The following is a 112,185-nucleotide window of genomic DNA, read 5'->3' as shown; positions in this document are numbered from 1 at the left end:
CAGCAGAGCAGATCGCCGTGGGCTGCGGCTCCTCAGCGTTGTGTCAGCAGTTAGTGCAGATCACCTGCACCCCAGGAGATGAGGTGGTGTTCCCGTGGCGCAGCTTCGAGGCATACCCCATATTCGTGCAGGTAGTGGGCGCAACACCGGTGGCAGTGCCGCTGACCAGTGACGGATTTAATGATCTCGATGCGATGGCGGCAGCGATCACCCCCACCACGAAGCTGGTGTTCGTGTGCAATCCGAATAACCCTTCGGGCACAGTGGTGCGTCGAGAAGCGTTTTTGGAGTTCATGGCGAAGGTGCCAGCGGATGTCGTCGTAGCGCTTGACGAGGCCTACACCGAATACGTCCGCGACGAAGACACCATCTTCGCCACCGAAATCCTCAGCGAATTCCCCAACCTCGTGGGCCTGCGCACCTTCTCCAAAGCATTCGGACTCGCCGGCGTCCGCGTGGGCTACGCCTTCGGCCCACACGAGCTTATCGACGCCCTCAACAAAGTCGCCCTCCCCTTCGGAGTCAATGCCGTCGGCCAAGCCGGCGCACTCGCATCACTGAACAACCTCGACGAACTCATGGAACACACCGAAGAAGTAGTAGCCGTACGCGACCGCGTCGCCGACCACATCGGCGCCGCACACTCGCAAGCAAACTTCGTGTGGATCCCCGCCGAATCCCGCAACGAACCCCCCTTCGAAATCGCCGAAAAACTCGCAGCTCACGACGTCCTCGTGCGCGCTTTCCCCGAAGGGGTCCGCATCACCGTGACCAACGAAGAAGAAAGCGATCGCCTGCTAGCCGCATGGGACGCGAGCTTCGCCTAGGCAGTTGTAGTGCTTGCGCTAGCACGAATCCGAGAACTCGAATTCAAGACCACGAAAACCCAAGAGCGGCATTTCGGCGAGAAAATCGCGTCCTGCGGTTTTCGTGGTCTTGAGTTCGAGGGGGCGGAAAACAGCGCAGCAGAAAACCCCTAGCCACAAGAGCTAGGGGTTTGGTTGGCGGAGACGCAGGGATTTGAACCCTGGGATGGTTTCCCATCGCTGGTTTTCAAGACCAGTGCATTCGGCCGCTCTGCCACATCTCCAGTTGTGAGAACCCAAAAACAAAGTTTCGGATCCAACACGAAAAACTATACCCGAAGTTGCCGAAATTCTTTAAAGTGGGGGCGTATGAGGGCAATTTACGTTCAAGACGACGCCACCTTGGCAGTCCACGATGCACCAACACCCACCCTGCAACCAGGCGAAGTACTCGTCCAGATCAAAGCCGCCGGCGTCAACCGCGCAGACCTCCTACAGGCAGCAGGCCACTACCCACCGCCACCCGGTGAATCCGACATCATCGGGCTCGAGTGCGCCGGTGTGATCGCAGACGCGGGCACCACCAGCCGCAACGTCGGTGACAAAGTCGCCTGTCTGCTAGCCGGCGGCGGGTACGCCGAGTATGTGGCGGTGCCAGAAGGCCAGCTCATGCCCATCCCCGAGGGTTACAGCTTCGCTGAGGCGGCAGCCGTCGTAGAGGTTGCCACCACCGTGTGGTCGAATATCGGGATGCTCACCGGCTTGGAACCCGAGCACACGTTCTTGATCCATGGCGGCGCGGGCGGGATCGGCACCTTTGCCATCCAGCTGGCTAAGTATGTGGGTGCCACGGTGGCGGTGACGGCTGGTTCGAAGGAGAAGCTGGAAACGTGCCGTGAGCTGGGTGCGGACATCCTGATTAATTATCGGGAGGAGGATTTTGCAGAGGTCCTGAAGAATAAGTGCGATCGCATTTTGGACATTATGGGTGCGAAGTATCTGGACCAAAACGTGCGCGCACTGGCAATGGACGGCCACCAGGTGACCATCGGCATGCAAGGTGGTGTGAAGGGTGAGCTCAACATTGGGCGGCTGCTGAGCAAGCGCGGCACGATCTCTGCGACGGCGTTGCGCGCCCGCGACCGCGAGGACAAGGCACGCATTGTGGCGTCGACAGTCGACAACGTGTGGCCACTGCTTGCCGACGGCACCATCCGGCACCACATCCACGCCACGCTCCCCCTAGAGCAGGCCCAGCAGGCCCATGAGATGCTCAAAAGCGGGGAGGTAACCGGAAAGATCGTCCTCGAGGTTTAAGCGAAGCTCGCCACCACCCGCATCAACTGGTCAACATCGTGGGTGGTGTTAAACGGTGCCAGAGCCAAACTGATGGTGCCGTGGGTGTCCTCGGCACCCATGGCGTCGAGAAGCGGCGACGGTGTAGACAAAGCGCCCACAATGCGGTTGCTCAGTAAGCGGTGATAAATTAGGTCAGCCGGCACGCCATCGATACAGAAGGTCACATGAGGGATGCGGTCGGCGTCTGAACCCGCGGCGGCCTCGCCAGTCACGCCAAACACGTGCGTCTTAGGCAACGAATCCAAAGAATCCGCCAAATAGGTACCCAACCGGCCCAAGTAAAGGCCAGCGGACTCAATGCTATCCACGAGACGGTTACGACGCGTACCACGCACCGACTCATCCAAATCCGCAATATGATCCACCGCAGCCGACACACCAGCAGCAAGACCCGGCGCGACACTGCTGTTGAGCAGGTCGGCGTCAAGCCGCGGGAACATCGTGGCATCGCGGAAAGCCAGCGCAGCAACCTGGGGGCCACCAAAAGCAGAGCAATCAAGAGCCACGATGTCGGCACCCAATGCCTCCATTGTGATGGGACGATGACCGGCCAAAGAGGAGGCGTCGACAAGCAGCCATGCCCGAGAAGCCCCATGAACGTACTCAGAGATCTCTCGGATGGGGTTAATCGTGCCCACCTGAGGATCCGCGGCGCGAAGAGCCACCAGACGCGTGGAGCCGTCGACAAGCGAACCAAACTGCCACGCCGGAATCTCACCCGTACCCAAATCCGGCTGCGCCCACCGCGTCTCCGCACCAACCGTCATCGCCGGCGAACAACCATGCGCCATCACAACCGACGAACCACGGCGCACCAATGGCCACACCGCAGCCGCAAATCGAGAAAACAGAACCTCCAAATTAGGGCCAAGAATCACCGCGTCAGCCGAAGTACCCGTCAAATCCGCAATAGCCACCTGCGCCGAACGCACATACCCATCAGAGGAAAAAAGCCCAGCATGTCGCTCCCGCGCATGAGAACCAAAAGCCGGCTCCACATCCTCCACAATCGGCGAATTACGAAAGCCACGCGCCACAGCAGCAGCCACCCGCTCAGGGATCTGAGCCTGCTGCTGAGCATTCATATACGTCCACCCACCGGTAATAGAGGTGTACGCACCACGGACGCGCGCCACATCAAACGCCATCACTCAACTCCCTCTACTTTTGATAATTGAACCTAGTTAGTATGCCTGTCAGATTCAATCCCCGCACAAAGCCAGCTAGGCTTAACATTTGTGCAGGAACAAGCTGAACGTCATAACAACGAGACACTCGAAGAGATGGTAGCCCGTATTACCAACACGGACACCACCGCCGACGAGCCGTCGCAATCCAAGACACTCGCAGCCGCCTGGGCAGACCTCGTTCGGGGCTTCTCCCAGCGGGAACTCTGGCTCCAACTAGGATGGCAAGACATCAAGCAGCGCTACCGCCGCTCCGTGCTCGGCCCCCTATGGATCACCATCGCCACCGGTGTGATGGCACTCGCCCTCGGCCTGCTGTACTCCGTGCTCTTCAAAATCCCCGTCGCCCAATTCCTCCCCCACGTCACTGTGGGATTAATCATGTGGAACTTCATCGCGGGATGTATTAAAGAAGGCTCCGAAGTCTTCATCGCCAACGAAGGCCTGATCAAACAGCTCCCCTCCGCGCTCTCCGTCCACGTCTACCGCCTGGTCTGGAAACAAACCCTCTTCCTCATGCACAACATGGTGATCTGGGTCATCCTCATGGCGATCTTCCCACGGCCGCTCGGCTGGGACATCCTCCTCGGAATCCCCGCCCTCGCGCTACTGATCGCCAACGGCGTATGGGTCACCATGTTCTTCGGCATCGTAGCCACCCGCTACCGCGATTTCTCGCCGCTGCTCGAAGCACTCACCCAACTCCTGTTCTACGTCACACCCATCGTGTGGACCACCGAAACGCTCTACTCCCAAGGCGGAGCCGTCTCCGAACGCGCCAAACTGGCCATGCTCAACCCCCTGTACCACTACATGGAAGTCATCCGCGCCCCCTTGATCGGGGCCCCCATCCACCCACTGAACTGGATCGTCGTGGGTTGCTGCACCGTTATCGGACTCTTCATCGCCATGCTCGCCATGCGCCAATGGCGATTCCGCGTCAGCTACTGGGTTTAAGAAGGAGAAACAACTCACCATGGTATCCATCGACACCTACAACGCCTGCGTTGACTTCCCCATCTTCGACGCCAAATCGCGCTCCATGAAAAAAGCCTTCCTCGGAGCAGCCGGCGGCGCAATCGGACGCAACAAAGACAACACCGTTGTTGTCGAAGCGCTTCGCGACGTCAACCTGCACCTACGCGAAGGCGACCGCATCGGACTCGTCGGTCACAACGGCGCCGGCAAATCCACACTCCTGCGACTCCTCTCCGGAATCTACGAACCCACCCGCGGCTCCGCACACGTCCGCGGCCGCGTCGCCCCCGTGTTTGACCTCGGCGTAGGCATGGACCCAGAAATCTCCGGATACGAAAACATCGTCATCCGAGGACTCTTCCTCGGCCAAACCCGCAAACAAATGAAACAAAAAATGGACGAAATCGCCGAATTCACCGAACTCGGCGACTACCTCTCCATGCCACTACGCACCTACTCCACCGGCATGCGCATCCGCCTCGCCCTCGGAGTAGTCACCTCCATCGAACCCGAAATCCTGCTTCTCGACGAAGGCATTGGAGCTGTCGACGCCGCCTTCATGGCAAAAGCACGCGAACGACTCTCCGACCTTGTCAAACGCTCCGGCATCCTCGTATTCGCCTCCCACTCCAACGACTTCCTCGTCCAACTATGCGACTCCGCACTCTGGGTCGACCACGGCACCATCCGCCAAGCCGGACCAGTAGCCGACATCGTGGAAGCCTACGAAGGAAAAGAAGCAGCCGAACACGTGCGCAGACTGCAAGCCAGAATGTAGCGCTAGCCGACGATAGCCGGTGCTGAAAAGCAGAAAAAGGTCCGATGAGCTGGGGCACAATCTCTTCGTGAGATGTCCCAGCCCACCGGACCTTTTAGCGACCTAGCAGGTGCGACCTAGCGGGTCGACCTAGCGGGTCGAGGAGAAAGCCTCCGCAATGGTGTCTGCGTTGTACTTCAAGGCACCGATGTAGGTATCAGCAGGGGCCTCAGCGCCAAGGGAGTCGCTGTAGAGCTCCTTATCCACAACCTTGACCTTGCCGCCCTTCTTAGCCACGTTCTCCTCTAGGGACTTCACAGCCTGTGGGTTAGCAGAAGCATCCTGGAAGATCACTGGGACGTGGTGCTCCACGATGAAGGTAGCCAAATCCTCAAGCTCGTTTGCAGAGCGCTCAGCGTCAGAGGTGACAAAGTCAGTGGCTTTTGCCTCAAGGCCGAACTGCTTGCCAAAGTAACGGAAAGCGTCGTGACCCGACACGAGGGTGCGCTGATCCTGCGGAATCGTGTCAATCTTGGCCTGAACATAAGCGTTGGCCTCGTCGATTTGCTTGTTGTACTTCTCGCCATTGGCCTTGTAGGTATCAGCGTTAGCAGAATCCGCAGCGGAGAGCTTCTTGACGATCTGGTCGACAACAAGCTTCCAGTTATCCGTGGAGTTCCATACATGAGGATCCCACTGCGACTCATGGTGATGGCCGTGCTCGTCGCCGTGCTCATGATCATGCTCATCTTCCTCAACCCATGGCAACAGCTGGGACTCAGGAAGCTGCTCTGCTACGGCGATTTGCTTGTCGCCAAGCCCACGAAGCTGGTCAACCATGTTGGCTTCCATGCCAAGGCCCGACCAGATAACGGCATCCGCGTTTTGCATTGCCTCAAGGTCGGCGGTGGATGGCTGGTAGGTGTGCGGATCGCCACCAGGGCCCACCATGATGGTGAGGTCTGCGTCGGGGGCGATGTTCTTCACAGCGTCACCAATGTAGCTGGTGGTAGCAAAGATTTTAAGAGTGTCGCTCTTGACGGCGCTCGAAGTTCCGGAAGCGCTGGTGCCAGAGTCGGTGGTGGAGCAACCGGCTGCTGCCACAAGACCTGTGGCAGCCACAGCTGCGATTGCGGTACGGATTAGTCGATGTGCCATGCCCACCACTATAGGCAACGATTGTCATGTGCACTAGGAAGCGCACACTTAGATACCCGCCACAGTTAGCAGTGCTGCAGTTTTCAACGCCGCAGCCGGCGACGCGCACGAATAATACCCCACACCGCGAGGAAGATGAGGCCGTCGACAAACGCCATCGTCGGCGAGGTCGCCGCGTCGAGACGATACGCCACCCAGAACCCCACCTGGGAACTTGCCGCAGCCACGACCAAGGTGACCAACAGCATGGCCCCTTCCGAGGAAGCGATCATCAATGCGGTAGCAGCCGGCACGATCATCAACGCAACAGCCAACACCGCACCAGCAGCGTCGAACACCACCACAATGGTCAACGACACCATCGTCATCACAAGATAATTAATCAACCGCGTCCGAATACCCACCGTGCGCGCAAACACCGGATCAAAAGTAGAAATCGCCAGCGGCCGCTTAGCCACCAACAACAACGCCAAGGTGAGCAAGCCCACCGCGCCAATAATCCACGCACTCTTCGGGCCAAAATCAATGGTCCCCACCACCACATGCTGCATGGCGGAAATGTTCAAATCACCCACCAACACCGTGTGCTCAGAAATCGACGAACGATTAAACTTCGTAGAAATCAGAATCACACCAATGGCAAAAAACGCGGGGAAAATCAGACCCGTGGCACTATCCTCAGTCACTCGATGACGGCCACGCACCCACTCCGTAAGCGCCATGACCAGCACACCACTCAATGTCGCGCCAACCAACAGAATCGGCGAATTCGGATTAGTAGTCCACAACGCGCCCACCGCAATGCCCGGCAAAACGGCGTGGGAGAGGGCGTCGGAAAGCATCGCTTGTCGACGCAACACCAACACCACCCCAGGAATCGCAGCGGTAAGCGCCACCACCAGCGCCAACAACGAAACAGACACCGCAAACGTCATGCCGACACCCCACTCCTACGCGGCGACAACACCATCGACACCAGCACAATCGCAGCCAGCACCAACACAATCACCGGGCCCGTGGGCACCTTACCCACCGAAATCGAAATATAGGTGCCCAACACCGCCGACACCCCACCAATCAGAGCCGACGCGACCACCATCTGCAACGCCGTACGCGACCACTGACGCGCAGCAGCCGGCGGGAACACAGCAAACGCAATCATCAAGATCAGGCCCACCGCCTTCACACCAATCACCATGCCCAGCGTGATAATCACAAACAACACACCATTAATCCACCGCGGCATCCCCGACATCCGCGCCAACACCGGATCAAAGACCAACAGCGTAAACGGCCGCCACAACGCCACAATCACACCCAAAATCACCACAGACACCACAGCCAACGTGCGCACATCCAAATTAGTAAGCGTGGCAGCATTACCAAACATCAACTCATCAATGCCGCCCTTGCCCTTATAACGCCCACGCTGAATGATCTGCAGCAAAATCAGGCCGCCGCCCAAAAACAGCGACAACATCACCGCCATAGTGGCATCAATACCAATGCGCGTCGTCGCAGCCACCTTGTCCGCCAACAACGCCGACGCCAACCCCGTAATCAACGCCCCCACCGTAATCACCGGCATCGAACGCGCATCAATCCCCCACTGCGCAAGCAACTGCGACCCCGCCAACACCGGAACCGTAGAAAACAACAAAAACGAACCCATCACACCAGGAGTCGCAGAGTGTCCAATCACATCACTCATCATCGACTGCCTGCGCAAATACAAAAACGTTCCCATGGCACCCGAACACAAACCAATCAACATGGTTCCCAGCACCACACGACGGAAAGAAAACTCCGACAAAAACTCAATCAGGCTCATAGCAGCCCCAACCCAAATGCCTTGTTCACCGTCTCACGAGTAAACACCTCAGACACCGGACCAGAAGCCAACACCCCACGATTAATAATCGTTACGTGATCGCACAACTCCGCCACCGTAGACAAATCATGGTGCACAATCACCACCGACTTGCCCGCATCTCGCAGCTCATGCAACACACCACGAATCACCTTCTCACTGGCAGCATCCACACCAGCAAACGGCTCATCCAACAAATAAATATCCGGCTGCTGGGCAAGAATACGCGCCACAAACACACGACGACGCTGCCCACCCGACAACTCAGAAATATGACGCTTAGCCAAATCCGCGATACCAACACGCGCCAGGGAAGCGTCGACAAGCTCCTTATGCTCCCCCGACAACCGCTTAAACCATCCCAACCGTGGAAACAGCCCCATCTGCACCACCTGGCGAACCGTGATCGGATAATCCCAATCCACATCCGCACTCTGCGGCATATAGCCCACCCTATTACGACACGCAGCCAAACTCTCGTCGAAAAACTCCACCTCGCCATCGCGATCAATCAAATCAATCGCAGCCTTAATCAACGAGGACTTACCCGCACCATTAGGGCCAATAAACCCCATCACCGTGCCAGCAGGAACCACAACACTAGCGCGTTCCACCGCAACAGTAGAACCATAACGCGCAGACACATTGCGCATCACCAAAGCCGGTGGCAGCGCGTGCAAAGGGACAGACATAACGCCTCTTAAAAAATAGTCAGATGTGCGACAAGAACCGCGCTACACAAAGAACACGCACAGGCAGACTCATTCCATGCACATTAACGTGTTGTAACGCGGTCGAGAAAATTTGCTAATTACTTAGCCAAAGCCTCGCGGATAGCATCAGCGTTGTACTTCAAAACACCAAGGTAAGTATCCGTCGGCGCAGACTCACCCAAGGAATCCGCGTAAAGCTCCTTATCGGAAACCTCCACGTTCCATCCCTTAGCCTTCACAGTCTCCTTCAAAGAGTTAATAGCCTGCGGATTAGCCAAATTATCCTGGAAAATCGTAGGGATCTTCTTATCAGCAATGAAGTTGCCCAACTCAGCAAGTTCCGCTGGCGACATCTCCGACTCAGAGGTCACAAAGTCCGTAGCGTGAATCTCCACACCAAACTGCTTGCCAAAGTAGCTAAACGCATCATGACCAGTGATCAAAATACGCTTCTGCTCCGGAATCTGATCGATCTGCTCCTTCACATACGCAGCAGTCTCGTCGATCTCCTTCTTGTACTTCTCAGCATTGTCCTTATAGGTAGCGGCATTATCCTTATCCACCTCAGACAACTTCTTCACAATCGCATCCACCACGTACTTCCAATTCTCCGTGGAATTCCACACGTGGGGGTCATACAACTTCTCGCCATTATCGCCAGGCTCCGGCCAATCCAAACGCTTCTCCTCAGGGATTGCCTCAGCAACCGCAGCCTGACGATCCCCCTGAGCCTTCAGCTGATCCAACATCTTGGCCTCCATGTGCAGACCAGACCACAACACCACATCAGAGGACTCGATCTTAGAAATGTCCTGCGTAGTGGGCTGGTAGGTGTGCGGATCGCCGCCAGGGCCCACCATGATGGTCACGTCGGCATCAGGAGCGATGTTCCTCACGGCGTCGCCAATGTAACCAGTGGTAGCAAACACCGTCAGCGCTTTGTTGGCTGCGCTGGTGGTAGCGGAGGTGCTAGCAGAATCAGTCGAGCACGCAACGAGGCTGCCCGTTAAAGCCAATGCGGCCACGGAAGCAGCAGCAGTGCGAATGAAGCCGCGCCGTGACATGCGAGAAGTTTCCTTAGTCATGAAACTGAATCTTATTGCGATAAGAAGAAAATTAGCTAGAGCAAAACTAAAGCAACACACAAACGGGGTAAGCCTGTCCTACCCTCACTTACCCTGACCTCACTGTTTGTGTCGTTGTAGGGCAAACCTCACAATGTGCCACAATAAGAACCATGCCGCTTTCCACTTCAGATAACATCGCCGCAGTCATCGTGACCCACAAGCGCGTCGAGCTCCTCCGCGCCTCCCTCGAAGTAGTGGCCGCGCAAACCCACCCAGTGAAGTGGATCATCGTGGTCGACAACGGCTACGAAGACGCAGTACGCGACCTCCTCCACAGCGTCGCTGGCGACCGAGGCATCTATCTGCCATCACACACCAACCTTGGCGGCGCAGGCGGATTCGCCTACGGATTCCTCACCGCACTCGCCCTCGGCGCCGACGCCATCTGGTGCGCCGACGACGACGGCCGCCCCGAAGGCCCCCACGTCCTCGCCACACTTATCGACGACGCCACCACCCACCAACTCGACGAAGTCTCCCCAGTGGTCTGCAACATGGACGACCCCAACCGACTCGCATTCCCCCTACGCCGCGGACTCGAATGGCGACGCTACCGCAGCGAACTCATCGACCCCAACAACCCCAGCGACACCCTCCTTCCCGGCATCGCATCCCTCTTCAACGGCGCACTCATCTCCGCCGCAGCCATAGAACGCATCGGTGTCCCTGACCTGCGCCTATTCATCCGCGGCGACGAAGTCGAATACCACCGCCGCCTAGTACGCTCCGGCCTCAACTTTGGCACCTGCCTGACCACCGCATACCTCCACCCCGACGGCTCCGACGAATTCAAACCTATCCTCGGCGGACGCATGCACACCCAATACCCCTCCAGCGACGCCAAACGCTACTTCACCTACCGCAACCGCGGCTACCTCATGAACCAACCAGGCATGCGACGCCTCCTCCCACAGGAATATGCCCGCTTTGCGTGGTTCTTCCTCATCCAACGACGCGACCCCCGCGGATTCCTCGAATGGTTCAAACTCCACCAGCTCGGACGCTCCGAGAAATTCGAACGCCCCTAGCGACGGGTGGCAAGTGAGTAGTTCGTGCCAAATTAAATCGTTTCTTATATCTCCGACCTGCGGAAACGCGGCGAAGGCGAAAAAGTTTTGGCACAAACTACTCACTATGACGTATCAACAATGGTTAGAGCCACGCTAACCCAGAGATCCACTTCCATGCTCCGCGATGCCAACACCTCGCCTCATCGACATCACGAAGCTGCTTCGGCGCACACTGCACCGCCTGCACAACCTGATCAACAATCACATCCAAAGAATCCCACACACAGGCCGCCGAATATCGCAGAACCACGTAACCACGCAGGGTGGCATCGTTAGCCTTCCAGCGATCTAAGCGGAATGTCTCACGATTTTCAGCATTGTGATACGTATAACCATCGACCTCAATAAGCACAGTGCTGCCACAAATACGAATATCCCAACGATAATCGCCCACCTGCACATTGCTCTCACACTCCACACCAACAGATCGCAACGCACGCACCAGATCACGCTCAGGCGGACTATCCGCACCAATAACCGAAGCCTGCACAATCTCCTGAACCCGCACCGGAACCGCACCCTGCGCATGGCGCTCCAACCGCGCACGCCCCTCGCGCCCAGCATAAGCAATCTCCGCTAACCGAATCGCCTGCTTTTTACCCAGCCATCGCATCGCATAAACCGGCAGCTCAATAAGCATATTTTCCACACGTACACCCTTGAGTACGGAACTGCGATGTATCACCACATACTCAGTAGATTGCACCCTACGATTAGCAACAACATGCAACGGCAGGGTGAGAGGTTGCTGAGCCAAAAGCTCCAGTTCTGTGACACCCGTAAGCACAAATCCCCGTCGGCACAGGACTACCGCCAGCTCATCTACGCTGACTTCCCCCTGCCAGTACAGCCCGTGAGTCACGCGGATAATTTCCCCACTCTCTAGCTTTCGAGTGAGAGTAGCGTGCGGTATTTTCTGTGTTATTTCCCCCATACCCCGTGGGAGAGTAGCCGAGTGAGTAGTTCGTGCCAAATCTTTTTCGCCTTCGCCGTGTTTCCGCAGGTCGGAGATATAAGAAACGATTTAATTTGGCACGAACTACTCACTGAGGCCCCAACAGGGCAGCGCGGGTTACTTGAAAATGAACCAGCGCTGCACGAAGAAATTGATCACCGTGGCAACACCTTGAGAGATCACAAAGGCGATCACCAAAGCCACGCGGTCTCCAAGACCAGAAGAGGTAAACATACCGAAGAGCAAGGCGTGGCCGCCCACATTCACAAAGTAAGTGATCGTGTACAGCACAGCCACCTGGATAAAACGCTTGGTGGAGGCCTCCGCTTGGAAGGTCCAGCGACGGTTGATTAAGTAGGCAGTCAGCGTACCAAAAATGAAGCCGATCGTGCGGCCACCCGCGGCGGAGAAACCGAAGAGGATCTGGCAGATGTAGGTAAGACCGAGATCCACGACAGCGGAGATGCCACCGGAGATGATGAACTTAATGCCTTGGGATGTCACGCTCTGTGGTGCGGCCGAGTTGGTTGTAGTCACGGGCGGGAATCTTACCGTGTAGGCAGCAAATGCAACGGAAGCGACCGCGCCGAAGACCCCAGCGCGTCTTTAAGGTAAGCGCGACTGCGGCGCTGTTGTTCAATATCAAGCCATGTTTGCATCCACGCTGCGACCGCGCTGGCAGCGGACCACGCGGTCTCTGCTTGGGGCTCGCCGTGGTAAGCGGCGCGGAAATCCTCGGGACTAATAGCGGGCAGAGTGCTAAAGCGCGGGGCGACAAGCTTGGGATTGTCTTTCTTAGCCGAGGCGATCACCGATTTGATCTCGCCTAGCCCTGCTTCTACTGCTGCGCGCACATCGTCGAGGGAAATCACGGGGATCCCAGCGGGAACTAGCTCTGCGGCCGCAGGGGTCAGCGGCAACGCCCATGTGTTAGTAAGCAGAGAGCTCAGGTTATCAACCCCATGACTTTCCGCTGGCCCGAGCACCCACGCACCGGACATGAGGCTAGCGGGGTAGTCGGGCGAGGTGTGCACATGCCACATGACCACGGTGGGGTCTTCGACAGTATCCGATACCACGTCGATAACGCTGATCATGACTTTGTTACTTCCGCATAAGCCAAGATTGCAGCAAGGACACCGAGCACAGTGTGTGGGGCGCACACGCCGCGACGACGCAGCCAGCCGGTGACCACGGCGGTGAGTTTGGCGTCGATACGCTGCACGAACAAGAGGGTTGCAACGGCGAGGAACAGCCCCCAGGTGGCTGCGGGTCCGAACTGGGCGCCGTCGATAAGCTCGCGGGCAACAACGTCAAGGTCGTTCGTGGGGTCCTCGTCTTGCTTGTTCACATACGCCACCACACCAACGCCAGCGCCCGCAATAAGGGTGTTGAGCAGCCAACGCACAGCTTTGTTAGAAACATAATCCGGCAAAGCGGTGATCAGGCCAATAGACAGCGCAGCTGAAAGGCGGCGAATACGTGCTTGGTTCGTCATAGAACACACACTAGCGAACCCCCATGACATGCACCCCCATTCACAGTAAAGTGGCAGCATGTTCGGTTTTTTTCGCAAGTCCCAACCCGTACCCCGACCCAAAGAGGCCACAAGCGACACCATCGCCACGCAGCACACCTCAGCGCCATTAAGCAACGACATGATGCTGCTCATGGCCGAAGAAATCCCCATGCTCGACAGCAACTCGCGAGTGCGCGTCTACGAAATCCTCGAGCATTACGACGGCCCCACCATCTGCTCCCAAGAGGAACTACCACGCGAAATCCGCGAAATGATGGACTTATAACGTAGCGTTCCCTCCCAAAAATGTTTGTTCCCACATCAGAACGTGAGAAAAACCACCCGCTCGGGCACGCCCAGTCATAGTCACATGTCGCGTGAAGCGAGTACCGTTGTAAAACGATGACGACCGACAAGGGCACGTCCAGCACCGCAGCTTCGAACGGTGCCTCCGGAGCCCTCTACACAGAAGCCAAGAAACTCACAGGTTGGGGCCGTACCGCACCAACCACCGCCGAGGTTCTGTCCACCCCAGATCTCGACGTAATCGTTGAAGCAGTCCGCCAAGTGGCTGAGCAGAATGATTCCAAACCAGCGCACCTCAAGCGCGGTGTCATCGCTCGTGGCATGGGACGCTCCTACGGTGACCCCGCCCAAAACTCCGGTGGCCTCGTCGTAGACATGCAAGCTCTGAACAAGATTCACTCCATCGACCCAGAATCGGCAATTGTCGACGTCGACGGCGGCGTGACCTTGGACCAGCTCATGAAGGCCGCACTGCCTTATGGCCTGTGGGTTCCAGTTTTGCCAGGCACCCGCCAGGTAACCATCGGCGGCGCAATCGGCCCCGACATCCACGGCAAGAACCACCACTCCGCAGGCTCCTTCGGCGACCACGTTGCCTCTATGGAACTACTCGTTGCCGACGGCCGCATTCTCCACCTTGAGCCAGAAGGCTCCGCAGACGACCCCACCGGCGAACTGTTCTGGGCCACCGTCGGCGGCATGGGACTGACCGGCATCATCGTGCGCGCACGCATCCGCATGACCAAGACGGAAACCGCGTACTTCATTGCCGACGGCGACCTGACCGCCAACCTCGACGAGACCATCGAGTTCCACTCCGACGGCTCCGAGCACAACTACACTTACTCGTCTGCATGGTTCGACGCCATCTCCCCTGAGCCAAAGCTCGGCCGCGCCGCAATCTCCCGCGGTTCGTTGGCCACCCTGGCACAGCTGGAAGAGATCGCACCGAAGCTGGCTAAGGATCCGCTGAAGTTCAACGCACCACAGCTGGTCACTGTGCCGGATATCTTCCCAAGCTTCACCATGAATAAGCTCTCCATGATCGCCATCGGCGAGCTGTGGTGGCTCAAGTCCGGCACCTACAAGAACAAGGTGCAAAACCTCACGCAGTTCTACCAGCCACTGGACCTGATCGGCGAGTGGAACCGCGGCTACGGCTCCAAGGGCTTCTTGCAGTATCAGTTCGTGGTGCCACGCGAAGCAGTCGAGCCATTCAAGGACATTGTCAAGGACATTCAGAAGTCCGGCCACTACTCCGCATTGAACGTGTTCAAGCTGTTCGGTGAGGGTAACAAGGCACCATTGTCCTACCCAATGCCTGGTTGGAACGTCTGCGTTGACTTCCCCATCAAGCCTGGTCTTGGCGCATTCTTGGATGATCTGGATAAGCGCGTGATGGAATTCGGTGGCCGCCTGTATTTGGCTAAGGAATCCCGTACCTCTGCGGAGAACTTCCACAAGATGTACCCAGGTATGGAAGGCTGGTTAAAGACCCGCAACGCTATCGACCCCACGGGTGTCTTTGCGTCCGATATGTCCCGCCGCCTCGAGCTGCACTAAAAGAAAGGACTACTTCCTCATGCTGAATGCAGTAGGCCAAGCACAAAATATTCTTCTGTTGGGCGGCACGTCCGAGATCGGTCTTTCCATCGTCGCCGAGTTTTTGGCCAAGGGCCCAGCTCATGTCACGTTGGCAGCGCGTAAGGACTCCCCGCGTATCGACGCAGCCGTCGCTCAGATGAAGGCTGCTGGTGCCTCGGAGGTCGACGTGATCGACTTTGATGCCACCGACTTTGACGAGCACGCTGAGGTTATCGACCTCGCATGGGCTCAAGGCGATGTGGATCTCGCCATCGTGGCCTTTGGCACCCTAGGTGACCAAGAGCAGCTCTGGCAGGACCAGAAGGCTGCTGTCGCCTCGGCACAGACCAACTACACCGCACCAGTGTCGGTCGGTGTGCTCCTAGGCGAGAAGTTCAAGGAGCAGGGTCACGGTACCATCGTGGCACTGTCCTCCGTTGCTGGCCAGCGCGTGCGTCGCTCCAACTTTGTCTATGGTGCCTCCAAGGCAGGCATGGACGGCTTCTACGTCAACCTCGGTGAGGCTCTGCGCCCATCCGGCGCCAACGTTGTGGTTGTGCGCCCAGGCCAGGTGCGCACCAAGATGTCCGCCGATGCGGGCGAAGCACCACTGACTGTTAACAAAGAGGATGTAGCTAAGGCTACGTTCGACGCTGTGCTCAACCGCAAGAGTGTCATCTTTGTTCACCCACTGTTCGAGTACGTCTCCTTGGCGTTCAAGTTCATCCCGCAGGCAATCTTCCGCAAGCTGCCCTTCTAGTTTGTAGGTTGTCTCACATCACTTTGTGGTGCTCCTTGTGACCGGAAAAGTACTCCGATCTGGTCATAAGGGGCACCATTTTTTTGCGTTTACAGGTCGGCGCTGCTTGCCATGTCAAGACCATGTGCCAAACTGTTATCTATGACTGAATCTGCCCCGAGTAAACATGCCTCCCCTTCAGGGGGTTCTTCGCAGGTGCGTGCGCAAAGGAATACCACCCAGGGAGAGGCTTCAGACTCAGAGCTCACATCCGTGGTGATGTACGCCCCGGATCAGCTCTCTGCAAAAGCTACCCTAATTGCCATTGTGGCCACGATCTTTGGTAGCTCCATCTGTACTTTGGGCTTGTGGTATCTCCTCAAGGTGATCAAACTGCCACCGTTTGGTGGTTCGCAGGTCACCAAGGCGGGCGCTACCGCGGGTATCTTCCTTACCCTGCTAGTAACCTGCATTTTTGTGCTGTGGTGGATGTCAGATGACAAGAGGGGCACCACGCGGCCACGCTGGCGCACGTGGATCACCTATGCGGTTACTCATATGGCACCGGCCGGTTTGGTCATGGCAGCCATTGGTGTGCCGATCTCTCCAAGCCGCCTGTACTTGGAAGGCATTACGGTTGACCAGGGCTTCCGCACCCAGTTCCTTACCCGTCTGACGGCCACGCAGGGTCTACCGGATATGAACTATGCCGATCTTCCGGCGTATTACCCAGGTGCGTGGTTCTGGTTAGGTGCGCGGTTTGCGCAGCTTATTGGGTTCCCAGGATGGGCGATCTATCAGCCGTGGGCATTGTTAACCATTGCGGTGACTGGCTGTGTGTTGGTACCTGTGTGGCAGCGATTGGTGGGCAGCTTACCTGTTGCTACGGCAATTGCGCTGGTTACTACTGCAATCGCTTTGACGTTGTGCGCTTTTGAGCCTTATGCCTGTGTGATTGCAATGGGCATTCCTGCAGCACTGGTGATGGGTCGTCGTGCGCTATCAGGCCAGAAGCTCGCCACTGTGGGTGTTGTGGTGTACTTGGGCGCTTCCGCATCCACATACACCTTGTACACTGCAGTGATTGCACTCAGCTTGGTCACGGTTGCGGGTCTATTCTTCGCGTTCGTGATTCGTTCGTGGCGGCCGATTCTTCAGATCGTCATTATCGGCGTGTCCTCGATGGCTATCGCCTCGATTGTGTGGGGACCATACTTGTGGCTGCGGTTTACCGGCCATTACGAGGGCGTTGCGACGGCCTCTCACTTCCTCCCACCTGAGGGCACCGTGGTGCCACTGCCAATGTTTGCCACCAGCTTCGTTGGCGTGCTGTGCCTTATCGGCTTGATCTACCTGATCATGCGTGTGATGGATCCCGATGTGTGCGCTATGGGCGTCGGCTTGGCCGTGATGTACCTGTGGGTTATCGCCTCAATGTCTGTTGCGTTGAGCGGAACCACGTTGTTGGGCTTCCGTCTGGATTCGGTTATCACCATCATTCTAGGTACCGCTGGCGTGCTGGGCCTTGCTGAGCTGCGCTTGGTGACGGTGCACCGCTTCTACCCTGTGCAGTTTTCTACGAGCTTGTCCACGCGTATCAACGTGATCTGCGTGGTGGTCTTGGCACTGGCAGGTATTCAGTACGCACAGGCAATTCCAGATCGGAATGCTCATGCTATCGAGTTGGCTTACACCAATACCGATGGCGACGGTCACCGTGCTGACTTCTTGCCACCGGATGCTACGCAGTACTACGCGGAAGTAGATCGTGTGATCCAAGAAAAGACCGGCAAGCCCGCGGCAGACACCGTGGTGCTGACCGACGAGTTCAACTTCCTCACTTACTACCCATACCTCGGTTTCCAGGCATTTACCTCGCACTACGCTAATCCGCTGGGCGAGTTTGAAAAGCGCAATGCAGTCATTGAGAATTGGGCGTCGCAAAGCTGGGATTCTTTGAAAAATCCTCAAGACTTTGATCGTGCGGTATCGAATGTGCCATGGCGTAGCCCCGACGCATTCGTGCTGCGTGCTGATTCCACAGGTTCCTCAGATTCGAAGGACGGCTGGAACTTTAACTTGGCTATCGACATCTTCCCCAGCAACCCCAACGTGTGGTTCAAGGGCGTTCGCTTTAACCCCGAGGTATTTCAAGGAGAAAATAGCCCATGGTCTGTCACTCAAGTAGGACCGTTCGTGGTGGTGACACATGAGTAAACCTATGAACACTAACCTCACCGGCATAAAATGGGCAGCGATCCTTTCTGGCGTGATCGGCTTCGCGCTGTTCATCATCACACCACTCATGCCAATCAACCAAGTGCAGTCGAGTGTGTCGTGGCCACAAAACGGCTCACTCAACAGTGTGAGTGCTCCGCTGATGAGCTACACACCGGTGTCTTTCGATGCCAAGATCCCAGTGGGAAGCGTCGATAAGCTGCGCAAAGACCAAGACCTTATCTTGGGCACCCTGCCCGCCACCAGCGAAGACGCTGGCGCTCGCGGCCTCTTCGTGCGCGCTAACAACGACGGCCTGCAAATCACCTCCCACGGCGAGCTAGTCCTCGACCTGAGCAAACGCGAACTCGCCCAACTGCCTGCCGACGCCACCATCGCGATCTCCTCGACCGAGGACGAAACAACCGCCAGCATCGAAGGCGACGACTCCACCACCGAAACCGTGGAACGCGACGTCCGCCCCATCATTATGGGCATCTACACCGAGCTGGAAAGCAACGCCGCAACTGACCTCCTCAACGCCGGACTCAACGCCCACGTAGAGATCAACTCGCGTTTTACCTCCTCCCCAACGCTGGCCAAGTATGTCTCCATGTGGCTCGGCGGCCTCATGCTGCTGATCTCCCTGATCTCCCTCGGCATGCTGGATCGACGCGACGGCGCAAAAGACATCCGATTCCTCAACAAGGGCTTCTTCCGTCCACGGCCACTCGACGCCATCGTGGGTGCCATCCTGCTGTTCTGGTACTTCATCGGCGCTAACACCTCAGACGACGGCTTCATCCTCACCATGGCCAGGGCCTCCTCGGCTTCCGACTACATGGCCAACTACTACCGCTGGTTCGGCGTGCCAGAATCCCCCTTCGGCGCCCCCTACTACGACCTGCTCGGCCTCATGGCCAAGGTGTCCACCGCCTCCATCTGGATGCGCTTGCCATCACTGATCTCCGCCATCGTGATCTGGCTCGTCCTCTCCCGCGAGGTACTGCCCCGCCTTGGCGAAAAAATCGCACAGCGCCGTGTCGCACAATGGACCACAGCCTTTGTGTTCCTTTCCTTCTGGCTGGCCTACAACAACGGCCTGCGCCCAGAACCCATCATTGCCGCCGGCACGCTACTGACCTGGTTGTCCTTCGAGGTAGCAATCGCCACCCAACGCCTCTTACCAGCAGCAATCGGCACAATGCTGGCAGCGTTTACCCTCGCCTGCGGCCCCACCGGCCTCATGGCAGTCACCGCTGTGCTGGCAGGCCTGTCCTACCTCATCCGCATCGTCTACCGTCGCCTGCCATACCTGAACACGGGGGCGTCGAAACGCTCCATCGCAGTGAGCGTGATGGCCATGGTCGCACCATTCATGGCCGCCGGCACCGCCGTGTTTATCGCGGTGTTCGGCGACCAAACGCTACGCAACGTGCTGGAATCCATCCACGTGCGTGGCGACAAAGGCCCAGCCCTAAGCTGGTACAACGAACTCGTGCGCTACCAAGTGCTCATGATGCAAACAGTCGACGGCTCCTTTGCCCGCCGCGTCGGAGTCTTTTTCACCTTCGTCGCTGCAGTACTCGTCGGCGCCACCATCTTGCGCCAAGGCAAAGTACCAGGCACCAACAAAGGCCCGGTCATGCGCCTCATGCTCGTCATGATAGGCACCCTGTTCTTCATGATGTTCACCCCCACCAAGTGGACACACCACTTCGGTGTGTGGGCCGGAATCGCCGCAGCTCTCGCAGGTGTGGGTGCCGTGGCACTATCGCACATCGCACTACGCTCCCCACGTGCACGTATCCTGCTCACCGGCGGTATCCTCTTCATGTTTGCCTTCGCCCTCGCAGGCCCTAACGGCTGGTGGTACACCTCCAGCTACTCCATCCCGTGGTGGGATAAAACCATCCAATTCCACGGGATCGAAGCCTCGACGGTCATGTTGTTGATCTCGCTGGTCGTCATGGCCGCCGGTGTGCTCGTGTCCTTCCGCAAAGACGTAGCCGAGGAGCAAGCCGAAGCACGCGGTGAAGACCCCACAATGGTCAACCGACCATTCCGCAAGCAGCACTTCGAGGGCCTTGCCGCTGCCCCCATCGCCATCCTGAGTATCTTCGCAGTCGCGTTCTCCCTAGTCTCTTTGACCAAGGGATTTATCGACCAATACCCGAACTACTCCGTCGGTTTAGGCAACCTCCGCGCGCTCAAAGGCGACACTTGCAACCTCGCCAACGATGTCCTCGTAGAAACCAACACCAACGAGTCCTTCCTCACGCCACTCACCGGCACCCTAGGCGACTCCCTTACTAACGACGACGTCCGCGGCTTCGACCCGAACCGCATCTCACCGTGGGCATTTACCCCAGAAAACCGGCCGGAAGCACTCGGCGCAGCCAACAGCACCGACGACGGCTCTGACAGTGCAGACGGTGCAACAAACACCACTGATTCCGCTGACTCTGCAGCGAAAGCTGACGCAACCTCCGATAACAAAGAAGAAGCAGCGAAGAAGAAAGAAACCCACCGCGTCGACCAAGGCGTGAACGGTTCTCACTCCCGACTGCCATTCAACTTGGACTACCGCACCGTTCCCGTACTGGGATCGTGGACAGACGGCAAACAAGAAATCGCTGAGGCAACCTCTAGCTGGTTCAAGCTGCCAGAAACCACCGACAACACCCCGCTGGTTGTTGTCTCCGCCGCAGGATCCATCAAGCACAAAGATGTCAACGGCATTGTGGAAAACGGCCAAAAGATCGTGCTGGAATACGGCCGCAGCAACGCTGGTGGCTCCTCCGGCAAGGCAGAAAAACTCGGCGAGCTCGACCTGCTCGACAGCGGTATCGACTCCACTTGGCGCAACCTGCGACTCCCACTGAGCGACATCCCCGATGACGCCGACGTGATCCGCATCCACGCCAAGGACACCAGCCTCGACCCCGACGAGTGGATCGCCTTTACCCCACCACGCGTGCCCACCATGGACACCTTGGCCAACCAATTCCCTGTTTCTACCCCAGGCCTGCTGGACTGGGCGGTACCGCTGCAATTCCCGTGCCAGCGCACCTTCAACCACTATGCAGGTGTGGCAGAAATCCCTGAGTACCGCATTTCTGCGGATGCCAAGGGCAAGCAAAGCGGTATGAACTTCCAGGACTTCGCTGGCGGTGGCGTCACCGGCATTGCTGAGACAATCAACTCCAGCTACGAGTTACCGAGCTACTCCAAGAACGACTGGGTTCGCGACTGGGGATCCATCAAGGTGTACAAGCTGCGTACCAACTCCAAGGGCGAAGCTCCTGATATAGCCATAGTGGACACCGAAACGATCACTCGATCTGGGCTGTGGTACCCAGGCCGGATGAACATTGATACGAAGGTGACTAAGAACTAGCCAGCCTTTGCGTCACAAGTGAGTAGTTCGTGCCAAAACTTTTTCGCCTCCGCAGCGTTTCCGCAGGTCGGAGATATAAGAAAAGATTTAATTTGGCACGAACTACTCACTTGTCTTATCCCCACCCCTTTTTGGCAGCCAACCCCTTAGCCCTTTACAGGTAATCCACAGCTTGCCGACGCATGCTAATGAGCATCTGCATCACAGGGCGTTTTTTGCTCCGTGATACGCGCTCGAGGTAAAGCGAGATTCTCCAAGGAGGTGTGCCGATGCGAAAGCTAACTATGGTCGGGATTACTGCAGCTGTGGTGGGCGCCAGCGTGATCGCCGGGGTATCGGGAATGACGTCGCGCAATGCGGAGCGCATCACTGCGGCTAGCTTGATCTCTACGTCTTCTGAGGTAAGCAGGGCACCCGCAAATGGAATCATCTCACAACCTGGCACCTACAGGGTGGGTAATCAGGCGATTCGTGTCACCACAACGGAGCCGGTCATGCTTATTTTGTGTAGCCCAGAAGTTGCGTCTATTTCTGCATCGGGGCCGCTGGGGCTGTCGTTAGACGAGGATGTTCGTTTGGGTTCTCTGCAGACCACGGGGGACGTGACGTTGGTAGGCCGTGGCGATTTGTACATCGCTGAGACGTTTAACGCTGCTCATGTGGCTACGCAAAAAGGGCAGCTAGTCACGCATGGTGTGCCACGCTAGCTGCCCCTATTTTTCGGTGTTATAGGTGTTGTTTGATCCAGTCTTTGGCGATCACGGAGCTGGGTAGTTGCTCGTTGACGGAGCGGGCGTTGAGTTCGCGGAGCTGCTCGGTTGTCAGCGTGGCATTGATTTTGTTGAGTACGGCTGCAGCGCCGAGGGGGACATCGTCGTGTGCGATGGTGACCACGTGGGAGGCTAGGAATTGGCCTTTGGGGTCTTCGAGGGTGGTCAGGTGGTTCGTGCTTATCGACGGGTCCGCACTGTAGATGATGGCCATCTGAATGGAGTTGTCGCGCAGTGCTTTGACGGTTAGCGGTCCGCCAGAATCCTCAATAGGAGTAAAGCCGACGGACACACCATAGGTTTTTTCTAGCCCTTTGGGGCCGTTGGGGCGATCTTGGGCCTCAGAGTTGGCACCGAGTGTGAGGGGTTGTTTTTTAGCGGCTTCGGCAAGGTCGGCGATGGACTTTACGTGGTATTTTTTGGCGAATTCCTCGGTGACCACATAGGAATCTTGATCGGTGGCCGCTGATTGATCAAGGGCTACAAGATGCTCAGGCAGTGCTTCTTTGAGTTGCTGATACACCTCTGTTTTCTCGCGGGCTTCAGTGTCTGGTTTCCAGTGTTGAAGAAGTGGGCCAGTGTATTCGGGGAAGACGTCGATACGCCCCGATTTGATCTCATCGACGTAGACCTCACGTTGCCCGATACGGAACTGACGGTCCACGGTGTACCCCTTGGCTTCGAGCGCTTGGGAGTAGATTTCCGCGATGATTTCGTTGGAGTAGTAGTCCTGCGACCCCACCACAATGGTGTCGGAGTTGCGGTGGCTGCCGCCTTCGATCGATTCGATGGAACCGCAGGAGGAAAGCGCAAGGGTCCCCGCGGTGACGGTGGCTGCGATAATCGTGGTGATGTTAAGACGCATGAGGCTGGCTTTCTTCAGAGGTAAGGGCGAGCTTGCGATGGTGGAGTTCGGCAATAGTCGTGATGGGGCGCTTCATGCGGACCACCCCGAGATCGTTTTTGGCTTGTCGGTGGCACCGCAACCAGAGCCAGACCATCAGTGGGTAGAGAATGAGCGCCACGATGATAACGTTGGCGATTTGCTTGACGTAGCTATCAAACTGCAGATTCCAGGTGAAGTGGAGGCAGAAGGCAACACCGAGGGCGAAGAGTCCCACGAGGAAGCGCTGGAGGGTGTCCCAACCGTAGCGGAATACCGCTAGGCCGATTCCGTAGCCGGCAATGGCGGTAAAGGCGACGTGGAGACCTGGTCCTGCGATGCTGCGAATGCCCCACGAGTACAGTGCGCCGGTGATGTCCGTGTTGGGGTCGCTCATCGCTCCGAGCACGCCGTAGCTGATGTTTTCAAAGACCTCGAACCCCAATCCGATCATGGCTCCGGTAACAAAACCGTGCCAAGGGCGAGTCAGTTTGGAGAAGGTAAACAAGATGAGCAGCACGCCGAGAGACTTCGCGATCTCTTCGGGGTAAGCGCCGGCGAATGAGGCGGAGACGGCTTCCCACCCTAACTTGTCGGTGAGATCCGTAAACGGGGCCGCAGACAACATGACGATACAGAAGGAGGCACCGGCACCCCAGCCGATGCACGCGAAGTACCACTTCCAGCCGGCGGTGGGCCACATGGGTGAGAAGAAAAATAGTGCGGTGCCTACGGCGAAATAGACGAGGCCGAAGAGGACACCAAGGAATGCCGCGATCGGAGAGGCGAAGAAGTTAGCGAAGGTGAAAAACGCTATGACTGGTATAGAGATACCGATGAGGGTCCACAGCACCCAAGAGATGGATGCGGGTTGTGCTCGTTGGGTGCTCATGTGTGTGCGTCCCCCTTGTGGGCTTTATCGAACCCTTTGGTGAGTTCTTCTAGGGTCATCGGTTCGTGCTCGCCACCAGCGATGCGGGCTTCTTCAGCACGGAGGTTGTTAAACACCAGCTCGGCGTAGCTATCAAATTCGGGCCCGTCGACAAGCACGAATAGGGTGCCGGTGTGCTCAACGTCGTCGCCGGGTCGCTCTAGGCTCAGGCCGATCTGATTGGGGATCTCAGGGCTGCTGATAATGCGCACGCCACCCTTGTGCAAGATGGGGACATCGTCGCCGGGGTCGATCATGGAATTGAGCCGCATCATGCGTCGTAACGTCGTGTCTTGATCTTTACTGCCCCACACCACCATGGAGGTCAGTGTTGCACCTCCACAATCCCAGGTGGGGGTGAGCAAATCCGACATGGATTCTTCACATTGCAGCCGGGAAGAATCGTCTTTGAACATGGACATTTCCCACCTGTCCTGCTCGGAGCCTAGGGAAACATTCACGGTCTTAGCGTCCACGTCTGGGGTCACCAAGTTAAGAAGCGCCGGAAGCACAAGAACAGCGATCACTGCTACGCCAAGCAGGCTCCATGTCTTGGCTGTCACCGCCGGCCGGAATTGATAATGCGACATAAAATACAACCTACTAGGTCATCGTGACATGCGGTTACCCCCAATGTCGGATAACCTCACTAGAGTGGTGCGCATGAATGATAATCAGCACCGTTTTGCCCTGTCAGACCTCTACCGTTTTGTTAATGGCCCGTGGTTGGACTCTCATGTGATTCCAGACGACCGCGGCGTGGATGGTACTTTCCATGGCCTGCGGGATCGCGCGGAAGAAGATGTGCACACGATCGTGGCGGATTCTGCTGATTCGCTGGCCGGAAAGTTGTATGCCTCGTTCATGGATACCGAGGGCATCGAGTCGGCGGGCGTGGCAGCTCTTGAGAAGGATCTCGCACTGATCGATGTTGCTACCGTGCCGGAGTTCGTTCAGGCCTTGGGCGCGTTGGACCGCGTGGGCGTGGGCGGACCTGTGGGGTTCTGGGTAGAAAAGGATTCCGCTGGTGACGAGTCCGTGGCTTATATCATGCAGTCCGGTATCACGTTGCCGGATGAGGCCTACTACCGCGAAGAGGCCCATGCGCAGACGCGTGAGGCTTATCAAAAGCACGTGGAAAAGATGTTGGGTTTCCTTGCACCGGAGCAACTGGGCACCACGCCTATCGACGCTGCCGCGCGGATCCTCGCACTAGAGACGGATATCGCCGCCGCCCATTGGGATGTGGTGCAGCGTCGTGATGCTGTAAAGACCTTCAATCCCACTGAGATGGCTGAGCTTCCGCCGCAGGTAGCAGCCCTGTTGCGTGCCGCTGGCCTGCCAGAGCATCGTGTTATTTCCATGATGCCTTCCTACTTTGAGGCTCTAGAGTCCTTGCTAACGCCTCAGCGTCTTGATGACTGGAAACTGCTGACCACGTGGCGCATCCTGCATTCTCGTGCCGGTGTTCTCACCCCTGAGATTTCTCGCGCCGACTTCGAGTTCTTTGGCACTACGCTTTCGGGTGCTACGCAGCAGCGTGATCGTTGGAAGCGTGCACTGGGGTTGGCGGAGTCCTTTGTGGGTGAAGAAATCGGTGCACTATTTGTTGAGCGTCACTTCCCCGAGTCCTCTAAGAAAGACATGCTTTCGCTGGTCAGCTACCTTATCGAGGCCTACCGTGAGCGCATCAGCGGGTTGTCGTGGATGACGCCTGAAACCCGCGAGCGCGCGTTGGACAAGCTGGACAAGTTCAATGCCAAGATCGGCTATCCAGATTCTTGGCGCAGCTACGCCGGCTTGGAGTTTAGCGCCAAGGGCACAGACCTCCTTGATAATGTTCGCGCTGGTTCTGCCTTTGCTCACGACTATGAGTTGAACAAAATTGGGCGGTTGGCGGATCGCAACGAGTGGGTTACCACCCCGCAAACCGTCAATGCGTTTTATAATCCCGTGGTCAATGACATCACCTTCCCTGCGGCTATCCTGCGAGCACCGTTCTATTCGCCTGATGCCGATGCGGCTGAAAACTTTGGTGCTATCGGCGCGGTGATTGGCCATGAGATCGGCCACGGCTTTGACGACCAAGGTTCGCAATACGACGGCCACGGCAACCTGCAGTCGTGGTGGACCGATGAGGACCGTGCTGCTTTCAGCGCGCTAACGGATCGTCTGGTTGAGCAGTTCGAGGGCTTGGTTCCGAGTGTGCTGGCGGACAACAACCCCAGCGGCGCGGGTGTTAATGGCCGGTTTACTTTGGGCGAAAACATTGGTGACCTCGGCGGATTGAGCATCGCAGTCATCGCTTATCGACGCTACCTCGCCGACCACGGCCTCGACTTCGATTCCACCCCGCTGGCCGCTTTCCATGCAGAAGATGCCGACCCAGAACTGGAAAAGACCCAGTTCACTGGCCTACAGCGTTTGTTCCTCGCATGGGCACGCGTGTGGCGCACGGCGATTCGTCCAGAGCTAGCAGCACAGTACCTCGCCATTGATCCGCACTCCCCTGCCGAGTTCCGTTGCAATGTGATCGCCGGAAACATCGCCGAGTTCTACCAAGCCTTCGACGTGGCGGAGGACTCCCCCATGTGGATCGCCCCAGAAAAGCGAGTCACTATCTGGTAGCCCTTGGTTAAATATCGTGCCAGCTCAGCTCCGCTGCGATGAGAACGGTTTCAGGGGACATCACCACAGAGCCGTTCAATCGCATGGGCGAGATGTTATGCCCTAGACGTGGGGAGTTCTCTGGCACGAGCAGATGCGGAACTCGCAGGACAAAGCCGCGGAGGGTGCCGTCGATACGCACGTAGCCCACCGCGCGCTGCCGTGTGGCCTCGAGAATGCGTACTTCGCCGATCTCGAGGCCCTCCTCACGGTTGCCGCTGCCGCGCACGTCGAGGACCGACACTTTGCCGTCGGAACGCTGCGCGCCGTTGTCGGCCTCCAAGATCACCCGAATGTACTCGCGTACCGCCACCGGATCGCCCATGGCGTTGCTCACGTAGCGGGTGCCTAGCACCGAGTGGTCCATGGTGGTCAATGTGTGTTCCGCATCAAATTCGGCGCTGCGATACGTCACCGGCATCTGAACAAGCCGGCGGTCGAGATCGAAACCAATCAGCGACTCGATACCTACCTGACCATCGGGGTCCACAAAGCGGTAGGAACCAATGTGCTCAAAATAGCCCAACCATTGCTCAGCGACCTCGCGCTTGGTGGGCTTAAGAACTGCGTTTTCGATAATAGAGATACCGCTCATGCTCCGCACTAACCCTTTCACGCTACGGACACATCCTTGTGACCATTATGTTTTTATTGTTTCTACACCTTTTGTTGAGAAGGTGGCGCAGTAATGCCCTGCAGCGGGGGTGATCCCCAACACGCGTAGGATGAAAATCATGACGGATACATCGAACATCAGCCCAGAAGAGCGCCGCGAGCGTGAAGAATTCCTTATCGGCGGCCACGATCGCATCCTTACCCCCGAGCAGCAACTAGAGCAGCTCTCCACCTATATCGCCGCCCACTATGAGGCACCTGCGAAGAACCCACCGTGGTCGGATAACCCCAGCGATAAGGAGGCCATCGACACTTTCGACGCCCGCCTCCCCGACCGAATCACCCACGCCTGCATGCTCATGCTCGGCTCCGCCCTCGACCACACCATGCCAGGTGTCGCCTTTATCGACGGCGTGACCACCGAAGATGTCCCCGAACTTGGCGGGCAGATCATCCGCCCCGACAACCCGACCGGCGCCTGGGCCATCTCCTTACACCCCGGCGGCTGGTGGAAAGGCTCCGGCGTAGCACTCGACAACGCGTGGCGCCCCGAGGTTGCTGCCGTAGCCAACCTCTCCGGTGTTACTTTCTTGGACCTGGATTATCCGCTGGTGCCTGAGCACACCTTGGAACAGGTCATCGCAACGGTCACCACGGCTGCCCAGTGGGTGCGTGACAATCAGCAGCCCACCGCGCTGTTTGCCTGGGGATACTCCTCCGGTGGCACACTGACCACCTTGACGCATTCGCTTTGGGATGCTCAGGCTTTAACTTTCCCGCACCTTGATCTCACGGGGCTACCCCCTGAGGTTGTTGGCGAGGTCAGCTTCCCTGACCCCAACCAGTTCCCACCAACGCTTATGCAGGTAGCTAGCAACGATGCCATCGCGGGGCATTACCCATGGGCCGAGGAGCCGGAGCAGGTCAGGGTGCTGGAATACGTCTCTGAGCATCGGGTTTCTACCCCAGAGGTGGCTCGCCAGCGGGTGCGCGACGTGGCGGAATTTCTTGCACATCAGGCAGCGCAACACAGCGCGTAGATTCACCGGTTAGGGCTGATAGTAGCACTGGGCGAGATCCACACGACTTCCATTGTGCGCGATCTTTTCGCGGTTCCAGTGCTCGACCGCGCGGTCGGCGACCGCCAGGGTGCCGTCGGCACGCACGACGCGCCACCATGTGGTCAGCGCACCGTATCGACGCATAATGCTGCCCACGTGGCGGGCACCGCACCCCACGCGGCGTGCCACGTCACCATAGGTGGTGACTTTCCCGCTGGGGATGGCATCAACATCAGCTAGAACCCGCTCAGTGAGATCGCTGAGCGGGACGTGCTGCGAGCAATCAGTGCCCATGGCGGCTAGAGGCCGAATTGGCTGAGGTCAATGCCTTCTAGCGGATCAGACTCGTTACCTTCTTCTACAGGTTCAGGTGCTTCACACAGGGTGACAGTGGCACCGGTGGAGTCTGCGATGATCGCCATGCGACCGAATTCGGTGTCCCATGGTTCGCGGATAACACTGCCGCCGTATTCCACGGTCGCTGCGACGGCAGCGTCTACCTCAGCAACGCCGAGGTAGCTTTGCCAGAAGCTTGGTACTTGGGATGGGAATTGGCCTTCGGCGTTGAAGATTCCTGCGATAGCTCCGCCATCTACTTGGGCGGTGGTGTATTCGAAGGAGCCGTCGGTGTCCATGGTGGCTGTTGCCCAGCCGAAAAGTGCTGGGTAGAACTCTACTGCCTTGGTGTAGTTCGTGGTGGCGGTGAGCTCATGCCACACTGGTGTGCCAGGTTCACCGGCCGCAATGAAGGCATCTTCACCGGCGGGTTGGATCAGGCCGAAGAGGCCACCGGCATTGTCGACGACCAATGCCATGAGCCCCAAGCGGACTTCCATGGGGTCAGCGAGTACCCGACCGCCTAGTTTTTCTACTTCTGCACAGTCAGCGGCGATGTTGTCCGTCATGAAGTAGGTGACCCAGGTATCGGGCTGCTGGTGGTTTTCTGGGCGTTTGATAAAACCTGCTACTGGCAGGCCTTGTACGCGGGCGAGGTGGTAGTCGGCACCAAATTCTTCGATTTCCCAGCCCAGTACGTGGGAGTAGAAATAGGTGGATTTACGCAGGTCGCTGGTGGTCAGGTCGATCCAGTAGGGCATGCCTGGTTCGGCTTGGAATGCGGGCATTACATGTTCCTCCAGACTTCTGGATCGAAGTCATCGTTGGCGGTCTTCTCATCAAAGTAGTCGTCATCATCCTCAGCACCTGCGACTACGCGGGCGCAGACGGTGCCGATGCAGACCACGTCGCCGTCGCGAAGCGTCTTGCCACGTCGGGTATCCACGGCACCGTTGACGGTGACGCGCCCCTCAGCGATGACTTCTTTTGCGGCGCCGCCGGTTTCTACGAGGTTGGCGAGCTTAATAAACTGACCGAGTTTGATTTCTTGATCACGAATCGTGACATCCTGCGCTTGCATGCCCATCAGTCTAACCGGTGCGGCTGCTTATGGCCTCGGCCCCCTCAAGCCAACAATCTACAACCCCCGCCTCTGTCGCGTGATGGAAAACGGTGGACCCGACGGAGGCGAGGACCAAAGGGGTTAGTCGTAGACCTTCGAGCGGTGCCCAACGTCAACCACAACGACGACAACATGCGCGTTTACAATGTCAGCAAACCCGACTTATTGGCTGCTAATGCCTTACCTCGTAACCTCGGGTTCTCAAAGGCGCCAACCTCCCGCAGAAACTTACTCGCGCTCCAGCTGACTCAACGGCACAGTTCCCAACTCCCCGCGACGAACCTGAGCAGCCTCCTCCTCCAAGCGATACACATACTCCAGATCAGCCAGATGTGCACTCAACGCTTCCCGAAGATAAAACGAACCCGGCCGCCCCGTACGTCGCGACAGCCACTCAAGCAGCCGACGAGCCACCCCAAAGTGATGGCCAAAGCACGCGAACTACTACGTAACCGGCACCCGTGTGCCGAATCCGCCTAACTGAGGTTCCCAAGGTGTCCGCTAGCTCCTCGGATGAGGGGTCGGCACCCCCTGGGTTCTGGCCTCCAAGATGGCCATTTTCACCTTTGAAGAGAGCAGCTCGCCTTGCTTTCGCGGGCAGTGGCGCTTCCAGCGCCCCCGAGAGGTGTGCTGAGTTATCTGAGCGTGGCCTACCGGCCAGTAACCTAGTTTCTGGAGGAATCAATCAAGCTAGGTAGATCATCTGAGGAGGATGTCATGAAAGAGCATCTACACCCATCTTTGGTGAGGCTGTACGGTGGTGCGTCTGATGATGACGCCTTTCTTTACCTCGATGAGTCGTACTCGGTGCCTGACGAATACGAGAGCGGGGTCCTTTTATATCTTGGCAGCAGTGAAGCTTAGCTATGGGGATCTTGAGGGAACCCGCAAGACTCTTCGCGATATTTCGGAGAAGGATTATTGGCACACAACAGATGAACTCCGCACCTCTGAAAGTCAGTACCGTACCGTCGAGATGCTGAAGCAGCTCGACTCCTGGGGAGACAAGCACCTTGTTTCCGTTGGAATTCCCCTGCAGTCTGGGGGGAGACCTTGAGCAGGCTAGGGGAGATTGCTTAAGGTCTCTGGTAGAGCACATCTACGGGAGCACACGCGATAATCCTCCGGCAGGGCTCATCTTCGAAAAGCGATTAAGACGAGTTGACGATAATCGGGATCGGCGTCTGGTTAGGAGGCTCAGGCAGGAGGGCATCTTTCCTCGTGAGGTAGGCGTAGCTTGGGTTAGCCCATCCGATGAGCAGCTTCTATGGGCTCCGGATATAACTTGTATGGCCTACCGACGTCAGATTACGCACAAGGGCAGAAACGAAACCGGGGACTACTTAGAGCCGCACTCTACGATTATCTATGCAGCTCCCCAGAAGAAATAAAATGGCCCGCACCTGCCAGTAGCTACAGTGCGGGCCGAGTTGATGTTCATCTTTCAACGAAGATCAACTCCACACCCTTGAGGATAGCGTTCTGTTTTAGGAAGGGCAACCCCAACCTTTTCCGTGTTCTCGTCAAGAGCTGGTTGGCAGTTGTTACTTCCCCCTCGTGACTTCTTTCTATGTCGACACAGAATCATCCTATCTTCATTAGCATCGTGTTGCTTAACCGCTGATGCATCGACTTCTGACAAGGGGCGCCCAGTGTATTGGGAATAGTTGATGGCTGCTGATCGGCTCATTTTGTGGAAAAGGTTGATTGTCAATCGTTCGGGATTATGCGCCGACCCACTTTAGCACTAGAACATACATTTGCATTGTGGTCGAATGGCTGTGTAGAGAGTTAGTAAGTATGGTTCCTGAGGAGGGCGAAGTGTCCGGTAAGAATGTTCATCAGTCATGGGATAGTGAGCGTCAGCAGTGGAAGGTAGGGAGAGAGGGTGCTTCTCGAGCCTCTGGCTATCGAGATACGGAATCTGAGGCGCGAAAGTGGAGCCAAAAGCTCGCTAAGGATAGTGGTAGCGAGTGGATAAAGCATCGTAAAGACGATGGGCGTATACACCAGCGCAATTCATATGGTGACGATCCCTTCCCTCCTAGAGGGTAATCGATATAGTTAAGGTGCAAGGGGGGCTGTCGTTCCCATTTCAGACGATCTGGGATGTTTTATTATGTTTGATGATGCACTTGGAGTTTCATGAAGCCGGATCCGTTCGAAAATCGCTCGGAGAAACACTCGAACGTGAAGGGACTATAAAATATCCTCGCGTGCACGCGGTTATGCAAGCTAAGCGAGTATGGCTTCCTCCAAGAACTCCTCACGGCTCCAATATGCGGGGTCAAACCATCCAATTGTTTCACCCACCTCAATAGCTACAAAAAGATCGGGAAGCAAAACATAGGAGTCCCGTTTTACTACTTTGAGCCCCTTATCTTCCAATGCTCGCGCGACCCGCTCAAGACTAGTCGCCCAACCTTCACCGGGCTGACAGTTAAGGTCTACGCCGTAAAAGGTATCCGTAATCGGTAAGTCCATGTACTTCATCTCAACCGTGATACAGATACCATCCTCGACGCAGCATACGATCTTCCGGCCAGGGTCACCGGGCTCTAAGGCCTCGATATCAACCCATCCTTCAAACTCCTCCGCATAGGTATCAGCACCCAATTCAGACCGATAACACGCCTCGGTAGCCTGAGCAACCGTCATACCGGGTTTGACTGGCAAAGGGCAGGAACTTTCAATCTTCATTTTCTGTGTCTTCTTTTTCGTTGGTTGTTTCATCCATCAGGTTTTGGCGATCCTGTCGCGTAAGTTAATACGTGCAGTATACATGCCAGAGGTTTATTCGCTAGCCCAGCAAATAGCGGCAACTTTGCCGAATTGGTACGACAATGCGATCACTCTATTTTCATGGTGAATGTTAATGCCGTCCCGGTCGTGGTCGAACTCAATGCCCAAACCCTTCAAAGCTTTCACGAACTTTCGATTTGGCAACGACAACGGGATATCAAGGAAGCTGTCTGTTTCGAGCACATCCAAAATCTCGACGGAGGAAACTGACTCGCCCTCCACATTGGCTCGAATTGTGTAGTCATTGTTGCCGACTGCGCAGTGTCCGATGATCTCGCCCGTGAATGACATCTTGAGATATGAGATATCCAGGTAGCGGTAATCAGACAGGAGGCCTTCGTAGTACGAAATGGGTGTGCCTAACTGCAATGGTGCGGGAATTTCAAAGTTGAACTTCATTTTCTATGTCTTCCTTAGATACAAGTCATTGCTTTACTGATTCACAGTAGTCATCTGGAGAATTCAATACATGGCACTAGCTCTCGTTTCTACGGCTTAGGCTGGAATTACGGTGATATGTGAATCGATTGATAGATTGCCTGCATCGAGGTTGTCTGCGATACGGAAGTCTTTGCTAAGGAAACCACGAGAAAGAGCGTCGTCAATCATTTCATCGAGCGCTTGATCATACTTACCTGGAAACACACTTTTTATGTATTCGTATTCGCCCTGAAATGCTTCCTCAATTTTTCCTTCCCGAACCAATTGTTCCTGCGCTTCCTGATATTTCTTTGCTTTAGTCCCGCTTCCCCAAGATTGTGTGAGTTTGTGGTCCGCTTTCTCCATTTGAATGGCGGGCGCGTTGCTGCACGTCATTCCCACAGGAAGCGAGGCCTTTTCTTTTTTGATGGTAGAAGCGGCGATGATGTGGTGCCGTTCAACTCTGAACTTTTGGCGCGGATCGATCCAGGAACGTGTCATAAGTTTACGGTAATTTCCCCCTCGGAAAATTCTTCCTGGGAAAGAACCAACCGTGCATTTGGTGCTGTCTACTTGCTCAAATTGCAATTGCCTGTGCCGATTGGCGTAATGAACCGCAAATTGAATGTTTGGTCTGGTTACTGCAGCAGAGCTGAGGGAGATCGCTCCGCAGGAGGGAATGCTGTGGAGTTGGTTGAGCTTGGCTGAGTGCTCGACTCGACGTGCACGAAGCAAATCGCGCACCTCGCCAGTTTTACTCAATAGCTTACGTAGCGCAGGTATTGCCTTACCTGCTTTTAGTATCTTCGAAGCTGGGAATAGGCTTACCGCTGTCCATAGACAACCGGAAAATTCACCATGGAAGCAGTTGACTACGTCGGTAACTCCAATAAAGTCTAAAAGAAGATCTAGAGCCTCCTGGCCAATTGTCGCTTTTATGCTTTCGAGAATTCCTGTAGTTTCTTCGACTGATCCGCCGTCTAGTTCTGCGTTTTTGTTCGCAGCCTGAAGCTCTACCTGTTCGTTCTGCCACTTTTCCGTTGCAGCTTGATACGCAGCATCTGCAGCCTCTGCAGCGGAAGCGGCATCCTGGCCAGCACTTGCAGCTGAGACTCTTGCTTGCTCGGCGGAGGATTGAGCTTGATTGGCTGACAGGTGGGCATCTAGGGCAAAGCTTTGTGCTTGATCTGAGTTGGCTGTGGCCTGTTGCGCGTCTTGTTCAGCCTGACGTGCGGCCGCATTTGCACGCTCTTTCTGCTCTTGAGCAAATCTAAGTGATTCTCGAGCCGAGGCTAGAGATCTGTTTGCTCTTTGCGCTGACTCCTCGGCACGGCCGGACCATTGGGCAGCCTCCTGCGCAAATGCCGAGGCCTGTACTGCATTGCCATAAGCCTCAAAGTAGGACTGTTGAGCCTTTGCAGCGCTTTCTGCTGCTCGGTGGGCAGCTTGGAATCCTTGCTCCAAAAGTGCATTGACTTGTTGATCATGCGTGGTCTTCTCGGCATCATCTGCGCTCTTTCGCGCTGCTTCAACTGCAATAAACTCATTAAGCCCTTGCCGATCCCCTAGAATGGCTGCTTCAGCAGCTGCTTTCAGCTCAGGTCCACCGGTTCTTTCCAGCTCATAAGCCAGCTGGAGTTGGTCATCATGACGGGCTTTGAGATATCCATTACCGTTGACAAAGGCATCAAGAGCCTCGTAAGTTCCTTCGGTAATAGCTTTGTCTGCCGCAAGCTGAACTTCTTTTCCAGCATTTTCCTTGAGTTTCCAAGCTCTCTCGATTAGGGCAGGAGTACGAAGTCGTTTTGCTTCGTCAGTTACAAACCAATGAACAACCGCTCCGTCAGCATTGACCCATTCTTCAGATCCGTCACGAATTTCCTCGTTTGGGTCAGTCGCCCACCATGTATTTAAGACACTTCGTTCATCGGTAGTTAGTGCAGCAGCGTAACCACTTTTAGCAAACTGTTGAAGATCCTCGGTCTTTCCACTGGATAAAGCTAGTTTCGCTGCTCCAGAGACGGCCGGCCCGCCGACCATAGCCGCGGCAACAGTTGCGTCGCGAAGTCGCGTAAGATCATCTGGGCTGGAGGGTCGTAGTGCAGGGTTTTCTTCAGTTGCTTCGATATTTGAATAGGCCCCAAGCAGCCTTAACTCGTCTTCGAGTTGTTTGCGTTTCTCTTGTTGTAATTGTCGAGTTTGATCATTTTGAGTTTCAACTTCATTTGCTTGGATGGCTTGGTCTTTGAGGTATTGAGCTTCTTGTTCCTGGCGTTGTTTTGCTGATTCTTTGGCTAGTTGCGCGATGTCAGAGGCTAGGTTGATTGCTTCGATGGATTTTGTTGCAGCGTCTTGGGCTGATTGGGCGTTGGCGCCTGCTCGTTGTGCGGCGGCAGAAGCGTTACCTGCTTCGCGTGCGGCGTCCTCGGCTGCTTGTGCGCTTTTACTTGCGTGGTCTGCGGCTTCGCGTGCTGCTGTGCGTGCTTGTTCAACGAGACCGGTGATGCGGGAAACTAGTCCGTCTACTTCGTTGGATGCTGCTCGGGCTCGTGACGCAGCAGCACGGGCTCGTGCGGCCCCTGCCCTGGCTTCGGCAGCAGCGGCGTCGCCTGCCCCAGCGGCTGCTGCTGCATCGGATGCGGCGGCTGCTGCGGCATCAGCATTGCTAGCAGCACTTGCTGCAGCTCCGCTGGCGGTGCGGGCAAATCCTGCTGCGGCATCGGCGTGGACGAATGATTGCGCTGCTTTTTCAGCTGCTCGTGCTGCATCTCGGGCTTGTTCAGCAGCTTGTCGGGCTTGAGCTGCCATAGAAGCATCGTATCCGGCCGCAGAAGCGCGGGCAGAAGCTTCTTGTGCTGCGATGCGTGCGCGGGAAGCTGCTGAGGCTGCGCGAGCCAACGCGTCTGCAGTTTGTGCTAAAGCTTGACGTGCTTCAGCTGCCGCAGCAACAGCGTTGTCAGCGGCTTGTGCGGACTGGTTGGCTAGCTTTCCTGCTGCTGCAGCCGCGTTTCCTGCCCTTACTTGTGCGGCGTCAGCTGCTAGGGCCTCATCTTTAGCTTTTTGGGTAGCTTGTCGAGCGGCCTCAGTGGCTCGGCGGGCTTGGTCTGCGTTTGTTGCTGCAAAACCAGCTGCTTGTTGGGCCTTATCGGATTCAGAGATGGCGGTATCGACCAGTTCGGTGATACTCATTGTTTCTGTGTCTCGAGCAGAGTCGACAAATTGACCGTAGCGAAGATACGACTCGATTGCCGTATCTGTGTCTGTCATGAGTGCTTCTGAGGCTCCGGCAGCAACAGATGGGAGTGGTGAGCGGGTTAGTTCATAGACTTCGCGTCGTTTGTCGTCTCGGCGGGCTTTGTTTGCTCCTGTTGAAGAGAATTCACTAAGGGCATCAGCGGTGTCTGCCGATAAAGCGTTTTCGGCCGCAGATTTAAGAACACTGCCATCAGGAGCCTGAGTTGCTTTCCATGCTGTTGCGCGGTCGTCCTCGGTTTGGGCAGTCTGCCACCCACTTTCAATGAAATTACTGAGGCTTTCAATGTCTCCTGCGTTAAGAGCTTGGGTCGCTGCTTTCTGGACGTTTTCACCAGACAGCGACGATATTGTTACGACTATCTGGCGAAGGTCTTGGGTTCGAGCTTCATTCATTCCGGATTCCGTGTAGGCAGTCAGCTCGTCTGGGCCACCACGAAGTACGGCCTCGGCTGCCGCTTGGGAAGCAGTGAAATTGGTTGCGACCATCTCCACGGCGTATTCTCGCGCCTGTTGCTCGTTAGCAATCTGTGTACCAAGATTTATTTGGTCTGCTTGTGCAAGTGCATCTGCTGAAGAAACACTAATGCCCAGAGCGGCCGTAATCATGGTTGTAACGATGGTTTGCGCGTATTTTTTCAGGGTTTTTCTACCGTGGTGCATGAGAGGATGTCCTTTCGGAAAAGGTTAACGAGATAGGTGCCACGTACCACGGAGAAATTGTCGGAACAAGTGCGCCGACATGCAGCAAGGTGGCTTTATCCATTTGCGTTGCGCGGAGTTTTAGTTCCCTGGCAGCGCTAGAGCTTGATCGACAAACCATACTGATTCGCTTGTACGCGATGTTGTCGTTGTTACCCCTTGTGAACCGCTGGTAGTAAATACCCGGGTCTGATTAAGTGCCGACGCAAGCCTTGTTCCAGTAGGGGTTTCTGCCGCTGCGGACGGACACCAGGTCGCCCCCTTTGCATTGGGATTGCTTTGAACAGTGACTGAACCGTTGGATTGCATTGTTAGGTAGACCCCTGGATATGCGGCAGCTTCTAACGATACGCACTGAGATCCGTCGCGGGCGGGGACTACTTTAAAAGACGCATCCAGTCGGTCATTAAACCCCGAGTTCCGATCCAAACTAGTCAATTCAACGCCTGCCCATGACAGGCGAAGCGTTTTCCCCGCTGCATTTCGTCCAGCCGATCGTAAACTGACAACATGGGGGTTAGCGGTATTAATTGTTAAGTCACCAGTGGCGGCACCTGCCGAGGTTGCAACTGGGGTAACTTGAATCTCCACGACTGTTGACAGGTTATTGTCGACATCAATGCTTTGTAGCTTTCCAGGCTCAATGACTCGCTGCCAATACACCTGCCCATCGGGTAGCTTAAACGCGACTGAAACTGGGACTTTCAAACGATTGACGATTCCATAAGAGCCTGTAATGTTGACCGCCACCCATCCGGTCGGTTTGGTCAGAAAAAGCAGGCCTTGGAGTTTTCTAACCCAGAAGAGTCAACACGCACATATTCAACTCCAGTGGCACAGTCTTTTTGAACAATTCCACCGTCACCTGCGGTGATATCGACAGAAGTTTCTGCTACCGCAGGGGAAATCGAAACACCAGCGGCAATAACACTAGCTAGTACGCCTGCGGAGAATCGACGAAAAATAGAAGACACGGGTAACTCCTTGACTTATAGATGCTGTTTAAAAGATGGCTACTTCGACAACGGAATGTAGGTTGTCGAAGACGAGTCGATCGTCGAGCGCAGATTTCCGGCAAACTTACCCCACACCTGCGAACCGACATGATCGGAGCTAAATGGACCTTGAACCTTTGAGGTCTGTGTCGAACCAAAGGATTCGACTACGAGACGAACCCATGTTTTGTCAGAGCCGGTGTATGCAGACTTCACAGCATCACTATCGAAGACAACGCCAGTCTCCTTTGCTGCAGGGGATGTTACTTCATCGAATCGGATGTTTAGTGTTCTGCCGCCGCCTTCAGGGTGATCGCTAGCGGTAACAAGTGAGAACCCTTCATCAGAAATTCGGTCAACGGTCACCTTGCTTGTGGCTCCGCCGACACCAGTGAAGGTGCATACAGCACCTTCGGTGATTTCATCTGGGCATCCTGACAATGGGAAATACTTATCCATGTTTTGGATGACTTCACGGTAGACGCCTGCTGCATGCCACCGCTTGAAGTCTGTGGTGTTAAACAGTGGATAGATCTGTCGGTAGCTCGAAATATTCTTGTTATCGAAGGCGGCTAGTGCTTTTCCTGTGGGTTCGAAATACTGGATTGAACCACCCTGGAAGTCTTGCTTTACTCCCCCACCAGCTGAATATTGCTCACCAGTTGGGAACTTCAAACTGCTGCGTTCCCAGCCTAGGCTTCCCCAGAACTTACGGATAGGTCCGGAGATGATATGGGTTCCACTTGCCGAAGACCAGTAGATAGACCCGCCTTGGAAGTGGTTGTAACGACCTGTCTTTTCTAAGGTAAGCAATTCGTCCGTCGTTGGGTACCCGAGGTCTCCAGTTTCCCATCCCTGCTGCCCCCATTTGTCTCGGATTCCTCCCCAGACTTGGTGGGCATCGGTGTCAGGAGACCAATAAATAGAACCACCTTGAAAATGGTTGAACCGGCCAACACCATCTGGAGTCTTGAGCTCATCGGTAATCGGATAACCCAATGCAGCGCCCTCCCAACCAAGGTCGCCCCACTTGTTGCGGATTCGTCCACCGACCTGATGGGCGATACCATTATCGACCCCGGCATGCCAGTAGATAGACGCATCTTTAGCAAAGACCTGGAAACGCCCGTTGTTCTTAGCGATGCGTTCGTCAGTCGTTGCATCACCAAACGTGTCCCATCCACCCAAGCGGTGATATGCCTCTTCAATGCGCCCACCAATCCAATGACCATGAAACACATTGGCCCCCGCAACACCAGTGCCTGCGAGAGAAATGCTCGCACATGCTGCAACGACTACGCTTAGTTGTTTTAGACTCTTCATTTGCGATCTCTTCCCTATGAACGTGGAGGAACACAGCTTTGTGACAGACTTTTGCCAGCAGTCTTTAGAGTAAACCTTCTACCCGGCGAGACAACTGGAAAATAGATGAAGAAAACTGTAATTACCCCTACTTGCCCAAAAGGACAGGTGGAAACCGTTTTTCATAGTGAAGGATTTGGTCTGAGCAGACTCTTATGGGGGTAGGAAACCTAGGGGTCAAAGGATTTATCCTGCTACCAACAAGAATAAAGTCCGCGCAGTCCTTGATAAGTTTGAAGCTGATAAGCTTGGCCAAAAGCCCTCGCAATCAGCGAAGGCTGGCGCGATGTGTGGGACAACTTCATTCCGTTCCCGTAGATCCAACTGAGGTAAGCGGGCTATCTACATCACGACTCCCATTGAATCGACAAACTGAAAAATCGCGTAAAGAACCCCATACTTGCGCTTCGTATCACTTTCACATTCGCCTGACACTCCAAGGTGATCAATGCACCCATATGGTAGTAGCTGAGGTGTCCTAAGATCTCTTATCTGCTCAGCTGGAACGGAAGTAGAGACCGCTCAACTACCTGTAGGGCGGGTCCGTCTCCGTGACTGAGAAACTCACCTACATTTGCCTCCTTCTAAAAGGCCACTGCTTTCTGAACTAGCCCCACTAAAAACTCCCCAAACCCCCAAATCCCGTGTCCGCCACTGGTCAGTTTTTCATGTCCGCCAACATCTGATTCCGATAGTGCATCGGAGTCAGACCCTTGAACCGTTGTTGAAGCCGGGCGTTGTTGTACCAGAAGATGTAATCATCTACGGCCCGGTAAAACTCATCAACACTGGCGAAGTACTCGCCGTAGTACATTTCGGTCTTGAGATGACCGAAGAAGTTCTTTCATCACCGCGTTGTCGTAGCAGTTACCCTTACGCGACATCGACTGCACACCACCAATAGACTCAATTAACTAACGCCAACTGGAGTGCTGGTACTAGATCCCTTGGTCAGTGTGCACCATCAACCCTTCACCATGTTTATGCCATGTGATCGCATTCTTTAACGAGGTTGACGTGAGCTTCGTTGACGGGGATGTCGACAACTCGTGTGCCAGAATACTCCGGTCGCTTAGATCCATGATCGGTGAAAGATAGACCTTCATACCAGCCACCTGAAAACTCGGTGGCATCACTAACACATACTGTGTTGGGTTGTTCTGGCGTGACGTTGCAGTCCAAGAGGCTCTTTGTGATGTGGCTCGTCTGGCCTTGGTACGAGGTGTACTTCTTACGCGACCTGACCTTGGATTTCAAGCCCATCTAGTCCATGAGCTTGTAGACGAGCTTGTGGTTAACCTCCCAGCCTCGTTGACGTAAGTTCACTGTGGACCCGACGGTAGCCAAAGTAGTGCTTCATCTTCAAATATGGCCGTGATGACGTCCCTTAAGCTCGGCATGTAGGTCTGGCCAGTCTAGGCGTTGCTGGTGGTAGAAGTACGTCGACCTTGCTAAGCCTGCTGCTTTTAATAGGTCGTTGAGTCGATGCTGTGATGTGAGGGTGACGATGGCTTTGGTCTTTAGCCTTGCCGTTGGTTTTCAAGTCCCGCAATTTTTTTAGGTAGCCATTTTCCGCCCGAAGTTTCTCCACAAGACATAGCCTGCCATGGAGAAGCCAGCGATGGTACAGGCTACGAACTGGGGCGCGCCGGACCCCAATCCGACTTGCTGTAGCCGTAAAACCCAAGTCTTGCTCACATAGGCCAACGAGCTGTTCTCGTTGTTCCTCTGACAGAGAACTTCGTGTGCTCATAGAAACACTCCCTATTAGTCGGTGTCTGATTTCTCAGTCCAACTAAAGGGGAGCAGTTCAAATCTCACCCACGGAATTAACAACCTATGTAGGAACACCCCCAAGTCGGCTGCACGGCGAACCATCTCTGCGATGGTGCGGCCTTCAACAGTAGGTGTCGTGGTAACAATCGTGAGTATCTCCTTGTCGGAGCAATTGTTGGCTTACGCAGCTTATTAGCTGGCAAGTTTGTGGATTTGTTTGTTAACCAAGTCGGTGATCGCTTGGTCAGGAATATCACCGGTTCCCACTGCGGTAATGGTGTGTCCGTGCGCTTGCGCAATGACCACTGTGGTGCGTTCCCCAGCGCGCGCACCGCTCATATCAGCGTCGTCGAGGGTTAAGCCTTGGAGATTTTGGTCAACGACCACGACACTGTCTGCACCTTCTACTGGGAGTTGTTTTGGTGCAATGGCATAGGTGGTACGCGAGTTGCCTAAGGCTGAGGTGTTTTCTGAGGTAACGGTGGCGCAAGCACCTGCGTCTGGTACCGGCCCTGCTGCGTCTTCTTCGAGTTTGACGAAGGCTGTTTGATCGCCGCCGGCGCTACTGTACATGGATACTGCGGTGGTGCCACGGGCTTGAGACCCCCAGTTGAACATGGTGTGGCTGTCAAAGATGAGGGGTTCGCACTCTGGTGGGGTGATGGTGTCTTTGGGGGTTTCTTCTGCGGAGCCGAACATGGCGTAGAAGTCCTCATGGGTAAGACCTTCGGGGGCGTCTTCGGCGCCGACGATTCGCCCTGAGAGTGCGTCGGCTGTGGTTGGTGTGGCCGAGGCTGCTGCTGGGCTAGAAGGTCCTGCAGAGCCGTCGGTGGTATCGGTTGCGGTATCTGATCCACATGCTGCCAGCATGGCGGCACTGAGCGTTCCTACTGCGAACACGAGTGGGAGTTTGGTCCAGCGTGTGTGTCCTTGACGGTGTGGTGTACGCATTGCGTGTGTTCTCCTCTTGAATAGACAACGTTGGACGGGGGCACGCTGCGGGTGCAGTGCATCCTCTCTTATGTCGCAGACTAGCACACATTAAAAAGCTTAAAGTGTCTTAACTCACAATTCTGGCAACTCCTTCAATGGCCATGATTACACCTACGGCGAGGAAAATTACGCCCGCGCCAAGATCAATCCATGCACTATTGCTCATTAAAGCGCTGGCTGCCACCCTCACGACACACGCAAGGCCGATAAACCACGCTAGACCGCTAACGATCAGAAACGCTGCTATCGCAATAGTCCACATAGTCCCCATATTGGGGTTGACAAACTGTGCGAATATCGAGGAGAAAAACACCACGGCTTTGGGATTAGACAGATTCGTTGCCACCCCTGCCCGCAGTGCCGACCAGCGAGTCCCCCAGACCGCACAGAGGACATACCCATCCACGCGATATAAAGCCCACCAACTAATTGAATAAAGTGCACGATCTCTGGCCTAGCAGCTAACACTGCCGCAAACCCCAACAGGGATCCCACAATCCATATCGTGTTACCCGTCATCACACCTAGCGCACACCACATGCCTAAGTGCCGATTCTTAGTACCCATGCATACAATCTGCAGCCCACACGGCAGCTAATGCACCAAACGCCGAAAGAGTCATAGCGGTAGAGCTAGATCACCTGATCCTGTGGGGTGATCACAAGCCGGTCAATGTTGACATGCGCAGGCAACGAGGCCACCCACCGGATCGTTTCCGCAATATCAGCCGCGGTGAGATTCACCTTGCCCTCATAGACAGCATTGGCTGCCTGCTGGTCACCTTTAAACCGCACCAGCGAGAAGTCAGTGTGCACACGCCCCGGGTTGATTTCTGCCACACGGATACTCCGTTCTTGGAACTCAATGCGCATGACCTTATCCATGGCAGATACCCCAAACTTGGCAGCGTTATAGTCAGCGCCACCGGCATAGGGCACGATACCGGCGATCGAGCTGATGTTAATAATCAGACCATTACTGCTGCTCAACACATCAAGCAGAGACCTCGTTACCCGCAATGTGCCTAACACGTTGGTGTTATACATCCACTGCCAGTCGTCAAGATTGGCCTGAGCAATGGGATCAAGCCCTAATGCGCCTCCCGCGTTATTCACCAGCAGGTCACATCGCGGAATCTGCGCCGCAAACGCAGCCACCGACTCATCGCTAGTTACATCCAGCTCAATAGCCGTCCCCACAATCTCCGCCGCTAGAACGTCTAGGAGATGCTTGCGACGCGCCGCTACGATCACATGCCAACCATCGGCCGCAAGCGCACGCGCGGCAGCCTCACCAATACCCGAGGAGGCACCGGTAACAACCGCAATCTTTTTCTCATTAACCACATGTTGATTCGACATGGCACTAGCTTTCCACGAGAAGTGGCGACGCGCCACGGGGGCGATCATCCACCATCCCCACTGCCTGCATGGTGGCATAGCAGGTGGTAGGACCAACAAATTGAAAACCATGACGTTTCAACTCTTTAGCCATCGCCCGAGACTCCACCGTCTGCGAAGGGATATCCGCCACCGTAAGAGGAGGAGTATGCTGCGCCGGCGCAAACGACCACAACACCTCATCCAAGCCACCATGCTCACGCAGATCAATCACAGCACGAGCGTTATTGACCACCGCCATGATTTTGCGCCGGTTACGGATCAGGCGGGCGTCGACAAGCAATGCCTGCACATCCGCCTCCGTCATGCACGCCACCCGATCCGCATCAAACCCCCAGAAAACCTCCCGAAAAGCAGCGCGCTTCTGCAGCACCGTCCGCCAACTCAACCCCGACTGGAACCCCTCTAGCGCTAATCGCTCAAACAACCCCGACTCCGAATGAACCGGTGCACCCCACTCATAGTCGTAATAATGACGCAACAGCGCATCCCCCACCGCCCACGCAGGGCGTACCCGACCATCATCACAAGAAATAAGATCCATACCGTTCATGACAGCGAGGCTAAAACATCCCTCCAACACACGGGGGTAAAACAGGGGGAAACTATAGCTTTACCTGCCGAAATGTCAGATTTATCCGCCCCTGAGACACCCCACATCGCGTCGGTGCCGTGCCCTCGTGCAGCCGCACCACCGAATGAAACATGTCTCGCGACGGTCCACCAAACACCACCGCATCCCCGCTCCCCAACACCACGTCCTGCCACGGACGCTGCCGATTCACACCATTGCCCGCCCGAAACACCGCCGAATCTCCAATAGACAACGACACCACCGGTGCACGGGAATCCTCAAACGCATCTTGGTGCATCCCCATCCCAGCGCTCGGCGGATAATAATTCACCAAAGTCGTATCAATGCGATAAGAATCCACCCACGCGGCAAGGGAGTCGTCAACACCCGCAGCAGCGCGCAAAACTTCATGCGCCAGCGCCGAAAACTCCACAGGAATAGGCGGGACAGCCACCCCACCCCACTGAGAAACATACTGGTAGGTACGGTATTCCCAGTGCAACCCCAAGGACATCAAATAGGCGCTCATCGTGCCAGACGCCCACTGCTGCCGGTGCATCGCAAGCGGAGTACCTGCCATCGAACGCGCGATCTCACGGCACTGCTGCACCACGGCGAACTGCTGGTCCAACCCCATCCAACGTGGCAGGTGAACAAGACCAGGGCGCAGCACCCGTGGCAGCTCACCACTACCCCAACCGCTATCACTGAAAAGATCTGGCATACCCACTAACCTAGCCATCATGAGCTTTGATCCGCATACCCTAGCTACGATGGCCGACCAGCGCGCCCAACGGTGGCATATGCCGGTATCACCTGAGATCACGCAGTCTATAGCTCGCACCGCAGAGTTGGTTTTTGATTACAACGCCAATATGCGCACCGCCGGCTGGGAAATCGCCCACCCGATTGTCGTCGGCAAGCAGGCATGGCTAGGGGCTGGCGTGATCGTTTTACCTGGGGTCACCATCGCCTACGGCAACCCTGCCCGAGCTATACACACCACCAATCCCCACACCACTTATGAGCTTTAATCTTTCTGTTATCGGCGCCGGTCTGCCCGTCGCACAGTCCACCACGACGCTTATCAGCGCCCTGCGCACCCATCGCATGGCGGTGGTACAAGCCCCACCTGGCACCGGTAAAACCACCCTTGTTCCACCCATTGCACACAATGTAACTGGCGGCAAGGTGATCGTGGTGGCCCCACGCAGGGTGGCTGTTCGCGCCGCTGCACACCACCTTGAACAACTTGACCGCAACAGCTGCGAGCACCTCACCGCCCATCGCGTGGGCTACACCATCCGCGGTGAGCGTTCTCGGGGCGACCTCGTGGAGTTTGTCACCCCAGGTGTGCTGTTGCGCAGGCTGATTTCTAATCCGGAGCTCGACGGGGTGTCCGCCGTGGTGGTCGATGAGGTGCATGAGCGTCAGCTCGACACCGACCTTGTTCTTGGCATGCTTGTTGAGCTACGAGAGCTTCGCGACGATCTCACGATCATCGCAATGTCGGCAACCGTCGACGCCCCACGTTTTGCTGAGCTACTGAGCCCAGAACACCCAGCACCTATCGTGGAAACCCACGCGGAGATCCACCCCCTAGAGTTGCATTATCAGCCTGCCGCCGAGCGCATAGCACTGAGCCGCTCATACATGGATCATGTGTGCACAGTTACCCAGCGTGCGGTGGCACATTCCACGGATTCCGCCCTCGTATTCTTGCCCACCATTGCCGCTGTGACCAGCACAGTATCCGCCTTGGAGCAGCGCACATCCGTTCCGGTTTATCCTCTGCATGGGCAGTTGAGCAGTTCGGAGCAAGACGCTGCGCTGCGTGCTGGCCAGCAGCGGATCGTGGTGGCAACGTCGATAGCCGAAAGCTCTTTGACCGTGCCCGGCGTGCGCATTGTTATCGACGCCGGCCTAAGCCGTGTTCCCAAACGCGATCACGCCCGCGACCTCACCGGACTGGTCACCACCAGCACCAGTCAGGCACAAGCAGACCAGCGTGCGGGACGTGCTGGCCGCGAAGGCCCAGGCACCGTGTACCGTCTGTACTCAGCGGCGGAGTTTCAGCACTTTCCCGATCACGTCACCCCAGAGATCCGCTCCGCCGATCTGACCCAGGCGGCACTATTCTTGGCCGCGTGGGGTTGTACTGATCCTGCCCAGTTCCCGCTACTTACTTCGCCTCCTGAGCGGTCGTGGGAGCAGGCAGTGGATACATTGCGCGACATCGGGGCTCTTAACGCCGCCGGCCAGATCACTGAACTTGGTCGCACGCTGGCTACGTTGCCCACGGATCCTCGGCTGGGTGCGTCGTTGCTGCGTTGTGGTGGCGGGGCTGCACCGACGATTGCGGCACTAAGTCTTGATGCCCGTGGTGATATTCCCCGCGCCATTGCCGCAATGTCCAAGCAGCCACGTTTTACCCGTGAGGTGGCGCGGTTAACGGGGCTCGTACCCGATTCTAAGTGCACACCCGGTGAGGCGATCGGGCGGGCGTGGCCTAACAACGTAGCGCGTCGCGAGGGCGATAGTTACCTTATGGCGGGTGGGTCCCGCGCTGATCTGGGAGTTTCTACGCTTGCCGGCCATGAGTGGCTCGCGGTTGCGCAGGTGTCTCTTACGCATCGTGGCAGTGTCATCCGCTCGGCTGCCCCTATCAGCGAGGCCACCGCTTTAGACATCATCGGCGTTGCGGAGCGCACCGAGGCCACGCTTGTCGACGGCTCCCTGCGGGGCACGCGCATCCGTCACGCCGGCGCAATAACATTGGGCACAACCAATGTGAAAGTTGAGGGTGAGCTTGCCGAACAAGCTCTCGCCGAGGGAATCCGCACCTATGGCCTTGATCTGTTCACATTCTCCGAGAAGGCTACCGAGCTGCGCGACCGCCTCCACCACCTCCACGACTATTACGGTGAACCGTGGCCGGATGTTGATGCGGCCGACCCCACCCTGTGGCTTGGCCCTGAGATCGCGGCCCTTGCCGCTGGTACCCCAGCCGCCCGAATCGACCTCTACCCAGCACTTCAGCGCCTTTTGCCGTGGCCGGAGGCCACCCGCCTCGACGAGCTGGCACCTGCCGTACTTGAGTTGCCGAATGGCAGGCGCGCCCGTATTTCTTATGCGGGTGACCGACCGGTGTTGAGCACCAAGCTGCAGGATTGTTTTGGCCTGTTGGAGTCTCCTATCGTGTGTGGCCGCCCGCTTCAGTTTCATTTGTTGTCGCCTGCTGGCCGCCCGCTTGCAGTGACCGACACGTTGGACAGTTTTTGGGCAGGCCCCTACCAGCAGGTTCGTTCCGATATGCGTGGGCGTTATCCCAAGCACCCGTGGCCGGAGGATCCGTTGGCTATCCGTTGAACCACTGTTGTTGCGCCAAGTAGATACTCATCACGACGACGAGGGTAAGCAAGGCTGCGCGCAGGAGTCGGGTGCCACCACCGAGGACAGTACGTGCTCCTAGTTGTGCCCCGGCAATGTTGGCGATAGCAAGGATGATGCCGAGTTTCCAGAGGATGTGACCTGCGGCGATGAAGACGCAGAGGGCACCGATGTTGGTGGCGGTATTGATGACTTTTGCCAGGGCTGCGGAGCGGATGAAGTCTTGGGAAAGCAAGGCAGTAAAGGCCATGATGAGGAACATGCCGGTGCCGGGCCCGAAGATGCCGTCGTAAAGCGCGATGGCGGCAACGGCGATAAGTGCCACGGCACGTCCCCATGATTTGTGGGTGCTGTTTCCTTGGCCAAAGTCGGGTCTAAGCGCAACAAAGAGGCCAGCGATAAGCATCAATATGATAACGATTGGCCGCATTACATCTTTGCTTATCGACGCCGCCATCAGCGCACCCATTCCGGAACACACGGCCGCCACGGGGATCATTCGTAACGTGAGGGAGGTATCCACCCCGACTTTGCGCACGAGGGTTACCGCCGCGGAGGAGGTTCCGGTGACTGCTGCGAATTTGTTTGTGGCCAGCGCATTTGCTGGGAGCAGCCCTGGGGCTACGGCCATGATGAGTGGGATGAGAATCAATCCACCGCCGCCAATGACGGCGTCGACCCAACCGGCGGCGGCCGCCCCAAAGGTGAGTATCGCCCAACCGCTTAGTCCTAGATCCATGGGGTGTTGTCCTTTGTTCGTGTTCTGCGCCCTGTCAGCGTTGTTCGTGGTTACACACTACGCTCGGAGGTAACCAAGCTTGTGGAGGTGAGCACCGTGAGATTGACTACCGTTTGTCAGGCCACTGCGATTGCTACTGCGGTGACGTTGGGGGTGTGTGGTTGTTCGTCGGCTGGGTCGGTCCAGCAGGCGGCACCGGAAACCATTCAGCCCGGCGGCTATGTGGTAGCCCTTAGCAGCGATGTAGACCTTGCTTGTGATTTCACCCCAGCCCAAGCCCAGTGTTCACCGGTGCAGTTTGTTACCACATGGAAGAACACGGAGGGCGCCCATGAGCAGGCCACCACTGTGGTGGTGCAGGCGGAACCGTTTGCGGTATCGGCAACAGGCAAACAGCCGCCGATGCGCGATCAGGGTTTTGCACACTTAGACAAAGAGCACCGCTATGTGGTGGGTGATCCGCAGTCTGGGTGGCTGGTGGATTCCTCGGCACCAGATTCACTGAAGATCAGCAGGCCCGATGGCAAGGGTGTGGTGATTACCCAGGATTCCTATGAGGCTGTGAACTAACAAAGTGACGTGGAATAGCAGTGTTGCCGCGCGATGGCTGCTGGTGGTGCCGGCGTCGGTAGCAACCGGATATGTGTTGAGTATGGTGCACGTTCCTGCGGCATGGATCCTTGGGGCGATCTTCGTTTCCGCCACGATGGCCATTGCCAGTGGTGCGGAGCTGCCGATCCACAAGGAGGTGTTTAATCTCGGTCGTGGCTTTATCGGGATTTTGGCCGGCTTGCCGTTGGCCACTGCGGACCCGGCGCTGTTGGCACGCTACGTGCTGCCGGGATTGCTGGCCACGTTTGTCACGTTGGCGATTGGCATTGTGGGTGGCATGGTGTTGGCGCGGGCGCAGCCGTTGATTTCCCAGGAGACAGGTATTTTGTCGATGTTGGCTGGTGGAGCATCGGTCATGCCGGTGTTGGCGCAGGATTTGGGTGCAGATTTTCGGTATGTGGCATTGTCGCAGTATTTGCGACTGGTGGCTGTGTCGATGTCGTTGCCGTTGGTGGCGCATATGATTGCGCCGACGGGGTTGGATCATGTGGTTACCCCGCGTGGCGATCAGCCCTGGTGGGCGCTTGCCCTTGTGTGCGTAATAGCGGTGGTGGGCCATCGGATTGCGGCGATGTTGCGGATTCCGGTGCCGTCGATTTTGGGCCCGTTGCTTCTTGTTGTTGGAGCTAGTGCGGTGTTGCCGCATGTGGATTTCACGCCGCCGATGTATGTGCGCATTTTTGCATTTTTGTGCATTGGATGGATGTGCGGCGGTGGGTTGTCGGTGGCTGCGTTGAAGTTTTTTGCCCGCCAAGTACCTGCAACGGTGATGTTTATTGTGGTGTTGCTGGGTGGTTGTGCGCTCACGGCGTGGCCGTTGGCCGCCACCATGGGCGTGGATTATTTCGACGCGTATTTGGCTACCAGCCCTGGTGGTTTGGAGACGGTCCTTGCCCTTGCCAGCGAGGGCGGTGCTGGCCCGATTGTGGTGGCCGTGCAGATTATCCGCCTGTTGTGTGTGTTGTTGCTGGCGGGGTGGCTGCCGCAGCTTATTAGATTGCTGCGGAGGGGTTGATCTTTTCCAGAACGCGGGTGACGGCGGCGAGGTCGGCGTCGTCAAAGCCCAGCATGTCGTTGAGCTCGTCGTTCATTTTTTTGGCTTTGGCTTTCAGACGGCGGCCGCGGGTGGTCAGGCAGACGACCACTTTGCGGTAGTCGCTTTGTTCGTGTTCGCGGGTGACAAAGCCATTGGCCTCCATGCGCCGCAGTAGTGGCGAGAGGGTACCGCTGTCTAGGTCGAGGGGGTCTGACAGTTCACTGACGGTCTGGCGATCTTTTTCCCATAGCAGCAATAGGACCAAGTACTGGGAGTACGTGATTCCCCACTGGTCGAAGTAGACGCGGTACATTCGTTGCATGAGGCGCGATCCGGTGTACAGCTGGAAACAGATCTGCTGGTCCAGTTTCAGTTGGTCAGACATACACCGCATTATATTGCGCGCAACAGGTAGAGTGGAAATCGTGGGTTAGCGAAGTACCTCACGTCGCAGAATCGACATGGGGATAGACCCCAGCGCCAGCGCACGGCTGTGGAATTCCGGCAGGGTCATTCCTTGTGCGATGGCACTGTCGCGCAGATCTTGCCAGAGGCGTTGGCCGAGTGCATAGGATGGCGCTTGGCCTGGCCAGCCGAGGTAGCGGTCGAGTTCGAAGGCAAGGTTCTTCTCATCCATGGCCACGTTGGCGCGCAGGAAGTCCCAAGCGTAGGCGGCATCCCATACACCGCCATCGGGCGTGGTTTTGCGCAGGTGCACGCCAATGTCAAGGACGACACGGGCAGCGCGGAGGCGTTGTGCGTCGAGCATGCCCATCATGGTGCCGGGGTCGTCGTGGTATCCCAGTTCGGCCATGAGTTGTTCGGCGTAGAGGGCCCAGCCTTCGCCGTGTCCGGAATTCCAGCAGGCTACGCGTCGCCATAGGTTGAGGTTGTCACGTTCGCAGGTGGCTTGTCCGCATTGCAGGTGGTGGCCTGGTACCGCTTCATGGAATACGGTAGTGAGTTCTTGCCACGTGTGAAATTCTTCTTGACCTGCGGGAACCGACCACCACATGCGTCCTGGGCGGGTGAAGTCGTCTGATGGTGGGGTGTAGAAGATTCCGCCGGTGCCCGCGGGATCGATTTTGGCTTCAATGGTGCGCACTGGTTCAGGGATGGCAAAGTGGATGCCGTTGAGGTCTGCGATGGCGCGGTCGGCTTGGGTTTGCATCCATTGTTGGAGCGCGTCCACCCCGTGGATGGTGTAACGCTCTTCGCTATCGAGGCGTTTCATGGCATCAACGACGCTGGTACCAGCACCGTAGAGTTCGGCGGCGATAGCTTCTTGCTTATCGACGATCTCCCGCAAGCGTTCTTGACCCCACAGGTAGGCGTCGTCAAGGTCTACTACATCACCAACAAAGAGGTGACTTAGGCGCTGGTAGCGCTCCCTGCCGACGGCATCCTCGGCGGGTGCTTTGTGCAGTAGTTCGGTGCGCAGCCACTGCGCCATCTCCCCACAGGCTGCTTGGGCGCGCTCCACGGCCTCACCTGATACGCCCAGCTGCGTCAGCATTGATTGCGGCTGGGTAAGTTCCGTGAGTTGTTCGATTACGCACCGTACTTGGCGTGCAGCTGCCACCCTGCCTGCTGCGGCAGCCACCTGCAGGGATTCCTTGTAACCAGCCAGTGCTCGCGGGAGATGGGTCAGGCGTGCAGCAATCGCATCGCGCTGCTCGGCGGTGTCCTGCGGCATGAGCAAGAAGGTGTCGCGAATGGTTTGCACTGGCGACTCAATATTGTTGAGCTTTGCGAGGTTATCGCCAGCCGCATCAATGTCTAATTCCACCCCGAGGCGATCCCGCAACACCGCAGCCGTGACACGATCAACCGAGTCGAGGGTGTTGTCTGCAGGGATGGCATGAAGAAGTTTGCGATGCTGGTCTGCAACTTTTTCCCAATACGCTGGGGAGAAATCTTGAAGTTGATCGCCATAGCCACTAATCCCCCACGCGGTAGCTTCGGTGGGGGAAACAGCAGCAAGATCGTACACATACGCCTCACAGGAGGCGTCGAGAGCAGAAGGAATCCGTGGGGTGTTCATGCTTCGACAGTCTAGTCGGACAGCCACTTCAGCCCAGGGTTCACCCACGAGCTGAAGCCTTGGAAAAGCTCCTCAGAATCTTTCGCCATCACCAATGCATCAATATAGCGCTCTGAAATAAAGCCCTCTTCACTCATTGTGCGCAATGCAGCAATAAAGGGATCCCAGAACTCCTCAATGTTCATCAACGCCACCGGCCCCGCATACGGCCCTAGTTGCTGACGCACCAACACCTGGAACATTTCCTCCATAGTGCCCATGCCACCTGGCAGGACCACAAAGGCGTCGGCAAGCTCTTCCATGCGCGTCTTGCGCTGCGCCATCGTCTCGGTGATGTCGAGCGCACTCAACCCTGGGTGCGCCTGCTCTAGATCAACAAGCGCATGCGGCATCACACCATGCACCTTGCCACCTGCGGCAATGGCAGCGTCGGCAGCAATACCCATCAAGCCTGGCCTGCCGCCACCATAAACCATGGTGATACCGCGCTGCGCCAGCGCAGTACCCAACTCGCGTGCAGCCTGCGCATACTCAGGGCGCTCACCCACAGCAGAACCGCAATACACAGCAACACTACGAATCTTCGGACTCAAGGTCTTGAGCATGATAGCGCCATGCTCAACCTCACAGTCCTGGGCAGCGAAATCATGGTGCGCATAAAGGCGACGAGCTGGCGACTGCTTTTCCACATTCACCGCAATACCCGGCCAACCGTTCAGACGGCCATACTCGGTTGCCTGCTCAATCAGCCAACCACCAATCCCCTTGCCGCGCCATTGCTCGTCAAGACGAAGAGTCATTTCCGGCACCGCTGGGTTGAGATAGGCCAACCCCTTAATAAACTGCACGCACATGGTACCCACGACGGCACCAGAAGCATCTTCTACCACGATGCCAATATCACCACGACCCTCGTTAAAGAAGGTGTACTCCGACAGCGGCGCTACGGCAAAATCTTCGGCGGTAAAACGCTGATCAAAACGATTCAGGTTACGCAAAACAGAATCCGTGTGCGCGGGGACATCGGCTGTTGTCATGGCATGAACGGACACGCCGAGGCCCTGCATAAAGTCAGGCAGTTCTGGGGAAAAGCTCATGTGAAAACAGTTTAGGGCACCACTGGGATTGTGCAATAACTGCCGTGTTGGTTGCGAGTGAGTAGTTCGTGCCAAATTAAATCTTTTCTTATATCTCCGACCTGCGGAAACGCTGCGAGCCTCAAAAAGTTTTGGCACAAACTACTCACTTCGCCTCATTAGCGCCGGCGCCGCGCTACATCCCACAGCATGCTGCAGATCAAAAACGCCACACAGGTGATACCGAATAGAGGTGCCACCACGCCATAAATCACCATGGAAGCAATGCCTACCCAGCCAAGTACGCCATACCCGCGCACACCATCCACGCTGCGCGCAGGAGCACTACCGGCCCACGCAGTGCCACGGCGCTGGAACCACAGCAGGTAGCCACGCACCACGAGGATGATCAGGCCAATAGCCAACAGACCGAGGGCAATTTGGTTGGGTACGCCCAGCAGGGTGCCCATGTGCAATTCGATCAGCCAGGCAGTGAGCTTTGCGGGCAATGACCACTGATCAAAGCCCACGCGGTTGGTCACCTGCCCGTTGGAGCCGTCGACAGCCAGGGCATCGTAGGTCACGCGATAAGCAACGCGGTCTTCTGCGGCGGTCCAGGCGTGGCCGTCTTCCTTCGGGGGCTTGACGGTAAAGGGGGTGCGCAGTTCGCCGGCGGCGGTGGTTGCTACGCGTTGTGCCTGCTCAGATAGGTTGACCTGCGCCATGTGCGCATGGTGTCCGCTGTGTCCACTATGTCCGCCGTGCTCAGCATGGGGATCGGCGGAGGTTTGCTCGGCCGCCGCACCGAGCGCCGTGCTTACCGACGGCGTAGTCCAGTTCAAGGCGGTGCGAATCGGACGGATGTTGTCGCCGGCTACGGATGACCATGTCAATCCGGTGATGGTCAAAAAGATCATGCCGGCAGCTACAAGGGTGCCGATCGCGCCGTGCCAGCGCAGGTTGCGGGTGCGGCCGCGGCCGTCGATACGCAGCATGGCAGCTAGGCGGCCGGCTTTGCGCTGGCGTTTCCACCACAGGTACACGCCACTGACGGCTAGAACGCCGAGCCATGAGGCAGCGGTTTCTGAGTAAAGACGGCCTGGTTCACCGAGCCAGAGATCGCGGTGTCCGAGTGAGAGCCAGTGGCGGATGGGAAGTGCTGCTGAGCCGCCGTATTGTGGCATATCGCCGGTGATGTCGCCGGTGTATTGGTTAACAAAGACGCTCTGCGTGGTGTTTTTGGGCAGGTCGGGGTCGTTAAACATCACGCGCGTGGCTTGGTCGGAATTGCCTACGCGCACACCAGCGAGTTCAAGATCGGGGTGGGTGGCGCGGGCGATGTCAACGATCCGTTCTAGCGGTAGCTCATCGCCGCTGGGTGTGACGTTGATGGCTTCGGAGTAGACGGCCTTATCCAGGCTAGGGCCGAAGGCGTAGCCGAGGCCGGTCAGCGACGCGATGAAGATGAGTGGCGCGCAGATGATGCCTGCGAAGAAGTGCAGTCGTCGCAGGTGGCGGGGCAAAGCGCGTGTCGACGCTTCCCGCTTCTCGTCGGCCGGTGTGTAAGTTGCAACCATAAACAGCTTTCTGTGATGGGTTGTGGCAATGGAACGCAGTAGTTGTCGGCGACAATAAGGCAAGAGTTCCCTAAAGTTCAATATTTTTATTGCCAATATTTCAACAGCATGAAATTCACCCCCGTTACCCCCAATATGTCGGGACTATATTCATCCTTGTCGCTGAGATGTAACCTCAAGCCGCTTGATAACGCTTATGCAAAAAGTGTACTTTCACCTTTTGTTTTTTCTTCTCAGTCATATACCCCTAGGTGTACCGGTCAGTCTATAGGGGTGTTGCATTTAAAACATATTTGCAGTTCAAAACATCTATTTACCAAACTTTTAAACGCCGTCCAATTTAGACAAGATGGTCTATGAACCCCTAAAATTTGACGCATGCCGAACCGCAGAACACTGAGGAACACGCCATCCTTTACCAAGCCCATTTCCCCGGCTGCCTCATGTTTGCACCTCATCCGCCACCTTCAACCAGTCACACGGGCAACACTGGTCAACGGATCGGGTAAATCCCAACCAACCGTCACCCGCGCAGTCGCCGCACTCATGGAAGCGCACCTCGTTCGCGAACGCCCCGACCTCTCCATCCCTCAAGGACCAGGGCGACCCACCATCCCCATCGAACTTGCACCTTCACCCTGGGTTCACATCGGTGTCGCAGTAGGCACCCGCGCCACCTACATCGGCGCATACAACACCCGAGGCATCGCCCTACGGGAAAAGATGATTGAGATCCGGCCGGCGTCGACAAGCATCGATACCTACATCGATGCCATCACAACTGCCATCACCGAACTCACCACACTCTCCGAACTACCACTAGCCAGCATCGGAATCTCCAGCTCCGGCCGAGTATCCCCCACTGGGCTCGTCACCGCAGCCAATCTCGGATGGGACCGCCTCGACATCGTCAGCGCACTCTACAAACGAATCCCCGTCCCGATCGCCGCCACCAGCGTGACCACCGCCATCGCCGGTGCAGAACAACAAGCACAAGACCCCAACCATCCCAGCACCACCCTCATCTTCTACGCCGACGACTCCACCGGTGCAGCACTACAAACCCCCGACAGCATCACCACCGTTCCCATCGACACCTCCTCGGAGGACGTCGCACTGCTCAGCGAAGCAGCCGTCCACCTCGTCGCTGAACACGCCCCCAACAGCATCGTGCTCGCAGGCTCCGCGTTCTCCAACCCCGACGACGCCCGAACCGTAGGCAAAGCACTACGCTCTTCCCCCACCAACCCCAACATAGAAATCCGCGTCTTCCCCACCCACCTGGACAACGCCCGCGCCGCCGCCCGAGCAGTAGCCCTCGATCACCTCATCGAAGACCCACTCGGACTGGCAAAGCGCATCGTCGCATCCCGCTAACGGAAGCGAACATCCTCCACACTGAGCGGAGCACCCAACTCCCCATGCTGAGCCGCTACCTCAACATAACGGCCAGCATGGGGAATAAACCCAGCAGACTGCTCATCAGATAACTCACGACGCACCTTCGCCGGCACCCCAGCAGCCAACGACTTCGCCGGAATCACCTGACCTTCCAGCACCACCGCACCAGCAGCAATCAAACTGCCAGCACCTACCACCGAACGCGACAACAATGCCGCATGCATACCCACCAAGGTGCCATCGCCCACAGTGGAACCATGCACCAACGCCATGTGTCCCACCGTGACATCGTCACCCAGCACGCAGGCAGCGTCACGATCAACATGCAGCACCGAATTATCCTGGATATTCGTACGCGCACCCACAACAATCGAATTAATATCCGCACGCAGCACACAACCATAAAACACCGAAGCATGCGGCCCAATCGTCACATCACCAATCAGAGTGGCGTTCGGAGCAATAAATGCAGTCTCATGAACACGCGGAACCTTGCCATTAAACGGCAGAATAAGTGGACCAGTCATAGCTACAACACTATGCCGAGAAGCCTCCGATCAACCCAGTAGGCACGCAACAACAACTTCAAACAACTTAAAACAACTACTCCTAGCTGCAAAAACACTAGTAAAACCACCTCACATCCCTCCCAGCTCATGTCATAAATGCACTAGATGCTATCTGAGAAGGATCCATTACAGATTCTTTGAAGTCAGAAACTTTAGAATTCAAAGAAGATCTTCGACGGTACTCGCCCAAATCTTCGTCCCGAGGTTCATGAAGTTCGTTATCAAAATAATCGGCTCATCGTTATCTACATCCCCGAGGTGCTCTCCCTATATTCCCGCTCCAAAGGGCAGGCTAGTAAACGCGTAGATTCTCATTGTGAGCCGCTATCCGAAGAACAACGGCGAGCTATTACAGCCGATACCATCCAAGAGGTCCGGAGACCTTTAAAGACCAAACGTGCGCAGCCGGGTATCGATCCCGAAGTAACCGACCACGACCAACCGCTCCTCATCGCATTGAGTTCACTCAAGCGTCGCATTACTGAAAATACAAACACGGAAATAAAGCGCACCCAGTTTTCCGATGGCCAAGAAATCGCAGTTTCAGCTTTCCCTCAAACTGCTGTTGATGAGGTTGTTACCAATGCGATCATTCACCGAGATGGGCGACTTAGTCGTCCAGTAGTTATTGACCAATCACCTCAAACATTAAAAGTTTGGTCCCCAGGATCACTCCCTGTAGGCGTTACCCCCAATCGCATGTTGACGACTCAATCTATTCCACGAAACAGCAGACTCATGTCAGCGATGAGAATGTTGGGGCTCGCAGAAGAATCTTCTCGTGGCTTCGACCGAATATGGGCTGCGCTATTAGGCAGCGGTCGTGATATTCCGGATGTTCATACGGAGGACACTTTTACTGCATGAGCTCAGTCTCAGTTTCAACCCGGACATGCTCCATAGCGCCAACACCTCAAAAGAAGCTACCGAGCGAATGCTTGCTCTTGAAAGCAATGGTTTCTCAGTGAAAAAGCTCGAAAACCACCGATCATTATCAGTCACAGATAACCCCGCAATCGTCAGTCCAAACATGGGTTGAGGAAAAGCACACACTGATCCTTCAGGTCCACAACGAGGATCGGGGACCCGATGGATCAAAGGGAAATAATGTTTTAGTAGTGATCGTTGACGCGGCGGCTTGCCTCGCGGCCGGGGTGGACCGGCTGTTCGGCAGGATAACCCATGGCGATAACAAGTCCTACGGCGCGGTCATCACGCCCGCCAAGTCCGACAGCCTCGAGAACTTTAGCTTCGTTCCAACCTGTGGTTGGCGAGGTAGCAAGACCCTCACCTTGGGCTGCGATGAGGGCGAAACCTGCGACAAGCATGGCATCTTTCAGTGCGGTTTCGCGCAGAGCGGCTGCGTCGAGACGTGCAAAGAAGCCACTGACATGTTCGGCTCGATCCGCGCCGAGGAGATCAGGTAGGTCGGTGGGTGCATCGGCACGAGCGACGATCACGAGCACGACGGGAGCGTCGCGAAGCTGCGCTTGCTTAGAAGCAGCAAAAAGTCCATCCTTAACGGCCTGATCGCGCACCACCACAACGTCGGCACGCTGGGCGTTAAAAGCAGTAGGCGCTTCGAGGGCTTGGGCGACAACGCGGTCGAGGATGTCGTCCGGGATGGGCTGGTCGGTGTACGTGCGCACGGCGCGTCGTTGAGCGATGGCTTCTGCAACAGTCAGGGACATTGCACAGTCCTTTCAAGGTTTATTGATAAATCATTATTATTGGTGTGACTACACTAACAGTGAAGGCACCTACGTACTGATAGTACAAGGAGAAAGCATGGCAGTTGTTCAGCGTCACCTGCCGCTTTCCGCCCGCCTGCCCGCCCGTGGAATCTTCGAGGACGACTGGCGTGATCGGCCGTCGAAACGCCACCCCTACCCCGTCATCCTGATCCACGGAACCGGAGTAACCAAAGGTGATTGGATGGAGCTCGGGCACACGCTTCGCAGTCTCGGCTACGCCGTGTGGGCACCGGATTTTGGGATGCGCTCCACCGCAGCCGTAGCGGAATCCGCGGCCCAAGTAGGCGCATATATCGACGCCGTTTTGACCGTCACCGAGGCCAACAAAGCAATTGTGGTGGGGCATTCGCAAGGCGGGATTTTGGCACGCTATTGGATGCACAACCTCGGCGGTGCGGACAAAGTCAGCCACCTCATTTCACTTGCGGTCCCCCACTGGGGCGCACACCGCGCGGTACCGCAGTGATCGACTCCCTTATCACCGGATTTTTTGGAGCTAGCGGCTTTGAAATGCTGCACGATAGCGAACTCATTGCACAGCTCAATAAGCATGGCGATACCCTGCCGCAGGTGCATTACAGCTGCATTGCCACCCGATCCGACACCATTATCCAGCCGGTAGAGTCGTGTTTTCTTCGCGGAAAACTTGTGCACAATATTTATGCGCAAGCAGTGTCTAAGCACGCGATCATCTTGCACGAGGACATGCCACATGACCCTCGCGTGCGACGCATCGTGATCGCCGAAATAGAAAGGGTGGAAAGGCTAACTATTCCCAGCTAAGGCTAGGGTTTCAATCCTTGCAGCCCTAGAAAAATAGCAGCACAATAAAGCCTAAGCGACACCGATTCGCACCATAAGACCAAGGTAGGCAACGATGACGCAAAAGAATTTCCCACCATTGCCGGGGACCCTCTCCTCCACAGTCTCAGCCCTAGACCCCGTGGCCGTATCGGGGCTCAACTCCAAGCTGAACTGGCTACGCGCCGGCATCCTCGGAGCGAACGACGGCATTGTGTCCATCTCTGCCCTGCTGCTCGGCGTGATCGCTACCAACGCCAGCACCTCCACGGTGCTGCTTTCCGGTGTAGCAGCCACCATCGCAGGTGCCGTATCCATGGCACTCGGCGAGTTCGTATCCGTGTCTGCCCAGCGCGACAACGAACACAAGGTCATGGAGCAAGAGTACAACGAGCTCCTGCACACCCCAGGTGAAGAGCGCGCAGAAATCGCCGGCATCCTTGAAAACTACGGCATGAGCACTGCCACTGCCTACCGCGCCGCCATTGAGATTGGCCGCAATGATCCATTCCGTGCTCACCTGCAAATCGAGTACGGCATTGATCCCCATGACCTCACCAGCCCGCTTCACGCTGCGGTATCCTCGGCGGCATCCTTCCTGCTCGGCGCACTGCTTCCGCTGCTCACGGTACTCCTAATTCCAGATCTATCCCGTGTGGCCAGCGCGATTGCCGTAACCGTTGTGACGTTGCTGGCCTTGGCCATCACCGGCTATATCTCAGCGCGTATCGGCGGCACCTCGCCAATAAAGTCGGTGCTTCGCCTGACCATCGGTGGCATTCTCGGCTTGGCACTGACCTTCGGTGCCGGTTATGCTTTCGGCGCAGTGGGTACGCCGTGAAGCTTATGTTCGGTTGTTATCAAAGCCAAGGGAGTATCACGTAGGCGATATTGAGTTTGTTGCCGCGTTTGATGTGGTGCAGGTGCTCGGATGAGCGTGTCGACGTCCTCGTGTCGTATCTTGCGGTGGGCTCAGAGGAGGCGGATAAGTTTTATGCACAGTGCGCTATCGACGCCAACGTGGCGTTTGTGAATGCGCTGCCGGTGTTTATTGCTTCTGATCCGCAGTGAGCCGCCAAGTTTGAAGAGGCTGCTCGTGCGGAGCTGAAGCAGTTTATTACTGGTTAGCTTCGCTACGCTTGATGGCGGTGTTGAGCATACTGAAGAACCAGATGAAGCCGCCGGTGAGCAGGATGTGGCCTAGACCTGAGATTCCGGATTGGGCTGGGCCCCACATGCCACCGCTGGTTACTACGAGACCGTTGGCCAGCATGGCGATGGTGGTCCACGCTAGGGCCACATTGTGGAAGATGAACCACTGCTGGAATTTCTTTTGGCCAGAGAGGTTAAACACCTTGTCTAGCGCCAATACGATGAGGAAGAAGAAGGTTCCTAGCACGAGGAGGTGGGTGTGCAAGGTGTTGAGCTGGGAGCGGTCCACGGCGTTGAACACCTTGGTCCATTCACGGTAGAACACCCCAGCTACGAGCCCGAGAATGAGGTAGGTTAACGAGGCATAATACAGTTTTCTCATACCCCTTAACCTATCTGATTACTCAGCGTTTACAAGCGTTATAGGCGTCGAGGGCTCGAAGTCGGGATTCTTTAAGGTCTACGATCGCCTCTTCGGGGTAGTCCGCGCTCATGATGGGCAGCCAGCGGTTGCGGTAGGTGCCGTCGGGGTCGAAACGGCGCGCTTGGGTATCGGGGTTGAAGATGCGGAAGTAGGGGGCGGCGTCGTCACCGCTGCCGGCTACCCATTGCCAGTTGAAGGGGTTAGACGCTGGGTCGGCATCAACGAGGGTGTCCCAGAACCATTGCTCGCCGTGCCGCCAATGGATTCCTAGGTTTTTAACCAGCAGGGATGCGGCAACCATGCGCACACGGTTGTGCATGGTTCCGGTGGCCCATAGTTCGCGCATGCCGGCGTCGACAAGCGCGATGCCGGTGCGGCCGTGGCACCAAGCGTTCAGTTCGGTTTCGAAGTCACCGCCGTCCCAAGGGAAGCGGTCAAATTCGGGGCGGATGTTGGCGGTGGCCATGTCGGGGTGCGCGTCGAGGCGGTGCCAGGCGAAATCCCGCCACATAAGTTGACGGCGGAACCCCTCCGAGGTGTGGGCGTGATTCCACACTTCGGCGACGCTGAGTTCCCCGAAGCGCAGGCGGGGGCTTAGCCTAGAGGTACCGTCGATGTCGGGGCGGTCGCGGTCGTCTAGGTAGCGCGGGAGGATGCCGTCGAGCTCGGCGAGGGCTTCGCGTGCGGCGGGTTCACCTGGGGTCCACTCCTTGCTTATCGACGCCGCCCACCACGCGTCCCAGCCCAGTTGCGCAATAGCGGCCTGGGTTTCCGTGTCGTCTATGGGCTGTTCGGCCTTGGGAGGTGCCACAAGCGTGTCTAAGGGCAGGTCACCGATGGCGTCACGAAGGTTACGGGAAAAGGGCGTAAACACCTTGTAGCTGCCGCCCGTTGTGGTGGTGATCTCCCCTGGTTCTGCCAGCAAGTGGCAGGGGAAGTCGTAGACCTCCACAGCGTGGGCGCGAGCATCTGCAGCAAAGCTAACATCAATGCTGCGTGCTGCGGGATCATAACGCCGATTCATCGTCACCGCTGTGGCACCGCAGGAGGTCACTAGCTGCGGCAACAGCGTCAACGGGTCGCCGGAGAGCACGTGCAGTCGTACGCCACGCTGCGCCAGCTGCTCAGACAATGCCAGCAGGCTATGGTGCAGCCACCACTTGACTGCCCCACCCAAGGGACGCACCCCCACCTCGTTGACAATGTAGACCGCATGCAGGTCCGCAGGGTTGGCGCGGACAAGCTCCCATGCCTTCATAAGAGCTGGATTGTCATGGACGCGTAGATCGTCACGGAACCACACCACCACCGGGTGAGTCATCATGTCCTCCTGTGCTACCTACGCCAGAAGCTTGTCACATCGCGTTTATCTTCGATGTTAAAGGCGATCACATCGCGCAGCAGTTCGAAGGGAATCGGCTGGTCCCACGGCAATCGCACCATCATCTTCCCGTAAGACAATCCCCGTTGTTTAAACTGCGACTCCCATTTCACAATGCCTGCGCGTTCAGGGGCAAAAGAAATGTGATTGGTCGCTGGACTAAACCCAATAATGAACGTGCCGTGGTGGGTGAACATGGGTTGTTTCCACGCAAAACGGTAGCCCAGATCAGGGAATTCTTCGTGCACCCATGTCAGAATCTGCTCGGCGGTGGCACGGTTGGTGGGATTGGAAATCCCGTCGAGCCAATCAGCGAAGAACTCGATGATTGGCTCGCCTGGTTTAGCAATACGAGTAGCCATAGCCCACCACAATACCGTTATTGGTAAGAGACAAACCCTGGGCGAGGATAAATATCCATAGTTTGCTCCGGGGTAAACATCGGGGTGTCCTCATCAATAAAGTTCTTCCACGCCATAGTGAACTCCGGCTGCAGATCCTGCTGCACCATCTCCCAAGTGGCAAACTTGTCGCGCGCTGGACCATGACCGTCAGCGTGCAGGATCCACGCCAACTCAGGGGCGGTGGTATTAAGCTGCTCACGACCACGGATCATCTGCCACTGGAACTGGTGCACCACAAAGGGCTTTTGCGGCAGGTTATTATCGCGAACAAGGCCAGCAAGCCACTCAGCCGTGCTATTAATCTCAGCGGCCTCAACGCTTCCCACCCGCTCCATAGGCTTTTCACCTAGATTGATCCGCCACTCGGGATCAAGAGCAAGCCCCACGTGCGGAAGCTTGAGCAACTCTTCGAACTGCTTGGCTTGGTCGAGGAAGTTCGCGTTGCCTGGCTGCAGATCAAGGACCGCATACCCGCCCGCTTTACCAATCTCGTCTACCCACGGACGCAGCTCATCAATAGTGCCCTCGTTGGAGTAGTTGCCGTCTGGGCCAGGATCTGCGCTGGCTACGGTGGCAATAATTTCAAAAGCAGGAACAGTGGTGGTCTGCGGATCGATGGCGGCATAGTGCTCAGCAAGCTCTTTTACCTTGGACACTGCCTCGGGAGCAGGTTGTTCGCCCATCACACCGAGTGCACCGCCAGAGGGGTGACCATACAAAGCAACGAGGCGATGTTCGGGGAAAATCAAGTGCCCGCCACCTGGGACTTCTGGGCTCTGCAACATGTCTACTGCGCGATGGAAGCGCTCTTGATTGCTAAAGCTCGGCCCTAGGCCCACTACCTTGGCGTGGGCATCTTTTTGCAAAGTAGCGGATTCACGTGGGTCACCTGAAGAGAGGTATTCCACGGTGGCGCCGGAGGCTTTAGCGGTGGCAACACTTGCTGCCGACGTCGCCTGCGAAACCAACACCACTGCCCCACCATCAAGGTGACCATGTTCTGCAGAAAGCTCAGTGATCTGGCGTGCCATGCTGGTATCGGTCGGATGATCCGGTGCTGGTGGCACAGGGGCCGCTGGATCACCAATGCGAACCACATCTTTTACCCCAAGCCGTTCGATCTCGGCATTGATAGCCTCGGTGTTAGAGGAGTCGTCGACAAGCAGGGGGACCCCGCGCTTAATGGCCTCCTGTGCGCCCTCCCAACGATGCTGCGCGGTGTCACCTGCCACCACAACCGAATCTACTTTGTCGGCATCAGGGAAAAATGCCTGCGAAACCTCCACCCCCGAAGCATCCGCAACCAGCGCCGTCTTATCCAACGACAGCTCACTGCCCGCAACACTGATGTCTTTTGTTGCAGAATCAGAACCGCAGGCAGAAAGCGTCATACCCGCCGCAATGGCGAGAACAAGGGCCGGCTTAAGAAGTCGCACGATCAAATCCCTCCTAGGGATGTGGTGGTTACAGCGGGGGTTCAGGCACCCCAGCCTAGCAACTCCCGCCGGCCCGCGAAGTGAAAGACCTAATCCTCCACGGGACAGACCACCGGAACTCCGGCGTCGTCAAGAACACGGGCACGCAGCCCGTAGACCTGCTCCAACAGGTCAGAAGTAAGCACTTGCTTCGGTGCGCCCTCGGCAATCACATGGCCGCCACTGAGCACCACCAAATGATCGCAATACCGTGCTGCCAGGTTCAGATCATGCAACGCCACCACAGCAAGGCACTCCCGCGAGGTCACCTCAGTACGCAGCAACTTGAGCAACTCCACCTGATGGCGCAGGTCAAGAGCCGACGTGGGCTCGTCGAGAAGCAAAACCTCCGGCTGACGCACCAACATCTGCGCCACCGCAACCAACTGACGCTGGCCACCCGACAACTCCGAAACGTAGCGATCCGCCAGCGGAGTAATACCCAAGCGTTCCATCACCGCCCCAGAGCTCAACAGCGGATCGTAGCCCTTACGCGCGGACACCAAAATAGACTCAAAAGCCGTCAACGACGCACTGGTCAACAAATCCTGCGGCACATAGCCCACCACATTGCGCAGCTCATGATGCGGCACCTCCACACCTTTGCTCATGATGGTGCGCGTGCCACCCGAGGTGGCCTTCAAACCAGCAATGGCCTTAATCAACGTGGATTTACCAGCAGCGTTAGGACCCAACAAGCCCGTCACCGTTCCTAGTGGCACTGGGCCAAAGCTCACACCATTCAAAATATGGCGCGTACGCGGGCCACGACCATAGGAGACTCGCAGGTCAGAAATACTCAAACTCATGCTAAGACCCCCACATTGCGCGGCGGCGAGTAAACACCAAGATCACGAAGAACGGAACGCCCACCAGCGCAGTAATAATGCCGATAGGAAGCGCCACACCAGGGATCATCGTAATAGACACCGCGTGGGCCGTAGCCAGCAGGAACGCACCCGCAGCCATCGACGCTGGCGCGAAGAACCGCTGCTCTTCGCCCACCAAAATGCGGGCCACGTGGGGGCCAACCAAGCCGATGAAGCCAATGATGCCAGCAAACGCCACCGCGCTTGCCGCCAATAGCGACGCCACCACGAGAGTAATCACGCGCAGCCTTGTCACGTTAATCCCCAAGGCGGCCGCGCGAGCGTCGCCAAGCCGAAGTGCTGTCAGACGCCACGCGTTGACCACCGTGTACGGAATCGCAATCGCCAACATCACCGCAATGATCGCATTAGCAGTCCACGTTGCCCGCTGCAGCGAACCCATCGTCCAAAAAACGATCTGCTGCAACGCCTCAGTCGTCGCACGATACTGCATCAACGACAACAGCGCCTGGAACAAAAACACCAACGCAATGCCCAGCAAAATCATCGACTCCGCGCCAGCACCACGCCACACCGCGGCACCAGCCACAATCACCACAGCAACTAACGACGACGCCCACGCCACCGCAGCCAAATTAAACTGCGCATGCGGAATAAGCACCCAGCCCAAAACAATCGACGCTGCGCCACCGAAAGCCGCCGCCGCCGAAATACCCAAGGTAAACGGCTCCGCCAACGGATTATCCAAAATGGTCTGCATATGAGCGCCCGCAAGCGACAACGCAGCACCAATCAGCACAGCCATAACAGACGCCGGCAGGCGTAAATCCCACAACACAGCACGTGTGGTGGGATCAACACTATCGGGCTGAATAATACCCTTCAGCATGGTGGCCGGAGTAAGATTCACCGGCCCCACCACAGTGGCCACCACGAATGCCGCGATGGCCAACACTGTGAGTATCACAATCGCAAGAAGCTTACGGCGTGAGCGCTTGTGATACTGCTCGACTACATCACTCATTTATTTAGCTTCAACCTTGTCGGTAACGAAGAACACGCCCGAGAACTCAAATGGCATCCACTTCTTGTGGAACTCTTGGAAATCCTTCACAGCGTCCAGATCCTTGAATTCCTCTGGTTGCAGCCACTGTGCGAACTGCTCAAGAGCAAAGATGTTGTATGGGGAGTCGTAGAACTGGTGGAATACCGCATGCAGGTCACCCTTCTTAGGTGCCTCGAGGGTGCTAAAGCCAGGGGTCTTGAGCAGGCCTTCGAGGGTACGCTCTGCTACCTCATCGGTAGCGGTGTAGCCCAGCTCAACATGAGGAAGAACCTCAGGCTTCTTGGGGTCTTTCGCCCAAGCGCCACCGGTTGCAATGATCTTTTCTGGCTGCTCAGCAATAACCTTCTCAGCGGTCAGATCGCCGGACTCGGTATCGAGCAAGGTGTCGCCAATGTTTATGCCACCAGCAGCGTTGACCAAGTCACCAAGATTGGAGTTTTTCACCGTGGAGCAGCAGTCCTTCAGACCAGCAGCACGCCACAGCAGAGTGCGTGGCTTGTTGTCCAGCTTCTCTGCACGAGCGATGATGTCGTCGCGCTTCTTGGTGTAGAACTCACTGAATTCCTTTGCCTTGTCCCGCTCGCCGAGGACCGCACCCAAAACCTCGACCGACTTGATGGTGTTTTCCAGTGGCTTCTGGCGGAAGTCGGTGAACACGTACTTCATGCCGGCCTGATCCATCTTGGCAAGGAAGCCGTTTTGCTCAGCGGCCTTCTTGTGGTCAAGGGTCATCACGACAACGTCTGGGGTGAAAGCCAACAGGTTTTCCACAGACACGTTGCCCTTGGCGATGTGGCCGATCACTGGGATGTCTTTGATCTCTGGGTGAGCCTCAAAGAGTTTCGCCTCAAAGCTTGGTGCACCTTGATGCAGATCCTCGCCGAGGGCCACGATGTGCTCGCCTGGATTTTCCTTATTCAAAATGGAGGCCGCAAACATGGCACGGCCTTCACCGAGCAGCACGCGCTCTGGTTGTTTATCAAATTCCACTGTTCGACCAGCAACGTCGGTGACGGTCAGTGCTGCAGCAGAACCGGACGCAGCAGCATCCGTTGCGGTGTCTGATGTATTGCTGCATGCAGTAAGCGCAGCACCACTGGCAGCAATTGCCACTGCCACAGCTGTGATTTTCTTGAACAGGCGCACAAGTCTTCCTTTACTTAGAGGGCCAGATGTGAGATAAGGCTAACTGTATACGAGTTAGGCTAACCAAAGGAAATTTCAATACATCGTCCGGTTGATATTTTTACCACCCAAAAGAATAAAAAATCGCAGGTCACCCCACTGTGACCACAAGGTTCCAAGGAAGCGCAAAGAGATCTAATCTCACAGAATTAAAAATATGTAGCCTACTTCACAGTCACTACACCCATCCCGAGAACCCCAGCCCATGACCCATGTCACATCATTTTCAATATCGAGATCACCACATAAACAAAGCGGAATTATCCACAATTATTGCAGCACTTTAAATACCCCAACAATTAGCTTTATTTCAAATTAGTGATCAGTACCTCAAATTGGGAAAATTTTCTTTAAAACTATTTTATTTTTGCTTATAAAATAGTAAGTTTCTAAGCGTATCGACAGATACCCCCATTATGTTTTGTCCGTTACTACCCAATAAGGAGAGTGCCATTTTGCAGATTAGAAAAGCAGCCATCACCGTCGCCGGTGTCACCATGCTCGCCGGTGGCCTTGCCACCATCGGCTCAGCACAGGCCAGCACTTTTTCACCAGAACCACACGATCATTCATGGTGCATTGAGACTTTCGGCCAAAGCCAAGACTACCTGTGTACCTACTACAACGACCTATCCGATAGGGCATATCACCTACGTTCAACCGGTCAAATCCAGGAAGCAGAGGCATATCACACCCAAATCAACGAAACACTCATTCGCCTTATCAACTCAAAGGTATACGGTTAATCACCTGAAATAATATCGAAGCTATATCCGTTCAGTATGCGCCATTAAGCACCCTTATAGCCCTCCTCAAACCCCCGATAGGAGACGCTATAGGTGTGTTTAGTGGTGCCCTTTTATTTTCTTTTAATAGGAGCATTAAATGGGAAAATTTACCGGAATAATCACATTTTGCTTTCCCTTATCATCCCTATCACGTCTGTCATAGACGCCTCCCAGCTAGGGTCTACGCCGTTAGGCAGTGGAAGCACAGTCGTCTTCCACGTGGCAGCCCGCTAAAACTCTAGCGCCTGCCTAGGTAAGCAGAATCTACGCTGCCATGACGAGAACAGGTGGCCTCCCAACCATCGGGGCGGACCTGCACAACCATGCGACGCCCGCAGATCTGACAAAAGCGAGGTGCCTCGAGCCCGGCGCGGGCTGATGGGGAGAGCGTGATCTCGATGTCGTCGACAAGCTCTTGGCCGGTGTTGGGGTGAAAGCGGGGTGCTTCGCCCGCGAGTAGGGCTTCGAGGAGCTCTGTGGATTGTGTGCGTGTGGCCATTAGACGCTCGCGTTCAAGGCTTTGATAGGCAGGCGGAGTTTGCCAAGCATGTCGAGGTCTTGTTCCATAGGGCGACCGAGGGTGGTCAGGTAGTTGCCCACGATCACGGCGTTAATGCCGCCGAGGAGGCCTTGTTCGGTGCCGAGGTCGCCAAGGGTGAGTTCACGGCCGCCAGCGAAGCGCAGGATGGTCTTAGGAAGTGCAAGTCGGAATGCTCCGATTGCGCGCAATGCATCTGCTGTGTCGAGAACTTCGTAGTCAGCGAATGGGGTGCCTGGGCGTGGGTCAAGGAAGTTCATGGGAACTTCGGTGGGGTTGAGTTCTGCGAGGTCGCAGGCAAATTCGGCGCGTTGTTCTAGGGTTTCACCCATGCCGATAATGCCACCGGAGCAGACTTCCATTCCGGCTTCGCCGACCATGCGCAGGGTTTCGCGGCGGGATTCCCAGGAGTGGGTGGTTACTACGTTGGGGAAGTAGGAGCGTGCGGTTTCTAGGTTGTGGTTGTAGCGGTGTACGCCGGCGGCTTTGAGGCGGTCGACTTGTTCTTGGGTAAGGATGCCGATGGAGGCTGCGACCTCAATGTCGACTTCCGATTTAATGGCGGCGACGGCTTCTTCGAGCTGGCTCATGAGGCGCTCGTCGGGGCCCTTGACGGCTGCCACAATGCAGAATTCGGTGGCTCCGGATTTTTGAGTTTGCTTTGCAGCTTCTACAAGGCCGGCAATGTCGAGCCATGCGGAGCGTACCGGGGACTCAAAGAGTCCAGATTGGGAGCAAAAGTGGCAGTCTTCTGGGCATCCGCCGGTTTTAAGGGAGATGATTCCTTCTACTTCTACTTCTTCGCCGCACCATTTGAGGCGTACTTCGTGGGCGAGTTCGAGCAGCTCTGGGATTCGGGCTTCGTCGAGTTGTAATACTTGGAGGACTTCTTCTTTGTTCAGGCCTTCGCCGTTGTTGAGCACTTTGGTGCGGGCGAGTTCTAGAATGTCAGTCACGTGATGCTCCCATGTTGTGGCAATTGGTAGATGTCCAAAAATCCTAGCGATAATTATTGAACGGTGTTTAATCTTGGATGTCAATCACCCCCATTGCCCTTAAAGTGGTACACATGACGCTTTACGACGACACCCTCACCCTGCTCACCCAACTCATCCGCAACGCCTGCGTCAACGACCTCACACCAGACTCCGGCCACGAGGAACGCAATGCGGCCACTTTAGAAGAGTTCTTCGCAGGAAGTCCCGTGAACATCCAACGCTTCGAACCTCACCCAGGGCGCGTCAGCCTCGTCGTCACTGTTGCTGGAAGCGACCCCGCCGCCGAACCCCTCACCTTCTTAGGCCACACCGATGTGGTGCCCGTCGATACGCAGCATTGGAGCGTCCCGCCTTTCGATGCCACCATCATCGACAACAAACTCTACGGCCGCGGCAGCGTCGACATGCTCTTTATTACCGCCACCATGGCCGCCGTCACCCGACATGTTGCCCGCACCGGCGGCAACGCCGGCACCCTTTACTTCGCAGCGCTTGCCGACGAAGAAGCCCGCGGTGGCCTCGGCGCAGCATGGCTAGCCCAACACCACCCCGAGGCGTTGAGCTGGAAGAACTGTGTCTCTGAAACCGGCGGGTCCCACATCCCAGGCCGCGATGGCTCCGACTCCACCATCATCTACGTCGGTGAAAAAGGCGCTGCTCAACGCCGGCTCCACGTCTATGGCGATACTGGCCACGGCTCCGCCCCCTACAACAAGGACAGCGCTATCGCCACGATCGGCGAAGTAGCCCGCCGGATCGCCGCCTTTGAACCCGAAGTAAGCACCGACGACATCTGGCACGGCTTTATCGACGCCTTCCGCTTCGACCCCACCACTACCGCTGCCCTGCGAAGCGGCACCGGCTACGAACACCTCGGCGGCCTCGCCGCCTTCGGCCACGCAATCTCCCACCTCACCATCGCCCAGACCGTGCTACGCGCAGGTAAAGCCATCAACGTTCTTCCCAGCCACGCCTGGCTCGACATGGACATCCGCACTCTCCCCGGGCACGACGATGCATACGTAGATGACCTCCTCACCCGCGCACTCGGCGATCTCGCACCCCATGTCACCATCGAGCACCTCATCTGCGAACCCGCCACCATCTCCCCTACCGACTCCCCGCTCTACCGCACACTAACCGAGGTCCTCCACGATGCTTTCCCCACCACCACCGTGATCCCCATGATCGCACCTGGTGGTTCTGACCTGCGCTTTGCCCGGCAAATGGGCGGCAATGGCTATGGGTTTGCACTCCACGCACCCGAACGCACCCTAGGGCATGTTCACGGCCAACTCCACTCCCATGACGAGTACCTCCATCTTGAAGATCTCCGCCTCACTGTTGCCGGATACCAGCAGCTAGTAGAGAAATTTCTGTAGACTGACCTGCATGGATATTCTCAACAAAGCTAAAGACCTGATCAACAACAACTCCGACAAGGTGAAGGAGGCCGTGGATAAGGCCGGCGATTTTATCGATTCCAAAACCGAAGGCAAATACGCCGACAAGGTAGACCAAGTACAAGAAGCCGTAAAGAAAAAGATCGACGAGCAGTAGTCGAACCCAATAAAAATCGGCCCACTTGACCCTCACACTGCGTCAGGGTGAATGGTAACTCCCATGGAAGAACACAATCTTCGCACTGTTGGTGAAGTAGCAGACCTCGTCGGTGTAAGCGTGCGTACTCTTCACCATTGGGATGCCATCGGACTAGTCAGCCCCCAATGGCGCAGTTGGGCCGATTACCGCCTCTACAGCGAGGAGGATGTTGCCCGGATTTACCAGACGCACATGCACTCGCAGAGGAACACCGGGCATGTTTATCGCAATGGTTTCCGGTTTCACACAGCAAGCATGTGCTGATTGCTCAGGGATACACTGCCGATCCGCGCTTTACCGCGCATTATGACAAGTACGCGAAAGGCTTGGCGGTCTGGTTGGAAAAGGCTATTCAGAGCAACGCTCAACGCCACACTCAATAAAAATCGGCCAGGTGAGTTGGACAGCAACATTGTGTCCAACTCACCTGGCCGATTTTTATATGCGGCTTAGCCGAAGGTTAGCGAGTAGAAGCTCACGCCTTGGGATGGCTTCACGGTGACGATTCCGTCGAGAGGCTCGTCTTGTTCCACCACGTTGACGGTGCCGTCGGCCACCTTAAATTCCTTGGTGTGGCCATCGGGGTAGGTCACTTCGAGGGTTCCGGTGCCGGAAACAACTGTCTGCACGGTTGCTGCGTGAATGTTCACGGCCAATGCAGCGTCTTTAACAGGGTTGATGTGGTCGGATGCAATCTCCCAGGTTCCGCTGAGGGTGTATTGCCCAACTTTTGGTGCGTTGAATTCGAGGGTGCGCTCACCTGGGCCGTAGTTGCTGTTGGTGAAGTAGCGGGCACGCTCGTAGCCAAGGTAAGTTTCGGGGTTGCGGCGCTGAGTGAGTTGCGCATCGTGCTTTTCGACGCCCTTTTCCACTGGCTCCGGCAGTGATACCTGGGGGTTTGCTTCACGCAGGAGTTCGCGCACCAGTTGTTCAGTTTCCTTGTAAGCACCCTCACCTTCGTGAATGTGGCGCACATTGCCCTGAGAGTCGATCAGGTAGCGGGCTGGCCAGTAGCGGTTGTTGTACTTCTTCCAAGTAACAAAGTCGTTGTCTTGGGCCACTGGGTAGTTGATGCCTTCACGCTTGGCAGCATCTTTCACGTTGGCCAGCTCGTGCTCAAAGCCATATTCGGGGGCGTGTACACCTACGACTTGCAAACCAGCATCGCGGTAGGCGTCGTAAAGCTTGGTGATGTGCTCACCCGCACGCTGGCAGTTGATGCACGCGTAGGCCCAAAAGTCCACAAGCGTTACCTGGCCACTGTGCGTAGACACAGGCTTATCCGTGTTAAACCAGCCGGTCAAACCCTCAAACTCCGGTGCTTCACCGCAGTCATGCAGCATCGATGGGTCGGCGTCGCGGCACGCAGCCAAGGAGCCGCCGCCGGAGCTCAAAGCACCTCGAACCGTGTCATTTTCACTAATCTGCTTTTGCACACCAGCAGTCCAGTCGGGGATCGCACGCTGCACACGCTCAGGGACGTTCAACGCCATCGCCACCGCCAGCGCCAAAATGACCGCACCGACGAGCTTCATGTGCTTACGGATCGCATCGATCTTCTCACCCATCTTGTTGCCGGCCAGTGCAAACACCAGCAGCGGAAGGCTCGCACCTACGGCAAATGCCACGGTGAGCACAACCGTTGGCCAACCGATGTCACCCGTTGCACCGGCGACGGTAATAGCAGCCAAAATGGGGCCTGCACAGGGAACATACACTGCACCTAGGGCTAGACCGATCATAAAGCCACCCTTGTCGCGGGCCTTTTGCTGCAAAAAAGTTGGACGCGGAATGCGACTAAATGGCTCCTCGACCAGCTCACCCAGCTTAGGGATCATCATGCCCAAACCGACAATCACCAGCAGGCCAATACCCGTCCAACGCAGTACGTCTTTAGGCAGACCCAAAGAACTCAAAATCACAGTGCCCAACAGCGTGATGGTGGCAAAGCTGAGCGCTAGGCCAGCGACCACATGGGTTGGCCTACGGCCCACCGACACGGCGAGAACCACCGGCAAAACCGGCAAGATACATGGGGATATACCGGTGACAATGCCACCGATTAATCCGATTGTGGCCAATTCAAACATCTGTTACGTGCTCCCTCATCGCAGTGGTGGTTAGGTTTTCAACATTGTTGTGAGTTGATACGGAGCCACCCACCGTTATGGATTGTTCGCAATGCGAAAAAACTTTTCACCCAATCGCAATCCGTTTCCCCTCGGGGTTCCGAATACCCCTATGAGACACACAGGAAGGATTCCTGGTGTCAGCCTTCAAGTAAGCAAGTAATCGTGAAACATAAGGAGTATTCACTCATGCGTATGACCACCAAAGCAGCCCTGACCATGATGTTCGCAGCCGGCGCATTCGGCCTTGCAGCCTGTGGCGATGACGGCGCTTCTGAGAAGATGACCTCTGAGATGAGCACCCAGATGAGCTCCGAAAAGATGGCACCTGAATCCGACAAAATGGAGCACGACAAGATGGAATCCGACAAAATGGAGCACGACAAGATGACCCACGAATCTGAGTCAATGCAGAAGTAGATTTTTCGCTGGTCGCTGTATGCGGTGTGACCGCTGTAGAGTTATTGGTCATGGATCCCGATGATTTGCTCGTCGCGGTTGCTTCTGGTGACCAAGCGGCTTTCGCGCAGCTTTATGACCAGCTCGCGCCCTATGTTTTAGGCCTGAGCACTCAGGTGATTCATGATCGTGCGCAGGCAGAGGAGATAACCCAGGAGGTTTTTGTCGAGGTGTGGCGTACTGCGCCGAGTTTCGACGCCTCCCGTGGTTCGGCACGGTCGTGGATTTTGCGGTTGGCTCGGTCGAGGGCTATTGATCGCGTTCGTTCCGATATTGCTTCGAAAAAACGCGATACCAACGATTTTCTGCATAGCGCCACCACATGGTGTGCCGCTGAGGAAGAGGCGGTGGAGTCTTTGGAGTCGCAGCAGGTTCGTGCGCTCGTCGATTCCATTGGTGAGCCGCACCGGACGGCAATTATGTTGTCCTATTTCCAAGGGCTTACCCATAGTGAAATCGCAGAGGCCACGGGCGTTCCGTTGGGAACAGCGAAAACACGGCTACGCGACGGCCTGAAAAAACTACGTCAGCTTGTTCACCCCCATTTATCTGCGACGGGAGCAGCCCGATGAGTAACAACTTCCCCCGAGATGTAGAAGATGCGCTCAATGTTTCCCCTGTTCCAATGACACCACCACCGGCGTTAAAGCTCAGCGTTATGAATGCCATTGCGGCTACCCCGCAGGAGCAGCCGGTACGGCAGGCGCCGGAGCAGTTGGCTACGGTTACGCCGTTGCGACGCCGCCGCCCAGGGCTAGTGTTTGCGTCGATGGCCGCGTCGGTGGTGTTGCTTGCTGGTGCGGTCACGGCGGTGTATCAGCCGTGGCAGGCAGCGGATCCGCATGCTCAAATGGATAGCATTTTGGCTGCGTCTGATGTGCGTCAGGCGGATGCGTCGGCGATGGGTGCCACGTTGGATATTGTGGTGTCGCAATCGATGGATTCTGGTGGTGCCATGGTTGATGGTGCTCCTGCGGTTGGGCACGGGATGGGTGCCCAGGTGTGGGCGGTTAAGACGGATGGTTCGATGGAATCGGCTGGTGTTATTGGGCCGGAGGAGCACACTGATGTGTGGATGCCGTTGCCGGGTGACACCCGCAAGGTGATGATTACTGAGGAGCCTATGGCTGGTAGTACCTCTCCGCGAGGAAAGGTACTTGCCGAGGTCGTAGTGTAGCGTGGCGTCATGATCGAGTTTGAGTCGGTGAGTAAGCGCTATGGCAAACGTGGTGAGAAAGCCGTGGCCGATTTCAGTCTGTTTATCCCCAAGGGAAAGACGACGGTGTTGGTGGGGTCGTCGGGAAGCGGTAAGACTACACTGTTGCGCATGATCAATCGCATGGTCGAGCCCACCGAGGGCCGTGTGATTGTGCGCGGTAAAGATGTCGCTGAGACGGATCCGGTGCAGTTACGACGTTCCATCGGCTATGTGATCCAAAGCGCTGGGCTTTTGCCGCACCGCACCGTGATTCAAAATATTGCCTTGGTCCCCACGCTCAACAAAGAGCCCAAGGCTGAAATCGAGCGGCGTGCCAAGCAAGCGCTTGACAACGTCGACCTGGATGCGTCGTTAGCCAACCGCTACCCTGGCGAGCTCTCCGGCGGCCAGCAACAACGCGTCGGTGTGGCGCGGGCGCTGGCCTCTGACCCCGACATCTTGCTCATGGACGAGCCCTTCGGCGCGGTGGATCCCATCGTGCGGCGCTCATTGCAAAAACAACTCATCGACTTGCAATCCCGCCTGCATAAAACGGTGGTCATGGTCACCCATGACATCGACGAGGCCTTCTGCGTAGGCGACCACATCGTGGTGCTGGAAAAGGGCGGCAAGATTGCCCAACAAGGCTCCCCTGCCCACATTTTCGCCCATCCCGCCAACGACTTCGTGGCCTCCTTTTTAGGCTCTGATCAGGAAAATCGCAGCCTGCACACCGAGCGTATCGACGGCCACACCGTAGTCGTTGACACCTTCGGCAGGCCACTAGGAACTCTAGGCGATGGTGCCACATGTGGCTAATGCATGCTTGGCCAGAAGTGCTGGATCTACTGCGAGCACATGTGCTGCTCAGCGTTCCCGCCATCGTGATCAGTGTGCTGGTGGCGGTTCCCGTGGGGTTGTTTGCCGCACGCTATCCGCGAGTAGGTAACGCGGTGGTGCAGGTGACGTCGTTAGCCTATACGATCCCAGCGCTTCCCATGCTGGTCATCGTGCCTTTTATCGTGGCTGTGCCGCTGCGCTCACAGATCAATGTGATCATCGCACTGTGCGTGTATGGCATTGCTTTGATCGTACGCACCGCCACCGACGCGTTTCGTTCGGTACCGGAGGAAGTCCGCACCGCCGCGGTGGCCCAAGGTATGAGCCCGAGCCAGATCGCATGGAAGGTAGATATGCCGTTGGCAATCCCCGTGTTGATCTCTGGCCTGCGCGTACTGTGTGTTTCCACCGTCGGGCTTGTGACCATCGGCGCACTGATTGGTGTGTCCAGTTTGGGCAGCCTGTTTACCGACGGTTTTCAACGCAATATCACCGCCGAGGTAGTGGTGGGTATCGTGACCGTGGTGCTCCTCGCCGTGCTTTTCGACGTCGCCTGCCTTGTCCTGCAACGTATTTGCACCCCATGGACTCGCCCAGGAAAGGCACGGTAACCCCGCATGACTTGGTTCGGTGATCTTCTCTCCTACCTCACCACTGCAGCACACTGGTGGGGCCCGCAAGGCTTTCTTGCCCGCCTGCTCGAGCATGTTGGAATCAGCCTGGCTGCGGTCGCCATTGCCGCACTGCTCGCGCTTCCGGCTGGTGTGCTGATCGGCCATACCGGCCGCGGTGCGGGTCTTGTTGGTGGTGTCAGTGGTGCTGCCCGCGCGTTGCCAACCTTGGGATTGCTCACGATCTTTGGGCTGGCTTTTGGTATTGGGCTTACGGCACCGATGCTGGCACTGATCATTTTGGCTATCCCGTCGCTGCTGGCCGGCGCTTATTCCGGTGTGGCCGCAGTTGACCGCGCGACTATCGACGCCGCCTACGCCATGGGTTTTACCCACCGCCAAGTAATCAGTTCCATTGAACTGCCGCTATCTGCAGCCGTGCTAGTAGGTGGTATCCGCACCGCGGTGTTGCAGGTGACTGCTACGGCCACACTTGCTGCGTATACAGCAGATGTGGGGTTGGGCAGATTTATTTTCCACGGTCTGAAAACGAGGGACTACATCGAGATGTTGGCGGCCTCCGTGCTGGTGGTCGCACTCGCGTTGCTTTTCGACGCCCTACTCGGTGGTGTTCAAAAAGTGATCTCTCAACGCACCCATACTGCTACGCCTGCTCTTTAATGATCAGGTCGTAGACGGGGTCGAGAACCACTCGCACATTGTTGGTAATCTTCCCGCCGCGATCATAAAAGCGCAGAACGCGCTTATATAAAACCCCACGGGTGACATCATAATCGTCATGCAATAATTGCATCATCAGGCTTTTGATTTCATTGGGTGGAATAGAAGGGAAATCCCGCGGACCAATGGCACGAATCACACTTGAGGGCGTGTCCTTGAGATACATGGTGGACATCATAACGCTATTTCGGTTCAGCGGATCCTCCCATACAACACTTCTGGAAAATTCTGGCGCCTTCATTACGGCGACAAGGCGTTCCCTAATTCGCCTCCCCAATTTATGCCCTGCCGCGCGTGCATAGACTTCCAACAATCGCCGACCCAGCACTGGCCCCTCAACCTCTATGATACGAACGAGAGCCTCACAAATTTCAGCGTCTGTGGAAACATCCAGCGCAGGGGCCACACCATGGAACTCGTTGTACGGTATTGCCTCCACAACAACCACCCCAATCATCAAAGTAGCACTTTCCACAGTAAACACTTAATAATTTAAAAACCCAACACGGGGTGATCTAATAGAGGCTCTAACACCCGCAATCGGGTGGTTATTTTCTCATTTTGGGGATATTTAACCTGTAAATATTTTGACAAAAAAATATGGATTGCATTTTCCGTTATTGGAAATGCAATCCATATTAAAAAATATTAATTATTTTTTAGTGATCATCCCAGTGGCCATCGTGCAATGCATGGCGGTGACCGTCGTGAATGTAGTCAACATGGTCGCCGTGAGGAACTGCTACGTGACCACAGCTTGGGCCGTGCTGGTGGGTGTGGTTCTCGTGAACTACATGGGTCATGATGTCAAGACTCCCTTATCTAGATGTGAAAATTTATTTTTCAACAAGCTCTAAAACTGAAAATACACCGCTGTGTCAATATTTTCAATACGTTTTCATTAATGGAAATCATATGCTTTAACAGCGGCAATAAAGGTGATACGTCACCAGGGCATGCTTAGTGAGTAGTTCGTGCCAAATTTAATTTTTCCTTATATCTCCCACCTGCGGAAACGCCGGGCACCCCAAAAAGATTTGGCACAAACTACTCACCACACCACTACTATTGCCACCATGGCACGCCTAGGTGACAAGATCCTGACAGCAGCCGCGACCATCATCACCGCAGGCTATCTATTTTTCGCTACCCAGACCCCCTCCGCCCACAACACAGCATATGCAGCCATCTCCATCCTATTTCTGCCTTTTATCTGGCACTGGCGATCCCGCCCCAAACTCAGCTCCGCCGGATTTGTCACACTCCTCGGCGCCTGGGCGGCAGTCTGGTGCCATGCGCTACCAGAAAATATGGGAGTCACCCCGTGGGCAGTCTTAGCACCCATGGCGGTATACGCACCCGCGCGTTATCTTCCCCAAAGAAATTGGGGTCGCATCATCCTATTACTCACCTTGGTCGGTTCATTTGCCTCCCCTGTAATGTGGCGACTGGACTCACATCTTCTACTGCACTACCGCGAGGGTATGGAGTTAGTGCTAGCCATCGGGTTCCACTGGACATTGCTAGGGTGCGTTTACGCTGTTGGTGCGCACTATTTCCTCGCCGATCAAGCGCGTGAGACTGCATACCAAACCGCTCGCGAAGAAGAAAAGCTGCTGATCGCACGGGAGCTTCATGATGTTCTGGCACACTCCTTAACCCTGATCAAGGTGCAGGCGCAGGCTGGGCTATATGGTGGCGATCAACGCGAAGCACTAGAGGAGATCCGTAACGCAGCCACCACTTCCCTTGAAGAGGTGCGCGGGATTGTGCACGCACTTCGAGATCCCACACAATCAGGTGCGATGCAACCATTGTGTCAGCTCGCCGATCTAGCGGAGATCGTTGCCAGCTTTGAACGTGCCGGTTTGAATATCTCGGCCCACCTTCCCCAGCATTGTCCACCAGTGCCCACCTTGGTGCAGCTTGCTGGCGTCCGCATTGTGTCGGAGGCGCTTACCAATGTGGTGAAACACCAAGGTGTTGGTAGCACGGTGCAGCTAAGAGTGCAGGTAGATGAGCAACTGCAGATCACCGTCGATTCCCAGGCGATGGCACCGACTGGGGCGTCGACAAGCCCTGGCTCAGGGCTGCTGGGGCTTAACGAACGCGCAACCGCACTCGGCGGTCGTTTTAGTGCCCAAGGAACCGCATCCGATTTTCATGTTTGTGCCACCATTCCCATGCACCAAGGAGACCATTAATGATTCGCATTGTGCTTGCCGACGACCAACCACCCATCCTCAAAGCGTTCTCCACAATCATCCACTCCCGCGACACCATGCGCGTAGTGGCCACAGCCGCCAACGGCGCCGAAGCCATCAATGCGTGCATGAGCCACAACGTGGATGTTGTGGTCATGGATATCCGCATGCCCGTCATGGATGGCATCACCGCAGCACGCACCATCCTCGCCCGGCACCCTCGCATCCGCATCGTCATGCTCACCACTTTCGACGACCCCACGCTCGTCCGCGAAGCGCTCACCGCCGGAGTGCACGGATTTCTTCTTAAAGACGCCGACCCCGAAATCTTCCTCACCGCAATCGAGGCGATCCACTCAGGAGAATCCGTTCTAGCCAGCGGAGTAACCAAGCAGGTCATTGACACATTCCGCCACGCCTATGGCAGCGATCTCAGCCCCGAGCAGCGCCAAGGACTAAGCCTGATCACCCGGCGCGAAATGGATGTACTACTGCGCGTTGCACAAGGGCTCACCAACGCGGAGATCAGTGCTGACCTTGGGATTGCAGAAACGACCGTAAAAACACATATCACCGCACTATTGGCAAAGGTGCATGCCCGTGACCGCGTCGCTTTGGTGTTGTTTGCACATAAAGCTGGGCTTCTCCTACCACGGTAGGATCTGCGCTTGTGGTTGCTGGATAACAATCAACAACCATGAGTACAACTATTCGAGTCAATGAAGTCTCTAAAAGCTTCCACGACCAGCATGTTTTGAACAATGTTTCCTGCGATATCCGCCCTGGGGAAGTCCACGCCCTGTTGGGGCGCAACGGTGCAGGAAAATCCACGCTGTTTTCCATTCTGCTTGGTTTGATCCCCGCCGATTCCGGTGAGGTAACTATCGACATTTCCCAAGTAGGTGCTTCTATTAATGGGCCAGCCTTCTATGGGCATTTGTCAGCGCGTTCCAATGTGCGGGTGCACAGCAAGTTGTTGGGGCTGCCAGATTCAGAGGCTGATCGCGTGCTCGACGTGGTGGGGCTTTCCGATGTTGGGTCGAAAAAGGCGCGGAGTTTTTCTACCGGCATGAAGGCTCGATTGGCGCTAGCGCAGGCGATTCTTGGCGACCCCGACATCCTCATCTTGGATGAGCCACAAAATGGCCTTGACCCACAAGGTATCCGCGATCTGCGCGCGCTACTGCGGGCGTGGGCAGCCAGTGGCAAGACTGTGCTCGTGAGCTCCCACCAGTTAGGAGAAGTCACCCAGCTTGCCGATACCGTCACCATCCTCGCCGAAGGCACTATTCGATACAGCGGTCCCCTCGATCAACTAGCACCCCAAGGCCAGCTCGAGCAGGAATTCTTCCGCCTTACCCAACCAGGCGTACTAGAAACTGGTGACCACCATGAATAGATACCTCGCCTCCGAGTTTATCGCCTCGCGATCCTCGTCAACAGCGTGGCTCACCCTCACTGCACTCCCCTTATTCTTCCTCACCTTTACACTCGCCCGCGTTGTCACTGAAGATCCCGACGCCACCGGAATCCTGACGTGGCAAAGCATGTACGCCACCGGTATTGCAGCACCACTGACGGCCATGTTTGCGGCATCCGCAGAGCTGCGCGAGCGCCATGCCCGCATGGGTGGACGGCATTGGCACGGCCTGAGCATGCGGTCCCTACGGCTGGCACGCTTTGTTGCAGTGATCACGTGCGTGGCAGTGTTCCACGTGCTCAACTTTGGCGGCACCTGGCTGCTTGCGCTTCTCGACGGCCGCACGGGCGCCAACCGGATCCTCCTCCTCGGGGTGCTGAGCTGGGTCGGTGCCATAGGAGTGGCCGGACTTGCTATGGCCTGCGCAAGGAACACCAACATCGTGATAACACTGGTGGTGTTCTTGGTTTGGCAGTTGGCTGGGACTACCCGCACTATCGTCGAAGGGCCTGTGTGGTGGGCGTTCCCCTTCGCGTGGCCAGTGCGCCTCGTTTTACCGGTGTTGCAGGTGCACCAAAACGCTGTCCCCCTCGAACCCGATGCCGCCCTGCGCCACGAGTCACCATGGCTAGCACTGCTGTTATGTTTGGTTCTTGCTGCTGCAGGGGCGATCATCGCGGTGGTCACGCCTCGGTACCGCATCGCTTTTCGACGCACCCATCAACACGTAAGTACTGCAGTGCTACGGAAGGCGTCGACACGCAGGCCTGCTGACCGCCCCCGTAACGTACTGCCTGCACTCCTACCCGTAGCCCTCACCCCCGCCGTGCGCAGCTGCATCATATTGTGCACAATATTAATGCTGTGTGTTGCCATGACCTACCCACCCAGCTACATCCACGGCCTATTCACATTCGCCATGCTCCCCATCGGGGCCGGCATACTACCAGCACTCATCTGGCCCACCACCGCCCCCGCATGGAACATCATGCGCATAGAAAATCCACGCTGCACACCAACGCTTCTCAGCATCCACGCACTATGCGTAAGTACCATGAGCGCCATCGCGGCACTTGCAGGACTCATCTCCGGCAGCCCCTTAAGCACCGAACTGACACGGCTCACACTAGCCATCCCAGTAGGATGCATGCTCACCATGATCGCACTGCTGATAGTAACCAGATTCGGCACGGCAACCACCATCATCTGGGCAGTTATCTGGACGATCATCTCTGCCACGCTCGGCGGCGATGTTCTTGCCGACACCCCACTATGGCTACTCGCGGCGGCAGCCTGGCCAGAAATCGCACACGGCCCGCGCTGGCTCGTGGCCTTCAGTATCGCAGCAATCGCATGCGCGACACTTTATCCGTTATGCGCCCGCACGCTGCGCGCCCACCGCAGCGAGTAAGCGCCGCGATGCCGTGGCGGGGGTGTTTAGCGCCGAAGTGAGTAGTTCGTGCCAAAACTTTTTGGGCCGTTTTACATTTCCGCAGGTCGGAGACATAAGAAATGATTTAATTTGGCACGAACTACTCACGGTGACGTGTCAATACGGTTCTTTCACAGGTAATCCACTTGCCGTCGTCGGTAACGCAAATAATCTGTCCACTACCCAGATGCAGAATATTGCACGGTGGCTAAATCTCTCCGAAACTGCCTTCTTATCAGCTCCGACAACAACCGATGCAGATTACCGTGTACGTATCTTTACTCGTACCGAAGAACTGCCGTTCGCCGGCCACCCAACATTAGGTTCTGCACGTGCTTGGCTTGAATTTGGTGGAAACCACAAAGACACGATGTTCTCGTACAAGAATGCGCCGCTGGCCTCATAACAATCCGAAATGATAACTCGACCTTTTCTTTTCAGCACCACCCCTCACATGCAACGCCCCTCTGACTACCAGCGAGATCCAAGAAGTCGCCGAATCTCTAGGAATTTCTGTTCATAACATCGCCACTGCCGTCTGGGGAGTAAACGGTCCACGTTGACAACTTATTCAACTAGCCGATATAGATCTTCTTCCCACTCTTACTCCGACAGCACTTTCCATAGGAAAGCGTCTTGGGGTCATTGCGATAGCCGACCGCACTCACGTCCATGTACGCACATTTGTAGGTACTGGAGAGGTTCCAGTCACAGGTTCATTGAATGCCGCCATCGCTCAATGGCTACGCAAACAAAACAAGGTGGACAACGAATACGAAGCATTCCAAGGAAAGTTTGTGGGCGCAGCTGGAAAAATCACCATCCTTGATGATGCCTCAGGCATCTGGGTAGGTGGCGAAACACAGGTCCAGATAAACGGGAGCATAGACATATAAATCGTTGTAAACGTTGACAATTTGTTGTGTTTATACAACACTATATTGCATGTCTCCAAAGAAAAAGCTTGAACGGAGTATCTACAACCGCATCCGCGTACTGCGCACCGAACGAGATATGTCTCGCGCACAACTCGCGGAGCTTGTAGACGTCAACCCACAAACCATTGGTGCACTAGAACGAGGAGATCACTCCCCCAGCCTCGATCTTGCCCTTCGTATTTGCGACGTATTCAACCTACCTATTGAGGCGATATTCTCACGCATACCTTTCACCCCCCTCACCGCTGCAAGCCTCACTCAAGGAGCATGACCCGATGACTTCTCAAATCAAAGAACGCTTCTACGATTTCGCCATCAGCAACGGCAATCCCTATCCCCGATGGCGCAACCCCCGATCTACCCACCTCTTAGTCACAGGGTATTTCGTTAGTCTAGTCCTAGCCTTAATCTTTGAGCTCCTCATGTTTATATGGATTCACTTCATCTGGGTTTTTATCGCATGCATGTTTATCGCAATGACATGCTGGACGATCCTGCGATCGACCATCGATCTCAAAGATATGGCACCCGAAGACCGTCTTGACGACTACGAAAAAGCTGTGATTAATAAATGGCGTCAGCGCTCCCTCAGCACCGCACTTAGCTTACTTTTTATCGGAGGTCTCGCGGCCATCATTGCCAGCACTAGCCTTATAGCCCCCGATTCCCCCCTTAGCCCAAACCTTCTCGCCATATTCGCTGGGCTGTACATGATTTACACATACTTATTCGCGTCTTCCCTACCAGCAGTGGGCTATGCACTAACGTTTAACCGCAATCCTGAAGAATAAATACTTTGGGAAGCAGTTTCAGTGAGTAGTTCGTGCCAAAACTTTTTGAGCCGTTTTACATTTCCGCAGGTCGGAGACATAAGAAATGATTTAATTTGGCACGAACTACTCACGGTGACGTGTCAATACGGTTTTAGCCCCCAATCCGCCCACCCTGCCCACAACAAAACAAAAAACCGGAGGACACGCCCTCTTTCGAGTTTGTGACCTCCGGCCGTTGCAGTTCGTGAACTGCTCTTTGTGCCCAGGGGGGGACTTGAACCCCCACGTCCTTGCGAACACTGGCACCTGAAGCCAGCGCGTCTGCCAATTCCGCCACCTGGGCAGGTGGTGAAGCAAATTTTTTGCGACTGCGCTACTATATCACACCATTAAGTTTTCCGCACAAATGTCAACGTCAAGCACTGTTTCTACATGGGCCAGCACCCCGCTTCATACCAGTGGGTCAATGCACACAGCTAGGGACATAGGCGTTGGACACCTATACTTAGTGCCATCGTGTTGTCACTATGTTTAACCGAGAAAGTTTAAGGAGGCGAAGTTCTTTGTCGATCATGGGCAAGGTGGCCAAGCTCGATAGTGCTATGCAGCGTGGCTTGGATAATAGTTTCGCCTTCGTTTTCGGTGGCAAGCTCGTTCCGGCGGAGATTGAGGAACTGCTTAAGCAAGAGGTGCAGGATAATATCGTGCGCACTTATGAGGGCGGTGTGGAGTCTCCGAATGTGTTCCGTGTGCGTGTGAGCCGAAAGGATGCGCAGAATTTGGCCCAGCGGTATCCGTCGTTGGCTGATGATTTTGCGGATCGTTTGTCGCGTTATACGCGTAATCAGGGCTGGTCTACTGAGGGTCCGGTGGTGGTCACGATCGCCGCGGATTCGGGTCTTCGTACTGGCCAGCTGCATGCGTCGTCAGCTTTTGATCCTGCCCCGCAGGAGTACAGCCGCTTTATTGGGGTTGAAGATGATGCGGCGGCTGCAGCGCCTACTAATGATGAAAGCAACTATGAAAGCGAGTCCGGCATGAATTCTTATGATGCTGATCCTCGGACGGAGTACATGACGGCGCAGGCGCCGGATGCTGTTTATACGGAGGTTCCGGTTCCGGAGCCGAAGGCAACTCCGACGGTGAGCTTGTTGTTGCAGGATGGTTCGTCGCGGACGTATCTGGTGGAAGAGGGCTCGAATATTATCGGGCGTTCTAATGAGGCCCATTTCCGACTGCCGGATACGGGTGTGTCGCGTCAGCATGCGGAGATTACGTGGAATGGTCGTGATGCCATTTTGACTGATTTGAAGTCAACGAATGGAACGACGGTGAATGACACTCCTGTAGAGAACTGGTTGTTGGAGGATGGCGACGTGATTACTGTTGGTCATTCTCATATTGAAGTTCGTATCGTAGAGCCGAATTAAGGAGCCCTACCTCGTGGAATCCGTCATTGTTTTTTTGCTGCGCATTGCCTTGTTGGTTCTGTTGTGGCTCTTGATTCTTCTTGCTCTTTATATTCAGCGCAAGGATGCTAAGTCGGCTGCTCAAACGACGGTCGCACCGCAGGCTGTGACGGGACCTGGGGTGTCGTCGGCGTCGAGTCCGTTGAAGAAGGTGTCTCGTCGTGGTGGCGCACCTCAGCAGATTGTTGTGGTTGAGGGCCCGTTGACGGGTTCGTCTATGCAGTTGGGTTCTTTGACGGAGATTACGTTGGGTCGTTCGAAGGATTGCGATTTTGTGGTGGGCGATGATTACGCGTCGGCTCGTCACGCTCGTTTGATTAAGCGTGGTAGTGAGTGGTTTGCGGAGGATTTGGATTCCCGCAATGGCACCTATGTGGGCGGTTATCGCATTGATCAGCCGGAGAAGGTTTCTGCTGGTAGTGACATTAAGATTGGTCGTACAACGGTGAGGTTGGTTGCTTGATGCTGAGGTTGAATTATGCAGCGGCTTCCGATCGGGGGCTGGTGCGAGGCAATAATGAGGACTCGGCGTATGCGGGTCCTCACCTCATTGCGCTTGCCGACGGCATGGGTGGTCATGCGGCTGGCGAGGTTGCTTCGCAGTTGATGATTAATCATTTGATGCGTCTCGACGCCGACGCCGACGACAACGACATGTTGGCGTTGTTGGCATCGGTAGCTGACGACGCCAACCGTGCCATCGCTCAAGGTGTCCGCGATGTTCCGGAAACCGACGGCATGGGCACCACCCTGACGGCGCTGATGTTCAACGGTGCCGATTTGGCGATGTGCCATGTGGGTGATTCCCGTGGCTATCGGCTACGCGATGGAGCGTTGGAACAGATCACGGTGGATGACACCTATGTGCAGTCCCTCGTGGATAAGGGGCAGCTGGCCCCTGAGGATGTGTCCACACACCCGCAGCGCTCGATGATTTTGAAGGCTTATACTGGTCGCCCAGTTGAGCCCACGTTGAAGATGATTGATATTCGCCCTGGCGATCGCTTCTTGTTGTGCTCGGATGGGTTGTCTGATCCGGTCACGCATTCGACAATTGAGACGACTCTGCAGCAGGGCACGCCCCAAGAGGCTGCTCGTCGGTTGGTTGATTTGGCGCTTCGTTCGGGTGGCCCCGATAACGTCACGGTTGTGGTGGCAGATGTTGTAGAGGCGGATGACTCGGATGAGTCCGCTGCTGTCGCATCGTTGCCGGTCACACCACTGACGGTGGGCGCTCTTAATTCGAGCATGCCGGAGGATCCCCGCCCAGATACGGCGGCGGGACGGGCTGCGATGGCGATTGCGCAGCGCCAGCCTCAGGTGATCCTTCCGGATCCGGAGTCTGTCAAGGAGGCTACTCCCAGCCCACGACGCCGCATGGTGGCCGTGATTAGTGCGCTGGTGGTATTGGCTGTGCTGATCAGTGCTGGTTGGTGGGGTTCTTCGATGGTGAAGAACAACTACTATGTCACCACCGCGGATTCGGATACTGCGCAGGGTGCGTTGGTTATCGAAAACGGTATCGACGTCTCCTTGCTGGGCAAGTCTTTGCACAGCACGTACCAGTTCGCTTGTTTGAGTCCCGAGGGGGATCTCACGTTTGTGGATTCTGCCGACGCAGAAAATTCTTGTCATCGGTTCCGGTTGAGCGACCTGAAGGAGTCGGCACGCGGACAGGTGTCCACGCTTCCCGACGGCAGCTACGACGAAGTGCAGCAGCAGCTACAGCGCTTGGCAGAACATACCCTGCCAGCATGTATTACTCGTCAGGCTGCGCAGCCAAAGGATAAGGATAAAAAGAAGCCAGCGGCACCGTCGAGTGCAGCCCCTACGACCACAAAGGCGGCGTCGCCAAGCAGTACTGGCTCCCCCGATGATCTCTCCACGCCTGGCGAAACCTGCAGGGAGGTCAAATAAATGACCTTCCTACGACGCATTACCGCACGCCCCGTGGAATTCGGGCTACTCGTGATGGCAACCCTGCTCATCGCAGTCACCCTGATTAACCTCAACATGGCCCAAGGGCTGTCGGTCACCTCCGAAACACTCTGGGTGATCGGCGGCTTTATTGGCGTCTTCACCATCGCCCACCTCGCGCTATGCTTTACCGCCCCGCATGCCGACCAAGTCATGCTGCCGGTAGCCAGCGTGCTCAACGGGCTAGGGCTGGTCATGGTGTACCGCATCGATCTCGCACGCGACACCGCCCTTGCTAGCCGCCAGGTGATCTGGACCCTTGTGGGTATCCTCCTCATGATCGCCGTCTTGGTGTTTATTCGCGACCACCGGATGTTGTCGCGCTACTCCTATGTGCTGGGCTTGCTTGGCCTGATCCTGCTCGCACTGCCCATGGTGTGGCCTACCAAGATGAATGCCGACGCCAACATTTGGATCTCCATCGGACCGTTCTCCGTGCAACCAGGTGAGTTTTCCAAGATCTTGCTGCTGATTTTCTTCGCGCAGCTTTTGGTCAATAAACGCGCACTATTTAACGTAGCCGGCTACCGATTCCTTGGACTCGAGTTCCCGCGCCTCCGCGACCTAGGCCCCATCCTCGGCGTGTGGGCCTTCGCCATTTTGGTTATGGCCGGCGAAAACGACTTCGGCCCCGCACTGCTGCTGTTTAGCACCGTGCTCGGCATGCTGTACCTAGCCACCAACCGCGTATCGTGGCTGATCATTGGTGCAGCACTTGTGGCCGTTGGCGGTACCGCGCTGTACCAGATCTCTAGCAAGATCCAGTCGCGCGTAACCAACTTTATTAACCCACTGGATAACTTCAACGGCACGGGCTACCAGCTCTCGCAGTCACTCTTCGGGCTGTCTTCTGGTGGCGTAGCCGGCGCTGGGCTCGGGTTAGGTCACCCAGAGCTGATCCCAGTTGCTGAGTCCGACTTCATTCTCGCCGCCGTTGGCGAGGAACTCGGCTTTATTGGACTTGCTGCCGTGCTGATTCTCTTTGCTATCTTTATCACCCGCGGTCTGCGCACTGCGCTGCGGGCACGTGATTCCTACGGCAAACTCATGGCTGCCGGCCTCTCGCTGACCTTGGCCATCCAGGTCTTTGTGGTCACCGCTGGAATTACCGCCCTGATGCCGATGACGGGTCTGACCACGCCGTTTATGTCTCAGGGCGGATCTAGCTTGATGGCTAACTACATTCTTCTCGGACTGATCCTTAGGATCTCCCACTCCACACAAGCCGCCGCCAACGACGTGGTGTCTATGGACGAGCAGGCCGCACGAGGTCAGGAGGCCCACCGATGAACCGATCTATCCGATTCACCAGTGTGTTCGCACTGTTGCTGATCCTGATTTTGTTGGTCAACTTGACGATCATTCAGGGTTTTAGCCAGGAAAAATACGCGCATAATGCGCTTAATCGACGCGGCTTTATTGAGTTGAAGTCGCAGGCCCGCGGTCAAATCTCCACTGGCGGGCAGGTACTAGCCGAGTCCTACCAGGATGAGGATGGCTTCTACCAGCGTCGTTACGTGACCAACCCTGCGATCTATGGTCCGATCGAAGGCTACCTGTCTGACATTTATGGGGCTTCGGGCATGGAGTCAAACCTCAACGGTGTACTCAGTGGCACGGATTCTTCCGTGTCAGTGCGCCGCTGGACAGATGAGCTTTTGGGCCGTAAACACAGCGGAGCCAACGTCGAGCTCACCTTGCTGCCGCAGGTACAAGAGGTGGCGTATAACCAGATGGCCAACGCCGGCTACGAGGGCGCAGTTGTGGCGATCAAACCGTCGACAGGCGAAATCCTTGCCATGGCATCGACCCCGAGCTATAACCCCTCGGCGATCGTCAACCCCGATACCGCCGAGGAAACATGGGCTGCGTTGAATGCCAACCCCGGCAACCCGCTGCTCAACCACGCCACCCAAGAGACGCTGCCACCAGGTTCTACCTTCAAGGTGATTACCACGGCGGCTGGCCTTAACGCTGGTTACGGCCCGGGCTCGATGCTCACGGGGCAAGACCGCATTACGCTTCCCGACGGCATCACCACCTTGGAAAACTATGCAGGACAAACCTGTGCCGGTTCCCAAAATGTCACCTTGGCTACCGCATTCCAGTACTCGTGCAACACCGCATTCGTGCAGATGGGTATTGATGTTGGCCAAGAAAAATTTGATGAGGCCGCCCATGCTTTCGGCGTGAATGATCGCTACGATCTTGGCGTCGATATGGCCCCTGGCACCATCGGTGACGTATCGGATCCGTCGGCACGCGGGCAGTCGTCGATCGGCCAGCGCGACGTTGCCATGTCCGTGCTCCACAACGCCGTCGTAGCCGCCACCGTGGCCAATGGCGGCAAGCGTATGGAGCCTCACCTTGTGAGTCGGATCGTCGGCCAAGACCTCAAGGTGATTAAGGAGACTAAGCCGCACCAGATCAACGAGGCCGTCACCCCCGAGGTAGCCGCCACGTTGACGGACCTAATGCGACTATCGGAACGCCACACGGCTGGCTACACCGGCGCCGACATTGCCTCTAAGACAGGTACTGCCGAGCACGGTGAGGATTCCCGCAACTCCAACCCGCACGCCTGGTACATCGCTTTCGGGCCTTCCGCTAATGCCGACGTTGCCGTTGCCGTGGTGGTGAAAAACGGTGGCGATGCCGGCCAAGCCGCCACCGGTGGTTCCGTGGCCGCGCCTATTGGCCGCGCCGTCATCGCAGCAGCACAAGCAGCCCTAGCAGCACGAGGATAGAGGGGAGACATCATGACACAATCACAGTCACCTGATCCGGCACTGCAGGCGCTCGTCGGTTCCGACTACGCCCTGCAATGGGTGGTGGGCAACGGTGGAATGTCCACGGTTTGGCTTGCCGACGACCTCCGCAACCAGCGCGAAGTGGCCATCAAGGTGTTGCGCCCAGAATTCTCCGACAACGAAGAATTCCTCTCACGCTTCCGCAACGAGGCACTCGCCAGCGAGCACATCGACTCCGACAACGTGGTGCGCACCTACGACTACCGCGAAGTCACCGACGACATGGGCCGCACCCTGTGCTTCATTGTGATGGAATACGTTCGCGGCGAATCCCTCGCCGACATGCTGGCACGCAAAGGTCGCCTCGAAGAAGAACTTGCTCTCGACGTTCTCGAGCAGGCAGCCCACGGACTATCCATCATCCACCGTATGGGCATGGTCCACCGCGACATCAAACCTGGCAACCTTTTGATTACCCAAAACGGCCAGGTAAAAATTACCGACTTCGGTATCGCCAAAGCAGCCGCAGCAGTACCACTGACCCGAACGGGCATGGTGGTAGGCACCGCCCAGTATGTCTCCCCAGAGCAGGCGCAGGGCCGCGATGTTACCGCAGCTACCGACGTCTACTCCCTCGGCGTTGTGGGATACGAGATGCTGGTGGGTCAGCGCCCCTTCAACGGCGACTCCTCAGTCTCCGTGGCTATCGCCCACATCAACCAAGCGCCACCGGCTATGCCCACTAGTGTGTCCGCCCCAGCGCGCGAGTTGATCGGCATTGCGCTGCGCAAGGATCCGGCCCACCGTTATGCTGATGGCAACGAGCTGGCGTTGGCGGTTTCTGCTACCCGCATGGGGCAGCGCCCGCCACAGCCTAAGTCCGCACCATTGCAGCACATTGCGCCGCAGCCGGCCCCCACGGAATCCACTTATGCGCTGGGCGCTACTGCGCAACCTACGACGGTTATTCCGGCTACCGGCCAAGTGCCTGCTGCTTCCGCTGCCGCTGCCGCGTATCCGGCATCGACGGTGATTCCTGCTGGCACACCCCGCCAGGAGCCGGAGAAGCAATCTAGTGGTTGGGGGGCCGGCATTGTGGTTGGCGCGTTGGCCGCATTGTTGCTGGGTACTGCTGCGTGGGCTGCAAGTCAGGGCATGTTTGATGATCTTTTTGATAAAACGCCGCAAAGCTCAGAGTCCTCGGTTCCGCCACCTCCTGTGACGGCTACCGTGACGGAGACTCCCACACCGCAAATCACTACTGTGATCCCCGAGCCGTTGCCTACGTCGAGCCCGGAGCCAACTCCGAGTGAAACGGAGCGTACTCCTGACGAGTCGCGTCCAACGTCGGCTCACCAGTTGCCTTCGGTGCGCCCGTCGCATAATGGTCGCCCCAGCTCGCATGCGCCACATGCGCCTACGCAGGATGCTGATCAGCCTGCCGAATCACCCGCTCCCGATACTCTCGATTCTTTGATCGAGAATCTGAACAAGCTCAACCAAGGAGGTGCCCAGTGACCGATATCGTTCTAGCCGACCGCTATCGCCTTGGCGACGTCATCGGTACTGGTGGCATGTCTGAGGTGTATGAGGCCACCGATGTTCTTCTCGGCCGCAAGGTCGCGGTAAAAATGCTGCGTGCCGACTTAGCACGGGATGTGAACTTCCGCGAGCGCTTCCGTAGGGAGGCTCAAAATTCCGGCAAGCTCAACCACCCTGCGATCGTCGCGGTGTACGACACCGGTGAAACTCCACGGGCTGGGTTGAACACTCCTTACATTGTGATGGAGCTGGTCAACGGCCGCACCCTGCGTGACATTGTTCGCGAGGATGGCCCGCTAACACCTAGCCAGGCGGCACATACTTTGATCCCTGTGTGCCATGCGCTGCAGGTCAGCCACGATGCTGGCATTATTCACCGCGACATCAAACCCGCGAACGTGATGATCACCAACACCGGCGCGGTCAAAATCATGGACTTTGGTATCGCACGCGCGCTTGACGACGCCACCAGCGCCATGACGCAGACCTCCGCAGTGATCGGCACCGCCCAGTACCTCTCACCAGAGCAGGCACGCGGAAAGCTTGCCGACGCCCGCTCCGATGTCTACGCCCTAGGCTGTGTGCTTTATGAAACCCTCACTGGTAAACCACCTTTCGAGGGCGAAACCCCCTTCGCTGTTGCCTACCAACACGTACAGGAAGACCCCGTAAAGCCCAGCGAATACATCGCTGACCTCTCGCCTACCGCAGCAATTAACGTCGATGCTGTTGTGCTTACTGCCATGGCTAAGCACCCTGGTGATCGCTACCAGACCGCACAAGAAATGTGCGCGGATCTTGAACGCCTTGAGCGCAATGCGGTCACCGACGCGGCACGCCACTATGTCACGCCGACCAGCTTTGCTACCCAAGACCCAGCGTCTACCACCGTGGTTCCAGTAACCCAGGTGACTGAGTTGGATCACGCCGAGGCTGGTGCTGGCATTGGTGCTGGTGTGGTTCCTGCCGGTGCCGTAACTGGTTCGGCTGCGGTGACCGGTTCCGGTGGTGCGCATGCTGCACCACGATCATCCAACCGTGGCCTGCGGATTCTCGCCGCTATTTTAGCAGTACTCGTCTTGGCTGTGGGTGCCGGCTTTGCCATTGACTATTTTGGTGGCGGACCGTTTTCTCAGCGATCCACCGTGACCATCCCTAAGCTGCAAAACTCCACGCAGCAGGATGCTGTGAACCAGCTGGAAAAGCTAGGACTACAGGTCAATGTGATCGAAGAACCCAACCCTGATATTCCTCGCGGTAAGGTTATTCGCACCAACCCCACCGATGGTTCCAACGTGCAGCGCAACTCTACTGTGCGCCTCACCATTTCCTCCGGTAAAGAGATCACTGAGGTTCCCGACCTCAGCGGTAAGAATACCGCCGACGCGGTTAAGATCCTCGAAGCCGCCGGTCTGCTTCTCGACCCCACCGTGCGTGAAGACTCCTCCGACACCGTCCCCAAGGGCGAAATCATCGAAGTCTCCCCCGCAGCCGGTTCTCAGGTATCCCGTGGGTCCAAGGTATCCATTACTGTCTCCACCGGTGTAGAAGCAGTCCGCGTTCCCGTGATCACCGGCATGAAATGGGACCAAGCCGAAGGCAACCTAACCTCCCTAGGCTTCAAACCCGAAGTCGTCCGCGTTGATTCCGTCGAACCAGCCGGAACCGTGATCGCCGTACCAGACGAAGGCGCCGAAATACCTAAGGGCTCTGGCGTCACAGTACAGATCTCCAACGGGGCAATGTTCACCGTCCCAGACATCACCCGCCAAACAATTGGCGACGCAGTGCGCATCCTGCACGACGCTGGCTGGAACGGCAACGCCTCCCGACTCAACCAAGCAGCGAAAGTGCCCACCGTAGCTGTGACCGACCAAAACCTGATCGCCTCACAACTACCAACCCCAGGCACAGCACTGCGCAAAGACGCACCTATTGAAATTCGCCTCTACGAATTCAACCTTACGGCACTCGTGCCACCAGCACAGCACTAGCAGTTAACGCTGCTGGTGCTGCCAGTAGCACCAGCGCTGCTCGTGCGGCGGCTGGCGCTAACCTGATAGATTGATAAACTCTTAGAAACTTACAAACCAACAAGGACACCCCACGATGCCAAAGTCAAAGATCAACCACAGCTCCACCGCTTACACCGCTGGTTCCACCGCAAACCGCACCCCCGTGAAAATCAACTCCACGGGCACCCCACTGTGGTACAAAATCATCATGTTCGGCCTCATCCTCGCCGGACTACTCTGGCTGATCGTTAACTACCTAGCAGGCCAAGACATCTCCTTCATGACCGAACTCGGCCCATGGAACTACGGCATCGGCTTCGGACTCTTCATCATCGGCCTGCTCATGACCATGGGATGGCGTTAGGCGCTTCCTACTTCCCGCGATTCTTCCTAACGTTTCGCGCAATAGACCACCCAGTTCGACGTTGATACGAACTGGGTTTCGTGTTGTCTGGGCGCATCATCAGCGTCAACCCATCAAAATCTGTGGGCTCCCATTCATGCCGATGTGTTCTGTATTCCATGCCTTGCTCGTTATTACTCGAGTAAATCAACAGTGCACGCCCGTCCTTGCTGAGCTCAGTGGTTCGCTCCCACAACAGATCCCGAATTCGAGCACTGGGATTACCTACAAAAACACCAGGGGAGATCTCCATGAGCCATTTTGTAAGATCTCCACGAAGACCAGCTGGTACGGCGGAAACAACAAGAACAATCATGGTGGCTCAAAATCTTTCTGCTGACCAGTTCACACCAGCAGCAATGACCTCAAGTTCACTCCACAGCATGAGATCAACATCGGAATAGGCATCTTCTTTTGGGATCTCCATGAGATCTTGAAGATCATGAACCATCCGCTGCATCAATCGGGTGCTCACAACCTTGTCACGAATTCGTGCGCGCACATTAAGATCGTCGCCCGAAGGAATAGCCGCGACTGCTTCAAAAGCTGCAGGAATGGAGATTTCTGCCTTATAGAGATCTGCAATGTCATAGACAAAAGCACGGTCAGTTCCTGTGTGTACGATCCCGAGAGAAGGGATAAAACCAAGAGCTACGATCACCGCGTGGGCAATGCCATATAAAGCAGCCGATCCTTCGGTAAGCGCACGATTAATGGGGTCACCTGATTCAAAATCTTGAGGATCATAGTTTCTACGTGTCCACACCACACCTGTGCGTTGCGCTTCTGCGGCATAGATTTTCTTCATTCTGGCACCTTCTCTGCCGCGAAGTTGCGCCAGAGATAGCTGCGAGATTTCCTCTCCTGGGAAGCGCATGTCATACATGCGTCGTGCACATCGAAGGCGAGTGCGCTGATTACTCCATAGTCGAGCGTGAGCTTCTGCAAAACGAGATGTTTTGGCAGGTGGTCGACCATGTGCATAATAGCGCACCCCCTTCTCCCCTACCCACACAACGGAAGCGCCGGCGTCGCCAAGTAATGCCATCGCCGCATACGTCACTTTGGTGCCTGGCCCCAGCAAAACAACTGCTAGTTGAGTTGCTGGGACATGAGCGATTCCGCGCTGATCTTTAATCGTCAGCGCATTTCCATCACGATTGATCACAGCTCTTTCCACATAAAGGAAGGACAATCGACTTTCCATTCGCGGAAGTAGCAAGCGATCTAATGGGCTCTGGCTAGGGGTGGCAGACATGGTTTATTAGCCTCTCGCGAGCGTTAATAAACCACAGCCGTAGCCTTTAGCACGACCCACACCACCAATAAGTGTTGCACGCAATTTATCTGAGTCAACTACCTCCAACTGGCCAGAGAAACGAGCAGTAACCAGATGGACGCGATTTCCCTTTTCACCATTGGGACGAGAGCGATGAAAATCTAGGGTCTTTTTGCCAACCACTTGAGCGCTGCTGTTCTCAAGGGTTCCAAAACTGACTCCCATTGATTCGGCTTTACGATGCAGCCATTCCAACTGCGTAGCAGCTGTACTATGTGCAACTACTTTTCCACGCTTTCCGCCCTGAACAGGAATGGTATGAGTTGGATTGGCTACCAACTCGAAATTCCATTTCTGCCCCTTGGTGAGCTGAGAAAGCATCCGATCGTAATCAGCGGATTGTGGCGGTCGAACATCCCAGCCGGCTTCTTCCACGATGTGGTCGATAGTAGGTTTTTCTGGACCCACCACATACAAAATATGCTCGTGACCGCGCTCATCAAGACGCCACAGGATTCGTTCGGTGCTGGTATCGCAGTCCGGTGGGAACCCATGCATAACCGCGGCATGCAGCATATGGGGGTTGGTTAGGTACTTACGCCCCTGTCTGCGTGCTGGGTTAATCAGCACTTTGGTAAAAGTGGCCATGTTACGAAATCACCGCCTCAAAGAATGGATCATTAGCCGTGCCCTTTTCGTTCACAATGCTCTTCGATCCTGCATAAACAACAGTGCGCCATCCGTATCGACGATGTTCTTGAGCAAATGACAACGGAACGTCTTGCCGAGGAACACCGTGCTCGCCTGGCTTACCATCACGATAAATAGGAAGCTCAACATCCCTAGAACGTTCCTGCTGGTGAGCAGAGGTTGCGTGCCAAGTATCGTGAGCCATCAGAGCCTCCACGACGGGCTTATCCACAATACCCAAATCCAAATTAACTGGAGCAGGGCATGAACGCCGTCCTAAGAACAGCGGATAAGTAGGTTGCCGCAGATACCCTTGGAGTCCTTCCAAAAGTTCTTTATCTTCAGAGCCAATTGCAGCAACGAATGCTGCGTCGCTAAGAAAATGCCGTGTTACGAGGCTTGCGTTAGCTTTAGGAGCCTTTTGCCATGGCTGCGCTGTCTGATAGTCCCGCAGGAGCGTGCCCGATTGATCTACTCGGACCGCGAAGTCGAGTGCGACGAGGTCTTCAATACTGTCTGTGCGCTGCCGGCCTTGTGCTGCTGCAAGCAACCCAATAACCCCAGATTTACTTGGAGTGTTTCCGGTAGCGCGTGTGTTATAGCGAGACTCATCACCCCATGACTGCAAAGGCCCTTTCAGCAGCAGTAGAAGTGAATAGGACATGAAGTTACTTCGCTTCCTGAGCGGCTAAAGTACGAATGACTGCTTCGCCCAACTCTGTGAGCGTCACTTTTTCCGCTAGTTCTTCGAAGTCTGTTCCCAATTCACCGAGTGCCACCACGAATGAGGCGAGTGGCTTCATTCCATAAGCTTCCTCAACGTCACGTTCTTCACGAGCAAGGGCCGTGGCAGCTGCTTGTCGACGACTTCCGTCAACTGCCGCGACTGGCTCTTCGAATGCATTGACCAGAGATACGGAGCGGGTATCGCGAACAGCAACGTACATCAGCTCAGGAAGCGTGTTATTGGCAAAAGAGTTCTGTTTACCGGTAGGCATAGACTCTGCGAAAGCTCGGATGAACATGCGAACTGCCTCATGGGCCAGTTCCGTATTTTCTAGATTTTTTACCAAACCATCAACATTGACAGTGGCAAAGCGATACAGGGTTGAGGACATCATCTGGGTAGTACCGATCATGCCTGCGCCGGTTTCTTCAGCATCTTCTACAACATCATCGACAGCTGTGAAATAGTCGAATTCTGGCTGCGATTCATGGACGCTAATAGCGTGTGCAACCTGCACTGATGCATCAATGTTGTACGCAGGGGCGTCGGCAAGCATGCGGCCAAACAGTGCCATATCAACGGAGTGCTTGGTGTCTAGGATGTCTTCCGCTTCAGCCTTGGTGAACTTCTCACCATTCTTGTCCACAACAGCCTGAGCAGCACGATCTAGCTGATATGGGCTCAGGAAAAGGAGGTAACCGGTGGTGGGATACTTTTCTGCATCCTCTGGCAATTCTTCGCCCTTTTTAGGTGCTTTTGGCTCAACGAGTGAAATCTTTGCGGCTTTAAACAGCTGACGCACACCATCGAGAATCTGATCTTCGGTGAGGTCGCTACCTAGTGCGATCGCACGACTGACGATGTTTTCTGGAAGTTTGCGCGACCGCAAGCCCACGGTGCTCTTATCAATCTCGTCTTCAAAGAAACGTCGAACTGCCCGCTTCCATGATTGGGAGGAAACGCGCTGACGTGGAACACCACCAAAAATTGCTGTTTTGGGAGCTCCCATATCGTCACGGTTGATCAGGCTAGGAGGAACGGTTTGAAGTGCGTGAATGTCTACAACGAGAGTCATGATGATGCCTTTCTCTAAGCAGTTTGAGTGGAGTTAGTAGTGGAATTGGAGTTACGGAAATGCCCAATGGCAAAATCCCGTCCCCATCGAAGCTGAATGCCAGCGCGTTTCTTTGGATCATTAAGGGCACGCAAATCACGTGCTAAAAGTCCGTAGTCAAATCCAATGTTGTTAGCCCGTAGGAGTGTCACCAACGATCGAATGTGAACCAATCGTGCTTGTTCCTGGGAGGCTAAAAGCATGGCGTCGACACGTGGCTTGATTGAATCCGAAGTTCCCAACGAATGAAGTCGACCACACGCAGAAGCAAAACTCACTTGTGGAATATGCACTGGTGATGTAGCAGACTGCATATGCACACCGAACAGTGTGAGTGCCACAAAAGCTGCTTCTTCAGAGGGCGATGGATTATCCCCATGTCCAACTAGACGGTCAGAAAAATCCCCTGCCATTGCAAACAACACTTTTTCTAGGCCCAGTGGATTTTTCCTGATATCCACAGTGGCACCGTGACGTAACTCTGCCAAGGTAGCGCGAGCACTGTGATGTCGTGCCGAATTCCGATCACCTAGGTAGGCCTCTTGCAACCTATGACATGTCGCCCCCACTGCAGCGCGAAGGGCATCTTTGTTTTCCGCCATGGTTTACTCTCCTTCCTTTTCTTGTTTTCTTACTGTTAGAGGAAGCACCTCATCGAGTTTCCGCTGCAGCATTCGGTAATAGCCAGCTGCCGATACCACTCGTCCTTTATGGTCATCAGCGTCGCGATACTGAATTCGTCCTGCCAATGCCTTGGGACCAGCACCGCGCAATAAAATCCGCGCATGCTGATCAATGATTGACCGCGCCGTGTGCTGCCAGGCTTTCTCCAGATCCGTCAACGATTCGTTCTCTTGAATTGCTTGTTCTGGTGAAATATCACGCAACCGCTCAAGCCAGTCATTAAATCTCGGCTCCAGTTCCGCTAACACACGATCTGTTATCGCAGGTTGGAATGCATATTCCCCACCAGCCGCGTCGAGTAGATTTCCTGAAAACTGCCCTAAAGCCACTGCAGATTGTGTGGTTGCACGAGCAATCTCGCGCACTTTTCCTCGCAGATGTTTCGCTTCCGTCAGGAGCAAAACTACCGGCATGCTCATGCGAGAAGCATAGGTAGTTGCTACCGACGATGCATGCGGACCGTACTCCACAGAAACCAGATCCACATTCAGCACTGCTGGAACATTGGCCTTTTGTACAGCCAATTCCGCCAGGCTAGCAAGGTTTTTCGGCCGCTTAGGAGCCTTTTCTTTAGCACTAAAACCGCCATCAGTTTCTGCAACGACTAAGGCATCTAGCGCTTTCCACATTGTTCGCTCTACGTCATAAGGACGTGGATAGTAAACATCATGGTCTTTTTTCGACTTATTCGCGGAGAAACGATATGGGGTCATCGGATCATCTAGCACATTGGCACCAGCGTCCGGTATCTTGTCCCCGTTACAGACAATTACTCCTACGACTCGATCCCCTTCGGGTATCAACCGGATCCTACGTGACTGCCATGTAGCTAAATCTGCAGGGCCTTGAGGTTGCGAGTTCTCTCCAACCACAGCCCTTTCATCTGGCCCGTACGCAGTACGCTCCCACACGGGGCGGTCTTCGGGGTCATTCAAGGTTTCCAGAGTGGTATTCAACAGTAGAGTGTCGAGAAGATCCTCACCTTTGACTAAGGTGCCGCCCGTCATACCAGTCCAGCCGGTACCAATTGGGTAACCTCTTCCACCTTTGACGCGCGAGTCTCCCACAGCACCCGATTTAATACCGTTGTAGTCAAAAGCTTGTGCATAAACTAGCCAGCGCGCAGCTTCTTCGATCGAAACAGAGTCGCGTTCTTTCCCTCCACGCATACTGAAATACTCATTTTGCGCTTCCGGAATGATCGTCGTTATATGTCTATACCCACCCGATGCCATATGAAGACCCGCTACCTGCATAAAGGGAGCTTTTGCATCAAAAAGATCGAAGCGATCAGCATAACGATCCAAATAGTCTAGGACGACCTGATCTTTCCCTTTTCGAGCAAGACGACGTCTCATCTTGTTGAACCATTCAAGGAAATCAAAAGGTTCCACGTCCATGTCGATATCCATGGAATGGGCACGCCAGAAAATAGCCAGCAAAAGCCGCATCACTGCATAGTCTTGAGCTGGGGACTCCCCCTGAATATAGGCAACCTGCACCTCCCCCGCGAAAATATCTCGTATTCCAACTGAAATCTGGTTACCTTGAGTATCAAGAGCCAGAATCCAGCGGATCTCCAGTAACGAAACCACCACCAACTCCTTCCTGATTGTGTCAAAACTTCCAAATTGGGAAGCACCTTCCCTACAGCTTACATGTTAAAGATATTAAGCGTTAGTTTTTAAAATTTTTTAGTACTCCATCATTTGCTGATTTCTCTGAATGAAAAGCACAGATCCAAAAACCTGTTCTTGGACAAAGATTCATCCCCTGCCAACACAGGGAATCACGGCGGTCCAGTTTCCAAACTTCCTAATAAAGGATTCACCCCCGCTGGTGCGGGAAATACTTATAGCGTGAGCCCTTATTTTTCAGGGAATAAACCTTATTCTCTCAATGCTGCCAAGCGCCGTGTAACAGTTACCCTCAACGTTCCTGTTTCGTGCACGATTTGTTTACGGGTCAGAATCTTTCCCGTTTGCACATATATGTCACCGACAAGCATCTGAATTCGTACCCGAGTGCTCTGACCCTCCGCACACTTTTTGCAGTAGGTCTTTTTTTCATAACATTTAATCAGCTTTGTGCATAGTCCCCCTTGTGATCGATTTTCCAGCACCTAACAACCTTCCGATCACCCCCACGTCCCATTTTGGCTAATACTTTGCGTTCGCTGCTTGTAGCGCACCTCAAGGCATTGGTATCATAGATACCAATCTATGACTGGGCGACATACCCACGCACACACCTAGCCATTATCTGACGACCACACAGGGGTGGCACCTCGTTGAGATTATGACGCGGGTTATGAAGAAGACAATCAATAACCTAAAAAGGTGACATACGGTTCCCCTGTGCGTTAGCACATAGGGGCTAAACTCTTCTTGTTTAGTCGTCGTAAACCTGAGATCGGTGACCAATGGAAACAACAACAATGACAACACGATCATCTTCAATAGCTGCAACGAGGCGGTAATCCCCCACACACCAACGCCAAAAACCCGCCCAGTTGCCGGTTAACGCCTTACCACGCATTTGCGGATTGGGCAGAGTAGAGATTTCTCGAAGATACGCAACAATGCGCTTTTGAACTGGCCGGTCAAGCGTCCAAAGCTCTTTAGCAGCACGCGGAGAAAACTCAACCGTCCAAGAGGTCACGCTCTACCTCGTCCAATCTGATTGTCTCCAGCTCTCCGCGTCGAATAGCTTCATACTCGCTGCGAACGCCATAGACGTACTCAAGCTCGTCAAGATGTTTTTCTAAGGCTTCTCGTATGTAAAAAGATCCTGACCGACCGGTACGCCGTGCGGGCAAAGCGAGATCCTAACTTCGACTGACCGCCACGGACTCTTTACTACGCCCATACACACAACACCGTGCATACAAACAACTAGGAGCTCTCCATAGGTTCTCTGCTTTCACATTGCCCTCCTTCTTGCTCCTACAGTCAGTCCGTGACGAACGCGGGTGGGACGCTACGACGAGGGGGGCCGCGAAGATTTTATGCGACATCACGACTGCGTTGGGCACCAACAATAAACCAACAATTACCCACACAGTAGGAAACTTGATGACTGCCGGCCAAAAACTCAACCGAACAATAAGCGCAGTCATAGCCACCGAATCGCCAACGCCGCGACTCAACCGCTCATCCCCGCTAGCGCGGAGAAAACGCTCGATGTTGCACCAGGTTCATCGACTGGCTGATCTGGCGATATGCAGTACTTCGTTTGATGAGAGTGCTCCGCGTGTGTAGTCGTTGGCGATTTTGTCTTCGTTGCGTACGACAGCGCGGTCATGCACGACAGCTTCCCAATCGGTTTGACCTTGTGTGCTGGTGCCGTAGGAGCCACGTCTGGGGTATGCCCATTTTCACAGGTATTCGAACAGACCAACATTGCGTCCGACGCCGGTGACGGTGAGAGCTTTGTGATCGTCGTAGCGCGGTAGTGCGTCGATATCGGAGAGCGCTTTAGCGAGTTCTTTGAGTCCATAGACGGCTTTTCCATCGCCCCACAGTGGAAGGTGAGCTTTATAGTTTGTGGGGTTTTGGTGATGCGCCCGGCGAAGGCTGGATCACCACCGAGTACTTTCGTCAGTCCTGCTTCGATGCGGGCGAGTAAATTGACCGGTCATCGATGTGCTGCGTTGGACAGGCAGACAGGGGCTCCAAGCACGTAGACGATGTGTCCGGAGCGTGTGTGTGGGGGGTTAGCGCGGTCCATGACGGGGACGGAAGTCCGGGAAGTTCGTCGGCCATCCCGCCGTCATAGTCGGTGATGATGAGCGATTGCAGCACTGTGGGGTTGGCCTCGATGTAGGCCTGTGTGAGTGCTTTTGACTCGTGTGGTCCGACGGTATGGCCCCGTCTTATGACCAGACGCTAAAGGCGCACGGGGGGGTTTCTGGGCATCCGCACTAGCTAAATCTGCTATCCTCGGCCCACCGGCCTCCCCCGCTGCCCCCCTGCAAGGCGTGCGACGACCCCGAAGGCGCACGGAGGTGCACAGGATGTCTCTGTGGTGTCGCCGGAGGATCGGCCGGTGTTGCGTCGCCCGCGATTAGGTGTGGGAGAGCCGGATGATGCCGGTGTGGTCTTTGGTGCGCGTCCGCGTCGTCAACAGCGCCCGCCGTCGCCGTGAGCGTGTAGTGCTCTCTTCGTTGGTCAGGCTGCGCATATTTACCCTCACCCCGAAAACAGCGTGCGCTATCGTGCGCTATGAAATTCTGCCGCGGGCGCAAGTGCGCCCTTGGCTAGTGGCGCACATGAGTGTTGGGGCAAGCACATCGCGCGTGCGCCTTGTGTGCGCCAGCATTGCCATAATTGCCGCGCTGACTCGCTCAAGCGTGGTTTCGGTTGTGTGTCGCGTTCTGTTTTGCCCAGGTTCAAGAAAGCAACCCCAAAAGATCAGCACACGTCTTGCAGATGTTCATCTGAGACTGCTACAGGGAAGATATCCATCAATTGCAGTCGGTCTTTCGCATGAAATTCGCGCTGGTGAGAATCCAATTAAGTAATATGTGGATATGGAAAAAGAAGACGCTAAAAACCTTGAAAAACGCGTTGAAAAGGCAATTCATTCCCTCCGTGAGGTGGAGGGTTTTCTTCTACAACTTGATTCTTTATCTGGTGAGGAAACTCAAGGACTGCCGTATCTGGAGGAGAGGATCTTCCAGAATGAAAGAAATGCGTTGTTAGACCTTGCTGAAGAATTGGCAGAGAAGATTCTTCCTGAAATACGGAGGAACGCGTAGGACTAGTCCTACGCGTTCCTTTAAATTACTGCGTCGACCAGTAGGCGTTGCAGGTTCCTGACGTTAGCTCCCCAACTACTTCTGCAGAAGCCCAAGATTCAGAACGTGCTGTTGAGCTTCGTGTGACTCCGCCCATGATTGCTGTAGCTGTATGGCTCTTTGACCTGTGTATGTAACGAGAAAAGCACTGCCTCGTTGATGCATTAATCAGATTCCATCCATAAGTCCATGTTCCTCCGCCAACTTGTTCCGTTGTGGAACCAGGCAAGCCACGAATTTTATAGGTGGTGATTTTGCCTGACGGGGGCGCGCTTGTGGTGTCAAATGTGACCATTCCCAACGTAGGCTCTCTTCTTTCATTAACTGTGAGGATTTGGCTTTCAATGACCTTAACGCCTTGGGTTTCCTGGGAATCTGCGATAGATGCTGAGACCGCTAAAACAGAGGTTGCAAGAGATACAGCTGCGATGCTGATCCGTCTTGATGTCTTCATTTCTTTCTCCGTAAAACTCGAGCCTTACCTATAAGGTATGTAATACGAAAATATGATGTGTGATTTTTAACACATTCGACAGTGTATTGTATTAACTGGCGGCTACCTAGGTTTTTGGGAAAGGTTTATAGGGGAATGGACCAGTTAGGCGACCTGAGATTGCTTGATGTATCGGTGAACCGTTCCAACGCTATAACCGGTTTCCTGAGCAATGGTGCGGATAGAGAGCCCCTTACTGCGCAGTTCGCGGACTCGGCGTCGCTTTTCATCTGCTCTCGCGAGATAATCCTCTCTCGGCTCCGAAGTCCAACGAATAATCGTTGCTGTTGAAAGTCCTGTTATCTTTGCAGCCTCTTTTACTGTGTGACCATTGCGGGGCATTTTTACACGGGTAGTCATAGTCGTTCCAGTCGTTGTTTTGTCTCGGTTGCTGCTTGAATCCATCTTTCCTGAACCCGCCGGCGTTGCTGTTGACTAAATCATTGATTGACGTCTATTGCCATGATTTCTTCTGCGGTTTCTCCCCGCAGTCGGCTCATCCCCGCTAGCGCGGGGAAAACGGGTTCAAGTCCCATCTCCAGCTCAACAAGCCCGGCTCATCCCCGCTAGCGCGGGGAAAACAGAAAAAGCGCCTGCACTGGAGCCTTCCACTTAAAACGTGGGGAGACATAATAAAAATTATTACGGCGGTTATTGAGCTGGTGGTGATGCTTGTGGGTCAGTAAAAAACCGGTGCGCGAGGCTTCTACCAATTTTTGATGGTGGTAGCAGCCTCGCGCTTTCTCTAGGAGGAAAGGGTAATGGTTTTATCCCGTCCAACGGTGTGTAGCGTAATCGGTCGTAGCTTTAGTGCTCAAGGGGTTCAATAAAAAGAGCAAGATAATATGCTACCAGCCGTCTTCGCCGTTTTCGCCACGTTGCGCCATAATTTCGCGAATGGGTTCGTTGAACCATTCGTCCATGATTTCTTCTTGTGCTCTGTGTATGGATTTGAGATGGAGTTCTCCTGTGACTTCGCCAGGGCGAAGATGGTTTGCTTCTGGGTGGTCTTTATCCCATCGGTCGGATAGTGCAAAGAAGATTTTGGTGCTGCGGGCGGTGAGTTCCTCTCGGAATTGTTCATATACTGCGATGATGGTGGTGTCGTCGGTGGGGCGGCCGAGTTCTTCATGGGCTGCTCGAATGGTGAAATGTGTGATCATGGGTATCGGCCTCCTGATGTAGGTAAGGGTCGCAGTAGAGCTTTATAGATTGGGCTCATCCCCGCTAGCGCGGGGAAAACCCGCTGGCTGTCCGCACAATGGTGTTGTCGCCGGCTCATCCCCGCTAGCGCGGGGAAAACTTAAACGCCTGGGCTTCTTCCCTGCGGGTTTTAACGGCAGTAATCAACTCGCGCCCGCTGGTGAACTGCTGACGGGTCTTTTCATACTGCAACTGTCCTGACATAGCGCGAACCTCCTTAATTAGATCTCCTAGCCGCATCACGTGGTTGTGCTGGCGATACCATTTGTAAGCGGTCGGATCATTGCCCTCATAGAACGGATTACGACTAAAGCGGTGACTAAAATGCGGGTCGTGATCCAGCATTTCTCCCAATGCACGGGTCGTAGACGCGAGCAAACCCATGTTCCGAGACTTACCGGATGCATCAGCGTAGACAGGATCAATCAACCACAACGCCTGAGCCTTCCCCGATTGAGGATTGATGCCAACCCATGCAGGCCCTATCCCCTTAGATACCAGTGCAGCTAATTTAGTACGCACATCGACAGCAAGATTCGATGGGTGACCTCCTTCAGTGCCTGGCTGGTCAATGTCTACAACGATCACGGCGGCACGCTTGACCTTCGTCAGCATGACGTACTGGCACGTGGTAAAGGCAGCAGAAGTCACGCGGTACATACGTGGTTTTGTGACCTGCTCGCCGGTCTCCTCGTTTGTCACCGTGTAATAGGCGTGCGAAAACCTACGGGTTTTGCTGGCGTGCAGTACCTCACTACCGAGATGCTCGCGTAGGAAGTCCCGGTCAGTGGCACTTGCCGGAGTGTCGTAAAGTCCACCACATACGCCTAGATTGGAAACATGCGAGATGACACACGCTTCGGCTGTGTCTATCTGCCGAAGATTAGCTAAACTCATGACCATGCTTTCTCCCAGCTGCGAACTGGGTGATAAGCGAACGCTCGACGGCTTGGATCCCGTCGGGCGTTCATTTTTTAGTTAATGTCTTCGGCCAGAATAACACCGTTATCATGCACTACTTGCAGGGATATAACATTACCGTTACTTTTGCCCCGTTTGCCAGCAATAGCGTTGCAACGCTATTGCTGTGGCGTTAAGGCGTTACTGCAGTACATAGATAAAAATACTGTAGCCATAGACACTTATGCCTATAGGTTCATATGCCTACTTCTTGCGGCTAGATAACCAGTCCATTGACCAGTCCTCAAAAAGCTGGCTCAGACTGGTGTCATCTTCAAGTGCAGCCATCTTCAGTTCTTTGAGATAGTCGGCGTTTTTGACGTAGATGCGCAACGTCGTTGCGCGTTCTTCAAATCCTTTAAGTGCTGACGCTGCGGTCTTCTGGGTAGCCTTTCTCGTGGCTTTCTTCGTCGTTTGCTTTGCTCTGATAGCACTATCGACTTTAACTGGTTCAGCTTTTTCCACTTTGTTCTTGGCGGCTCCAATAGGCATTGATCTATCTCCTTTAGAAAGCTGCGGTGAGTTCGTCGGCTAGCTCACGCCACTCAGTAAACGGCTTGGTATTGATGCTCGGGAGGGTGCTACCTGCTCGGCGGGTAGCGGCTCGCGATGGAATGACAGTGTCAGCCAGCGCCGCACGAGTATGCGCTGATAGTGCGGCATGAGCTTCATCCAATATCCGTTCACGCGGATTCACATTCACCAAAACAACAGCGATAGGTGTAGAGGTTTCCGCAAGGGCGTCTAGGGTTGCTTGTGTGCGGCGTAGATCAAGCGGTGATGCTGACGTCGGAACAAGAACCATTGCTGATTCAGTAGCAGCGACAGACACAATGGCGTTACTCCCCGGTGGGGTGTCAATGAAAACGAATGAGTAGTCACTATCGGCGTAGCGACGCATCGCTGATTCTAAGGCTCTTGCTGTCGAAACTGGCTCGACAATAAAAGGCATCTCGTCGCCCACGGCTTCTGCCCAGTCGGTTGCCGAACTTTGCTTGTCGGAATCGAGGACAAGGACATTCTCGCCACGGGCGCTGAGCGCAAAGGCAAGCATCATAGCGGTAGTTGTTTTACCAGTGCCCCCCCCCTTGGTCTGGAGAATGGACACAATAGAAGTCATATTCCCAGAGTACTTTATAGTACCCTATGTCACTATGCCTATATGGGTATAGTGACATAGGGTCAGTATTTAGGTTTACAAGCAGTCTAGGAAACTCTACTGCGAACATGTCCTTATCTACACCATCCGCTACGCTAGGAGCCCGATCCTCGGGATCTCACATTTCACCATTTGAGCAACTCATAAAGAACTGGACCATCTCATCAACGAGCACCCCTTCTCGCCCGTTGAACATGAATCACGATTCACACATCTCGAGATTGATACAAAAATTTGCTAGTTCACTGAGGGCAACGAATGAACCTCGGCACATTGAACGAAGATTCGGAGTGGGTCCCTCATTGCCTTCCCGGTCGGACTATCCAAGAAAACCCTAGCTGATTTAAGTGGAGTTGTATTTCTTCTGCGAAGGTGTACCATTGTCCACATCAAGCCGAAAGGCAAATAAGCCCTGGCCCCCAGTACGACTGGGGGCCATCTTCTATAATAACGGTGACTTCTTAAGTGCTTGGGGGATCCACTTTTCATTTCGGAGCCAGATCCCTAGATCTTCATTTATTGCTTTTGCGATTGTCACGCAATCTTGGTGCGCTTTACTAACGGCCTTAATGTCTTTAACGAGCGGACGTCTGTGAGTCGCTCGGTTGCGTATGTCTTTTACTGCCATTACGCGTTGCTGAAAATCTACCCTATCTGGCGAATTTAGATGAGGAGCGAAAGCTTCATTCCAAAGAATCACTCGTACATTCTTTTCCGAAGCGTGTTTCTTTGGCAATAGGTGAACCCAATTTCCAAAAGTTAAACCTGCTACATAATCGTCATGTGTGGGAGTTCCTTCAACTGTTTGAAGGTGTGCAAAGTCCCTCAAAGGTTTCCCCTTAGAAGGGATTACCAGCTCTTTCAGTTCACCTTCAGGTGCGGTTAGCCATTCACGCGAACCACATCGCGGTAGTGCACTGTTCCATTGCGATAAAGATTTATCCATAAAGTTACGTAGCAGCACTTCAATTTCCCCCGTTGTTCTATCTATAACCGAGGCTAGATATCCGTTCCATAAATATAGTTTGGCCGCCAATATAGTAATTTTTTCAGTTTCCGCATTGTCCCTAGCGATAGTTAAGTAAGTATTTCTCCTAGGGTGAGGAAGTGCATTAATTATCCGACATGCATCCATGCATGTAAGTGGGTTTGTATAGGGATCCATTGTTCAGCCTTTCCGTAGATAATATGTTCTAATCTTACGGCAAGGGCATGGGGAACCAGCGCCTCTCACGAGGTGCAATTTCAGGAATTCAACGGCAAGAAAATAGCAAGGGCCATGTGTGGTATGATTCAAAAAGCTTTTTGAGTCATACCACACATGGCCCTCTTACTCAATACAGATTGTCAATTTGTGCCCAAAATCACAAAATATTTCCATGTTGCAGAGGTCTTCCTAAAAGCTTTCACACTGTTGCTTTCTGTGATTCCATCACAATGGCCCTATCTAAGGATAAACATGCCGCCTCTCCATTTCGCCGTTATCCTACTTTGAGCCTCGATCACTACAGTCACACTGACTACAAAAGAGGCTTTAGCAACAAAACGAACTGCCATTAAATCACGGAAAGAGACGCAATTAGTCAAGATCCACACAGAACGAAATCTGCCCATGACGGCACTTAATGCGCACAGGGAGCTTCCGTCGGTCATTTGATTCTCTCGGTATCGTTATCACAAAGGATGATGCTTCGCTGGCTAGTTCTGTGCTCGACCCCATAACTGATCTAGCCAAAACCAGTCCTTTCAAGGACTTGAAAGACGTCGCTACCACCACTGCGAATCTTAAAACTCCTGATAAAGTCTGGGAACTTTATCCTTATCCACCGTCTCGAAAGAACTGAACTCATGCACCCAATTAAGGCCGATGAGTCACGTGATCTGGAGCATCTGCGCACGTGGATCGCGGAACAACGTTTCGTAAGGATAAAAAGAGAAAATATCCAGCGCTCTATAGGTCACGCCACAGCAATACTTAAAGCCAAGTTCCTAGAAATTGAACTCGCAAACAAAGAAAACAACTCCCTTCTAACCACCGCCCCACACAGAAAGCAACTGCTTACCTCATTTTTATGCTTCCCCTGTAGTTAATCCTCTAGGTATCCAATCAACAAAACTCTTCTTCCATAAAAATAAAACCAAAGAAACACATCGCAACCGCTACTGGTGTCTTGGTTGTACGATTTTATCGGGTGCCAACGCGGAAACAGTGGGAGCATAGAGACCATAAAGAAGGTAACCAACTACCAAGAATCCGTCTAGTACTACATACCTAGAAATAGATAAAGCTAAATTGTTAGAAAGGTAGCACTCAGGACAAGAAAATATTTTCTTGCCAAAACACACCCAAATAGGTGGAATTAGACAGCGTTCAAAAAACATACCTGGACGAAAAATTTGTATAGAAAACTTCTCCCTTATGAGTGCTTCTCATGCCTGTAGTGCATGAATCGACTTAACAGCTAGCTTTACTTGGATTCCACCAAGAATTTCCTACTCTCAGGAAGCAACAAATTTGCCATTTAAACAAAACGACAATCGTTTGTATTAATCTGATTAACGACTCACCGAGTCAAAACTGACGCAGAATAGGGTTGTTTCCTACTCCCAGTTTCATCTCATCTCACACGGAGCCGTAATGGATTCTATCAACTCCCTCATCCAGAATGATGCCGTCATTGATCTCGCAGATCAGGACGATTTGGGCTATTTCGTTACCGGAGGAACCATCCTGCACTGGTAATTCCGACACACAAGGGAGGGAATGGAAAGTATCCATCCCTTCCTTCCCCTTTTTAGTAATCTCCACTTTGAGTGAATTAGGCGCAACATGGTAGCCCTTGGCATAGTTATTGACAGGAAATGCAACATTAGATGCGGACACTGTTGTTTTTCTTCCACCCCTCAGGCCGAGGAACATCTCACAGATGAACAGATTCTTCGAATCGTTAAGGAAGGTTGTGAAGCACCCGCTATCGACACAATTTCACTGAGCGGCGGGGAAGCTCTCTTACGTAAACCTTTAGTACTGGAAGTACTTCGCGTTGCTAAATCCTATGGGAAAGCCGCAACCTTAGTAACTAATGGGTTCTGGGGACAAAATAAGAAACGAGCTGAGGAAACACTTTTTGAGCTAAAAGAAGCAGGTCTTTGCGCTCTAAAGATCAGCTTCGATGATTTCCATCAAGATCTCCTCAAGGTAGAGAAAGTCAAAAATATCCTCGATGCCAACTTGAGTGTGAGGGTACCAATCGCAATTAATGTTGCGGTATCCAAAAACTTCTCTTCCGATAGGATTCTAGCGGCGCTTGGAGAATCGCTCATGGGAGTCAAAGTGATTAAGTTCCCCATTCAACGAGTGGGGGCAGCGGAACAATACCCTGAAGAATCAATCATTCGCCGCCATCGTATAGAAGACAATCTAACCTGTCCGGGCTTTGAGCCCACCTACCACTACGACGGCAAAGTCTATCCTTGTTGCTCCCCCACGGTCTTTACCACAGATCTCGCCTTTGGAAAGGCAGAAGATCTTCCCGTAGAACGCGCAGTTTCCAGTATCGAGAGAAATCTTCTTTTTGCCGCGATCCGACAAAAAGGTTTCAAATGGCTCTTTGAGCGATGCATCGAAGAAAGGGTCCTGGATGTTTCCTACACTGAACGCAGTTATGTCGACGCATGTGAAATGTGCCAAATCCTCTTCTCAAATCCACACACGCTGAAAGCTGTAGTGTCTATCGTTTCAAGCGAATATACAAGTATCTCGAAATAAGCCCATGACTCAAAGATACAAAAACGATTCTTTCGAGATACTTAAAGAAGGAAATGTTCTAGTCATTAAAGATCTGTCTACAAAAAGGATCGTTCAGGCGCCTCTCTCCGCAGGCAAAAACCTTCCTTTTACAGAAACCTCACCTATTGTGAGCAAACCAGTTTTTACAGTTTATTTACTGCTTTCGTTTTCCCTCATTGTATCCTCTACTGCATTAGGTATTTGGGGAGCATATCAGGTGGACTTATCACAACTGCGCTGGCACAATTTTGCAATACTCATTGGCTACGCCTCCTGCCAGATAGCCATTCACGAGGCTGGTCACTATGCAGTATTCAGGATGATGGGAAGATCTCCAGATAAGGTTGGATTTAAGCTTAATTACGGAGTATTTCCCGCTTTTTACGTGAGAATGAACGACTCCCACCTTCTCGTTCGCACGGATCGCTACGTTGTTCATTCTATCGGGATCGTTACCAACGCAATCATTACCGTTATAGCTTTTGGAATGCTCTGGGCAGACCTCTTAGAGAGAGATTGGCTGTTCGTGTTTTCTTGGTATGCCATTGCTATGGCTTATAACTGTATCCCCATACTTAACTCGGATGGTTTTAAGTCTTTGCTAGTCCTAGTCAACCAAAGGGAAGCAAAATCATTCAAAGATAACTCGCTCTTAGTACGAGCCATTATTATTATCAGCTATGGTGCTGCGGTTATATATACCGCGCGAATCATTTGGCTGATTTGCGACACCTTAACGGAGGCACACATATGATCTTCAAAATCGCTTTAAACTCCGTACGTAAGGGAATAGCGTCATGGATCGCTCTACTTGTTTCTTCCATCGCCCTTTCGGTCGTTCTCACCCTCAATGTCGCCCTCATAGTCGCCGGCGCTGCCGTATCTGGAGATGCCCAGCAGGCATATATAAGCATGGGAGGAGTTGCACTCGCGTTCAGTGTACTTACAGGCCTCGCTTCATTCCGCTTAGTTGTAGACACATGTATTCGCTTACAGCGACGTGAAGTTGCGCTTTGGCAAATAGCTGGGCTTCTACCTCCCACAGCACTTGCAATCCTCTTCACGGAAGTAGTGTTAGTTACCGCCGCATCAGCTGTGGTCGGTACGATAATCACGATCATAATCTGGCCAAGCTACG

General features: G+C 55.2%; 115 protein-coding genes, 2 tRNA genes and 6 pseudogenes (2 of these 123 only partly in view). 55 read left to right on the top strand and 68 right to left on the bottom strand.

From position 1 onward, the window contains the following. Positions 1–827, top strand: partial view of a histidinol-phosphate transaminase gene (gene hisC / locus CIP100161_RS00915; RefSeq protein ID WP_155871222.1) — the 3' portion only. The gene continues 208 nt to the left of window position 1, outside the view; only the last 827 of its 1,035 coding nucleotides appear in the window; its start codon lies off the left edge, out of view; the stop codon is at positions 825–827. 175 nt (positions 828–1,002) lie between these two features. Here hisC and CIP100161_RS00910 read toward each other — a convergent pair. After that, positions 1,003–1,090: transfer RNA gene (locus tag CIP100161_RS00910), tRNA-Ser, on the bottom strand. Positions 1,091–1,175: 85 nt separating this feature from the next. Between CIP100161_RS00910 and CIP100161_RS00905 the strand changes: the two genes are divergently transcribed. Next, a complete protein-coding gene (locus CIP100161_RS00905; protein ID WP_155871221.1) occupies positions 1,176–2,123 on the top strand; it encodes an NAD(P)H-quinone oxidoreductase in 948 nt (315 codons plus the stop codon). Here the strand turns inward: CIP100161_RS00905 and CIP100161_RS00900 are convergent. Then, a complete protein-coding gene (locus tag CIP100161_RS00900; RefSeq protein WP_155871220.1) occupies positions 2,120–3,313 on the bottom strand; it encodes an aminotransferase class V-fold PLP-dependent enzyme in 1,194 nt (397 codons plus the stop codon). The two genes, CIP100161_RS00905 and CIP100161_RS00900, sit on opposite strands and share 4 nt — an antisense overlap. A 90-nt stretch (positions 3,314–3,403) precedes the next feature. On the opposite strand from CIP100161_RS00900, the gene wzm reads away from it, so the two are divergent. Together wzm and wzt are read left to right on the top strand one after the other, a co-directional pair. After that, the gene (wzm, locus tag CIP100161_RS00895; RefSeq protein WP_014307805.1) at positions 3,404–4,309 is read left to right on the top strand and encodes a galactan export ABC transporter permease subunit Wzm/RfbD; all 906 of its coding nucleotides are present in this window, start codon (positions 3,404–3,406) and stop codon (positions 4,307–4,309) included. 19 nt (positions 4,310–4,328) lie between these two features. Then, a complete protein-coding gene (gene wzt / locus CIP100161_RS00890; protein WP_014309050.1) occupies positions 4,329–5,108 on the top strand; it encodes a galactan export ABC transporter ATP-binding subunit Wzt/RfbE in 780 nt (259 codons plus the stop codon). 129 nt (positions 5,109–5,237) lie between these two features. On the opposite strand, the gene CIP100161_RS00885 is transcribed toward wzt, so the two are convergent. The 5 genes from CIP100161_RS00885 to CIP100161_RS00865 all read right to left on the bottom strand — a co-directional run bounded on the left by CIP100161_RS00885 (position 5,238) and on the right by CIP100161_RS00865 (position 9,892). Beyond that, positions 5,238–6,245: a metal ABC transporter solute-binding protein, Zn/Mn family gene (locus CIP100161_RS00885; RefSeq protein WP_155871219.1), complete on the bottom strand. Its 1,008-nt coding sequence runs from the start codon at positions 6,243–6,245 to the stop codon at positions 5,238–5,240. An 83-nt stretch (positions 6,246–6,328) separates the two neighbouring features. Then, complete coding sequence (locus CIP100161_RS00880) at positions 6,329–7,180, bottom strand: metal ABC transporter permease (protein WP_155871218.1); 852 nt, start codon at positions 7,178–7,180, stop codon at positions 6,329–6,331. Next, complete coding sequence (locus tag CIP100161_RS00875; RefSeq protein ID WP_071571486.1) at positions 7,177–8,076, bottom strand: metal ABC transporter permease; 900 nt, start codon at positions 8,074–8,076, stop codon at positions 7,177–7,179. Before CIP100161_RS00875 ends, CIP100161_RS00880 begins: the two co-directional genes overlap by 4 nt. Next, a complete protein-coding gene (locus CIP100161_RS00870) occupies positions 8,073–8,807 on the bottom strand; it encodes a metal ABC transporter ATP-binding protein (protein WP_155871217.1) in 735 nt (244 codons plus the stop codon). The genes CIP100161_RS00875 and CIP100161_RS00870 overlap by 4 nt, the downstream gene beginning before the upstream one ends. Positions 8,808–8,926: 119 nt before the next feature. Then, complete coding sequence (locus CIP100161_RS00865; RefSeq protein WP_155874489.1) at positions 8,927–9,892, bottom strand: metal ABC transporter substrate-binding protein; 966 nt, start codon at positions 9,890–9,892, stop codon at positions 8,927–8,929. A gap of 173 nt (positions 9,893–10,065) precedes the next feature. Between CIP100161_RS00865 and glfT1 the strand changes: the two genes are divergently transcribed. After that, a complete protein-coding gene (gene glfT1 / locus CIP100161_RS00860) occupies positions 10,066–10,983 on the top strand; it encodes a galactofuranosyltransferase GlfT1 (protein ID WP_155871216.1) in 918 nt (305 codons plus the stop codon). Positions 10,984–11,107: 124 nt separating this feature from the next. Here glfT1 and CIP100161_RS00850 read toward each other — a convergent pair whose 3' ends face one another. From CIP100161_RS00850 to CIP100161_RS00830, 4 genes are all read right to left on the bottom strand, one after another. Then, positions 11,108–11,887, bottom strand: a complete 780-nt coding sequence (locus CIP100161_RS00850) for a DUF559 domain-containing protein (protein WP_155871215.1) — start codon at positions 11,885–11,887, stop codon at positions 11,108–11,110. Between the two features lie 210 nt (positions 11,888–12,097). Then, positions 12,098–12,517, bottom strand: a complete 420-nt coding sequence (locus tag CIP100161_RS00840) for a GtrA family protein (protein ID WP_014316167.1) — start codon at positions 12,515–12,517, stop codon at positions 12,098–12,100. An 11-nt stretch (positions 12,518–12,528) separates the two neighbouring features. Beyond that, positions 12,529–13,077: a hypothetical protein gene (locus CIP100161_RS00835; RefSeq protein ID WP_155871214.1), complete on the bottom strand. Its 549-nt coding sequence runs from the start codon at positions 13,075–13,077 to the stop codon at positions 12,529–12,531. After that, the gene (locus CIP100161_RS00830) at positions 13,074–13,508 is read right to left on the bottom strand and encodes a hypothetical protein (protein ID WP_155874488.1); all 435 of its coding nucleotides are present in this window, start codon (positions 13,506–13,508) and stop codon (positions 13,074–13,076) included. The genes CIP100161_RS00835 and CIP100161_RS00830 overlap by 4 nt, the downstream gene beginning before the upstream one ends. A gap of 28 nt (positions 13,509–13,536) precedes the next feature. On the opposite strand from CIP100161_RS00830, the gene CIP100161_RS00825 reads away from it, so the two are divergent. From CIP100161_RS00825 to CIP100161_RS00800, 6 genes are all read left to right on the top strand, one after another. Further along, positions 13,537–13,785 carry a hypothetical protein gene (locus CIP100161_RS00825; protein WP_155871213.1) on the top strand — a complete coding sequence of 83 codons (249 nt, stop codon included), beginning with the start codon at positions 13,537–13,539 and terminating at the stop codon, positions 13,783–13,785. Between the two features lie 116 nt (positions 13,786–13,901). Further along, positions 13,902–15,368: an FAD-binding oxidoreductase gene (locus CIP100161_RS00820; protein WP_155871212.1), complete on the top strand. Its 1,467-nt coding sequence runs from the start codon at positions 13,902–13,904 to the stop codon at positions 15,366–15,368. Between the two features lie 19 nt (positions 15,369–15,387). Next, positions 15,388–16,149: a decaprenylphospho-beta-D-erythro-pentofuranosid-2-ulose 2-reductase gene (locus tag CIP100161_RS00815; protein WP_155871211.1), complete on the top strand. Its 762-nt coding sequence runs from the start codon at positions 15,388–15,390 to the stop codon at positions 16,147–16,149. A 195-nt stretch (positions 16,150–16,344) separates the two neighbouring features. Then, positions 16,345–18,345, top strand: a complete 2,001-nt coding sequence (locus CIP100161_RS00810; RefSeq protein WP_155874487.1) for a galactan 5-O-arabinofuranosyltransferase — start codon at positions 16,345–16,347, stop codon at positions 18,343–18,345. Further along, on the top strand, positions 18,338–21,745 hold the full coding sequence (locus CIP100161_RS00805; RefSeq protein ID WP_155871210.1) for an arabinosyltransferase domain-containing protein: 3,408 nt from the start codon (positions 18,338–18,340) through the stop codon (positions 21,743–21,745). The genes CIP100161_RS00810 and CIP100161_RS00805 overlap by 8 nt, the downstream gene beginning before the upstream one ends. Positions 21,746–22,014: 269 nt before the next feature. Further along, positions 22,015–22,452: a hypothetical protein gene (locus tag CIP100161_RS00800; RefSeq protein ID WP_155871209.1), complete on the top strand. Its 438-nt coding sequence runs from the start codon at positions 22,015–22,017 to the stop codon at positions 22,450–22,452. A 19-nt stretch (positions 22,453–22,471) separates the two neighbouring features. Here CIP100161_RS00800 and CIP100161_RS00795 read toward each other — a convergent pair whose 3' ends face one another. Genes CIP100161_RS00795 through CIP100161_RS00785 form a run of 3 tightly spaced genes read right to left on the bottom strand, consistent with a single transcriptional unit; the run spans position 22,472 to position 24,919 of the window. Next, the gene (locus CIP100161_RS00795; protein WP_155871208.1) at positions 22,472–23,380 is read right to left on the bottom strand and encodes an ABC transporter substrate-binding protein; all 909 of its coding nucleotides are present in this window, start codon (positions 23,378–23,380) and stop codon (positions 22,472–22,474) included. After that, entirely contained in the window at positions 23,370–24,290 is a 921-nt protein-coding gene (locus CIP100161_RS00790) for a PrsW family intramembrane metalloprotease (protein ID WP_155871207.1), read from the bottom strand. The genes CIP100161_RS00795 and CIP100161_RS00790 overlap by 11 nt, the downstream gene beginning before the upstream one ends. Beyond that, entirely contained in the window at positions 24,287–24,919 is a 633-nt protein-coding gene (locus CIP100161_RS00785; protein ID WP_155871206.1) for a hypothetical protein, read from the bottom strand. The genes CIP100161_RS00790 and CIP100161_RS00785 overlap by 4 nt, the downstream gene beginning before the upstream one ends. 43 nt (positions 24,920–24,962) lie before the next feature. Here CIP100161_RS00785 and CIP100161_RS00780 point away from each other — a divergent pair, with 43 nt between their 5' ends. After that, positions 24,963–26,957, top strand: a complete 1,995-nt coding sequence (locus CIP100161_RS00780) for a M13 family metallopeptidase (protein WP_155874486.1) — start codon at positions 24,963–24,965, stop codon at positions 26,955–26,957. Positions 26,958–26,964: 7 nt separating this feature from the next. On the opposite strand, the gene CIP100161_RS00775 is transcribed toward CIP100161_RS00780, so the two are convergent. Further along, on the bottom strand, positions 26,965–27,591 hold the full coding sequence (locus CIP100161_RS00775) for a CG0192 family protein (protein ID WP_155871205.1): 627 nt from the start codon (positions 27,589–27,591) through the stop codon (positions 26,965–26,967). 139 nt (positions 27,592–27,730) lie between these two features. On the opposite strand from CIP100161_RS00775, the gene CIP100161_RS00770 reads away from it, so the two are divergent. Beyond that, positions 27,731–28,651, top strand: a complete 921-nt coding sequence (locus CIP100161_RS00770; protein ID WP_155871204.1) for an alpha/beta hydrolase — start codon at positions 27,731–27,733, stop codon at positions 28,649–28,651. Between the two features lie 9 nt (positions 28,652–28,660). Here CIP100161_RS00770 and CIP100161_RS00765 read toward each other — a convergent pair whose 3' ends face one another. The 4 genes from CIP100161_RS00765 to relB (CIP100161_RS00750) form a co-directional block, all read right to left on the bottom strand. Beyond that, on the bottom strand, positions 28,661–28,966 hold the full coding sequence (locus CIP100161_RS00765; protein WP_155871203.1) for an MGMT family protein: 306 nt from the start codon (positions 28,964–28,966) through the stop codon (positions 28,661–28,663). 5 nt (positions 28,967–28,971) lie between these two features. Further along, positions 28,972–29,796, bottom strand: a complete 825-nt coding sequence (locus CIP100161_RS00760) for a VOC family protein (protein WP_155871202.1) — start codon at positions 29,794–29,796, stop codon at positions 28,972–28,974. Then, positions 29,796–30,089, bottom strand: coding sequence for an RNA-binding S4 domain-containing protein (locus tag CIP100161_RS00755; protein ID WP_155871201.1), 294 nt, complete (start codon positions 30,087–30,089; stop codon positions 29,796–29,798). Before CIP100161_RS00755 ends, CIP100161_RS00760 begins: the two co-directional genes overlap by 1 nt. A 270-nt stretch (positions 30,090–30,359) precedes the next feature. Then, positions 30,360–30,545: a type II toxin-antitoxin system RelB family antitoxin gene (gene relB / locus CIP100161_RS00750; protein WP_166443131.1), complete on the bottom strand. Its 186-nt coding sequence runs from the start codon at positions 30,543–30,545 to the stop codon at positions 30,360–30,362. Positions 30,546–30,984: 439 nt separating this feature from the next. On the opposite strand from relB (CIP100161_RS00750), the gene CIP100161_RS11995 reads away from it, so the two are divergent. Then, complete coding sequence (locus tag CIP100161_RS11995; RefSeq protein ID WP_232053027.1) at positions 30,985–31,188, top strand: hypothetical protein; 204 nt, start codon at positions 30,985–30,987, stop codon at positions 31,186–31,188. 743 nt (positions 31,189–31,931) lie between these two features. Further along, positions 31,932–32,186, top strand: coding sequence for a DUF2188 domain-containing protein (locus tag CIP100161_RS12475; RefSeq protein ID WP_121431673.1), 255 nt, complete (start codon positions 31,932–31,934; stop codon positions 32,184–32,186). Between the two features lie 180 nt (positions 32,187–32,366). On the opposite strand, the gene CIP100161_RS00735 is transcribed toward CIP100161_RS12475, so the two are convergent. The 13 genes and pseudogenes from CIP100161_RS00735 to CIP100161_RS00680 all read right to left on the bottom strand — a co-directional run bounded on the left by CIP100161_RS00735 (position 32,367) and on the right by CIP100161_RS00680 (position 45,131). After that, the gene (locus CIP100161_RS00735; RefSeq protein ID WP_155871200.1) at positions 32,367–32,831 is read right to left on the bottom strand and encodes a hypothetical protein; all 465 of its coding nucleotides are present in this window, start codon (positions 32,829–32,831) and stop codon (positions 32,367–32,369) included. 93 nt (positions 32,832–32,924) lie between these two features. Then, on the bottom strand, positions 32,925–33,332 hold the full coding sequence (locus tag CIP100161_RS00730) for a hypothetical protein (protein WP_155871199.1): 408 nt from the start codon (positions 33,330–33,332) through the stop codon (positions 32,925–32,927). A gap of 96 nt (positions 33,333–33,428) precedes the next feature. After that, a complete protein-coding gene (locus tag CIP100161_RS00725) occupies positions 33,429–37,214 on the bottom strand; it encodes a coiled-coil domain-containing protein (protein ID WP_232053026.1) in 3,786 nt (1,261 codons plus the stop codon). A gap of 174 nt (positions 37,215–37,388) precedes the next feature. After that, a complete protein-coding gene (locus CIP100161_RS00720; protein WP_232053025.1) occupies positions 37,389–38,057 on the bottom strand; it encodes an AbfB domain-containing protein in 669 nt (222 codons plus the stop codon). A gap of 17 nt (positions 38,058–38,074) precedes the next feature. Beyond that, positions 38,075–38,281, bottom strand: coding sequence for a hypothetical protein (locus CIP100161_RS11990; protein WP_232053024.1), 207 nt, complete (start codon positions 38,279–38,281; stop codon positions 38,075–38,077). A 39-nt stretch (positions 38,282–38,320) separates the two neighbouring features. Further along, complete coding sequence (locus CIP100161_RS00715) at positions 38,321–39,625, bottom strand: LGFP repeat-containing protein (protein WP_155871197.1); 1,305 nt, start codon at positions 39,623–39,625, stop codon at positions 38,321–38,323. 697 nt (positions 39,626–40,322) lie between these two features. Then, positions 40,323–41,255 (bottom strand): annotated as a pseudogene (locus tag CIP100161_RS00710) (IS3 family transposase); the annotation flags it as partial. A 377-nt stretch (positions 41,256–41,632) separates the two neighbouring features. After that, positions 41,633–42,391: a hypothetical protein gene (locus tag CIP100161_RS00705; protein WP_155871196.1), complete on the bottom strand. Its 759-nt coding sequence runs from the start codon at positions 42,389–42,391 to the stop codon at positions 41,633–41,635. 109 nt (positions 42,392–42,500) lie between these two features. Then, the gene (locus tag CIP100161_RS11985) at positions 42,501–42,839 is read right to left on the bottom strand and encodes a LysE family transporter (RefSeq protein WP_269472933.1); all 339 of its coding nucleotides are present in this window, start codon (positions 42,837–42,839) and stop codon (positions 42,501–42,503) included. A 32-nt stretch (positions 42,840–42,871) separates the two neighbouring features. After that, positions 42,872–42,952 (bottom strand): annotated as a pseudogene (locus CIP100161_RS12325) (LysE family translocator); the annotation flags it as partial. Positions 42,953–43,065: 113 nt separating this feature from the next. Continuing rightward, positions 43,066–43,794, bottom strand: a complete 729-nt coding sequence (locus CIP100161_RS00690) for an SDR family NAD(P)-dependent oxidoreductase (protein WP_155871194.1) — start codon at positions 43,792–43,794, stop codon at positions 43,066–43,068. A 4-nt stretch (positions 43,795–43,798) separates the two neighbouring features. Next, the gene (locus CIP100161_RS00685; protein ID WP_166443130.1) at positions 43,799–44,386 is read right to left on the bottom strand and encodes a DNA-3-methyladenine glycosylase I; all 588 of its coding nucleotides are present in this window, start codon (positions 44,384–44,386) and stop codon (positions 43,799–43,801) included. A gap of 52 nt (positions 44,387–44,438) precedes the next feature. Further along, positions 44,439–45,131 carry an alpha-ketoglutarate-dependent dioxygenase AlkB gene (locus tag CIP100161_RS00680; protein WP_155874484.1) on the bottom strand — a complete coding sequence of 231 codons (693 nt, stop codon included), beginning with the start codon at positions 45,129–45,131 and terminating at the stop codon, positions 44,439–44,441. Between the two features lie 19 nt (positions 45,132–45,150). On the opposite strand from CIP100161_RS00680, the gene CIP100161_RS00675 reads away from it, so the two are divergent. Then, complete coding sequence (locus CIP100161_RS00675) at positions 45,151–45,441, top strand: LbetaH domain-containing protein (RefSeq protein ID WP_232053023.1); 291 nt, start codon at positions 45,151–45,153, stop codon at positions 45,439–45,441. Then, positions 45,431–47,776 (top strand): ATP-dependent helicase HrpB, encoded by a 2,346-nt coding sequence (gene hrpB / locus CIP100161_RS00670; protein ID WP_155871192.1) that lies wholly within the window; start codon positions 45,431–45,433, stop codon positions 47,774–47,776. The genes CIP100161_RS00675 and hrpB overlap by 11 nt, the downstream gene beginning before the upstream one ends. On the opposite strand, the gene CIP100161_RS00665 is transcribed toward hrpB, so the two are convergent. Beyond that, positions 47,766–48,536, bottom strand: coding sequence for a TSUP family transporter (locus CIP100161_RS00665; RefSeq protein WP_155871191.1), 771 nt, complete (start codon positions 48,534–48,536; stop codon positions 47,766–47,768). The genes hrpB and CIP100161_RS00665 overlap by 11 nt on opposite strands. Here CIP100161_RS00665 and CIP100161_RS00660 point away from each other — a divergent pair. Both CIP100161_RS00660 and CIP100161_RS00655 read left to right on the top strand, forming a co-directional pair. After that, a complete protein-coding gene (locus CIP100161_RS00660; RefSeq protein ID WP_155871190.1) occupies positions 48,531–49,106 on the top strand; it encodes a hypothetical protein in 576 nt (191 codons plus the stop codon). The two genes, CIP100161_RS00665 and CIP100161_RS00660, sit on opposite strands and share 6 nt — an antisense overlap. Before the next feature lie 4 nt (positions 49,107–49,110). Then, positions 49,111–50,163: an AbrB family transcriptional regulator gene (locus CIP100161_RS00655; protein ID WP_155871189.1), complete on the top strand. Its 1,053-nt coding sequence runs from the start codon at positions 49,111–49,113 to the stop codon at positions 50,161–50,163. Here the strand turns inward: CIP100161_RS00655 and CIP100161_RS00650 are convergent. Genes CIP100161_RS00650 through CIP100161_RS00635 form a run of 4 tightly spaced genes read right to left on the bottom strand, consistent with a single transcriptional unit; the run spans position 50,141 to position 54,881 of the window. After that, complete coding sequence (locus CIP100161_RS00650; RefSeq protein WP_155871188.1) at positions 50,141–50,578, bottom strand: MarR family winged helix-turn-helix transcriptional regulator; 438 nt, start codon at positions 50,576–50,578, stop codon at positions 50,141–50,143. The genes CIP100161_RS00655 and CIP100161_RS00650 overlap by 23 nt on opposite strands. Before the next feature lie 36 nt (positions 50,579–50,614). Then, entirely contained in the window at positions 50,615–52,228 is a 1,614-nt protein-coding gene (locus tag CIP100161_RS00645; protein ID WP_155871187.1) for a DUF885 domain-containing protein, read from the bottom strand. 11 nt (positions 52,229–52,239) lie between these two features. Beyond that, on the bottom strand, positions 52,240–53,463 hold the full coding sequence (locus CIP100161_RS00640) for a TIGR00730 family Rossman fold protein (protein ID WP_155871186.1): 1,224 nt from the start codon (positions 53,461–53,463) through the stop codon (positions 52,240–52,242). A gap of 20 nt (positions 53,464–53,483) precedes the next feature. Then, positions 53,484–54,881 (bottom strand): PepSY-associated TM helix domain-containing protein, encoded by a 1,398-nt coding sequence (locus CIP100161_RS00635; protein WP_155871185.1) that lies wholly within the window; start codon positions 54,879–54,881, stop codon positions 53,484–53,486. 378 nt (positions 54,882–55,259) lie between these two features. On the opposite strand from CIP100161_RS00635, the gene CIP100161_RS00630 reads away from it, so the two are divergent. Beyond that, the gene (locus tag CIP100161_RS00630) at positions 55,260–56,258 is read left to right on the top strand and encodes an ROK family protein (RefSeq protein WP_155871184.1); all 999 of its coding nucleotides are present in this window, start codon (positions 55,260–55,262) and stop codon (positions 56,256–56,258) included. Here the strand turns inward: CIP100161_RS00630 and CIP100161_RS00625 are convergent. Continuing rightward, positions 56,255–56,809 carry a gamma carbonic anhydrase family protein gene (locus CIP100161_RS00625; protein ID WP_014316148.1) on the bottom strand — a complete coding sequence of 185 codons (555 nt, stop codon included), beginning with the start codon at positions 56,807–56,809 and terminating at the stop codon, positions 56,255–56,257. The genes CIP100161_RS00630 and CIP100161_RS00625 overlap by 4 nt on opposite strands. Before the next feature lie 134 nt (positions 56,810–56,943). On the opposite strand from CIP100161_RS00625, the pseudogene CIP100161_RS12405 reads away from it, so the two are divergent. Beyond that, positions 56,944–57,959: pseudogene (locus CIP100161_RS12405) on the top strand (ATP-binding protein). 4 nt (positions 57,960–57,963) lie between these two features. Here the strand turns inward: CIP100161_RS12405 and CIP100161_RS00615 are convergent. After that, on the bottom strand, positions 57,964–58,542 hold the full coding sequence (locus tag CIP100161_RS00615) for a nitroreductase family protein (RefSeq protein WP_155871183.1): 579 nt from the start codon (positions 58,540–58,542) through the stop codon (positions 57,964–57,966). A 97-nt stretch (positions 58,543–58,639) separates the two neighbouring features. On the opposite strand from CIP100161_RS00615, the pseudogene CIP100161_RS00610 reads away from it, so the two are divergent. The 3 genes and pseudogenes from CIP100161_RS00610 to CIP100161_RS00600 all read left to right on the top strand — a co-directional run. After that, positions 58,640–59,388, top strand: a pseudogene (locus CIP100161_RS00610) (esterase/lipase family protein). Positions 59,389–59,482: 94 nt separating this feature from the next. Further along, positions 59,483–60,247 (top strand): VIT1/CCC1 transporter family protein, encoded by a 765-nt coding sequence (locus CIP100161_RS00605; RefSeq protein WP_155871182.1) that lies wholly within the window; start codon positions 59,483–59,485, stop codon positions 60,245–60,247. Between the two features lie 89 nt (positions 60,248–60,336). Next, positions 60,337–60,474 (top strand): annotated as a pseudogene (locus CIP100161_RS00600) (inositol-3-phosphate synthase); the annotation flags it as partial. 49 nt (positions 60,475–60,523) lie between these two features. Here CIP100161_RS00600 and CIP100161_RS00595 read toward each other — a convergent pair. From CIP100161_RS00595 to CIP100161_RS00565, 7 genes are all read right to left on the bottom strand, one after another. Further along, complete coding sequence (locus CIP100161_RS00595; RefSeq protein ID WP_155871181.1) at positions 60,524–60,940, bottom strand: DUF2871 domain-containing protein; 417 nt, start codon at positions 60,938–60,940, stop codon at positions 60,524–60,526. 22 nt (positions 60,941–60,962) lie between these two features. Next, a complete protein-coding gene (locus tag CIP100161_RS00590; RefSeq protein WP_155874483.1) occupies positions 60,963–62,303 on the bottom strand; it encodes a cryptochrome/photolyase family protein in 1,341 nt (446 codons plus the stop codon). Between the two features lie 14 nt (positions 62,304–62,317). After that, positions 62,318–62,725 carry an iron chaperone gene (locus tag CIP100161_RS00585; RefSeq protein WP_155871180.1) on the bottom strand — a complete coding sequence of 136 codons (408 nt, stop codon included), beginning with the start codon at positions 62,723–62,725 and terminating at the stop codon, positions 62,318–62,320. 17 nt (positions 62,726–62,742) lie between these two features. Beyond that, positions 62,743–64,203: a hypothetical protein gene (locus CIP100161_RS00580; protein ID WP_155871179.1), complete on the bottom strand. Its 1,461-nt coding sequence runs from the start codon at positions 64,201–64,203 to the stop codon at positions 62,743–62,745. Positions 64,204–64,292: 89 nt separating this feature from the next. Next, positions 64,293–65,051: an ABC transporter ATP-binding protein gene (locus tag CIP100161_RS00575; RefSeq protein WP_155871178.1), complete on the bottom strand. Its 759-nt coding sequence runs from the start codon at positions 65,049–65,051 to the stop codon at positions 64,293–64,295. A 1-nt stretch (position 65,052) separates the two neighbouring features. Then, positions 65,053–66,096, bottom strand: coding sequence for a FecCD family ABC transporter permease (locus CIP100161_RS00570; protein WP_155871177.1), 1,044 nt, complete (start codon positions 66,094–66,096; stop codon positions 65,053–65,055). Next, complete coding sequence (locus CIP100161_RS00565) at positions 66,097–67,284, bottom strand: ABC transporter substrate-binding protein (RefSeq protein ID WP_155871176.1); 1,188 nt, start codon at positions 67,282–67,284, stop codon at positions 66,097–66,099. A 494-nt stretch (positions 67,285–67,778) separates the two neighbouring features. Between CIP100161_RS00565 and CIP100161_RS00560 the strand changes: the two genes are divergently transcribed. Continuing rightward, positions 67,779–68,069 carry a hypothetical protein gene (locus CIP100161_RS00560; protein ID WP_155871175.1) on the top strand — a complete coding sequence of 97 codons (291 nt, stop codon included), beginning with the start codon at positions 67,779–67,781 and terminating at the stop codon, positions 68,067–68,069. 280 nt (positions 68,070–68,349) lie between these two features. On the opposite strand, the gene bsaP is transcribed toward CIP100161_RS00560, so the two are convergent. Both bsaP and bioB read right to left on the bottom strand, forming a co-directional pair. After that, positions 68,350–68,610 carry a biotin synthase auxiliary protein BsaP gene (gene bsaP, locus CIP100161_RS00555; RefSeq protein WP_014307755.1) on the bottom strand — a complete coding sequence of 87 codons (261 nt, stop codon included), beginning with the start codon at positions 68,608–68,610 and terminating at the stop codon, positions 68,350–68,352. Beyond that, positions 68,610–69,605 carry a biotin synthase BioB gene (bioB, locus tag CIP100161_RS00550; RefSeq protein ID WP_014309011.1) on the bottom strand — a complete coding sequence of 332 codons (996 nt, stop codon included), beginning with the start codon at positions 69,603–69,605 and terminating at the stop codon, positions 68,610–68,612. Before bioB ends, bsaP begins: the two co-directional genes overlap by 1 nt. A gap of 77 nt (positions 69,606–69,682) precedes the next feature. Between bioB and CIP100161_RS00545 the strand changes: the two genes are divergently transcribed. From CIP100161_RS00545 to CIP100161_RS00535, 3 genes and pseudogenes are all read left to right on the top strand, one after another. Further along, positions 69,683–71,029, top strand: a complete 1,347-nt coding sequence (locus CIP100161_RS00545) for a M20/M25/M40 family metallo-hydrolase (protein WP_155871174.1) — start codon at positions 69,683–69,685, stop codon at positions 71,027–71,029. Positions 71,030–71,039: 10 nt separating this feature from the next. Then, positions 71,040–71,207 carry an antitoxin gene (locus CIP100161_RS00540; RefSeq protein ID WP_003850040.1) on the top strand — a complete coding sequence of 56 codons (168 nt, stop codon included), beginning with the start codon at positions 71,040–71,042 and terminating at the stop codon, positions 71,205–71,207. Positions 71,208–71,270: 63 nt separating this feature from the next. Further along, positions 71,271–71,632: pseudogene (locus CIP100161_RS00535) on the top strand (MerR family transcriptional regulator). A gap of 66 nt (positions 71,633–71,698) precedes the next feature. Here the strand turns inward: CIP100161_RS00535 and CIP100161_RS00530 are convergent. After that, positions 71,699–73,339 (bottom strand): cytochrome c biogenesis protein DipZ, encoded by a 1,641-nt coding sequence (locus CIP100161_RS00530; protein WP_155871173.1) that lies wholly within the window; start codon positions 73,337–73,339, stop codon positions 71,699–71,701. A 228-nt stretch (positions 73,340–73,567) separates the two neighbouring features. Between CIP100161_RS00530 and CIP100161_RS00525 the strand changes: the two genes are divergently transcribed. The 6 genes from CIP100161_RS00525 to CIP100161_RS00500 are packed head-to-tail and all read left to right on the top strand — an operon-like array spanning position 73,568 to position 77,167. Then, positions 73,568–73,798: a hypothetical protein gene (locus tag CIP100161_RS00525; RefSeq protein ID WP_155871172.1), complete on the top strand. Its 231-nt coding sequence runs from the start codon at positions 73,568–73,570 to the stop codon at positions 73,796–73,798. A 50-nt stretch (positions 73,799–73,848) separates the two neighbouring features. Then, positions 73,849–74,409 (top strand): sigma-70 family RNA polymerase sigma factor, encoded by a 561-nt coding sequence (locus tag CIP100161_RS00520; protein ID WP_155871171.1) that lies wholly within the window; start codon positions 73,849–73,851, stop codon positions 74,407–74,409. Then, the gene (locus tag CIP100161_RS00515) at positions 74,406–75,014 is read left to right on the top strand and encodes an anti-sigma factor (protein WP_155871170.1); all 609 of its coding nucleotides are present in this window, start codon (positions 74,406–74,408) and stop codon (positions 75,012–75,014) included. The genes CIP100161_RS00520 and CIP100161_RS00515 overlap by 4 nt, the downstream gene beginning before the upstream one ends. A 9-nt stretch (positions 75,015–75,023) precedes the next feature. Next, entirely contained in the window at positions 75,024–75,854 is an 831-nt protein-coding gene (locus CIP100161_RS00510) for an ABC transporter ATP-binding protein (RefSeq protein WP_155871169.1), read from the top strand. Next, on the top strand, positions 75,845–76,486 hold the full coding sequence (locus tag CIP100161_RS00505) for an ABC transporter permease (protein WP_155871168.1): 642 nt from the start codon (positions 75,845–75,847) through the stop codon (positions 76,484–76,486). Before CIP100161_RS00510 ends, CIP100161_RS00505 begins: the two co-directional genes overlap by 10 nt. A gap of 6 nt (positions 76,487–76,492) precedes the next feature. Further along, on the top strand, positions 76,493–77,167 hold the full coding sequence (locus CIP100161_RS00500; RefSeq protein ID WP_155871167.1) for an ABC transporter permease: 675 nt from the start codon (positions 76,493–76,495) through the stop codon (positions 77,165–77,167). On the opposite strand, the gene CIP100161_RS00495 is transcribed toward CIP100161_RS00500, so the two are convergent. Further along, entirely contained in the window at positions 77,151–77,711 is a 561-nt protein-coding gene (locus CIP100161_RS00495) for a hypothetical protein (protein ID WP_155871166.1), read from the bottom strand. The genes CIP100161_RS00500 and CIP100161_RS00495 overlap by 17 nt on opposite strands. 175 nt (positions 77,712–77,886) lie before the next feature. Further along, entirely contained in the window at positions 77,887–78,030 is a 144-nt protein-coding gene (locus CIP100161_RS00490; protein ID WP_166443129.1) for a hypothetical protein, read from the bottom strand. Between the two features lie 171 nt (positions 78,031–78,201). Here CIP100161_RS00490 and CIP100161_RS00485 point away from each other — a divergent pair, with 171 nt between their 5' ends. The 8 genes from CIP100161_RS00485 to CIP100161_RS00450 all read left to right on the top strand — a co-directional run bounded on the left by CIP100161_RS00485 (position 78,202) and on the right by CIP100161_RS00450 (position 84,012). Further along, positions 78,202–79,431, top strand: coding sequence for a sensor histidine kinase (locus CIP100161_RS00485; RefSeq protein WP_155871165.1), 1,230 nt, complete (start codon positions 78,202–78,204; stop codon positions 79,429–79,431). Beyond that, positions 79,431–80,090, top strand: a complete 660-nt coding sequence (locus CIP100161_RS00480) for a response regulator transcription factor (protein ID WP_155871164.1) — start codon at positions 79,431–79,433, stop codon at positions 80,088–80,090. Before CIP100161_RS00485 ends, CIP100161_RS00480 begins: the two co-directional genes overlap by 1 nt. Before the next feature lie 38 nt (positions 80,091–80,128). Continuing rightward, complete coding sequence (locus CIP100161_RS00475; protein WP_155871163.1) at positions 80,129–80,830, top strand: ABC transporter ATP-binding protein; 702 nt, start codon at positions 80,129–80,131, stop codon at positions 80,828–80,830. Further along, positions 80,823–82,262 carry an ABC-2 family transporter permease gene (locus tag CIP100161_RS00470; protein WP_155871162.1) on the top strand — a complete coding sequence of 480 codons (1,440 nt, stop codon included), beginning with the start codon at positions 80,823–80,825 and terminating at the stop codon, positions 82,260–82,262. The genes CIP100161_RS00475 and CIP100161_RS00470 overlap by 8 nt, the downstream gene beginning before the upstream one ends. 130 nt (positions 82,263–82,392) lie before the next feature. Further along, positions 82,393–82,689: a PhzF family phenazine biosynthesis protein gene (locus tag CIP100161_RS00465; protein WP_232053020.1), complete on the top strand. Its 297-nt coding sequence runs from the start codon at positions 82,393–82,395 to the stop codon at positions 82,687–82,689. A gap of 313 nt (positions 82,690–83,002) precedes the next feature. Beyond that, positions 83,003–83,179 carry a hypothetical protein gene (locus CIP100161_RS11975; RefSeq protein ID WP_224787983.1) on the top strand — a complete coding sequence of 59 codons (177 nt, stop codon included), beginning with the start codon at positions 83,003–83,005 and terminating at the stop codon, positions 83,177–83,179. Positions 83,180–83,228: 49 nt separating this feature from the next. Then, positions 83,229–83,492, top strand: coding sequence for a helix-turn-helix transcriptional regulator (locus tag CIP100161_RS00455; protein ID WP_155871161.1), 264 nt, complete (start codon positions 83,229–83,231; stop codon positions 83,490–83,492). 4 nt (positions 83,493–83,496) lie between these two features. After that, the gene (locus CIP100161_RS00450) at positions 83,497–84,012 is read left to right on the top strand and encodes a hypothetical protein (protein ID WP_155871160.1); all 516 of its coding nucleotides are present in this window, start codon (positions 83,497–83,499) and stop codon (positions 84,010–84,012) included. Positions 84,013–84,253: 241 nt separating this feature from the next. Here CIP100161_RS00450 and CIP100161_RS00440 read toward each other — a convergent pair. Then, positions 84,254–84,337: transfer RNA gene (locus tag CIP100161_RS00440), tRNA-Leu, on the bottom strand. Between the two features lie 220 nt (positions 84,338–84,557). On the opposite strand from CIP100161_RS00440, the gene CIP100161_RS00435 reads away from it, so the two are divergent. The 8 genes from CIP100161_RS00435 to crgA all read left to right on the top strand — a co-directional run bounded on the left by CIP100161_RS00435 (position 84,558) and on the right by crgA (position 94,111). After that, positions 84,558–85,424, top strand: a complete 867-nt coding sequence (locus CIP100161_RS00435) for a DUF3662 and FHA domain-containing protein (protein ID WP_155871159.1) — start codon at positions 84,558–84,560, stop codon at positions 85,422–85,424. Positions 85,425–85,437: 13 nt separating this feature from the next. Beyond that, positions 85,438–85,926 carry an FHA domain-containing protein FhaB/FipA gene (locus CIP100161_RS00430; protein WP_155871158.1) on the top strand — a complete coding sequence of 163 codons (489 nt, stop codon included), beginning with the start codon at positions 85,438–85,440 and terminating at the stop codon, positions 85,924–85,926. Beyond that, positions 85,926–87,380: a PP2C family protein-serine/threonine phosphatase gene (locus CIP100161_RS00425; RefSeq protein ID WP_155871157.1), complete on the top strand. Its 1,455-nt coding sequence runs from the start codon at positions 85,926–85,928 to the stop codon at positions 87,378–87,380. The genes CIP100161_RS00430 and CIP100161_RS00425 overlap by 1 nt, the downstream gene beginning before the upstream one ends. Then, positions 87,381–88,730 carry an FtsW/RodA/SpoVE family cell cycle protein gene (locus tag CIP100161_RS00420; RefSeq protein ID WP_155871156.1) on the top strand — a complete coding sequence of 450 codons (1,350 nt, stop codon included), beginning with the start codon at positions 87,381–87,383 and terminating at the stop codon, positions 88,728–88,730. Continuing rightward, positions 88,727–90,187 (top strand): penicillin-binding transpeptidase domain-containing protein, encoded by a 1,461-nt coding sequence (locus tag CIP100161_RS00415; protein WP_155871155.1) that lies wholly within the window; start codon positions 88,727–88,729, stop codon positions 90,185–90,187. Before CIP100161_RS00420 ends, CIP100161_RS00415 begins: the two co-directional genes overlap by 4 nt. A gap of 12 nt (positions 90,188–90,199) precedes the next feature. Beyond that, positions 90,200–91,708 carry a serine/threonine-protein kinase gene (locus CIP100161_RS00410; protein WP_155871154.1) on the top strand — a complete coding sequence of 503 codons (1,509 nt, stop codon included), beginning with the start codon at positions 90,200–90,202 and terminating at the stop codon, positions 91,706–91,708. A gap of 56 nt (positions 91,709–91,764) precedes the next feature. Beyond that, positions 91,765–93,726, top strand: a complete 1,962-nt coding sequence (gene pknB, locus CIP100161_RS00405) for a Stk1 family PASTA domain-containing Ser/Thr kinase (RefSeq protein WP_408609469.1) — start codon at positions 91,765–91,767, stop codon at positions 93,724–93,726. A gap of 115 nt (positions 93,727–93,841) precedes the next feature. Beyond that, a complete protein-coding gene (gene crgA, locus CIP100161_RS00400) occupies positions 93,842–94,111 on the top strand; it encodes a cell division protein CrgA (protein WP_003849883.1) in 270 nt (89 codons plus the stop codon). A 7-nt stretch (positions 94,112–94,118) separates the two neighbouring features. On the opposite strand, the gene cas2e is transcribed toward crgA, so the two are convergent. The 9 genes from cas2e to relB (CIP100161_RS12625) form a co-directional block, all read right to left on the bottom strand. Then, positions 94,119–94,466 (bottom strand): type I-E CRISPR-associated endoribonuclease Cas2e, encoded by a 348-nt coding sequence (gene cas2e, locus CIP100161_RS00395; protein WP_016830433.1) that lies wholly within the window; start codon positions 94,464–94,466, stop codon positions 94,119–94,121. Between the two features lie 6 nt (positions 94,467–94,472). Continuing rightward, positions 94,473–95,408, bottom strand: coding sequence for a type I-E CRISPR-associated endonuclease Cas1e (cas1e, locus tag CIP100161_RS00390; protein ID WP_155871152.1), 936 nt, complete (start codon positions 95,406–95,408; stop codon positions 94,473–94,475). A 6-nt stretch (positions 95,409–95,414) separates the two neighbouring features. Then, positions 95,415–96,077 carry a type I-E CRISPR-associated protein Cas6/Cse3/CasE gene (gene cas6e, locus CIP100161_RS00385; RefSeq protein WP_155871151.1) on the bottom strand — a complete coding sequence of 221 codons (663 nt, stop codon included), beginning with the start codon at positions 96,075–96,077 and terminating at the stop codon, positions 95,415–95,417. 1 nt (position 96,078) lies between these two features. Further along, complete coding sequence (cas5e, locus tag CIP100161_RS00380) at positions 96,079–96,783, bottom strand: type I-E CRISPR-associated protein Cas5/CasD (protein ID WP_155871150.1); 705 nt, start codon at positions 96,781–96,783, stop codon at positions 96,079–96,081. A gap of 4 nt (positions 96,784–96,787) precedes the next feature. Then, positions 96,788–97,921, bottom strand: a complete 1,134-nt coding sequence (gene cas7e / locus CIP100161_RS00375) for a type I-E CRISPR-associated protein Cas7/Cse4/CasC (RefSeq protein ID WP_155871149.1) — start codon at positions 97,919–97,921, stop codon at positions 96,788–96,790. A 14-nt stretch (positions 97,922–97,935) separates the two neighbouring features. Next, on the bottom strand, positions 97,936–98,562 hold the full coding sequence (casB, locus tag CIP100161_RS00370; protein WP_014309766.1) for a type I-E CRISPR-associated protein Cse2/CasB: 627 nt from the start codon (positions 98,560–98,562) through the stop codon (positions 97,936–97,938). Between the two features lie 3 nt (positions 98,563–98,565). Next, the gene (gene casA / locus CIP100161_RS00365) at positions 98,566–100,239 is read right to left on the bottom strand and encodes a type I-E CRISPR-associated protein Cse1/CasA (RefSeq protein WP_155871148.1); all 1,674 of its coding nucleotides are present in this window, start codon (positions 100,237–100,239) and stop codon (positions 98,566–98,568) included. Between the two features lie 796 nt (positions 100,240–101,035). Beyond that, positions 101,036–101,305 (bottom strand): type II toxin-antitoxin system RelE family toxin, encoded by a 270-nt coding sequence (locus CIP100161_RS00360; RefSeq protein ID WP_155871147.1) that lies wholly within the window; start codon positions 101,303–101,305, stop codon positions 101,036–101,038. Continuing rightward, complete coding sequence (gene relB / locus CIP100161_RS12625) at positions 101,286–101,462, bottom strand: type II toxin-antitoxin system RelB family antitoxin (RefSeq protein WP_155871146.1); 177 nt, start codon at positions 101,460–101,462, stop codon at positions 101,286–101,288. The genes CIP100161_RS00360 and relB (CIP100161_RS12625) overlap by 20 nt, the downstream gene beginning before the upstream one ends. A gap of 483 nt (positions 101,463–101,945) precedes the next feature. On the opposite strand from relB (CIP100161_RS12625), the gene CIP100161_RS00350 reads away from it, so the two are divergent. Both CIP100161_RS00350 and CIP100161_RS00345 read left to right on the top strand, forming a co-directional pair. Continuing rightward, complete coding sequence (locus CIP100161_RS00350) at positions 101,946–102,098, top strand: hypothetical protein (protein WP_155871145.1); 153 nt, start codon at positions 101,946–101,948, stop codon at positions 102,096–102,098. A gap of 1,077 nt (positions 102,099–103,175) precedes the next feature. Beyond that, a complete protein-coding gene (locus CIP100161_RS00345; RefSeq protein ID WP_155871144.1) occupies positions 103,176–103,403 on the top strand; it encodes a hypothetical protein in 228 nt (75 codons plus the stop codon). 25 nt (positions 103,404–103,428) lie between these two features. Here CIP100161_RS00345 and CIP100161_RS00340 read toward each other — a convergent pair whose 3' ends face one another. The 7 genes from CIP100161_RS00340 to CIP100161_RS00310 form a co-directional block, all read right to left on the bottom strand. Further along, positions 103,429–103,896 (bottom strand): lactococcin 972 family bacteriocin, encoded by a 468-nt coding sequence (locus tag CIP100161_RS00340; RefSeq protein ID WP_155871143.1) that lies wholly within the window; start codon positions 103,894–103,896, stop codon positions 103,429–103,431. Between the two features lie 144 nt (positions 103,897–104,040). Beyond that, positions 104,041–104,340 (bottom strand): helix-turn-helix domain-containing protein, encoded by a 300-nt coding sequence (locus CIP100161_RS00335; protein ID WP_174775767.1) that lies wholly within the window; start codon positions 104,338–104,340, stop codon positions 104,041–104,043. A 443-nt stretch (positions 104,341–104,783) separates the two neighbouring features. Further along, positions 104,784–105,098: a hypothetical protein gene (locus tag CIP100161_RS00330; RefSeq protein WP_155871142.1), complete on the bottom strand. Its 315-nt coding sequence runs from the start codon at positions 105,096–105,098 to the stop codon at positions 104,784–104,786. A 124-nt stretch (positions 105,099–105,222) separates the two neighbouring features. Beyond that, a complete protein-coding gene (locus tag CIP100161_RS00325; protein ID WP_155871141.1) occupies positions 105,223–106,035 on the bottom strand; it encodes a replication initiation protein in 813 nt (270 codons plus the stop codon). Between the two features lie 267 nt (positions 106,036–106,302). After that, complete coding sequence (locus CIP100161_RS00320; protein WP_155871140.1) at positions 106,303–106,590, bottom strand: hypothetical protein; 288 nt, start codon at positions 106,588–106,590, stop codon at positions 106,303–106,305. 13 nt (positions 106,591–106,603) lie between these two features. Beyond that, entirely contained in the window at positions 106,604–107,218 is a 615-nt protein-coding gene (locus tag CIP100161_RS00315; RefSeq protein ID WP_155871139.1) for a ParA family protein, read from the bottom strand. 481 nt (positions 107,219–107,699) lie between these two features. Further along, positions 107,700–108,293 (bottom strand): hypothetical protein, encoded by a 594-nt coding sequence (locus CIP100161_RS00310; RefSeq protein WP_232053017.1) that lies wholly within the window; start codon positions 108,291–108,293, stop codon positions 107,700–107,702. Between the two features lie 1,794 nt (positions 108,294–110,087). On the opposite strand from CIP100161_RS00310, the gene CIP100161_RS00305 reads away from it, so the two are divergent. The 3 genes in view from CIP100161_RS00305 to CIP100161_RS00295 are tightly spaced (at most 4 nt apart) and all read left to right on the top strand, a layout consistent with a single transcriptional unit that may run on beyond the window. Beyond that, positions 110,088–111,026, top strand: coding sequence for a radical SAM protein (locus CIP100161_RS00305; protein ID WP_155871137.1), 939 nt, complete (start codon positions 110,088–110,090; stop codon positions 111,024–111,026). A 4-nt stretch (positions 111,027–111,030) separates the two neighbouring features. After that, complete coding sequence (locus tag CIP100161_RS00300) at positions 111,031–111,801, top strand: hypothetical protein (protein WP_155871136.1); 771 nt, start codon at positions 111,031–111,033, stop codon at positions 111,799–111,801. Beyond that, a protein-coding gene (locus CIP100161_RS00295) for an FtsX-like permease family protein (RefSeq protein ID WP_155871135.1) crosses the window boundary here: on the top strand, positions 111,798–112,185 show its beginning. Its footprint extends 1,004 nt past the window's final position; 388 of the gene's 1,392 nt are visible here — the first part of the coding sequence; its start codon is at positions 111,798–111,800; its stop codon lies off the right edge, out of view. Before CIP100161_RS00300 ends, CIP100161_RS00295 begins: the two co-directional genes overlap by 4 nt.

It is taken from the genome of Corynebacterium rouxii, from assembly GCF_902702935.1.
GTDB classification, from domain to species: domain Bacteria; phylum Actinomycetota; class Actinomycetes; order Mycobacteriales; family Mycobacteriaceae; genus Corynebacterium; species Corynebacterium rouxii.
This window is presented reverse-complemented; position numbering and strand designations above follow the sequence as displayed.

What these genes read in the sequence shown, in the direction of transcription:
- CIP100161_RS00330 (WP_155871142.1), bottom strand. Translation starts at nt 105,098, where the DNA reads ATGATCACACATTTCACCATTCGAGCAGCCCATGAAGAACTCGGCCGC.
- CIP100161_RS00880 (WP_155871218.1), bottom strand. Translation starts at nt 7,180, where the DNA reads ATGACGTTTGCGGTGTCTGTTTCGTTGTTGGCGCTGGTGGTGGCGCTT.
- CIP100161_RS00900 (WP_155871220.1), bottom strand. Translation starts at nt 3,313, where the DNA reads ATGGCGTTTGATGTGGCGCGCGTCCGTGGTGCGTACACCTCTATTACC.
- CIP100161_RS00450 (WP_155871160.1), top strand. Translation starts at nt 83,497, where the DNA reads ATGACTTCTCAAATCAAAGAACGCTTCTACGATTTCGCCATCAGCAAC.
- CIP100161_RS00870 (WP_155871217.1), bottom strand. Translation starts at nt 8,807, where the DNA reads ATGTCTGTCCCTTTGCACGCGCTGCCACCGGCTTTGGTGATGCGCAAT.
- CIP100161_RS00500 (WP_155871167.1), top strand. Translation starts at nt 76,493, where the DNA reads ATGACTTGGTTCGGTGATCTTCTCTCCTACCTCACCACTGCAGCACAC.
- CIP100161_RS00525 (WP_155871172.1), top strand. Translation starts at nt 73,568, where the DNA reads ATGCGTATGACCACCAAAGCAGCCCTGACCATGATGTTCGCAGCCGGC.
- CIP100161_RS00315 (WP_155871139.1), bottom strand. Translation starts at nt 107,218, where the DNA reads ATGACTTCTATTGTGTCCATTCTCCAGACCAAGGGGGGGGGCACTGGT.
- CIP100161_RS00875 (WP_071571486.1), bottom strand. Translation starts at nt 8,076, where the DNA reads ATGAGCCTGATTGAGTTTTTGTCGGAGTTTTCTTTCCGTCGTGTGGTG.
- CIP100161_RS00835 (WP_155871214.1), bottom strand. Translation starts at nt 13,077, where the DNA reads ATGATCAGCGTTATCGACGTGGTATCGGATACTGTCGAAGACCCCACC.
- CIP100161_RS00325 (WP_155871141.1), bottom strand. Translation starts at nt 106,035, where the DNA reads ATGAGTTTAGCTAATCTTCGGCAGATAGACACAGCCGAAGCGTGTGTC.
- CIP100161_RS00590 (WP_155874483.1), bottom strand. Translation starts at nt 62,303, where the DNA reads ATGACTCACCCGGTGGTGGTGTGGTTCCGTGACGATCTACGCGTCCAT.
- CIP100161_RS00505 (WP_155871168.1), top strand. Translation starts at nt 75,845, where the DNA reads ATGTGGCTAATGCATGCTTGGCCAGAAGTGCTGGATCTACTGCGAGCA.
- CIP100161_RS00340 (WP_155871143.1), bottom strand. Translation starts at nt 103,896, where the DNA reads ATGAAGACATCAAGACGGATCAGCATCGCAGCTGTATCTCTTGCAACC.
- CIP100161_RS00320 (WP_155871140.1), bottom strand. Translation starts at nt 106,590, where the DNA reads ATGCCTATTGGAGCCGCCAAGAACAAAGTGGAAAAAGCTGAACCAGTT.
- CIP100161_RS00830 (WP_155874488.1), bottom strand. Translation starts at nt 13,508, where the DNA reads ATGTCATGGGGGTTCGCTAGTGTGTGTTCTATGACGAACCAAGCACGT.
- CIP100161_RS00470 (WP_155871162.1), top strand. Translation starts at nt 80,823, where the DNA reads ATGAATAGATACCTCGCCTCCGAGTTTATCGCCTCGCGATCCTCGTCA.
- CIP100161_RS00675 (WP_232053023.1), top strand. Translation starts at nt 45,151, where the DNA reads ATGAGCTTTGATCCGCATACCCTAGCTACGATGGCCGACCAGCGCGCC.
- CIP100161_RS00605 (WP_155871182.1), top strand. Translation starts at nt 59,483, where the DNA reads ATGACGCAAAAGAATTTCCCACCATTGCCGGGGACCCTCTCCTCCACA.
- CIP100161_RS00300 (WP_155871136.1), top strand. Translation starts at nt 111,031, where the DNA reads ATGACTCAAAGATACAAAAACGATTCTTTCGAGATACTTAAAGAAGGA.
- CIP100161_RS00735 (WP_155871200.1), bottom strand. Translation starts at nt 32,831, where the DNA reads ATGAAGATTGAAAGTTCCTGCCCTTTGCCAGTCAAACCCGGTATGACG.
- CIP100161_RS00905 (WP_155871221.1), top strand. Translation starts at nt 1,176, where the DNA reads ATGAGGGCAATTTACGTTCAAGACGACGCCACCTTGGCAGTCCACGAT.
- CIP100161_RS00420 (WP_155871156.1), top strand. Translation starts at nt 87,381, where the DNA reads ATGACCTTCCTACGACGCATTACCGCACGCCCCGTGGAATTCGGGCTA.
- CIP100161_RS00415 (WP_155871155.1), top strand. Translation starts at nt 88,727, where the DNA reads ATGAACCGATCTATCCGATTCACCAGTGTGTTCGCACTGTTGCTGATC.
- CIP100161_RS00690 (WP_155871194.1), bottom strand. Translation starts at nt 43,794, where the DNA reads ATGTCGAATCAACATGTGGTTAATGAGAAAAAGATTGCGGTTGTTACC.
- crgA (WP_003849883.1), top strand. Translation starts at nt 93,842, where the DNA reads ATGCCAAAGTCAAAGATCAACCACAGCTCCACCGCTTACACCGCTGGT.
- CIP100161_RS00785 (WP_155871206.1), bottom strand. Translation starts at nt 24,919, where the DNA reads ATGTCGCATTATCAATTCCGGCCGGCGGTGACAGCCAAGACATGGAGC.
- CIP100161_RS00775 (WP_155871205.1), bottom strand. Translation starts at nt 27,591, where the DNA reads ATGAGCGGTATCTCTATTATCGAAAACGCAGTTCTTAAGCCCACCAAG.
- cas1e (WP_155871152.1), bottom strand. Translation starts at nt 95,408, where the DNA reads ATGTCTGCCACCCCTAGCCAGAGCCCATTAGATCGCTTGCTACTTCCG.
- CIP100161_RS00570 (WP_155871177.1), bottom strand. Translation starts at nt 66,096, where the DNA reads ATGAGTGATGTAGTCGAGCAGTATCACAAGCGCTCACGCCGTAAGCTT.
- CIP100161_RS00685 (WP_166443130.1), bottom strand. Translation starts at nt 44,386, where the DNA reads ATGAACGGTATGGATCTTATTTCTTGTGATGATGGTCGGGTACGCCCT.
- CIP100161_RS00755 (WP_155871201.1), bottom strand. Translation starts at nt 30,089, where the DNA reads ATGCAAGCGCAGGATGTCACGATTCGTGATCAAGAAATCAAACTCGGT.
- CIP100161_RS00350 (WP_155871145.1), top strand. Translation starts at nt 101,946, where the DNA reads ATGCACGACAGCTTCCCAATCGGTTTGACCTTGTGTGCTGGTGCCGTA.
- CIP100161_RS00885 (WP_155871219.1), bottom strand. Translation starts at nt 6,245, where the DNA reads ATGGCACATCGACTAATCCGTACCGCAATCGCAGCTGTGGCTGCCACA.
- CIP100161_RS00650 (WP_155871188.1), bottom strand. Translation starts at nt 50,578, where the DNA reads ATGCGGTGTATGTCTGACCAACTGAAACTGGACCAGCAGATCTGTTTC.
- CIP100161_RS12475 (WP_121431673.1), top strand. Translation starts at nt 31,932, where the DNA reads ATGGTTCCTGAGGAGGGCGAAGTGTCCGGTAAGAATGTTCATCAGTCA.
- CIP100161_RS00510 (WP_155871169.1), top strand. Translation starts at nt 75,024, where the DNA reads ATGATCGAGTTTGAGTCGGTGAGTAAGCGCTATGGCAAACGTGGTGAG.
- CIP100161_RS00520 (WP_155871171.1), top strand. Translation starts at nt 73,849, where the DNA reads ATGGATCCCGATGATTTGCTCGTCGCGGTTGCTTCTGGTGACCAAGCG.
- CIP100161_RS00635 (WP_155871185.1), bottom strand. Translation starts at nt 54,881, where the DNA reads ATGGTTGCAACTTACACACCGGCCGACGAGAAGCGGGAAGCGTCGACA.
- CIP100161_RS00595 (WP_155871181.1), bottom strand. Translation starts at nt 60,940, where the DNA reads ATGAGAAAACTGTATTATGCCTCGTTAACCTACCTCATTCTCGGGCTC.
- CIP100161_RS00800 (WP_155871209.1), top strand. Translation starts at nt 22,015, where the DNA reads ATGCGAAAGCTAACTATGGTCGGGATTACTGCAGCTGTGGTGGGCGCC.
- CIP100161_RS00815 (WP_155871211.1), top strand. Translation starts at nt 15,388, where the DNA reads ATGCTGAATGCAGTAGGCCAAGCACAAAATATTCTTCTGTTGGGCGGC.
- hrpB (WP_155871192.1), top strand. Translation starts at nt 45,431, where the DNA reads ATGAGCTTTAATCTTTCTGTTATCGGCGCCGGTCTGCCCGTCGCACAG.
- CIP100161_RS00790 (WP_155871207.1), bottom strand. Translation starts at nt 24,290, where the DNA reads ATGAGCACCCAACGAGCACAACCCGCATCCATCTCTTGGGTGCTGTGG.
- cas6e (WP_155871151.1), bottom strand. Translation starts at nt 96,077, where the DNA reads ATGGCCACTTTTACCAAAGTGCTGATTAACCCAGCACGCAGACAGGGG.
- glfT1 (WP_155871216.1), top strand. Translation starts at nt 10,066, where the DNA reads ATGCCGCTTTCCACTTCAGATAACATCGCCGCAGTCATCGTGACCCAC.
- CIP100161_RS00865 (WP_155874489.1), bottom strand. Translation starts at nt 9,892, where the DNA reads ATGTCACGGCGCGGCTTCATTCGCACTGCTGCTGCTTCCGTGGCCGCA.
- CIP100161_RS00475 (WP_155871163.1), top strand. Translation starts at nt 80,129, where the DNA reads ATGAGTACAACTATTCGAGTCAATGAAGTCTCTAAAAGCTTCCACGAC.
- CIP100161_RS00530 (WP_155871173.1), bottom strand. Translation starts at nt 73,339, where the DNA reads ATGTTTGAATTGGCCACAATCGGATTAATCGGTGGCATTGTCACCGGT.
- CIP100161_RS00410 (WP_155871154.1), top strand. Translation starts at nt 90,200, where the DNA reads ATGACACAATCACAGTCACCTGATCCGGCACTGCAGGCGCTCGTCGGT.
- cas2e (WP_016830433.1), bottom strand. Translation starts at nt 94,466, where the DNA reads ATGATTGTTCTTGTTGTTTCCGCCGTACCAGCTGGTCTTCGTGGAGAT.
- CIP100161_RS00335 (WP_174775767.1), bottom strand. Translation starts at nt 104,340, where the DNA reads ATGGATTCAAGCAGCAACCGAGACAAAACAACGACTGGAACGACTATG.
- CIP100161_RS00625 (WP_014316148.1), bottom strand. Translation starts at nt 56,809, where the DNA reads ATGACTGGTCCACTTATTCTGCCGTTTAATGGCAAGGTTCCGCGTGTT.
- CIP100161_RS00730 (WP_155871199.1), bottom strand. Translation starts at nt 33,332, where the DNA reads ATGAAGTTCAACTTTGAAATTCCCGCACCATTGCAGTTAGGCACACCC.
- CIP100161_RS00305 (WP_155871137.1), top strand. Translation starts at nt 110,088, where the DNA reads ATGGTAGCCCTTGGCATAGTTATTGACAGGAAATGCAACATTAGATGC.
- CIP100161_RS00680 (WP_155874484.1), bottom strand. Translation starts at nt 45,131, where the DNA reads ATGCCAGATCTTTTCAGTGATAGCGGTTGGGGTAGTGGTGAGCTGCCA.
- CIP100161_RS00705 (WP_155871196.1), bottom strand. Translation starts at nt 42,391, where the DNA reads ATGCGTACACCACACCGTCAAGGACACACACGCTGGACCAAACTCCCA.
- wzt (WP_014309050.1), top strand. Translation starts at nt 4,329, where the DNA reads ATGGTATCCATCGACACCTACAACGCCTGCGTTGACTTCCCCATCTTC.
- CIP100161_RS00575 (WP_155871178.1), bottom strand. Translation starts at nt 65,051, where the DNA reads ATGAGTTTGAGTATTTCTGACCTGCGAGTCTCCTATGGTCGTGGCCCG.
- CIP100161_RS00725 (WP_232053026.1), bottom strand. Translation starts at nt 37,214, where the DNA reads ATGATTACGGCCGCTCTGGGCATTAGTGTTTCTTCAGCAGATGCACTT.
- cas5e (WP_155871150.1), bottom strand. Translation starts at nt 96,783, where the DNA reads ATGTCCTATTCACTTCTACTGCTGCTGAAAGGGCCTTTGCAGTCATGG.
- CIP100161_RS00780 (WP_155874486.1), top strand. Translation starts at nt 24,963, where the DNA reads ATGTCGGATAACCTCACTAGAGTGGTGCGCATGAATGATAATCAGCAC.
- CIP100161_RS00585 (WP_155871180.1), bottom strand. Translation starts at nt 62,725, where the DNA reads ATGGCTACTCGTATTGCTAAACCAGGCGAGCCAATCATCGAGTTCTTC.
- CIP100161_RS00760 (WP_155871202.1), bottom strand. Translation starts at nt 29,796, where the DNA reads ATGCCCGCATTCCAAGCCGAACCAGGCATGCCCTACTGGATCGACCTG.
- casB (WP_014309766.1), bottom strand. Translation starts at nt 98,562, where the DNA reads ATGGCGGAAAACAAAGATGCCCTTCGCGCTGCAGTGGGGGCGACATGT.
- CIP100161_RS00665 (WP_155871191.1), bottom strand. Translation starts at nt 48,536, where the DNA reads ATGGATCTAGGACTAAGCGGTTGGGCGATACTCACCTTTGGGGCGGCC.
- CIP100161_RS00770 (WP_155871204.1), top strand. Translation starts at nt 27,731, where the DNA reads ATGACGGATACATCGAACATCAGCCCAGAAGAGCGCCGCGAGCGTGAA.
- CIP100161_RS00805 (WP_155871210.1), top strand. Translation starts at nt 18,338, where the DNA reads ATGAGTAAACCTATGAACACTAACCTCACCGGCATAAAATGGGCAGCG.
- CIP100161_RS00480 (WP_155871164.1), top strand. Translation starts at nt 79,431, where the DNA reads ATGATTCGCATTGTGCTTGCCGACGACCAACCACCCATCCTCAAAGCG.
- cas7e (WP_155871149.1), bottom strand. Translation starts at nt 97,921, where the DNA reads ATGACTCTCGTTGTAGACATTCACGCACTTCAAACCGTTCCTCCTAGC.
- CIP100161_RS00455 (WP_155871161.1), top strand. Translation starts at nt 83,229, where the DNA reads ATGTCTCCAAAGAAAAAGCTTGAACGGAGTATCTACAACCGCATCCGC.
- pknB (WP_408609469.1), top strand. Translation starts at nt 91,765, where the DNA reads ATGTCTGAGGTGTATGAGGCCACCGATGTTCTTCTCGGCCGCAAGGTC.
- CIP100161_RS00545 (WP_155871174.1), top strand. Translation starts at nt 69,683, where the DNA reads ATGTCAATCACCCCCATTGCCCTTAAAGTGGTACACATGACGCTTTAC.
- CIP100161_RS00825 (WP_155871213.1), top strand. Translation starts at nt 13,537, where the DNA reads ATGTTCGGTTTTTTTCGCAAGTCCCAACCCGTACCCCGACCCAAAGAG.
- CIP100161_RS00765 (WP_155871203.1), bottom strand. Translation starts at nt 28,966, where the DNA reads ATGGGCACTGATTGCTCGCAGCACGTCCCGCTCAGCGATCTCACTGAG.
- CIP100161_RS00645 (WP_155871187.1), bottom strand. Translation starts at nt 52,228, where the DNA reads ATGAACACCCCACGGATTCCTTCTGCTCTCGACGCCTCCTGTGAGGCG.
- CIP100161_RS00820 (WP_155871212.1), top strand. Translation starts at nt 13,902, where the DNA reads ATGACGACCGACAAGGGCACGTCCAGCACCGCAGCTTCGAACGGTGCC.
- CIP100161_RS00345 (WP_155871144.1), top strand. Translation starts at nt 103,176, where the DNA reads ATGGAAAAAGAAGACGCTAAAAACCTTGAAAAACGCGTTGAAAAGGCA.
- CIP100161_RS00615 (WP_155871183.1), bottom strand. Translation starts at nt 58,542, where the DNA reads ATGTCCCTGACTGTTGCAGAAGCCATCGCTCAACGACGCGCCGTGCGC.
- CIP100161_RS00425 (WP_155871157.1), top strand. Translation starts at nt 85,926, where the DNA reads ATGCTGAGGTTGAATTATGCAGCGGCTTCCGATCGGGGGCTGGTGCGA.
- bsaP (WP_014307755.1), bottom strand. Translation starts at nt 68,610, where the DNA reads ATGGCCACACGCACACAATCCACAGAGCTCCTCGAAGCCCTACTCGCG.
- CIP100161_RS00490 (WP_166443129.1), bottom strand. Translation starts at nt 78,030, where the DNA reads ATGACCCATGTAGTTCACGAGAACCACACCCACCAGCACGGCCCAAGC.
- CIP100161_RS00795 (WP_155871208.1), bottom strand. Translation starts at nt 23,380, where the DNA reads ATGCGTCTTAACATCACCACGATTATCGCAGCCACCGTCACCGCGGGG.
- CIP100161_RS00715 (WP_155871197.1), bottom strand. Translation starts at nt 39,625, where the DNA reads ATGAAGAGTCTAAAACAACTAAGCGTAGTCGTTGCAGCATGTGCGAGC.
- CIP100161_RS00515 (WP_155871170.1), top strand. Translation starts at nt 74,406, where the DNA reads ATGAGTAACAACTTCCCCCGAGATGTAGAAGATGCGCTCAATGTTTCC.
- CIP100161_RS00540 (WP_003850040.1), top strand. Translation starts at nt 71,040, where the DNA reads ATGGATATTCTCAACAAAGCTAAAGACCTGATCAACAACAACTCCGAC.
- CIP100161_RS00630 (WP_155871184.1), top strand. Translation starts at nt 55,260, where the DNA reads ATGCCGAACCGCAGAACACTGAGGAACACGCCATCCTTTACCAAGCCC.